This window comes from Emticicia sp. W12TSBA100-4 (genome assembly GCF_040253585.1).
GTDB lineage: Bacteria > Bacteroidota > Bacteroidia > Cytophagales > Spirosomataceae > Emticicia.
Genome location: NZ_JBELAU010000009.1, coordinates 230,686 through 341,176, shown reverse-complemented (window position 1 = coordinate 341,176; position 110,491 = coordinate 230,686). Strand labels below are relative to the sequence as shown.

94 protein-coding genes and 1 pseudogene (1 of these 95 cut by a window edge) are annotated in these 110,491 nt (G+C 37.1%); 48 read left to right on the top strand and 47 right to left on the bottom strand.

Translation table 11 applies throughout. From position 1 onward, the window contains the following. Nucleotides 1-118 precede the first annotated feature (118 nt). Entirely contained in the window at nucleotides 119-319 is a 201-nt protein-coding gene (locus tag ABR854_RS15335) for a four helix bundle protein (protein WP_350266289.1), read from the bottom strand. 374 nt (nucleotides 320-693) lie between these two features. On the opposite strand from ABR854_RS15335, the gene ABR854_RS15330 reads away from it, so the two are divergent. Then, nucleotides 694-1,536: a fumarylacetoacetate hydrolase family protein gene (locus ABR854_RS15330; protein WP_350266288.1), complete on the top strand. Its 843-nt coding sequence runs from the start codon at nucleotides 694-696 to the stop codon at nucleotides 1,534-1,536. A gap of 33 nt (nucleotides 1,537-1,569) precedes the next feature. Beyond that, nucleotides 1,570-3,132 carry an aldehyde dehydrogenase (NADP(+)) gene (locus ABR854_RS15325; RefSeq protein WP_350266287.1) on the top strand — a complete coding sequence of 521 codons (1,563 nt, stop codon included), beginning with the start codon at nucleotides 1,570-1,572 and terminating at the stop codon, nucleotides 3,130-3,132. Nucleotides 3,133-3,214: 82 nt separating this feature from the next. Here ABR854_RS15325 and ABR854_RS15320 read toward each other — a convergent pair whose 3' ends face one another. The 9 genes from ABR854_RS15320 to ABR854_RS15280 all read right to left on the bottom strand — a co-directional run bounded on the left by ABR854_RS15320 (nucleotide 3,215) and on the right by ABR854_RS15280 (nucleotide 14,814). Beyond that, the gene (locus tag ABR854_RS15320; protein ID WP_350266286.1) at nucleotides 3,215-5,269 is read right to left on the bottom strand and encodes a WG repeat-containing protein; all 2,055 of its coding nucleotides are present in this window, start codon (nucleotides 5,267-5,269) and stop codon (nucleotides 3,215-3,217) included. A 303-nt stretch (nucleotides 5,270-5,572) separates the two neighbouring features. Beyond that, a complete protein-coding gene (locus tag ABR854_RS15315) occupies nucleotides 5,573-6,148 on the bottom strand; it encodes an OmpH/Skp family outer membrane protein (protein WP_350266285.1) in 576 nt (191 codons plus the stop codon). A 9-nt stretch (nucleotides 6,149-6,157) separates the two neighbouring features. After that, nucleotides 6,158-6,715: an OmpH/Skp family outer membrane protein gene (locus ABR854_RS15310; RefSeq protein ID WP_350266284.1), complete on the bottom strand. Its 558-nt coding sequence runs from the start codon at nucleotides 6,713-6,715 to the stop codon at nucleotides 6,158-6,160. A gap of 169 nt (nucleotides 6,716-6,884) precedes the next feature. Beyond that, nucleotides 6,885-9,491: an outer membrane protein assembly factor BamA gene (bamA, locus tag ABR854_RS15305; protein WP_350266283.1), complete on the bottom strand. Its 2,607-nt coding sequence runs from the start codon at nucleotides 9,489-9,491 to the stop codon at nucleotides 6,885-6,887. A 75-nt stretch (nucleotides 9,492-9,566) separates the two neighbouring features. After that, nucleotides 9,567-10,304: an undecaprenyl pyrophosphate synthase gene (gene uppS, locus ABR854_RS15300; protein WP_350266282.1), complete on the bottom strand. Its 738-nt coding sequence runs from the start codon at nucleotides 10,302-10,304 to the stop codon at nucleotides 9,567-9,569. 182 nt (nucleotides 10,305-10,486) lie between these two features. Continuing rightward, nucleotides 10,487-11,272 (bottom strand): type IX secretion system protein PorG, encoded by a 786-nt coding sequence (porG, locus tag ABR854_RS15295; protein WP_350266281.1) that lies wholly within the window; start codon nucleotides 11,270-11,272, stop codon nucleotides 10,487-10,489. A gap of 43 nt (nucleotides 11,273-11,315) precedes the next feature. Then, nucleotides 11,316-12,374: a DUF6089 family protein gene (locus tag ABR854_RS15290; RefSeq protein ID WP_350266280.1), complete on the bottom strand. Its 1,059-nt coding sequence runs from the start codon at nucleotides 12,372-12,374 to the stop codon at nucleotides 11,316-11,318. Nucleotides 12,375-12,427: 53 nt separating this feature from the next. After that, a complete protein-coding gene (locus ABR854_RS15285) occupies nucleotides 12,428-13,312 on the bottom strand; it encodes an NAD kinase (RefSeq protein WP_350266279.1) in 885 nt (294 codons plus the stop codon). Between the two features lie 107 nt (nucleotides 13,313-13,419). After that, a complete protein-coding gene (locus ABR854_RS15280) occupies nucleotides 13,420-14,814 on the bottom strand; it encodes an MBL fold metallo-hydrolase (RefSeq protein WP_350266278.1) in 1,395 nt (464 codons plus the stop codon). A 403-nt stretch (nucleotides 14,815-15,217) separates the two neighbouring features. Here ABR854_RS15280 and ABR854_RS15275 point away from each other — a divergent pair, with 403 nt between their 5' ends. Then, nucleotides 15,218-15,634: a Uma2 family endonuclease gene (locus ABR854_RS15275; RefSeq protein ID WP_350266277.1), complete on the top strand. Its 417-nt coding sequence runs from the start codon at nucleotides 15,218-15,220 to the stop codon at nucleotides 15,632-15,634. Nucleotides 15,635-15,707: 73 nt separating this feature from the next. On the opposite strand, the gene ABR854_RS15270 is transcribed toward ABR854_RS15275, so the two are convergent. Beyond that, complete coding sequence (locus ABR854_RS15270) at nucleotides 15,708-17,369, bottom strand: UxaA family hydrolase (RefSeq protein WP_350266294.1); 1,662 nt, start codon at nucleotides 17,367-17,369, stop codon at nucleotides 15,708-15,710. A gap of 177 nt (nucleotides 17,370-17,546) precedes the next feature. Between ABR854_RS15270 and ABR854_RS15265 the strand changes: the two genes are divergently transcribed. From ABR854_RS15265 to ABR854_RS15255, 3 genes are all read left to right on the top strand, one after another. Next, nucleotides 17,547-18,317, top strand: a complete 771-nt coding sequence (locus ABR854_RS15265; protein WP_350266276.1) for an SDR family NAD(P)-dependent oxidoreductase — start codon at nucleotides 17,547-17,549, stop codon at nucleotides 18,315-18,317. A 114-nt stretch (nucleotides 18,318-18,431) separates the two neighbouring features. Continuing rightward, complete coding sequence (locus ABR854_RS15260; RefSeq protein WP_350266275.1) at nucleotides 18,432-19,664, top strand: thioredoxin family protein; 1,233 nt, start codon at nucleotides 18,432-18,434, stop codon at nucleotides 19,662-19,664. A 94-nt stretch (nucleotides 19,665-19,758) separates the two neighbouring features. Then, nucleotides 19,759-20,889 (top strand): aspartate aminotransferase family protein, encoded by a 1,131-nt coding sequence (locus tag ABR854_RS15255; protein ID WP_350266293.1) that lies wholly within the window; start codon nucleotides 19,759-19,761, stop codon nucleotides 20,887-20,889. A gap of 84 nt (nucleotides 20,890-20,973) precedes the next feature. Here the strand turns inward: ABR854_RS15255 and ABR854_RS15250 are convergent, their stop codons facing one another. Next, a complete protein-coding gene (locus ABR854_RS15250; RefSeq protein ID WP_350266274.1) occupies nucleotides 20,974-21,768 on the bottom strand; it encodes a methyltransferase domain-containing protein in 795 nt (264 codons plus the stop codon). Between the two features lie 231 nt (nucleotides 21,769-21,999). Here ABR854_RS15250 and ABR854_RS15245 point away from each other — a divergent pair, with 231 nt between their 5' ends. The 3 genes from ABR854_RS15245 to ABR854_RS15235 all read left to right on the top strand — a co-directional run bounded on the left by ABR854_RS15245 (nucleotide 22,000) and on the right by ABR854_RS15235 (nucleotide 26,423). After that, nucleotides 22,000-23,451, top strand: a complete 1,452-nt coding sequence (locus tag ABR854_RS15245) for a UDP-N-acetylmuramoyl-L-alanyl-D-glutamate--2,6-diaminopimelate ligase (RefSeq protein WP_350266273.1) — start codon at nucleotides 22,000-22,002, stop codon at nucleotides 23,449-23,451. Between the two features lie 313 nt (nucleotides 23,452-23,764). Next, entirely contained in the window at nucleotides 23,765-25,210 is a 1,446-nt protein-coding gene (gatB, locus tag ABR854_RS15240; protein ID WP_350266272.1) for an Asp-tRNA(Asn)/Glu-tRNA(Gln) amidotransferase subunit GatB, read from the top strand. Between the two features lie 31 nt (nucleotides 25,211-25,241). Continuing rightward, nucleotides 25,242-26,423 (top strand): redoxin domain-containing protein, encoded by a 1,182-nt coding sequence (locus tag ABR854_RS15235; RefSeq protein ID WP_350266271.1) that lies wholly within the window; start codon nucleotides 25,242-25,244, stop codon nucleotides 26,421-26,423. A gap of 79 nt (nucleotides 26,424-26,502) precedes the next feature. Here the strand turns inward: ABR854_RS15235 and ABR854_RS15230 are convergent, their stop codons facing one another. From ABR854_RS15230 to ABR854_RS15215, 4 genes are all read right to left on the bottom strand, one after another. Next, entirely contained in the window at nucleotides 26,503-27,342 is an 840-nt protein-coding gene (locus ABR854_RS15230; RefSeq protein WP_350266270.1) for a T9SS type A sorting domain-containing protein, read from the bottom strand. Between the two features lie 114 nt (nucleotides 27,343-27,456). Continuing rightward, nucleotides 27,457-28,473: a tRNA 2-selenouridine(34) synthase MnmH gene (mnmH, locus tag ABR854_RS15225; protein WP_350266269.1), complete on the bottom strand. Its 1,017-nt coding sequence runs from the start codon at nucleotides 28,471-28,473 to the stop codon at nucleotides 27,457-27,459. A gap of 152 nt (nucleotides 28,474-28,625) precedes the next feature. Then, entirely contained in the window at nucleotides 28,626-29,342 is a 717-nt protein-coding gene (locus ABR854_RS15220) for a pyridoxine 5'-phosphate synthase (protein WP_350266268.1), read from the bottom strand. After that, nucleotides 29,251-29,856 carry a hypothetical protein gene (locus ABR854_RS15215; RefSeq protein WP_350266267.1) on the bottom strand — a complete coding sequence of 202 codons (606 nt, stop codon included), beginning with the start codon at nucleotides 29,854-29,856 and terminating at the stop codon, nucleotides 29,251-29,253. Before ABR854_RS15215 ends, ABR854_RS15220 begins: the two co-directional genes overlap by 92 nt. 127 nt (nucleotides 29,857-29,983) lie before the next feature. On the opposite strand from ABR854_RS15215, the gene ABR854_RS15210 reads away from it, so the two are divergent. Further along, nucleotides 29,984-30,433: a GatB/YqeY domain-containing protein gene (locus ABR854_RS15210; protein ID WP_350266266.1), complete on the top strand. Its 450-nt coding sequence runs from the start codon at nucleotides 29,984-29,986 to the stop codon at nucleotides 30,431-30,433. A gap of 106 nt (nucleotides 30,434-30,539) precedes the next feature. On the opposite strand, the gene ABR854_RS15205 is transcribed toward ABR854_RS15210, so the two are convergent. Continuing rightward, nucleotides 30,540-31,061 carry a GNAT family N-acetyltransferase gene (locus ABR854_RS15205; protein WP_350266265.1) on the bottom strand — a complete coding sequence of 174 codons (522 nt, stop codon included), beginning with the start codon at nucleotides 31,059-31,061 and terminating at the stop codon, nucleotides 30,540-30,542. Further along, nucleotides 31,058-31,573, bottom strand: coding sequence for a GNAT family N-acetyltransferase (locus tag ABR854_RS15200; protein WP_350266264.1), 516 nt, complete (start codon nucleotides 31,571-31,573; stop codon nucleotides 31,058-31,060). Before ABR854_RS15200 ends, ABR854_RS15205 begins: the two co-directional genes overlap by 4 nt. A 194-nt stretch (nucleotides 31,574-31,767) precedes the next feature. Between ABR854_RS15200 and ABR854_RS15195 the strand changes: the two genes are divergently transcribed. After that, entirely contained in the window at nucleotides 31,768-32,880 is a 1,113-nt protein-coding gene (locus tag ABR854_RS15195; RefSeq protein WP_350266263.1) for an acyltransferase family protein, read from the top strand. 101 nt (nucleotides 32,881-32,981) lie between these two features. Further along, complete coding sequence (locus ABR854_RS15190; RefSeq protein WP_350266262.1) at nucleotides 32,982-33,749, top strand: DUF547 domain-containing protein; 768 nt, start codon at nucleotides 32,982-32,984, stop codon at nucleotides 33,747-33,749. 69 nt (nucleotides 33,750-33,818) lie between these two features. Here ABR854_RS15190 and ABR854_RS15185 read toward each other — a convergent pair whose 3' ends face one another. The 5 genes from ABR854_RS15185 to ABR854_RS15165 are packed head-to-tail and all read right to left on the bottom strand — an operon-like array spanning nucleotide 33,819 to nucleotide 36,941. After that, nucleotides 33,819-34,949 (bottom strand): helix-turn-helix domain-containing protein, encoded by a 1,131-nt coding sequence (locus tag ABR854_RS15185; protein ID WP_350266261.1) that lies wholly within the window; start codon nucleotides 34,947-34,949, stop codon nucleotides 33,819-33,821. 52 nt (nucleotides 34,950-35,001) lie between these two features. After that, entirely contained in the window at nucleotides 35,002-35,679 is a 678-nt protein-coding gene (locus ABR854_RS15180) for a GIN domain-containing protein (RefSeq protein WP_350266260.1), read from the bottom strand. 50 nt (nucleotides 35,680-35,729) lie between these two features. Continuing rightward, entirely contained in the window at nucleotides 35,730-36,092 is a 363-nt protein-coding gene (locus tag ABR854_RS15175) for a hypothetical protein (protein WP_350266259.1), read from the bottom strand. Continuing rightward, nucleotides 36,079-36,564: a DoxX family protein gene (locus ABR854_RS15170; protein ID WP_350266258.1), complete on the bottom strand. Its 486-nt coding sequence runs from the start codon at nucleotides 36,562-36,564 to the stop codon at nucleotides 36,079-36,081. Before ABR854_RS15170 ends, ABR854_RS15175 begins: the two co-directional genes overlap by 14 nt. 26 nt (nucleotides 36,565-36,590) lie before the next feature. Then, nucleotides 36,591-36,941: a hypothetical protein gene (locus ABR854_RS15165; protein ID WP_350266257.1), complete on the bottom strand. Its 351-nt coding sequence runs from the start codon at nucleotides 36,939-36,941 to the stop codon at nucleotides 36,591-36,593. 343 nt (nucleotides 36,942-37,284) lie between these two features. Here ABR854_RS15165 and ABR854_RS15160 point away from each other — a divergent pair, with 343 nt between their 5' ends. Continuing rightward, nucleotides 37,285-39,225, top strand: coding sequence for a KUP/HAK/KT family potassium transporter (locus ABR854_RS15160; RefSeq protein WP_350266256.1), 1,941 nt, complete (start codon nucleotides 37,285-37,287; stop codon nucleotides 39,223-39,225). A 75-nt stretch (nucleotides 39,226-39,300) separates the two neighbouring features. Here ABR854_RS15160 and ABR854_RS15155 read toward each other — a convergent pair whose 3' ends face one another. From ABR854_RS15155 to ggt, 6 genes are all read right to left on the bottom strand, one after another. Beyond that, nucleotides 39,301-40,281, bottom strand: a complete 981-nt coding sequence (locus ABR854_RS15155) for a CobW family GTP-binding protein (RefSeq protein ID WP_350266255.1) — start codon at nucleotides 40,279-40,281, stop codon at nucleotides 39,301-39,303. A gap of 66 nt (nucleotides 40,282-40,347) precedes the next feature. Continuing rightward, nucleotides 40,348-41,280 carry a 3-keto-disaccharide hydrolase gene (locus tag ABR854_RS15150; RefSeq protein ID WP_350266254.1) on the bottom strand — a complete coding sequence of 311 codons (933 nt, stop codon included), beginning with the start codon at nucleotides 41,278-41,280 and terminating at the stop codon, nucleotides 40,348-40,350. 73 nt (nucleotides 41,281-41,353) lie between these two features. After that, complete coding sequence (locus ABR854_RS15145) at nucleotides 41,354-44,395, bottom strand: WD40/YVTN/BNR-like repeat-containing protein (protein WP_350266253.1); 3,042 nt, start codon at nucleotides 44,393-44,395, stop codon at nucleotides 41,354-41,356. Further along, a complete protein-coding gene (locus ABR854_RS15140) occupies nucleotides 44,392-45,012 on the bottom strand; it encodes an HNH endonuclease (RefSeq protein ID WP_350266252.1) in 621 nt (206 codons plus the stop codon). The genes ABR854_RS15145 and ABR854_RS15140 overlap by 4 nt, the downstream gene beginning before the upstream one ends. 1 nt (nucleotide 45,013) lies before the next feature. Then, nucleotides 45,014-46,309 (bottom strand): AAA family ATPase, encoded by a 1,296-nt coding sequence (locus ABR854_RS15135; protein ID WP_350266251.1) that lies wholly within the window; start codon nucleotides 46,307-46,309, stop codon nucleotides 45,014-45,016. 69 nt (nucleotides 46,310-46,378) lie between these two features. Next, a complete protein-coding gene (gene ggt, locus ABR854_RS15130; protein ID WP_350266292.1) occupies nucleotides 46,379-48,073 on the bottom strand; it encodes a gamma-glutamyltransferase in 1,695 nt (564 codons plus the stop codon). A 239-nt stretch (nucleotides 48,074-48,312) separates the two neighbouring features. Between ggt and ABR854_RS15125 the strand changes: the two genes are divergently transcribed. The 7 genes from ABR854_RS15125 (at nucleotide 48,313) to ABR854_RS15095 (ending at nucleotide 54,210) form a co-directional block, all read left to right on the top strand. Beyond that, a complete protein-coding gene (locus tag ABR854_RS15125) occupies nucleotides 48,313-48,729 on the top strand; it encodes a hypothetical protein (RefSeq protein WP_350266250.1) in 417 nt (138 codons plus the stop codon). A gap of 8 nt (nucleotides 48,730-48,737) precedes the next feature. Beyond that, the gene (locus ABR854_RS15120) at nucleotides 48,738-49,190 is read left to right on the top strand and encodes an META domain-containing protein (RefSeq protein ID WP_350266249.1); all 453 of its coding nucleotides are present in this window, start codon (nucleotides 48,738-48,740) and stop codon (nucleotides 49,188-49,190) included. Nucleotides 49,191-49,264: 74 nt separating this feature from the next. After that, complete coding sequence (locus tag ABR854_RS15115) at nucleotides 49,265-50,485, top strand: serpin family protein (RefSeq protein WP_350266248.1); 1,221 nt, start codon at nucleotides 49,265-49,267, stop codon at nucleotides 50,483-50,485. A 75-nt stretch (nucleotides 50,486-50,560) separates the two neighbouring features. Further along, on the top strand, nucleotides 50,561-50,932 hold the full coding sequence (locus ABR854_RS15110) for a hypothetical protein (RefSeq protein ID WP_350266247.1): 372 nt from the start codon (nucleotides 50,561-50,563) through the stop codon (nucleotides 50,930-50,932). Nucleotides 50,933-50,963: 31 nt separating this feature from the next. After that, nucleotides 50,964-52,247, top strand: coding sequence for an LVIVD repeat-containing protein (locus tag ABR854_RS15105; protein WP_350266246.1), 1,284 nt, complete (start codon nucleotides 50,964-50,966; stop codon nucleotides 52,245-52,247). Nucleotides 52,248-52,261: 14 nt separating this feature from the next. Then, entirely contained in the window at nucleotides 52,262-52,897 is a 636-nt protein-coding gene (locus ABR854_RS15100; RefSeq protein WP_350266245.1) for a hypothetical protein, read from the top strand. Nucleotides 52,898-53,076: 179 nt separating this feature from the next. Further along, nucleotides 53,077-54,210, top strand: coding sequence for a DmpA family aminopeptidase (locus ABR854_RS15095; protein WP_350266244.1), 1,134 nt, complete (start codon nucleotides 53,077-53,079; stop codon nucleotides 54,208-54,210). A 126-nt stretch (nucleotides 54,211-54,336) separates the two neighbouring features. On the opposite strand, the gene ABR854_RS15090 is transcribed toward ABR854_RS15095, so the two are convergent. Beyond that, complete coding sequence (locus ABR854_RS15090) at nucleotides 54,337-54,666, bottom strand: DUF3467 domain-containing protein (protein WP_350266243.1); 330 nt, start codon at nucleotides 54,664-54,666, stop codon at nucleotides 54,337-54,339. Between the two features lie 133 nt (nucleotides 54,667-54,799). Beyond that, entirely contained in the window at nucleotides 54,800-55,609 is an 810-nt protein-coding gene (gene kdsA, locus ABR854_RS15085; RefSeq protein WP_350266242.1) for a 3-deoxy-8-phosphooctulonate synthase, read from the bottom strand. A 241-nt stretch (nucleotides 55,610-55,850) separates the two neighbouring features. On the opposite strand from kdsA, the gene ABR854_RS15080 reads away from it, so the two are divergent. The 5 genes from ABR854_RS15080 to ABR854_RS15060 all read left to right on the top strand — a co-directional run bounded on the left by ABR854_RS15080 (nucleotide 55,851) and on the right by ABR854_RS15060 (nucleotide 60,222). Beyond that, on the top strand, nucleotides 55,851-56,087 hold the full coding sequence (locus tag ABR854_RS15080; RefSeq protein WP_188767452.1) for an acyl carrier protein: 237 nt from the start codon (nucleotides 55,851-55,853) through the stop codon (nucleotides 56,085-56,087). Between the two features lie 112 nt (nucleotides 56,088-56,199). After that, a complete protein-coding gene (fabF, locus tag ABR854_RS15075) occupies nucleotides 56,200-57,447 on the top strand; it encodes a beta-ketoacyl-ACP synthase II (protein WP_350266241.1) in 1,248 nt (415 codons plus the stop codon). Between the two features lie 9 nt (nucleotides 57,448-57,456). Beyond that, a complete protein-coding gene (rnc, locus tag ABR854_RS15070) occupies nucleotides 57,457-58,203 on the top strand; it encodes a ribonuclease III (RefSeq protein WP_350266240.1) in 747 nt (248 codons plus the stop codon). Nucleotides 58,204-58,423: 220 nt separating this feature from the next. Continuing rightward, a complete protein-coding gene (locus ABR854_RS15065; RefSeq protein WP_350266239.1) occupies nucleotides 58,424-59,440 on the top strand; it encodes a WD40/YVTN/BNR-like repeat-containing protein in 1,017 nt (338 codons plus the stop codon). A 122-nt stretch (nucleotides 59,441-59,562) separates the two neighbouring features. Continuing rightward, nucleotides 59,563-60,222, top strand: coding sequence for a 3-keto-disaccharide hydrolase (locus ABR854_RS15060; RefSeq protein ID WP_350266238.1), 660 nt, complete (start codon nucleotides 59,563-59,565; stop codon nucleotides 60,220-60,222). A gap of 54 nt (nucleotides 60,223-60,276) precedes the next feature. On the opposite strand, the gene ABR854_RS15055 is transcribed toward ABR854_RS15060, so the two are convergent. The 6 genes from ABR854_RS15055 to ABR854_RS15030 all read right to left on the bottom strand — a co-directional run bounded on the left by ABR854_RS15055 (nucleotide 60,277) and on the right by ABR854_RS15030 (nucleotide 64,352). Next, nucleotides 60,277-60,795: a hypothetical protein gene (locus ABR854_RS15055; RefSeq protein WP_350266237.1), complete on the bottom strand. Its 519-nt coding sequence runs from the start codon at nucleotides 60,793-60,795 to the stop codon at nucleotides 60,277-60,279. Nucleotides 60,796-60,928: 133 nt separating this feature from the next. Next, on the bottom strand, nucleotides 60,929-61,768 hold the full coding sequence (locus tag ABR854_RS15050) for a tetratricopeptide repeat protein (protein ID WP_350266236.1): 840 nt from the start codon (nucleotides 61,766-61,768) through the stop codon (nucleotides 60,929-60,931). Between the two features lie 10 nt (nucleotides 61,769-61,778). Then, complete coding sequence (locus tag ABR854_RS15045; protein ID WP_350266235.1) at nucleotides 61,779-62,606, bottom strand: tetratricopeptide repeat protein; 828 nt, start codon at nucleotides 62,604-62,606, stop codon at nucleotides 61,779-61,781. Between the two features lie 2 nt (nucleotides 62,607-62,608). Further along, nucleotides 62,609-63,001, bottom strand: coding sequence for a membrane protein insertion efficiency factor YidD (yidD, locus tag ABR854_RS15040; protein WP_350266234.1), 393 nt, complete (start codon nucleotides 62,999-63,001; stop codon nucleotides 62,609-62,611). Next, the gene (locus ABR854_RS15035) at nucleotides 62,928-63,650 is read right to left on the bottom strand and encodes a hypothetical protein (protein WP_350266233.1); all 723 of its coding nucleotides are present in this window, start codon (nucleotides 63,648-63,650) and stop codon (nucleotides 62,928-62,930) included. Before ABR854_RS15035 ends, yidD begins: the two co-directional genes overlap by 74 nt. Before the next feature lie 78 nt (nucleotides 63,651-63,728). Further along, nucleotides 63,729-64,352: a lipoprotein gene (locus ABR854_RS15030; RefSeq protein WP_350266232.1), complete on the bottom strand. Its 624-nt coding sequence runs from the start codon at nucleotides 64,350-64,352 to the stop codon at nucleotides 63,729-63,731. A 226-nt stretch (nucleotides 64,353-64,578) separates the two neighbouring features. Here ABR854_RS15030 and ABR854_RS15025 point away from each other — a divergent pair, with 226 nt between their 5' ends. Beyond that, nucleotides 64,579-65,253, top strand: coding sequence for a nitroreductase family protein (locus tag ABR854_RS15025; RefSeq protein WP_350266231.1), 675 nt, complete (start codon nucleotides 64,579-64,581; stop codon nucleotides 65,251-65,253). A gap of 4 nt (nucleotides 65,254-65,257) precedes the next feature. On the opposite strand, the gene msrA is transcribed toward ABR854_RS15025, so the two are convergent. After that, nucleotides 65,258-65,830: a peptide-methionine (S)-S-oxide reductase MsrA gene (gene msrA, locus ABR854_RS15020; RefSeq protein ID WP_350266230.1), complete on the bottom strand. Its 573-nt coding sequence runs from the start codon at nucleotides 65,828-65,830 to the stop codon at nucleotides 65,258-65,260. A 185-nt stretch (nucleotides 65,831-66,015) separates the two neighbouring features. Here msrA and ABR854_RS15015 point away from each other — a divergent pair, with 185 nt between their 5' ends. The 3 genes from ABR854_RS15015 (at nucleotide 66,016) to ABR854_RS15005 (ending at nucleotide 72,188) form a co-directional block, all read left to right on the top strand. Further along, nucleotides 66,016-66,906: a polyphosphate kinase 2 family protein gene (locus tag ABR854_RS15015; protein ID WP_350266229.1), complete on the top strand. Its 891-nt coding sequence runs from the start codon at nucleotides 66,016-66,018 to the stop codon at nucleotides 66,904-66,906. A gap of 546 nt (nucleotides 66,907-67,452) precedes the next feature. Beyond that, nucleotides 67,453-70,791 (top strand): transcription-repair coupling factor, encoded by a 3,339-nt coding sequence (gene mfd / locus ABR854_RS15010; protein ID WP_350266228.1) that lies wholly within the window; start codon nucleotides 67,453-67,455, stop codon nucleotides 70,789-70,791. A gap of 104 nt (nucleotides 70,792-70,895) precedes the next feature. After that, complete coding sequence (locus ABR854_RS15005) at nucleotides 70,896-72,188, top strand: SUMF1/EgtB/PvdO family nonheme iron enzyme (protein WP_350266227.1); 1,293 nt, start codon at nucleotides 70,896-70,898, stop codon at nucleotides 72,186-72,188. A 53-nt stretch (nucleotides 72,189-72,241) separates the two neighbouring features. On the opposite strand, the gene ABR854_RS15000 is transcribed toward ABR854_RS15005, so the two are convergent. Beyond that, on the bottom strand, nucleotides 72,242-72,928 hold the full coding sequence (locus ABR854_RS15000) for a ComF family protein (RefSeq protein ID WP_350266226.1): 687 nt from the start codon (nucleotides 72,926-72,928) through the stop codon (nucleotides 72,242-72,244). A gap of 36 nt (nucleotides 72,929-72,964) precedes the next feature. On the opposite strand from ABR854_RS15000, the gene ABR854_RS14995 reads away from it, so the two are divergent. The 9 genes and pseudogenes from ABR854_RS14995 (at nucleotide 72,965) to ABR854_RS14955 (ending at nucleotide 87,067) form a co-directional block, all read left to right on the top strand. Further along, nucleotides 72,965-73,324, top strand: coding sequence for a hypothetical protein (locus ABR854_RS14995; RefSeq protein WP_350266225.1), 360 nt, complete (start codon nucleotides 72,965-72,967; stop codon nucleotides 73,322-73,324). 33 nt (nucleotides 73,325-73,357) lie between these two features. Next, a complete protein-coding gene (locus ABR854_RS14990) occupies nucleotides 73,358-74,119 on the top strand; it encodes an exodeoxyribonuclease III (protein WP_350266224.1) in 762 nt (253 codons plus the stop codon). A gap of 24 nt (nucleotides 74,120-74,143) precedes the next feature. Further along, complete coding sequence (locus ABR854_RS14985) at nucleotides 74,144-77,470, top strand: DUF4175 family protein (protein ID WP_350266223.1); 3,327 nt, start codon at nucleotides 74,144-74,146, stop codon at nucleotides 77,468-77,470. Between the two features lie 280 nt (nucleotides 77,471-77,750). Beyond that, nucleotides 77,751-79,613 (top strand): tRNA uridine-5-carboxymethylaminomethyl(34) synthesis enzyme MnmG, encoded by a 1,863-nt coding sequence (gene mnmG / locus ABR854_RS14980; protein WP_350266222.1) that lies wholly within the window; start codon nucleotides 77,751-77,753, stop codon nucleotides 79,611-79,613. A gap of 78 nt (nucleotides 79,614-79,691) precedes the next feature. Then, the gene (locus ABR854_RS14975; RefSeq protein WP_350266221.1) at nucleotides 79,692-81,302 is read left to right on the top strand and encodes an Ig-like domain-containing domain; all 1,611 of its coding nucleotides are present in this window, start codon (nucleotides 79,692-79,694) and stop codon (nucleotides 81,300-81,302) included. A 476-nt stretch (nucleotides 81,303-81,778) separates the two neighbouring features. Beyond that, the gene (locus tag ABR854_RS14970) at nucleotides 81,779-83,581 is read left to right on the top strand and encodes a tetratricopeptide repeat protein (protein ID WP_350266220.1); all 1,803 of its coding nucleotides are present in this window, start codon (nucleotides 81,779-81,781) and stop codon (nucleotides 83,579-83,581) included. Between the two features lie 147 nt (nucleotides 83,582-83,728). After that, nucleotides 83,729-85,015 (top strand): hypothetical protein, encoded by a 1,287-nt coding sequence (locus ABR854_RS14965; RefSeq protein ID WP_350266219.1) that lies wholly within the window; start codon nucleotides 83,729-83,731, stop codon nucleotides 85,013-85,015. Nucleotides 85,016-85,152: 137 nt separating this feature from the next. After that, nucleotides 85,153-85,995 carry an acetyl-CoA carboxylase, carboxyltransferase subunit beta gene (gene accD / locus ABR854_RS14960; protein WP_350266218.1) on the top strand — a complete coding sequence of 281 codons (843 nt, stop codon included), beginning with the start codon at nucleotides 85,153-85,155 and terminating at the stop codon, nucleotides 85,993-85,995. A gap of 94 nt (nucleotides 85,996-86,089) precedes the next feature. Continuing rightward, nucleotides 86,090-87,067, top strand: a pseudogene (locus ABR854_RS14955) (radical SAM protein). Nucleotides 87,068-87,114: 47 nt separating this feature from the next. Here ABR854_RS14955 and ABR854_RS14950 read toward each other — a convergent pair. Then, nucleotides 87,115-88,017 carry a DUF4249 domain-containing protein gene (locus ABR854_RS14950; protein ID WP_350266217.1) on the bottom strand — a complete coding sequence of 301 codons (903 nt, stop codon included), beginning with the start codon at nucleotides 88,015-88,017 and terminating at the stop codon, nucleotides 87,115-87,117. Nucleotides 88,018-88,061: 44 nt separating this feature from the next. Next, nucleotides 88,062-90,422: a TonB-dependent receptor gene (locus tag ABR854_RS14945; protein ID WP_350266216.1), complete on the bottom strand. Its 2,361-nt coding sequence runs from the start codon at nucleotides 90,420-90,422 to the stop codon at nucleotides 88,062-88,064. A gap of 393 nt (nucleotides 90,423-90,815) precedes the next feature. Here ABR854_RS14945 and ABR854_RS14940 point away from each other — a divergent pair, with 393 nt between their 5' ends. The 6 genes from ABR854_RS14940 to ABR854_RS14915 all read left to right on the top strand — a co-directional run bounded on the left by ABR854_RS14940 (nucleotide 90,816) and on the right by ABR854_RS14915 (nucleotide 99,617). Continuing rightward, nucleotides 90,816-92,486: a family 78 glycoside hydrolase catalytic domain gene (locus ABR854_RS14940; RefSeq protein ID WP_350266215.1), complete on the top strand. Its 1,671-nt coding sequence runs from the start codon at nucleotides 90,816-90,818 to the stop codon at nucleotides 92,484-92,486. Between the two features lie 266 nt (nucleotides 92,487-92,752). Then, the gene (locus ABR854_RS14935; RefSeq protein ID WP_350266214.1) at nucleotides 92,753-95,152 is read left to right on the top strand and encodes a TonB-dependent receptor; all 2,400 of its coding nucleotides are present in this window, start codon (nucleotides 92,753-92,755) and stop codon (nucleotides 95,150-95,152) included. 1 nt (nucleotide 95,153) lies between these two features. Then, nucleotides 95,154-96,266 (top strand): DUF4249 domain-containing protein, encoded by a 1,113-nt coding sequence (locus tag ABR854_RS14930; RefSeq protein ID WP_350266213.1) that lies wholly within the window; start codon nucleotides 95,154-95,156, stop codon nucleotides 96,264-96,266. Between the two features lie 159 nt (nucleotides 96,267-96,425). Beyond that, nucleotides 96,426-98,225 carry an acyl-CoA dehydrogenase FadE gene (locus tag ABR854_RS14925; RefSeq protein WP_350266212.1) on the top strand — a complete coding sequence of 600 codons (1,800 nt, stop codon included), beginning with the start codon at nucleotides 96,426-96,428 and terminating at the stop codon, nucleotides 98,223-98,225. 156 nt (nucleotides 98,226-98,381) lie between these two features. After that, nucleotides 98,382-99,194, top strand: coding sequence for an enoyl-ACP reductase FabI (locus ABR854_RS14920; RefSeq protein ID WP_350266211.1), 813 nt, complete (start codon nucleotides 98,382-98,384; stop codon nucleotides 99,192-99,194). A 165-nt stretch (nucleotides 99,195-99,359) separates the two neighbouring features. Continuing rightward, entirely contained in the window at nucleotides 99,360-99,617 is a 258-nt protein-coding gene (locus ABR854_RS14915) for a SemiSWEET transporter (RefSeq protein WP_188767410.1), read from the top strand. A 64-nt stretch (nucleotides 99,618-99,681) separates the two neighbouring features. Here the strand turns inward: ABR854_RS14915 and ABR854_RS14910 are convergent, their stop codons facing one another. Continuing rightward, complete coding sequence (locus tag ABR854_RS14910) at nucleotides 99,682-100,626, bottom strand: glycosyltransferase family 2 protein (RefSeq protein WP_350266210.1); 945 nt, start codon at nucleotides 100,624-100,626, stop codon at nucleotides 99,682-99,684. Nucleotides 100,627-100,684: 58 nt separating this feature from the next. Between ABR854_RS14910 and ABR854_RS14905 the strand changes: the two genes are divergently transcribed. Beyond that, nucleotides 100,685-100,819: a hypothetical protein gene (locus tag ABR854_RS14905; RefSeq protein ID WP_350266209.1), complete on the top strand. Its 135-nt coding sequence runs from the start codon at nucleotides 100,685-100,687 to the stop codon at nucleotides 100,817-100,819. Nucleotides 100,820-100,884: 65 nt separating this feature from the next. Here ABR854_RS14905 and ABR854_RS14900 read toward each other — a convergent pair whose 3' ends face one another. The 5 genes from ABR854_RS14900 to ABR854_RS14880 form a co-directional block, all read right to left on the bottom strand. Beyond that, nucleotides 100,885-102,213, bottom strand: coding sequence for an NAD(P)/FAD-dependent oxidoreductase (locus tag ABR854_RS14900; RefSeq protein WP_350266208.1), 1,329 nt, complete (start codon nucleotides 102,211-102,213; stop codon nucleotides 100,885-100,887). 69 nt (nucleotides 102,214-102,282) lie between these two features. Next, a complete protein-coding gene (locus tag ABR854_RS14895) occupies nucleotides 102,283-104,094 on the bottom strand; it encodes a hypothetical protein (protein ID WP_350266207.1) in 1,812 nt (603 codons plus the stop codon). A gap of 17 nt (nucleotides 104,095-104,111) precedes the next feature. Beyond that, the gene (locus tag ABR854_RS14890; protein WP_350266206.1) at nucleotides 104,112-105,029 is read right to left on the bottom strand and encodes a glycosyltransferase; all 918 of its coding nucleotides are present in this window, start codon (nucleotides 105,027-105,029) and stop codon (nucleotides 104,112-104,114) included. A gap of 54 nt (nucleotides 105,030-105,083) precedes the next feature. Further along, nucleotides 105,084-105,911 carry a glycosyltransferase gene (locus ABR854_RS14885; RefSeq protein ID WP_350266205.1) on the bottom strand — a complete coding sequence of 276 codons (828 nt, stop codon included), beginning with the start codon at nucleotides 105,909-105,911 and terminating at the stop codon, nucleotides 105,084-105,086. 85 nt (nucleotides 105,912-105,996) lie between these two features. After that, the gene (locus ABR854_RS14880) at nucleotides 105,997-107,007 is read right to left on the bottom strand and encodes a glycosyltransferase family 2 protein (protein ID WP_350266204.1); all 1,011 of its coding nucleotides are present in this window, start codon (nucleotides 107,005-107,007) and stop codon (nucleotides 105,997-105,999) included. 210 nt (nucleotides 107,008-107,217) lie between these two features. Here ABR854_RS14880 and ABR854_RS14875 point away from each other — a divergent pair, with 210 nt between their 5' ends. From ABR854_RS14875 to fabD, 3 genes are all read left to right on the top strand, one after another. After that, nucleotides 107,218-108,927 (top strand): AMP-binding protein, encoded by a 1,710-nt coding sequence (locus ABR854_RS14875; protein WP_350266203.1) that lies wholly within the window; start codon nucleotides 107,218-107,220, stop codon nucleotides 108,925-108,927. Between the two features lie 214 nt (nucleotides 108,928-109,141). Continuing rightward, nucleotides 109,142-109,693 (top strand): SPOR domain-containing protein, encoded by a 552-nt coding sequence (locus ABR854_RS14870; RefSeq protein WP_350266202.1) that lies wholly within the window; start codon nucleotides 109,142-109,144, stop codon nucleotides 109,691-109,693. Nucleotides 109,694-109,788: 95 nt separating this feature from the next. Further along, nucleotides 109,789-110,491 carry the 5' portion of an ACP S-malonyltransferase gene (fabD, locus tag ABR854_RS14865; RefSeq protein ID WP_350266201.1) on the top strand. 170 nt of this gene lie beyond the right edge of the window, so 703 of the gene's 873 nt are visible here — the first part of the coding sequence; the start codon lies at nucleotides 109,789-109,791; its stop codon lies off the right edge, out of view.

Sequence of the window (110,491 nt, the reverse complement as noted above, 5' to 3'; positions counted from 1 at the left end):
AAATTGAAATTAGCTCGTTGTTTTCGCTCATTACTGCTTCGAGCAATTTTATATCATCGAAAATGTTTTTTCGGCTGATTATCTTTAGGTTTACAAATGTCTCTCGTAATTCTTTTAGTCAAACCTTCATTTTATGAATAAAATCAGCCCTCGATTCACCAGATTGTGCTTCACCATAATTTAATGCTGGTGCTGTACTTGACCTTATTAACTGTCCTGCTAAGTGATTTCCTAATCGAGTATTTGGTAGGTTTTCGCCAATATCTGTGGCTTTAACTGCAAAATCAATTAATCTATTCTCTAAATCACTTGCCTTCATAACATTTTACTAAATAGTTATAAATACTCATTTTAATAATGAAAAAGCCTTCTTCACTCGGTGTGAAGAAGGCTTTTGTTGTTCATAGCAAACCCTTCTCCACTCGTTTTAGACGAGCAGAATAACAATTGGGATGACAAGAACAATGTTATTTTCCATTATAAAATATTCTCTAATTGCGAACATTCGCTATGTGCGAACAGTTTCTAAGACAAAGAAATTTACTTTCGCTTATATTTCCAAACTTTTTTTGAAAAATTTGGTTGTCATTCGTTTTCTAAATAGATTTTTATAAAAAAGTACCACCAAAAAAACACCGAATATGCTTCTTTTTGATTAATATTGGACTCTAAATTATTGCACATTTCGACCTCATGAAAATTTATAAAACCATACAAGGGTTCGTTATCGAACACAAAGGGCAATATTATATCTCTCGACACACCGATTGGGATTTATTTATTAACCGTGAAGACTTATTTTTTGAGTTACAGCGAGAAATTCAGCTTCTGCCCGCCGCCGCCGAATATAAATCCCTGATAGATAATGGCTTACAAGCTCCGATTCAGTCGCAGGAAGTTTGGGCTTCAGGTGTTACGTATCTGCGTAGCCGTAATGCACGCATGGAAGAATCAAAAGTAGCGGGTGGTGATAATTTCTATGACAGAGTCTATGACGCCGAACGCCCAGAGCTATTTTTTAAATCTGCACCACAACGTGTGGTAGGGTCGGGGCAAGCTGTTAGAATCAGAAAAGATTCTAAATGGAATGTCCCTGAGCCAGAACTTACACTATTTATCAATTCAAAAGGTCAGATTTCGGGCTACACCGTTGGCAATGACATGAGTTCGAGAGATATAGAAGGTGAAAATCCACTTTATCTACCGCAAGCCAAATCTTATGATAAAAGTGCCGCTATTGGGCCATGTATAGCCATTTTCGATAATCCGATTGATTCAAATACAAAAATTAGCCTTGAAATCTCTCGTTACGATATTCCAATTTTTAGTGATTCTATCGAAATCAATCGTATGAAACGTAAACATATTGATTTGGTCGAATACTTATTCCGTGAAATGTCTTTTCCACAAGGTTGTTTCCTGATGACAGGTACGGGTATTGTACCAAACGATGATTTTACGCTCGAAGTAGGCGATGTTATCTCAATCAGCATTGAGGGTATCGGCACATTAATTAATACCGTTGAAGTAAAATAACCCCCTTTTTTTAACATATTATTAGCCTTTTAAATGCAACTTACAGGAAGAAACATTATTGGTTTTGAAACTTTTTCGGAAGGAACAGTAGCCATTCAAGCCATTAATCCAGCCAGCGGCGAGACCCTCGCTCCATTATTTTACAAAGCAACCATCGAAGAACTTAATTTGGCAGCTCAAAAATCTGAAAATGCTTTTCAAGTTTATAGAAAACAGTCGGGAAAACAAAAAGCGGAGTTTCTTGAAAAAATAGCCGAAGAAATAGAAAGCTTAGGCGATGCACTCATTGAAAGATATGTAGCTGAGTCTGGCCTACCACAAGGCAGAGCAATGGGCGAACGTGGACGCACAACAGGCCAGCTTCGCTTGTTTGCTCAATTGTTGAAAGAAGGCTCATGGGTAAATGCCCGAATTGATACTGCTTTACCTGACCGCCAGCCATTGCCACGCCCCGATATTCGTTCGGTTGAGCGTCCGCTTGGTGTGGTGGGCGTTTTTGGTGCAAGTAATTTCCCATTGGCGTTTTCGGTTGCGGGTGGCGATACCGCTTCGGCGTTGGCGGCTGGTTGCCCAGTTATTTTTAAGGCACACCCTGCTCATTTAGGTACATCAGAACTCGTTGGAAAAGCCATTCAAAAAGCTGCTGAAGCAACGAATATGCCCGATGGTGTTTTCTCGTTATTATTCGATGATGGACACGAAATCGGTTTGGCACTCGTAAAACATCCAAGCGTAAAAGCTATCGGTTTTACGGGTTCATATAAAGGGGGAAAAGCTCTTTATGATGCTGCTGCCGCTCGCCCTGAGCCTATTCCTGTTTATGCCGAAATGGGAAGTGTAAACCCTGTGTTTGTATTACCTCGCACGCTTGAAGCGAATGGAGCTGCTTTAGCTCAAAACTTTGTTGGGTCAGTTACGTTGGGAGTGGGACAGTTTTGTACAAATCCAGGAATGCTTTTACTACAAAAAAATGAAGCATTTATTGCTGCTCTCGAACAACACGCCAGCACCAGCACAGGTGGTGTGATGCTCACAACGGGCATTCGTGATGCCTATGTGAAGGGTATTGAAAATACTAAAAATTATACGAAAGTAATCGGAGTAGGAAAAGCACCCGAAGGTTTTACTGCCGTAGAACCAATTATTTTTCATGCTTCGATTGAAGAGTTTACGCAAAACCCGCATTTATCCGAAGAGATTTTCGGGCCAACAAGTTTGGTGGTAGAGGCTAACTCAAAAGAAGAATTGATGGCAGCCGCTCAAAGTCTGACAGGACATCTAACGGCAACCGTTCACGGAACGCCCGAAGATTTGGCTGAATATGCTGATTTGATTGAGATTTTAGAGCAGAAAGTTGGTAGAATTTTGATTAATGGCTTCCCGACAGGTGTGGAAGTTTCGCACGCAATGGTGCATGGGGGGCCTTTCCCTGCGACAACCGATTCGAGAAGTACTTCGGTTGGTACAATGGCCATTACACGTTTTACTCGACCAGTTTGTTATCAAAATTTCCCTGATAGCTTATTAGTTGATGAACTAAAAGCTGATAATCCGTTAAATATTTGGCGATTGGTTGATGGAGAATTGAAAAAATAAGGTAGAATACTTAAAAATAATAGAAAGCAAAAAGTCCCGAATCATAAGATTCGGGACTTTTTGCTTATTAAATATTTGGTTTTTATTTCTGATTGGCTTTTCTTACTAATTCATAGAATTTAGCTGAATTCGCTGAAATACAATCACCAGCATTATTCAAATTATATTGATTATTTGATGTATCCGTAATTTCGTATTGAGATGTTTCTTCGTTGTATTTAACTGACTTAAATAAACAAGGAGCAATCTTAGCATTAAATTTATTGATAATTCCATACTTGTTATTTCCCTTCGAAACTACCGCCATACCATTCTTAAATGGATTGATTTCGGTGTATTCAAATGTTATCTGAACCTTACCTTTTTTGTCAATGAAACCATATTTATTATTATCATACTTCACACCAATAAGACCTTCTGATGAGAATAATAATTCATTGTAAGATGGAGCTAAAACTTCTTTTCCTGTAAAATCAAGCAAACCCCATTTATCACCTTTCAACATTGCCAAATTAGTTTTATCGAACTTACGAATGTTTTTGTAGGCTTCAGTTGTAAACCTTTTTAAGGTATTTTTATCAACCAAATTATAACCTTCGTCAACTCCACCTTTTTCAATAGGTGTTTCTGTACGGATTACAATTAGAGTACTTGCTAAGATTGTATCGGTAACCATATAACGAATACCTTCTGGAGCCGATGGATTTACACGGTCGATTACAATACGTCCGAAACGGTCATAAACCATATCAACAACACAGTTTCCAACTGGTTTACTACAATTGGTAGCCTTTTCTGATACTACTGCTAAACCAGTAAGGTTAAATGGTTGAACTTCATCAAATACAGGAGGAATTACTTCACTGCCATCAAAGCTAATGTATCCGCATTTTATGGTAGCTTTTTCTCCACTTGTTTTGCAAGCAGCAGCCAAGCCAAATCTGTTGAAATCACCAATTGAAGAGTAAGTCTCACTTAGTTTTCTCTCATTAAGTTCAATAATGCGTAAACCAGCGGCATCTTTTGCAACAACAGAAGCCGCTGTTGGTGATACTGCTGGGTCGATAACTACTGTTCTGATATAATCATAAGATGGCTTTATACGGGTATTTCCTTCGGAGTCAATCAAACCAACTTTTTTGTTTTGTTCAACCAAAATCCAACGATTCGCTTCCGAGAGACTAATTTTATCAAAAACTACATCAGTAATCACCGAACCATCAATTTTTATTAAACCATATTGTTTACCATTTCTTACCTTAAAGATATTACCAACAAATACTTCAATTTCGTCGAATCCTGCTGAGATTGGTTTCTTAATTACATCGTAGCTATTATCAATTAAAGCGAACTTATTACTTTTGAATTTCGCCAAACTAATACCATAACGAATAGCTTTTGCATCAACGATGTCGGTTAAAACTTCGCTCTCAATACCTTCAGCCGTTATGAAGTGCCAAAAGAATTTTTTAACTAAAGCTTTTCCATCATTGAATGGCTCTGCATAATCATATTGTGCAGGAATTACTTCTTCACCACAAAGGTTTAAGAAACCAAACACCATATCTTTTTTGATACGTGCGTATCCTTGATGGTAATTATCAATCAAACCATAACGAGGATTGCCTTTCAATGATTCTAAAGCAAAACCTGTGATTGCTCTTCCTTCATCATCTTGTGTTACTATGAAAGAACCCTTATCTTTTTCGGCAAAACACTGTCCACTTTGGCTAACCGAATATGTTTTATTCAGTTGGCTGGCTTGTTCCAGTTTAGAAACATTATCAATCGTAATTTTATTGACAATTTCTAACTCTCTTTTATAAGCAGTTTCGATTTGCGAGAGGTAGTTTGGAAATTGCTCATGCGTAAGAAAATCTTGCTTTACAAGCAAGCTATCCAATTCTTTGGGTAATGTTTTTTTCTTGTTATCCTCAAACTGCGACATAGTGTTTTTGGCATAACTCACAACAGATTTTCGAGCTACTGCACCAGAAACATACTGTTGCTGTGTATTAGCAAAGCCTCCGGTTGAATCTTTGGGAGATACTGATACGGCCTGTACCACTTGACCTTGTGCAAATGAGCTATAACCAAAGCCAATAAGCAAAAATAGAATAGAGTAGATTTTCTTCATTGTGGTTGGTTTTTACAAAATATTTTAGGCAATACTTATGTTTTTTTCTTCTTGTAATTATTCGCAAATAATAAGCAATTAACATAAAAAAACACAAAATATTAAAAAATATTTTGTCTAATTGGCTCACTCTTTAGCGTTATAACCGTTTGAAGAAGATACGGTTTTATAAATAGTTTAGATTTCTCGCACAAAAGTAACCATTCTTTAATAAGTTTTATCAAAAACGACAAACTAAATTAAACGATAAAAGCCGCAAAGATGAATTCATCTTTGCGGCTTTTATTATGTCTTTCGCTACGATTACTTTTTAGGAGCTGCTGCTGGAGTCGCTGCTGCTGCTGTTTTAGCAGGAGGTGTAACGCCTAATTTCTTGAATACTAAATCAGAAATATTGTCAGCGTCTGGAGCTACCAAAAGAATTGGTGTTGTTCCTGGACCAGCATCAGTATTGAAAACGTAGGTATATCCATTTTCTTTAGCTACATCTTTAACAGTTTTGTCGATTTTTTCCAAAACTGGAGCTAATAACTGTTGTTGTTTTTGTTGTAAAGCATTCTCTGAGTTTTGTTGAAACTCTTGGATAGCTGTTTGCCCTGATTGCAATTCTTTTTCACGATCAGCTTTGATTACGGCTGACATCGTTGCACCATTTTTTTGGTAATCTTCATATTTTGCTTGAAACGCAGCAATTTTATCCTGTAAAAGCTTGTCGTATTGAGCTTTTTCAGTTTTCAATTTATTTTCAATGTCTTTTGCATCAGGTATGTTGTTTAGGATATAGTCAACGTTGGTATATCCAATTTTTGTAGTTTGGGCATTTGCCATACCAACAAACATTAGAGCCGTGATAATTGCGGCGAAAAATTTTGTCTTCATCTTTTGTACTTATTTTTTTGGTTTGGTTACTTGGTTATTTTGATTTTTATCTTCTTTTAACGAAATCCCTAAAGCTTCCATTACATAATCTGTGTAATCGTGGCGAGGGTCGGTGTAAATCATGCTCATGTCAGATGCCTTATCAAAAATAAACATTAATTGTTTTTGTCGAGCTACTTTCTCACAAGCTTTGTAAATATCATCAAGGATTGACTTCATTATTTCTTTCTTTTTCAGAAACAACAGTCCATTTAATCCAAAAACTTTATTGTTGAGTTCTTTTACTTCAGCTTCCTTATCGTCGATGTTTTTCTGACGCTCTCGTTTCATTTCAGCCGTTAGCAAGATTTCTTCCTGCTGAAACTGTTGACGCATTTTTTCTAACTCTGAATACTTGGCTTGAATATCAAGCACCCATTTTTCAGAATACTTTTCCATCTCCTCTTGGGCTTTTTTATACTCAGGCATTTTGCTCGTAATAAACTCGGAATCAATGTATCCAAACTTTTGAGCAAAGCTTTGTACTGAAACAAGTGCCAAAAATAGTAAAAATATTGTCTTTTTCATTCAAAAAAATTTTTCAATGCGTGAATTATTGAATGTTTTTTATTTAATGGCTAATTAGACAATCGCAGCGGCGAAGCGTCTTTAGTTATTTTTGATTGTGACCTAACTAACGTATGATATATACAAAATTATTACACCATTAACAGATATTTAACATTTGTTGATGGGCTTAACGAATCTGCTGACCAATACTAAATGTAAATGACTTCAAACCACGATTCGAGATTCCTGGAATTGGGTCGAAGCCTTTTCCGAAATCAAGACCAATCATACCGAATGCAGGCATGAAGATTCTGGCACCAATACCTGCCGTACGACGAAGCTTGAATGGATTAAAGTCTTTGTAGCTTCCCCAGCTATTTCCTGCTTCAGCAAAACCCAAAACAAAAATAGTTGCCTGTGGATTTAACGAAACTGGATAACGTAATTCGGTTGCGTACTTACTATATACAATACCACCCATACGGCTAAGGGTTACACTACCATCACTCGTACGAAGTTTTTCGGCTTCTTCATAAGAAAGTTCATGTACAACACCCTCATCGTAGCCTCTCAAGCCTATCAGATCAGCACCTACGTTCATGGCATTTTGCATACCCATACCAGCACCACCTAAGATAAATCTTCCGAATGGACTAAAATCTGCACTTTGGCTATATTTACCCAAGAAACCCATGTTTGCTTTGGCGTGGAAAACGAGTTTTCCGACTACTGGAACGTACCAATCACCATCAAACATCCATTTGTGTCCTTCAATCCATTTGAATTTATCGGTTACTGGCGTATTTCTGAATAATGAATAAGGAGGGTTAAAGGTTGCATTTAATGTAAATTGCGAACCCGAGCGAGTAAATTGTGGGTTATCTAAACTATATCTTGATAGAACAAACGCCATTGAAAGGTCGTTGGCAACTCCTTTTTGAAAACCTGGGATGAAGTAACTATTGTCAACGTTGTATCTTTGGTAAGAAAGCGAAGCATTGAAACTGAAATTTCTATCAGGCCAGTTTAAGCGTTTTCCGTAAGTAATCGAGCCACCCGTGTTTTTGAAGTAGCCAGAGTAAATTCCCGAACCACCACCTGTGAAAGCAGCAGCATAAGCGGCTCCGTACTGACGCTCTAATGCTCTTTGGTAGCCTCGGTTGTCAGATGAAGTATGGAAAATACTTATCCCAAAAGAGTTTGGTTTTTTCCCCCCCAACCAAGGCTCAGTAAATGAAAGTGAATAGGTTTGGTAGAAACGTCCGCTGGCTTGAAGTCTAAGGGCTAAACGTTGGCCGTCACCCGCAGGAAGAGGTTTCCACTTTTTGAAATTATTGATATTGCGAGCAGAGAAGTTATTGAAAACAACCCCAAAAGTACCAACAAAGCCTTGAAGTCCACCCCATCCACCCGAAAGCTCAATGTTATCGCTTGGTTTTTCTTCTACGTTATATTCAATATCAACCGTTCCATCTGCTTGTGGGATTGGTTTTGGGTCAATTTTTTGTGGGTCAAAATAACCGAGTCTTGAAAGTGTCTGTTGAGTTTCGATAAGGTCAGTTTTACTGAACTTTTGACCCGGACGAGTTAAAAGCTCACGCATTACTACGTGGTCACTGGTTTTAGTGTTTCCGTTTAAGATAATACGATTAATTGTTGCTTGTTTACCTTCTCGGATACGCATTTCTATGTCGATTGAGTCGCCCTCAACGGCTACTTCAACTGGCTCACATTGGAAAAACAAATAACCATCATCCATGTAGGCCGAACTAACATCGCCTTGGGGAATTCCGTTTATTTTTTTATTGAGTTCTTCTGGATTATAAACATCTCCTTTTTTGATAGCGAGAATTGTTTCTAAATCTTTGGTTTTGCGTAGGTAATTGCCAGTCCAAGTTATATTTCGATAATAAAAACGAGTTCCTTCATTAATAGTCAGTATTAATCTAATATTATTTCCATCAGTCGAAATTATAGAGTCAGAAGTCACCTGAGCATCACGATACCCTTTCTTATTATAATATTCTACGATTTTCTCTTTATCTTCTTCAAACTTTTTTGGAATAAATTTCGATGGTGTAAAAATACGTAGTGGAGCTTTAATTTTTGTGCCTTTTAGTTTTGATAACACCTTATAGTCAGGCATTTCGGTTACGCCAACCAACTGTATATCATCAATTTTTACTTTACTCTTTTTATCAATAGTTACAATCAAGGCGGCATTATTGGCTCTGATTGTATCCGAAATTTGCTTTATCTGAACGTTTGTATTCAAAAAGCCTTTTTCGATATATACACGCTTAATAGTTAATTGAATATTCTTAATTAAGGCATCGGTGATAACTTTTCCTTTATTGGCTTTTACTTTTTCGCTAACTGCATCAATTTCACCTTTGCGGATTCCTTTAAAAACAAATTTATTGAGACGTGGACGCTCACGAAGGTGAATATCCAGCTCAACTTTGTCGAGTTCGATTTTTGTGATATTGATTGCTACATCTTCAATGATGCCTTGCTCCATCAAACGACGAATGGCTGTACTGATACGCTCGCCTGGAATGCTAATCTTATCGTTGATATTAAGGCCAGAAACGGAAATGAGGGTGTTCGGGTCTAAGAATTTTACGCCACTGACCGTGATTTTAGAAATCGTGTATTCTTTTGGTCGTTCATAGCTAACGGCAGCATCTTTTGGTTGGTCGTATTTACGACCAAGACCCAATGGAAACTGTGCCATGACATTGGTAGTAACAAGCAGTAAAACAAGAAAAGAAAGTAACTTTTGGATACGCATGATATAATAAGATGTCAGAAAAATCTATTTGAGGAATGCTTCGATTGTATATATAATTTAAAAGCGAAAATCTTGTTACTTTAATTGTTCACTGGTTTTCCCGAAACGTCTTTCACGGTGTTGATAGGCCGCAATGGCTTCAAACAAATGGTTTTTGCGGAATTCAGGCCAAAATAGGTCATCCATAAAGTATAATTCGGCATAAGCCAATTGCCAAAGAAGGTAATTGCTGATGCGATGGTCTCCGCCAGTACGAATCATTAAATCAACGTCAGGAGCATCTTCGGTTGCCAGATATTGTGAAAAAACATCTTCAGAAATATCCTCAACAGCGAGTTCTCCTGTTTTTATTTTCTCAGCAATCTGTCTCGTTGCTTGAACAATCTCCCATTTTCCACTATAACTCAAAGCCAAGATTAGCGTTAACCCAGTATTTTGTTTAGTTAATTCAATTGCATCAAGCATTTTCTTCCGAGCCGATGCAGGAAGGGTTTCAAGATTGCCAATTGTTTTTACTCGAACATTGTTTTTGTGTAAGTCAGGAACTTCCTCAGCAATTGTTTTAACCAATAACTGCATAATTCCATCAACCTCCAATTTAGGACGATTCCAGTTCTCGGTAGAAAAAGTATAAAGTGTTAGGTATTTTATACCTAATTCTACACAGCCTTCAACAGTATCACGCACTGACTTAACTCCATGATGATGCCCGAATATTCTCATTGCACCTTGTTGTTTAGCCCAACGTCCGTTGCCATCCATTATAACGGCTATATGAGAAGGTAAATTGCCTAAATCAATGTTTTCTTTCACTGGTAAATCAATTAACATTAACAAATTATCAACACTCTATTTGACTAATAATGCAAAAAGGACTGCAAAGGTAGAAAAAAAGAACGGTGTTTGATAAGTTTTTAATGAATTGTAGCTGATTATAAAGTTTTAAGGGTGAAATTTTATTATTTGTTTATAAAAAAGCTTAGTTCTAAAAACGTTTATCGACGAGTAGGGCAGTGTACTTTATAAAATACATAGCTTATTGAAAAATTTGTGTAGTAGTACATATCTTTTACTTTAGTACCTGGAATCTGGTACTTTAGAAGATATTGAAACTTGGGGTCACTTGGCACAACGCCTTGCGGAAGTAATAAAGTGAAGTTTCCCGCGGAGTATCCGATATTATCTAAGAAATCGGTAGTTGTGTGCCTTGCACCGAACTCAATACCCCAATTCCATTGGTTTCGCCACTGCTTCTTAAAACCAACTCCCAAAATCATTACCTGCTCAGTTTTATTGGTATTATAAGGTGTAAAAACCGATGGGTTTATGTCAGTTTTTAAAAGGGCTTTTGAATCTATCAAAGTAGCTCCGTAGCCACCAAAAACATAGGGTGTCCAGTTATCAACAATTCTTGATGCGTTGGTTCTGAAATTTAGAAAATTATATTCTATTTGTCCACTACCTTCCATCAATGTTGCATTGAAACTATATTCTCTTGATTGATGATAGGGGTCTGACTTCATGAATTTATCTTTGCCAACAACGCCGCCGAACATCCCCTGAGCCTTGAATGATACTGCACGGCTAAAATTCATTCGTACAAAAGCATTTGCCGCTGGACGCACGACCAAAGGTTTATAGGTAGGCATCACATCTCCTTTATATTGGTTCACGCCTACACCAGTGCCTACTTCCCATTTTTGAGCAACAACACAGGCAGGTAAAACCAATAAAAATATAAAGCTGAAGTTTCTTCGTACTACCGAATTATCAATAATCATTAAGAATTAATTTTAATGCTTACACAAGAAATGTAGTCGTGTGTTATTTAATAGGAGGGCATTTTATTTGGCTCGAAATAACATAACTCAAAGTGATTTGAGTAGTAAAATAGGTGTCCCATCTACCTGTTCCTCTTGCACTATTTGGAAAACCAAAAAGTACTGTACCATTTTGAGCTGGGGTGGGATTTGCTGACGCAACATTTAAGATATTAGTAGCGATATTTGCAAAGTCAGCTACTCTACTTACACCAGTTCGAGCAGTGTAGTCCTCTCCTGCACGGTTAGCAAAAATGGCTCCCAAAGGTGAAATTACTGCTAAATCAGCGGGATCAGGATAGTTAGTTTTACCAACATCATCTAAATAATCAAATGGTGTAATTCTAAGCCCTCCTTCAAGACCCAAATCAAACTTTTCATTTAGCTTTACTTTTACACCTAAACCTATAGGAAAAACAGGTTGGATAAGTGAATATGCCTTCGGATATGTATCATTAATACCTTGCCCAGAAGTTTGCTTATCTTTCAGGTTTGTCCAAGCCCCCAACGAGACCTCTCCAGTAGCTGGATTAACAGTAGCTACATCTCTTGCCTGTGGATTATGTGCATAAAACCCAAAACCAATAAATGTATATGGCATAATTCTACTTCTTCCTTGCGGGCCTTTACTATATTGTGGCAAAAGATTAAATAAGCCTGTAAGTGTAAATTCTTTTATATCGTTTCTAAAATGTAAGTTTCTTAAAAACGGTTGATACAACTTCTCAATACTTCGTTGAGAGAAAGTATAATCATCACCAAGAATTCTCGCCCATGTAAAACCAACACGAGCAGCTAATTGCGGGGATAACTGTCTTGTATAATTAACGGTAGCGTTCCATCTTACATTTGTGATAAGACCATAATAGAAATAACCGTAAGGAGATAAATCACCGAAATAGTGTGAACTACCACCACCTATTCCTACAGTAGAATATTGATTAAGCTTATTTTTTTTACTGAAAATCCCTGATTGAGCGAAGTTTTCTTGAGTTGCCAAAAGCACTATCGAAAAACTAAGTAATAGACCCAATGTCAGTTTGTTAGGTTTTAACAATTTCATACGAATTAGTAAGGTTTGTCGAAATATTTAACGTAATCACCAAAAGTTTATTGTTAGTTTCGGGCATCAATACCCCATTTTAGTTTTCCTCGTAAAGTACTCAGGAAATCATCGCCCTCCATCCTGACCATTTTGGCCTTAAAATCTTCTTTTCTAACAGTAATCGTTGTTTCTTCATCAGAACCTATAATCTTTGCCCTTGAATCCATCGAAACCAAAAAATTATTACTTCTACTTTCTACTTTAAACGAAATCACACTATCGTCAGAAACAATCATTGGGCGAACAAATAAATTGTGCGGACAGATTGGCGTAATGATAAAATTGGCCGAATGAGGCATTACCAAAGGCCCTCCGCAACTCAGCGAATATCCCGTAGAGCCCGTTGCCGTGGCAACCATCAAGCCATCTGCCCAATAAGTATTCAGAAACTCACCATTAATATAGGCGTGTACCACAATCATTGATGATGTATCGGTTTTTGAAATGGCTATTTCGTTGAGTGCAAAATTCGTGCCTTCTTCAAAAAGCTCAGTTTCGGAAGTAGCCGAAATCATGGTTCGCTCATCAACGGAATAGTAGCCGTTAATGAGTTGATAGATAGTTCGTTGTATTTTTTCAGGAGAAATAGCGGCCAAAAAACCCAAACGACCAAAATTGAAGCCTAAAATCGGGATTTCTCGCTTGCCTACGTGGGCAAGGGTTTCGAGGAAAGTGCCATCGCCACCGAGACTAAATGCAAAATCAGCATCGAAGATTTCGTCGGGTGTGGTATAAACTGCTTTTGAATCTAAACGAATTCCTGATTGTAACAAGACACGCTTAAATGATTCAGAAACCTGTATTTCAACTTTATGCTGCTTCAATTCGTCGAAAACCTGTTGAATATAAGGCACAGATTCTACACTAAATTTTCGACCGTGAATGGCTATTTTCATTGGAAACCACCCCCCCGCCCCTAAAGGGAGGCTTGTGTTTACATTCGTATGAGGCAAAAACTAAGGGCAAAATTACGAAGGAATGTTATAAATGCTATTTTTAATCTTTACAAATCGAAACTTTCTCCTTGTGCTGGAATTTGAATATCGTGAAAGCCCATTGAGTTTAAGCGATTTTTGAAAATAAGTTGGGTATCAATTTCGCCATGAACCAAGAAGAGTTTCTTGACTTTAGAGGTATCTTGACATGAAAGGTGGTGCATCATCTCTTTGTAGTCGGCGTGTGCTGAGAAAGAGTCCATGATTTCAATGTCGGCTCTTACTTTAAATGTTTCGCCAAAAATCCTTACTTCAGCTGGTTTGGTTTTAAGAGCTGCTCCTAAGCTACCCGGTGAACAGTAGCCGACTAAAAGAATTGTTGTTGAAGGCTTTTCAACATTATTCTTAATATGGTGTTTGATACGTCCAGCTTCAGCCATTCCCGATGATGAAATGATAATGCAAGGTTGTTTGCTATCGTTCAGTGCTTTCGATTCCATGACATCGCTTATATAATGCAAATTCTCGAAGCCAAAAGCATCGCCATCGTGTTTGACGTAAGCTAAAATTTCGGGATTAAAACATTCTTCGTTGTTTTTCATGACCATTGTGGCTTTGACCGACAGCGGGCTATCGACATAGACAGGAATTTTAGGTAGAAGACCCTCGTGAGCAAGTTGGTCAAGTGCGTAGATTAGCTCTTGGGTGCGGTCAACGGCAAACGCAGGAATGAGTAGCTTTCCCTTTTTTTCGATACAGGTTTGATAAACTATTCTGAGCAAATGCGTTTTCATATCGGCCTCTGGCTCATGTAGGCGATTACCATACGTCGATTCACAGAGAATATAATCAGCTTGTGGAAAAGGTTCTGGACTACGTAAGATTTTATCATTCGGGCGGCCAATATCTCCTGTGAAGAATAGCGTTTTATTGTGGTGTTCTTCTTCAAAAGTAAGATAAATACCCGCACTTCCAAGTAGGTGGCCAGCATCAAAATATTCTACTCTTACGCCTTCTTCTAAGTAAAAAGGTGCATGATAATCAACGGTTTTGAAAAGTTTCAATGCTGCTTCTACATCATCGGCATTGTAGAGTAGCTCGTAAGGTTCTTCGTTTCGGCCGATTCTTCGTTTATTGATGCGTTCGAGGTCTTTTTCTTGAATATGAGCCGAGTCCATTAGCATAATTTCGCACAAATCTTTAGTGGCTGGTGTGGCGTAAATAGTTCCTTTAAATCCTTTCCTGACCAAACGAGGCACAAGACCCGTATGGTCGATATGAGCGTGGCTTAAAATAAGAAAATCTACATCTTTGGGGTCAAAACCAAATTGTAGATTGAGTTCGGTTGTGCCGATTCCTTGAAAAAGGCCGCAGTCCAATAATATTTTTGTTCCCTTGTTGGTCGTAATGAGGTGTTTGCTGCCCGTAACTCGTTGAGCTGCTCCGTAGAATTGAATTTTCATAATACTCAGCCCAAATGGCGTTTTGTTGTTTTTTTGCAAATAAGAGAAAAATATTTTGTCAAAAAAAGACCCATAAAAGAAATGTTGATTAATGGCTTAATTGAGTTCAGAAGTTATTTGATAATTACCCCGAAATTTTAGAATAATTAATAAAATGGTTTTATTTGTAAAAAAATGCAGTAAAAATGACTTATCCAGTTGCCGAAATACAGCAAATAATAAGCGAAGAACACCAAAGTCGCTTAATAGATATGAGCATGTTTGAGATGACAGACGATGTTTTTTTGCTTTCTGTCAAGCTAATGACCACCTAAAACTCGAAAGAAACCCCGACGGAACAATTCTATTTATGGCACTTACAGGAGGAATTTCAGGGGAAAATAATTCCTAGATTACAACAGATTTGAATATTTGGAAACGCCGTAATGGCGGTCATGTTTATGATTCATCAACGGGTTTCAGATTTGTTGATGGGTCGGTGCGTTCGCCTGATGCTGCTTGGGTAAGCGAAGAAAAATATGCTCAAATTTCGGAAGAAGACCGCAGAAAACATTTGTCTGTTGCTCCAGAATTTATTGTGGAACTAATGCGGGATGCCGCCCAGTCCGAAACCGATAGCTTGAAAGATGCTCAAAATAAAATGCTTTCTTATATTGAAAATGGTGTTTTGTTGGGCTGGCTGATTAACCCTAAAATTGAAACTGTTTACATCTATCGTGCTGATGGTACAATTTCTAAAGTAGAAGGTTTTTCTCAGTCTCTTTCTGGTGAAAAAGTTTTAGCAGGCTTTGAGTTTGATTTAAGTTTACTGAAAAAATAAATTGTGAAATAAAAAAGACGGGTTGAAGTGTAAAAACTACACTTCAACCCGTCTTTTTTATTTATGCTGAAACTTACAAATTCACGCCACGTTTCCATGGAATGAAATCGTCTTGACCTAAAAGTTCGGCTTTTGTTAGGTATTCTCCATTGGCAAGTCCAATCAGCCAATTCAATAACGATTCGGCATTTTGTTCAATGGTTTCTTCGCCTGTGATGATTTTTCCGCAACTAAAATCAATAATATCCGACATCTTTGCCGCCAATTTATTATTAGTCGAAATCTTAACAGTTGGCGTTACAGGGTTTCCCGTTGGCGTGCCAAGACCAGTCGTAAATAAGATGATTGTCGCACTCGAGGCTGCCATTCCTGTGGTTGCCAACACATCATTTCCTGGCGTACAAAGCAAGTGTAAACCACCTTGCGTAGGTTGTTCGGTATAATTCAACACATCGGCTACTGGAGCATTTCCTCCTTTTTTGGCTGCACCTGCCGACTTGATAGCATCTGTAATTAATCCATCTTTTATATTTCCGACCGATGGATTCATATCGAATGTTGCTCCTACGGCAGCTGCTTGGTCGGAGTATTCTTTCATTAAATCGGCAAATTTTTGAGCTTTGGTTTCATCAACACAGCGGTTGATTAATTCTTGCTCAACGCCACAAAGTTCTGGAAACTCAGCCAAAAGCGTTGTTCCACCCAAACTTACCATAATATCAGACAAATGCCCGATTGCTGGGTTGGCAGAAATTCCCGAAAAACCATCCGAACCACCGCATTTCAACCCAATGGTTAATTTGCTGATGGGAGCTGGCTGACGAGTTTGTTTATTGATTTCGATGATGCCTTTAAAAGTCTCACGAATAGCGTCAGACATCATGGTATGTTCTGTTCCGTAAGTTTGTTGGTCGAAATACAAAATCGGACGCTCGAACTGAGGGTCACGTTTCAGAATTTGCTCTTTCAGATAATCAATCTGTGATTTTTGGCAACCCAGACTCAGCACAGTTACACCCGCTACATTTGGGTTTACAATCATTCCCGCAAACAAATCGCAAAGAGCATCAGTATCTTGATTTGTTCCGCCACAACCAGTTTCATGCGTCAAGAATTTGATTCCATCAACATTTTGAAAAATATGGGTAGGCGAAATTTTAATTTTTTCGCTACTTGGGTCAGCCAAAGAGATGGTTTCAAGGGCATCAGTATTCCCCGATTGATAGGCAGTCAATAAATTTCTTACTTGATTACGGTAGATTTCGGGTTGAGCATAGCCAAGTTCACGCTCAAAAGCATCTTTCATAATCATGATATTGCGGTTTTCGCAAAAAACCAAAGGCACAACTAACCAATAATTACGAGTACCTACGCTGCCATTGGCTCTATGATAACCATTGAAAGTTTTACTTTTCCATGATTCTACATCAAGCGGGGTCCAAGCAGGAGCAGGTTGGCGTTTTTCAACTGAATATGGGTCTGACTCGTGTTTGAGATTAAAGGTCGTTATTTGAGCTCCACGTTTGATGGACTGTGTAGCTTTTCCTACCAAAACGCCATACATCGTCACGTGGTCACCTACCGCTAAATCTTCAGTAACAAATTTATGTTTTGCTTCGATATCGTGTTGGATTTCGTAACTTTCGCCTTCGTAAGATAGAATTTCACCCGATTTTAGGTTTTGTAAGGCAACAATTACGTTGTCGTTTTTATGTAGTTTCAGAACAGTGTGCATAGCCATGTACCCCAAAAATATTATAGGTTGAATAATTATTTTAGCAAATGTAGTTGCAATTTATTTTTTGTTCCAGAATTGACAAGTAATTTTGAAGGAGAAAAGTGGTGTTTTTAAACCAAATATCAAAAAAATATTAGAATTAAGTTATTTTTCACAAAAACCTATCTACTAAGAATGTTTCGTCTTGACAATAAAGTAGCCATCGTTACGGGTGGAGCCAGTGGTATCGGACTTTCTATATCTCGACTTTTTGCTCAACAAGGGGCGGTGGTGCATATTCTGGAATTGAATGTCGACCAAGCCGAGCGTGAAGCTGACCTCATCAATGCCAATGGCGGAGAAGCGTATTTTCATAAAGTAGATGTCTCGAAGCAGAAAGACGTGAAAAAGGTAATCGACAAAATAGCGAAAGAAAATGCCATCGATATTCTGGTTAATAATGCAGGAATCGCCCATGTTGGAACGGTAGAATCGACAACCGAAGAAGATTTAGACCGAGTTTATAATGTAAACGTGAAAGGAACTTATAATTGTCTTCATTCGGTTATTCCTTACATGAAAGACCGTGGTGGTGTAATTTTGAATGTAGCCTCGATTGCAGCAACCGTTGGTATTCCAGACCGATTTGCCTATTCGATGTCGAAAGGAGCTGTTTATACCATGACGTTGCAAGTAGCAAAAGATTATTTGAAATATAATATTCGTTGTAATAGCCTTTCGCCCGCTCGTGTACATACGCCATTTGTGGATGGTTTCTTGAAGAAAACCTACCCAGGTAAAGAGAAAGAAATGTTTGATAAACTTTCAAAAACTCAACCAATCGGACGAATGGCGAAGCCTGAAGAAATTGGCTCGTTGGCTGTTTACCTTTGCTCTGATGAAGCAGGGTTTATCACAGGTTGCGATTATCTAATTGATGGTGGTTTCGTGAAACTAAATAACTAACTCTGTGGTGCGAACGTCCAGTTCGCCGTTGTTAATAACTTGTTAAAGAATGGCAACTTTTAAGCTTTTTTCTCAAAAATCGACTAATTTGCTATTCAAAACATCAAAAAACACATGAAAAAGACATTTTTGCTTGGCAGTTTTCTTCTTATCGTAAATTTTGCGTTTGCACAAGGCATAGCGTTCGAACCTACTATTGAAGCCGCTTTTCAGAAAGCAAAGGCTTCAGGAAAGAACGTTTTTGTGGAATGTTATTCGCCACATTGCCCAATTTGTATGAGCTTAGAGCCAACGCTTAAAAATGCCGAAGTGGGTAAATTCTACAACCAAAATTTCGTAAGTTTCAAACTCAATGTTGAGGATGCTAAACAAGTAGCTTTCTTGAATAAAAAGAATATTTATCTGCCAGGTTTTCCGTTGTTTTTCTATTTCGATAAAGACCAAAATCTTATTCACAATACCGACCCAACTAATACCCCAAAAGATTTTATCAAACATGCTCAAACTGCTCTTGACCCAAATCAGAGAACAGGTGGTTTTTGGAAAAAATACCAAGCGGGCGATAGAGACATCAATACAATGGTTGGTTTGGCATATTATTTACGCATCACGCAAGATACTCTAAAAAATAAGCAAGTAGCCGATGCACTTTATGCCGCATATCCAAAAGACCAACTGGGTGATAAATTTAGTTGGGCGATCATGAAGAAGTGCATCATGGATTTGGATAACGGTTTTTCGCAATTTTGGCTCAATAATTTGGCCATTGGCGGAAAGTACGAGGCCGCTGAAGGTCACGCTGGTCAAGAAGGCAATGCACTCGGAAGATTATTGCAACTGGAGATTTTTTCTCCAAAAGCTTCTACTTATTCTCTCGCCAAAGTCAATACACTCAAGCGTTACATGGAATTATTGGGTGCAGGGCCTTATGTTACTGCCAATACTTGGCAAATCGAGTGCCCAGCATTACTTCGTGAACAAGGGCCAGATGTAGCCTTCAATTTCTTGAAAGGTTTAATAAATGCCCAAACGCAACCACAATTACTGGTTTATTACGTTACATTCTACAACAATACATTTCCCGATGGGAAATTTGCAGGTGAAGTCCGACGATGGCTATCTTCTGCTCGACCACAACTCAAAACAGGGCAAGAGATAGCTAATCTTAACTACGAATCGGCCCGCTTGTACCAGAAATCGGGAGATTTAGTCAATGCTAAAAAGGAAATTGCTGCTGCAAAAACCAGCATTACGGCCGCTAAAGCAAAGGTAACTGACCCGAATCAAAAGAAAGTGGTGGCCTCAATCGAAACAAGTATCAATAAATTGGCTGGAGAATTAAAATGAGACTTCCACAGTCAACATTGATATAAAATCATCAAATTTTAAATTTTGACTATGGGCATAACATTATCGTCCATAGTTTACTTTCGACTATAAAATAATGACTCTTTTTAACGTATATCCTCTTTACGACATCGAGCCTGTAAAAGCTCAAGGCTCTTATCTTTGGGACAAGAACGGACAACAATATCTCGATCTTTATGGTGGCCATGCCGTTATCTCGGTCGGACACACGCACCCATATTATGTACGAAAAATTACTCAACAATTAAAAAATATAGGTTTTTACTCAAATTCGGTAAAAATTCCCTCACAAGAAGAATTGGCTGATAAATTGGGAAAATTATCGGGTTTGAGAGATTACTTTTTGTTTTTGGTAAATTCGGGAGCAGAAGCTAACGAAAATGCCTTAAAATTGGCGTCTTTTTATAATGGCAGAAAAAAAGTGATTGCTTTCTCGAAAGGTTTTCATGGACGTACATCGGCAGCCGTTGCTGTAACCGATAATCCGTCGATTCAAGCACCTATTAATTTTGCTGACCACGTTCAGATTTTACCTTATAACGACGTAGAAGCTCTAAAAAAAGCAGTGGATAACGAAACTTGTGCGGTAATCGTAGAGGGTATTCAAGGCGTAGGAGGAATCAACGTTGCGACAGATGAATTTATGAAAGCCATTCGCAAAGCTTGCGATAAAACAGGGGCGATTTTCATTCATGATTCCGTACAATGTGGTTATGGTCGTTCTGGAAAATTCTTTACTTTCCAACACAGTGGCGTAAAACCTGATATTATCTCAACCGCTAAGGGAATGGGAAATGGTTTTCCGATTGGTGCGATATTGATTTCGCCAAAATTCCAAGCAAAACATGGTCTATTGGGCACAACTTTCGGTGGTAACCATTTGGCTTGTACGGCAGCTAATGCTGTTTTGGATATAATGAAAAAAGAGAAATTGATTCAAAACGCAGCTACTGTTGGTGATTATTTCATGGAAAACCTCAAAGGAATTGCAGGAATAAAAGAACTGCGTGGACAAGGCTTAATGATTGGTATCGAGTTTGAAAAACCAGTTGGACCAATCAGAAATTCGTTGTTATTCGACCATAAAATCTTTACGGGTGTAGCGGGTAATCATACGATGCGTTTATTACCAAGTTTGGCCGTAACAACCAAAGAAGCAGATATTTTCTTAGATGCTTTGAAGAAAGTGTTGGCGAATGTATAAATGAATGTCGAAGTACGAATGTAGAATGACGATTATTTAAGAATCATTCATTTATTCGTACTTCGTCACTCTAAATTCGACATTTTAATTTTTACCTTCCACCGCTAACAAATAAAGCGTCATGCTTTGGGCTTCGTTGGCAATCCAAGCGTCGTATTCTTCAATGGCCTGTAGGCGTAATTCTTCTGAGCAGTAACCATCTGCTACCACTTGTTTTCCACGAGTTTCGGCTACTATACCCCAAATTCTGGCTGCTGCCGCAAATTCTTCTTCACCTTTTGTACTTACTTCGTGTTGTGGTACAACGTTTATCTCTGTTAAACCTATACTTTCATAGATTTTTGTTAGATTATCGGCAATTTCGTTGTCATAACCAGCATCTTTTCGCCAATTTAGAAATGCTTCATAAAAATCTAACATGGATTTTGGCGGAGTTGGTGACCATTCGACTTTTGTATGATTGTAATCGTTGACTGAAATTTTCCCACCTTTCTTCAATAAACTCACCATTTTTTTCACAACCTCCGTTGGGTTATTTACCCATTGTAAAGTTCGGGCGGCAATCACCAAATCAAATTCTTCGTCCGAAACATAATCATTGATATTGGCTACTTCAAAGCTCAGATTTGGGAGGTGGGCGTAGTTTTGTTGTGCCAACTCAATCAAATGTTCGCTAAAATCAATACCTACAACTTTTCCGCTGGTACGTTGGGCAATATCAGCCGTGATTGCTCCCGAGCCACAACCAACATCCAGCACCGACAGCTCATCTTTCAGCAGTCCGAGTAGGCTCGAATAAGAGTTTTCGATGTTACGGCGGTCAAGGACTTTATTCGCCCCTTGTGGCATTTCTGCCCGTGTTTGGTGCTGTTGACTCATGATTTTGAAAAATAGTTAAATGAAACTTTGCCAAAAGTACGATAAAATTGTTTGAATGAAACAAGGGGTGTACTTGTGTGCTTGAATAGTTCGTTTGATGATAAACGTTTTTTTGAATAACTTGCCGACAATTAAAAAGCCAAGTACCAAATTATTCATTTACTGTACATTTTGGTGTTAAAAACACTCAGCATCAACAAAAAACTAATTATATATAAATAACCTTTAGCAATGATATTAAGCGAAATTCTCTATAAAATTTCTCTCCAAGCAGTTTCGGGAAAGACCGATATTGAAATAAACAAAATTGTGTTTGACTCTCGTCAGGTGCAACAAAATAGCCTTTTTGTTGCTATCGGCGGTACGCAAGTCGATGGACATCAATTTATCAGTAAAGCCATTGAGTTGGGAGCTTCGGCAATTTTATGCGAGCATTTACCCGAAACATTAAACGAGAAAATCACCTATATTCAAGTTGAAAATTCGGCTCGTGCGATGGGTTTCGCAGCAGCCAATTTCTATCAGCATCCTTCTAAAAAACTCAAATTAGTAGGTGTAACAGGCACAAATGGCAAAACTTCGATAGCTACGCTACTTTTCAGACTTTTCCGCCGATTGGGCTATCGTTGTGGTTTACTTTCAACGGTGCAAAATCAAATTGATGATGATATAATTCCATCAACTCATACAACGCCCGACTCGGTAAAAATCAATGAATTATTAGCCGATATGTACCAAAAAGGCGTAAGCTATTGCTTCATGGAAGTAAGTTCGCACGCAGTTGTTCAGGAACGCATCACTGGATTAGAATTTATAGGTGGAATTTTCACGAATCTAACCCATGACCACCTTGATTTTCACGGAACAGTTGATAATTATATAAAAGCTAAAAAAGGATTTTTCGACCAATTGCCAGCAACCGCTTTTGCATTGGTTAATACCGATGATAAAGTAGGAAAAGTAATGCTTCAAAATACAGTTGCAAGAAAAGAAACCTATTCGCTCAAAAATATTGGTACATTTAAAGGAAAAGTGTTGGCTTGTGGACTTCTGGGGCTTCAAATGGAGATTGATAATAAAGAAGTTTGGTTCAAACTCATCGGCTCATTTAATGCCTATAATTTACTCGGTGTTTATGGTGCAGCTATTCTTTTGGGTGAAGACTCGGATGAGGTTTTGATGCAACTATCTGATATTCAACCACCTGCGGGACGCTTCGAACAAGTTGTTTCCAAAAAGAATATCGTAGGAATTGTTGACTATGCTCACACGCCCGATGCTCTAAAAAATGTTTTAGAAACAATCGTAGATTTGCGAGAAGGAAATCAGCAGATAATAACGGTTGTAGGTTGTGGCGGAAATCGTGATACAACCAAACGCCCAATTATGGCAGAAATTGCTTGTAAAATGAGCGATAAGGTTATTCTTACTTCGGATAACCCAAGAAACGAAGACCCTATGGATATTCTGGCCGAAATGCAAAAAGGTGTTCCAGCCATTCATTATAAGAAAACTCAAACCATCGCAGACCGCCATGAGGCAATTTTAGCGGCAGTAAAAATGGCAAAACCCGAAGATATTATTTTAGTAGCAGGTAAAGGCCACGAAACCTACCAAGAAGTCAAAGGGGTCAAGCATCATTTCGATGATAAAGAAGTATTGAAAGAGGCTTTTGGCGAGTAACTTTTAGTTTTACTGCAATCGTTTAAACTCTTGAAATGACTGTACATAGAAATAGTCAATGGGTGGTCGTTTCAAGAGAACAGTAGATATTTCTGAACAAATGTTATTTACGATTTATTAATCTAATACTTTGTATCTACTGCGTAATATTCTACTACATATTAAGACTGTATATATTTTATTGATTATTCGTGAAGTACTTATTCTCTGCTTTTTATTACACTTTCAGCTAAAAACCATAAATTTGTACATTAATAGAAACGTGGTTTTCTTAATGGCAAAATTTTTGCCACTGCATCAATAAAAATCCTTCATGAAATACGAAATTGTTATTGGCTTAGAAGTTCACTGCCAATTGGCGACCGAAAGTAAAATTTTCGCATCAGATACTAATCAATTTGGTAGCGAACCAAATACAAATATTAGTGTAATCACGCTCGGACACCCTGGCGTTTTGCCAAAACTCAATAAAAAAGCAGTCGAATACGCCATTCGTATGGGTTTGGCTTGTGGCTGCGAAATCAACAGAAACAATTATTTCGACCGAAAAAACTATTTTTACCCTGACCTACCGAAAGGCTATCAAGTTTCGCAAGATAAATATCCGATTTGTAAAGGTGGCGAAGTGAAAGTTCGCCTAAAAGACGGCAAAGGTTTTAGAGAACGCACCTTAGAACTTCACCACATTCACCTCGAAGAAGATGCAGGAAAATCAGTTCACGACGGAAGTGATGCTTTTACACTCTTAGACTATAATCGTGCAGGAACGCCACTCGTAGAGATCGTTTCGGAGCCGTGTATGCGTAGCCCCGAGGAAGCTGGTGCATATCTGACCGAAATTCGCAAGATTGTACGTTATTTGGGCATTTGTGATGGAAACATGGAAGAAGGCTCAATGCGTGCCGACTTAAATATTTCGATTCGAGAAGCAGGCACAAGCGAATTTGGCACAAAAGTCGAAATCAAAAATATGAATTCGATTCGTAACCTTCAACACGCTGCCGAGTTTGAATACAAACGCCAAGTTGCTTTGCTCGAATCTGGCGGAAAGGTTATCCAAGAAACACGTATGTTTGATGCCGACAAAGGCCAAACGTATAGCATGCGTGTAAAAGAAACCATGAACGATTATCGTTATTTCCCTGAACCTGATTTAGCTCCACTAAGAATTTCGGACGAATGGATGAATGAAATCAAAGGACAAATGCCAGCACTTCCGAGCGAATTATTCGAGAAGTTTACGAAAGAGTTCGGTATTCTTGATGAACACGCTGTTACGATTACAGATACAAAAGAAATGGCCGATTATTATTTGGAGGTTTGTAAACTTACGCAAAACTACAAAGCAGCATCGAATTGGCTTACCTCAACAATCAGAGGATATCTGAATGAAAACAGCATCGAAATTGCTAATTTTAGTCTAAAACCAAGTCAATTAGCAGAAATTATTGCTTTGGTTGATGAAAACAAAATCAGTAGTTCGGCAGCGGCTCAGAAATTGTTCCCGTTAATACTCGAAAACCCAACAGTTTCGGCATTGAAATTGGCAGAAACCAACAATTTGATTCAAGAAAGCAATACCGATACACTTCAAGCGTTAATCAACGAAGTTCTTGCTGCCAATGAAGCAAAAGTAAAAGAATATAAGAGTGGAAAGAAAGGTTTACTTGGCATGTTTGTTGGAGAAGTAATGAAAAAATCGAAAGGCTCGGCAGACCCAAAACGTACGAATGAGTTATTAATGGCGGCGTTACAATAAAATCAAAAGTATTTAATAAAAATATAGATTTATGAAACACATTATTATTGCTATATGCTTGGTAATCAGTGGACTGGCTTGCCAGTCGCAACCCCAAGCAAATGCCCCAACGGGTACGGAAAGTACATATAATATTAGCGGAAAAGTAAAGTCAACCGTGAGTGGAAAGGTTTATTTGGAACGAATGAACGACCGAAACATTCCGCTCAAGATAGATTCTATGGCACTTTCATCCGATAATTCTTTTGCTTTCAAAGGCAAAATGTCTGAGCCGGGTATTTATCAAATCAATATCGCCAATCAACAAATGATAGGTTTGATTCTGGACGGTGGCGAAACGCTTACAGTTACTGCCGATGGCTTTAATACGCCCGATAAACCAGGTTCGTTTGCAGTTGATGGCTCACCGATGATGGCTAAATTTAACCAAGTTATGACCGAATCGCAGAAATTCCGTCAAAATCAAGTAGATTTACAAAACCAGTTTGATGTTGCAACTCAGAAAAAAGACCAGAAAAAAATAAAAGAGATTCAAGCTACTTATCAAGCATCAGAAGCAAACTATAATGCAACTATCAAGCCTATCATTGCCGAAATGGGGTCTTCGTTGGCAGGTTTAATTGCAATTAATAATTTCTTGAATCCTGAAAAAGATTTTGAAACGTTTGCGAAAGTAGCAAGTCAATTAGAAAAAGAAGGAAAAAACCACTTTTTTGCTAAACTTTTCATTCAAGACGTAAAACGTAGAAGTGCTGGATCGGTTGGGGCTGATGCTCCTGATTTTTCGTTGGTTGATTTAGATGGCAAAAATGTAAAACTTTCAGAGTTACGAGGCAAAGTAGTGGTGCTTGATTTTTGGGCAACTTGGTGCGGGCCTTGTATCATGTCGTTTCCAGGCATGAAATTATCAATGGATAAATTCAAAGATAATCCAAATGTAAAGTTCTTGTTTGTGAATACTTACGAGCGTGTAAGTGCCGACCAATGGAAATCAACGGTTAGTACTTTTATAAAACAAAGAGGTTTTACGACTTTCCCTGTGATTTTGGATGTTGGTGGCGAAGTTGCTGGAAATTACGGAGTAAATGGTATTCCTGCTAAATTTTGCATCGATAAAGAAGGTAAAATCAAGTTTAAAAGTACAGGTTATTTAGGTTCAAACGATGCAATCGTAGCCGAAATGACTCATTGGATTGAAGAAGCGAGCAAATGATAATGGTGAATTGTTAATGATAAATTAAAAAGGCTCGATTGAAAATTTCAACCGAGCCTTTTTAATTACTTTTTCACGATTACTTCTCATTCGATGGTAAAACTACACGTTTTACATTACCATCTTCACCTTGTGTAATCATCACGAAAACTGTTCCTGATTTTTGTTTACCAATATTGATTTGACCTACATATTCGCCCGAAAAGTCTTTGATTTCTTCTTTTGCAATCACGCTTCCCTTTACATCTAAAACTTTGATGCTTACATCGCCTTTTTGTGGAGCATTGAAACGCACATTCAAGATTTCAGTTTTTGGGTTATTCGGAAAAACCTCAACATTTTTGATAGTTTTACTGGCCGAACTTCCTCCATCAAACATCATAATGTTATCTGGAATCGAACGAAACTCAAACTTTAGGTCTTTGCCCATTTGTTTCATATTCTCACGAAGGCTTTCCATATTGCCATTAAATTCGTGAGAAAAGTCTTCGCCGTTAAACCATTCTGTTTCTCCCTTACCGTCTTTTTTATAAACCCTTACTTTCGGACCTCTTTTGATTACAATATCTTCATTTCCTCCACTATCACCATCATTAAACTCATAGCGTCTTACAATCTTTTTGCCATCATTTCGCTCAATATTAATATTTGAGTTGGAATCGTTGTCTATCTCAATCTTTACACCTTGTGCTTTACCTTTATTCAAGGCCAAAACCGAATCTTTAAATTTTTCAATCATTTCATCCTTTTGGCTACTTGATAAACCTGATGAATTGATAATTTTCTCGCTGATGGTTGTTTTGCCATCAACCTCTTGCTCTATACGAATACGTACTTTTTCTTTTTTTTCTTGTGCAAACGAAACGATAGGAGCAGTAAATAATAACAATAATGCCCCTGCTTTGGAAATAGCTTTCATAATCTTTTGTGTTTTAATTGTAAATAATGGTTAAATGACACTTTGAGAAGCCAAGTGTTGCACAAACTTAGCCGAAGTAGGTATATAATTGACGTTAAAAAGTCTTAAAAAATGTTAAATACCAGTAATAAGTCGAGCAGCTGTGGCAGATGGGTTATTTTCCGTAACTTTAAATGTAGTAATTTTTGAAGGCTCTCTCTTTGAAAGACCGTGTAGATATGTTTTATCGTAGTAATTAAGGGCAATATCTGTTCCGAACGAAAAATCGCCATTTTCGAGGGCTTCGATAGCTGCTTTGTGGTGTTGACCACCGAGTCTTTTCAAAATTCTATTGGTAGCTGCTTTCAATTCATCAAATGAGAAATGGGCGTATTCTTGCACCAAACGCTTCACTCGTATTTCTTTATCAACATCTATAAACGCCACTTTTGTTTTTCGCATTTGTTGCCAAAGTACATCGGGAATATTACAGCAACCGATATTTCGGCTTTCGTCTTCAACCCATATCCGACGAGTTGGATCAAGTTTTGCAAATTTTGCATAAAGCATATTTTCAAAATGCTCAGTCATGGGTTGAGGTGCCTGACCGAGCATTCCGAATGCTGAACCTTTATGATTTGCCAAGCCTTCTAAATCTAAAATTTGTTCGCCTTGCTTTTCGAGTTCATACAAAATTTCAGTTTTTCCACTGCCTGTTTTTCCACCTAAAACTATAATATTGAGCGGTTTACTTAATTCTTCAAGAACAAAATTTCGGTACTTTTTATATCCTCCGATTAAGGTTGAAACCTTCATTCCTGCCGAACTCAGTAAGGTTGCAAAGCTTCCGCTTCGCATTCCTCCTCGCCAGCAATGCACCAAAACTTCTTTTTCAGTAGCAATTTTATTAGCTTTTTTTACAAAACCCGATAATTTTGGCCCAACAATGTCAAGTCCGAGTAAAAAAGCGGACTCTTTACCAACTCTTTTATAGCGTGTACCCACTTCCGCCCGTTCGTGATTCTCGAACAAAGGAACATTCACCGCTCCAACGATATGTCCACGCTCAAACTCACCAGGCGAGCGTACATCAATGATTGGAAGCGTTTGTGCTTTTTCAAGAAACTGCTCAATTGGAAGTGGTTTTATCATTTTTTTTCTTAGCTTTTGGCTATTAGCACTTAGCTGTTAGCTTTTTTTGTAAATACAATTGCTCTTACACTCCAAATAAGTTTTACTCCGAGAAGTATGAAAGGTAAGTTTTTTTTAGCTAAAAGCTAACAGCTAATTGCTAACAGCTTTTTTCACTCCAATTCTCGCAAATATAGCTGAATGGTATTCTCTAAACCAAAGTATAGAGCATCGCAGATAAGTGCGTGACCAATTGAGACTTCGAGAAGATTGGGAATATTTTGTTTGAAATAACGCAGATTTTCAAGACTTAGGTCGTGACCAGCGTTTACACCAAGTCCAACTTGCTCGGCTACTTTCGCCGCACTTATGTAGTCTTTAATGGCAGCTTCACGGTTTTTGAGATAATCGTGGGCATAGCTTTCGGTGTACAGCTCAATTCGGTCTGTGCCTGTCTCAACAGCACCTTCAACCATTGCTTGGATTGGGTCAACAAAAATAGAGACTCTACAACCCGCACTTTTGAAGGTTGCAACCAAATCTTTCAGCAAATCTTTGTGCTTAATTGTATCCCAGCCTGCGTTTGAAGTAACAGCATTGAGTGCATCTGGAACAAGCGTTACTTGCGTAGGTTTATTGGCAAGTACCAACTCTACAAATTTCTTTTCGGTAGGATTTCCTTCTATGTTAAACTCCGTCGTAACAATTGCTTTCAGGTCATAGACATCCTGATAGCGAATATGTCTTTCATCAGGGCGGGGGTGAACCGTGATTCCCTCCGCCCCAAATTTTTCACAATCAATCGCAACCTGCACCACATTCGGTTGGCTTCCGCCTCGTGAGTTTCGCAAGGTCGCTATTTTGTTGATATTGACCGATAATTTCGTCATGCTGTTCTTTAATCTGTTTCGTTAAAATCAAACTCTTCCCTAACAAATACCGACTACGTGTTTGAGTATCAAAATGAGACGTGCGAATCGCAACGTTTTTTCCATCAACAGCTCTTACAAGTTTCAATTTTTGGTAATAGTAAGTATTTTCGCTTACTTTTACCAGATTTTTGTCGGAACTTTGTTTTGTTTCGTACTGAAATAACTGATTTGTAGCCAAAATCAGTTCCCCATTTTTGCCAAAATAATACTCATGTCTGATTTTTCCAGCTTCCCCGTAAGTTTCCGAAACGATTAACTCAATTCGTTTGTTTTGGAAGTATGCCGTTACGACATCGTCGAAGCGTTCATCAGAGATTTTTTTGGTAATGTACAAATGCTTTTTGAGGTTTGCTTGAATTTCGGCACAACGCTTTTGAATACTCGTTGTAGGAGAAAAGCTTTTCTTAGGAGTGGCAAATATGCTGGACGTAAACAGCACAATGCCAATGGCAGTTAAATTAAAAACACGCATAATTTTGATGGGTTGGTTAAGTTATACATAACCCTTTATCAAAAGCTGTTCCAAAAAATTATCAAACGGATACACAAATCAAAAAACACCAGTTTTTATTAAAATAATACAATTAATTCTTAAAAAAATGTCTTTAAAAACAACAATTGATGCCCAAATAAAAGCAGCCATGCTTGCCCGTGAATCAGGAAGATTGATGGCTCTTCGTGATATAAAAAAAGTGATTCTGTTAGAAGAAACAAAGGAAGGAAAAACAGGCGAATTGACGACCGAAGAAGAAACAAAATTGCTTACGAAAGCAGCTAAACAAAGAAGAGATTCGGCGGATATTTACCGTCAACAGAATCGCCCTGACCTTTTGGAGAAAGAATTGGCAGAGTTGGCCGTTATCGAAGAGTTTTTGCCAAAACAGCTTTCGGAAGATGAATTGAAAGCCAAATTGGAGGAAATTAAGGCTCGTGTGGGTGCTTCTGCTCCATCAGATATGGGTAAAATGATGGGTGTAGCAACCAAAGAACTCGCTGGTCTTGCCGATGGCAAAGCGATTTCAGCAATGGTGAAGGCTATATTGGCATAATTGCGACGGGGTCGCCCGTGCGATTACGAATGTCTGAATGACGATTTACGAATATACACAACGTATAAAATTCGTAAATCGTCATTCTTAATTCGTCATTCGTAAATCATAAATTCCTCCGCATCGCTACCATTCCCAGATACTCGGTTTTCATTTGCTCAAAGTCAAGTCGTGCTGTTCCACAGATTTCAAAACCGAGGCTTTCATAAAATCTGATAGCGTTTTGACTACTATCCATTGCTTTTAGCCAAACATAATCTTTATTTTGTTGGCAAGCCGTGTCGATGGAAAACTCCATCAGTTTTCGGCCCACTCCCCTACCTGTAGCTTCATTGGTCAGATAAATTCTTTCTATTTCAAAGCCATTCCCTTCTTGTTCAGCCAATTGGTTTTCGGGGCGGAGTTTTAGAAACCCAACAAGTTTTTCGTCAAGGATTGCAAAGAAAAACTCATTTTTTGTATCTAATAACTCTCCAGATAATTGATTGACATTGAAGCATTTATGAGCATACCATTCGCCTTCATCATACCAAAGGTGTCGATAATGATCGAAATATGCTTGGGTAGCAACTTCAGAGAATTTTTCTACTTCTGAAATCGTTATTTTCTCTATTCTTAAATTTATCATACATCTTTTTTCATCGTAAAATCGGTTTGCACTTCTGTTCCCAAAACAAAAATGTGTTTGTCGAGAAACTCAAAGCCCATTTTCTTATAAAATTCCATGGCATTTTGGTTGTTTTCCCATACTCCGAGCCAAATGGTTTCAAAGTTGTTTTCTTTTGACCAGTTTGTGCAGAAATCCATTAGTTTTCTTCCCAACTGCTGTCCATGAAGGTTTTTATCGACATAAAAACGTTCGATTTCTACGACCTTTTTATCTGCTAAACCTTTTGTGCTATGGTCTTTTACGAGTTTGGCAAAAGCAACTATTTGTGTGTCAAACTCAATAATAAAATATTGATTCTGAGGACTCTGCAAATCATTTACTATTGCTTCTATCGAAAAGTTTTTAGCAACATGAGCTTCCATATTTTCGGGCGTATTAAACTCTGTGTAGGTATCTCGAAAAGTATCTTCCGAAAGTTTTCTTAGCAAGATAGCATCATTAACATTAGCCAATCTGAAATTAATAGCCATTAATTATCGTGTTTTAGGTTAAAGCAAAACAACAAAAAATTGATGATAAATAAAACCACATTTATGTTATTGACCAAATAAAAAGAAGGTATTCTTAAACCCAACAAATGTCCTTCTTAGAAGTATTAGAAATATTCTTTTCAATCGTTCCATAATTTTCTATATCTTTGAAATATTACCCTAATCAATAAAAAATGAACACCTCAACTACTAAACAAAGACTTTTTTCGCTCGATGCCCTACGTGGTTTTGACATGTTTTGGATAATGGGCGGCGAGGATTTTATCCACGAACTTGCCCATGCTACACAACACCCAGTAGCCGTTTGGATGGCCACTCAGCTTTCGCACGTTGCATGGAATGGCTTTCGCTTTTATGACCTCATTTTTCCATTGTTTTTGTTCATTTCGGGTGTTTCAACTCCTTATTCGGTTGGGCGTGAAATTGATAAAGGCGTTGAAAGTCGAAAGATTGTGCTACGAATCATTAAGCGTGGACTCATTTTAGTGCTTTTGGGGGTGATTTATAATAATGGTTTACAGATAAAAGAACTTTCGCAGATACGTTTTCCGAGCGTGCTGGGGCGTATTGGTTTGGCTTATATGTTTGCCTGCATTATTTATGTGTATGCAAGCCAACGTTTTCAGTATGTATGGTTTGTGGGTATTTTGATTGGCTATTGGTTAGTTATGAAATTCGGTGCTGCTCCAGGTTTTGTGGCGGGTGATTTGACCATTCAAGGCAATTTCGCTTCTTGGGTTGACCGCACCGTACTTCCAGGCCGATTACACCTCGTTATTCATGACCCCGAAGGCCTTTTCTCGACACTTCCAGCTATTTGTACGGGTTTACTGGGAATTTTTGCAGGAAATTTCTTAAAAAATAATTCTGCAAAAACTCCGACTCAAAAAGCTGCTACATTGGCGATTGGTGGCTTATTGTGCTTAATCATTGGTGGAATGTGGGGCTTGGTTTTCCCGATTAATAAAAACCTTTGGACAAGCTCATTTATGCTTTATGCGGGTGGTTGTAGCCTTATTCTATTGGCGATATTCTATTTTATTATTGACGTACTACAATATCAACGTTGGGCTTTCTTTTTCACTATAATCGGTCTAAACTCTATCTTGATTTATATGTCAGGACTATTTATTGACTGGTATTATACTGCGGAAGGGCTTTTCAAATGGTTTGGACAGCTTTTTGGTGAACATTACTACGGCGTAATCATTACATTGGCTGTAATTGGAGTAAAATGGGCATTTCTGAGAGCGATGTATCATTATAAGATATTCTTGCGTGTCTAAGGGGTTTTGTTATTATCTGTTAATGACAAACTTTTTACTACTTAGATACGTATATGTAAGAAAGTAGTCTAAATACAAATAATGACAAAAAACACAGAAATATGAAAATCACAGCCTTTTTATGTATTCTATTAGTTACGGTGAGTAGTTGTTTTGCCGTAAACGCACCGACATCAAATGCCGAACCAATTAGCCATGAAATTTGGAATGGCCTCTTGAAAAAACACGTCGATGCAAAAGGATTTGTTAATTATGCGGGTTTTAAGAAAGACCAAACAGAGTTGAAAAAGTATCTAACTTTGGTAGAAAACAATGCCCCAGGCGATAAATGGAGCAAAGATGAAAAACTCGCTTATTGGATTAATGCTTATAATGCCTTTACTATTCAACTTATCTTAGATAATTTAGATAGTAAAATAAAAAGTATCAAAGATATTGGCAGCAAAGTTAAAATTCCGTTTGTGAATACTCCGTGGGATGTAAAATTTATCAATATTGGTGGAAAGAAAATGGATTTGAATAATATTGAACACGGTATTATCAGAAAGGATTTTGATGAGCCTCGTATTCACTTTGCGTTAGTTTGTGCTGCAAAATCTTGTCCACCGCTCAGAAATGAGGCTTTTGTGGCGGCAAAATTGAACCAACAACTCGACGATCAAGGGGTAGATTTCTTGAATGATTCAAGCAAAAATCAAGTATCGGCCGATGAAGCTAAATTATCAAATATCTTTAATTGGTACGGTGGCGATTTTAAAGATAAAATGTCTATTATTGATTGGGCAAACAAATATGCTAAGGTAAAAGCCAATAAGGGTGCAAAAGTTTCTTATATGACTTATAATTGGGAATTGAATGGGAAGTATTAGCCGCTCCCAGCTTCTCCGATAGGGAGGAGAAAGAAAAGCAGTTTCCTTGTTGGAAACTGCTTTTTTGTTTCAAACTTCTTCAAATCTACTCGGAGATTGGCCTGTAAATTTCTTGAATGCTCGATTGAATGTTGCTTTTGAATTAAATCCGCAGTCGAAAGCCACGGCCAAAAGTGTGTAGTTTTGGTTTCGTGGTAGTTTTATTTGTTTCTTAAATTCTTCTACTCGGTATTCGTTTACAAAATCATTGAAGTTTTTACCGAAATTTGAGTTTATCGCCGCCGAAAGCACCGATGTATTGGTTTTTAGCTTCTGAGCTAAATCGCTCAAGGAAAGTTCGGGTTCGAGAAATAATTTTTCCTGAAGCATCAGTGTTTCGATTTTTGGCTTCATAGATTCATATTCATTTTCTTTTGGTTCATTTGTCTGAACACTTATCTCCTCAATAACAGAATTTTGTACTATGATTTTACTCGTGTAAGACAAACGTAAAGGCTGATGCTGTGCATAGCCTTTGATTCCAACATAACAGATTATCAAAACCGTAAATAAATGCCACCACCAATCTTGCTCAAAAGGCAAATCACCGAGTAGTTTATCGGCCAGACCCCATGCCCATTTGAATACTTCACCTGCAATAATCAAATAAATAAAATTTCGTAGCCAAACAAAGCTAATCGTTTCAGTATCAGAAAATTGTGTTTCAGTCCATCTACGATATTCTTTGTAAATACGAAGCGATTGATAGAAATAATAAATATAAGAAGTCCAAATCGCAATTGTTTCGACCCAACCCAAATAATCAGAAAGTGTTGAGCTTCTAAAGCTGTTTACGGCCTCATTTCCCTGCAAGAAAACTACAAAATTGATAATGAAATAGATAGCATAAGGTATGTAATGCAGAAAATAAATTGGCTTAAAACGAAAATCTCGATTGATTTGAGCTTTCAGATAAAAATAAATAGTCGGAGCAAAAGCTAAATGAAAATAACGAGGAAAACCATCAAACTTTTCCCACAAAATATTGATTCCAGCAAAACCAAAAGTATAATCTTGGATTTCCATTGCCAGAAAAAACATCACAAAACCCAAGAATTTATCAGAAAGACGCTCTTCTTGCCAGCCTCTGTACCAAAGTAAAACAGCAAAGAGCAGAGCCAAAAAATAGCCAAATTGTAGCGGAGTAGTGTATAATGACATTGTTCAGAGGTTGTTCTTTCTTTTAACTATTTCAATACTGTTTTGTTTGACTTCACATTTTCCGTACTTCGCCATTGCCAATAATTCCTGACATCGGGTCAATTTTTCCTTGGCCAAACTGCATTACGCTGTTGTTTCCAGTACCGTGAGCAACAAGCGAAATTTGTGAATTTACCGACACATTTCCATTGCCATAGCTTTTTACTTTGGCCGTTTTGGCGACGAGTTTTTGAGCATTTACATTTCCATTACCGCTTTTTTTGATATCGAGTTCGTCGATAGTTCCTTGTAGCGAAACATCACCATTTCCTTCATTTTCAAATCTAAAATATCGCCCTAAAATGCCCGAAATATGCACATTTGTATTTCCTCGGTGCTGAATAACCGAAGCTTCGGGCATTGTTACTTTGATTTTGATGCGGGTATCTTCTAAATACAGTTTTCCATTGTAGTTTCCTGCCAAGCGAATAATTAGCTGATTTTCGGTATCATCTTTTTTCACTTCAAGTCTTGGCTCTAAATTTTCGTCAATATCTACTTTTATTGAAAACGGTTTACCGATTTCTACCTCAATCTTTCCATCAAAGTCTTCAAACGAAACTTTATCGAAGTCTTTAAAATCAAAAGTTCTTGAAATGATTTTTCCTATGCCTTTTAATGGGCCTTTTTGAGCAAAAATGGCCGTGCAAAATAGATTAAATATGACGATGATCAAAATTAACTTTTTCATATTTGTATGTTTTAAATGTTGATTTTTTCTGAGCAAAATAGAACTTCGCTCTACTTTTCTTTGCCAAATGTTGCTTCGTAAATAGTTTCACCGTTTTCGTTGAAAATGACTCTGCGATTATCTTTTTCTTGTAATTCAAACTCATCGTTGACAACAAATTTCACTTCCGCAAACTTGTAGCCTGTTAGAAAAGTAACCGTAACCGAGTAAAGGCTATCTTTTTTGACTGCGGTCATTTCTAAGTCTTTTTGCCAAGTAAGTGGTCTGTTATTACCTCGAAGACCTACTTTTTCGATGTTTTTTAGTTGTTCGGTATGGAGTAAGAAAATTACTTTTCGCTCATAAGCTTTTTGTACGCAACTTGTAGCAAGCAAAAATAATATGCTGATTATGAGTATGTTATTTGTTTTCACTGTAGTACTTTTTTGAGAGTAAGAAATCAATTCCGAAGCGGCCTGAGCCTAAAACCATTGTAAAAAGGCTAACCCACAAAAAGCCCATTGCAGGAAGCATATTCCACATGCCGTTGTTGAATTGTTGCATAAAAACCGCTACTAACATTGTGCATAAAATCAAAAACGAAGCAATGCGAGTTTTAAAACCCAGTAAAAGGAACAATCCGCCAATGGCTTCGCTAAAAGCTCCCATCCAAGCAAAAAATGCAGGGAAAAGTGCGAAGATTCCGCCGTACTCAGCCACATCGTTCGGAAACCAAAAGGCAACTTCAAAAAATCCAAGATTATTATCGGGTGGCGACCACGGCAAGCCGAACTTTGCTGCCCCAAAATCGGTAGCAAGTAAATATCCACACACGATTCGTGGAATGGCAAATAAAAAATCTTGTAGCCAATGCGGCATCAGGATAGGTTGTAATAGCTTTTTCATTTTTAAAAATTTAAAATGTTAAAATTTTAGTTTTTATAACCCATCGAAAGACCAGTATCTCCTTTTACCAAAAGTTCAACTGTTGCTTGCTCATTAGTTTTATTTTCAATTTTTAAAGCCGTGTTTTTTTCTACATTTACTTTTACAGTTTCATTGGGCTTTACGGTTACTGGCGAATGCTTACCACCATCAATTGGTGTTCTCCAAAGTTCGAGGTTGCTTTTAGAAACATTTTTTAGTCTTACCGAAAACTCTTCATGCTTATTATTACCCAAGATAAAAGCATCATTGCCTTTGATATAAGTTGTTGAAGTTAGACTACGACAAGACGTAAAAAATAAAGTAAATGCGATTGATGTAAGAAATAGCTTTTTCATTTTTATAAATTTTTTGCCAAACGCTTCATTGCGATTTGATGATACAAAGTTGGGGCAAAATGAAAAGCCGTTCGTTGCAGAAGATGATTTGAGCCGTCTCAGATTATAATTCGAGACAAATAGGCCTTGTTGCAGCTAAGAATCAGATTTTTACTTGATTAAAGATTATTTTAAACAAACCCCAAATGGCACTAAAAACAGTTTTTTTTAAACTTTTCCATGAAATACTTTTTTTTTCCTTGATTTTTAGCTAATTACCAAATAAAAAAACTCGAATAAAATATTGCAGTTTCTTACAAACTGCTACATTTGCACACTTTTTTACTAAATATCGTTAAAAATAATGAGCCAAAATCACAAAAACCTTGATAAGGTTACGGCCGCTGGATTGCTTATTACACTTGGTATCATTTTCGGAGACATCGGGACTTCGCCGCTCTACGTAATGCAGGCCATTATTGGCAAAGAAAAAATTGATGAAGAAATTGTCTTTGGTTCATTATCGCTTATTTTCTGGACACTTACACTACAAACCACGCTAAAGTACGTCATTCTGATTTTAAGAGCCGATAACAACGGTGAAGGTGGGATTTTTGCACTCTATGCTCTTGTCAGACGCCACGCCAAATGGCTCACTATTCCTGCAATTATTGGTGGTAGTACTTTACTGGCCGATGGAATTATTACTCCGCCCGTTTCGGTTTCTTCTGCGATTGAAGGCTTACAACTTGTCTATCCCGACATTAACACCATTCCAATTATCATTACTATCATAACGATACTATTTTTAGTACAAGCATTTGGTACAAACTTAGTTGGTAAAGCTTTCGGGCCTGTTATGTTTATTTGGTTTTCGATGCTGGCTATTTTGGGGCTTCGTCAGATTATTAACGACCCAGCCATTTTTAAAGCCCTAAACCCTTATCATGCCTATCGCTTATTGTTTTTCCATCAAGATGGCTTTTGGCTACTCGGTTCAGTATTTTTGTGTACAACAGGAGCAGAAGCTCTTTACTCTGATTTAGGGCATTGCGGTCGTGGAAATATCAGAATTAGCTGGATTTTTGTTAAAATCTGTTTGCTACTTAACTACTTTGGGCAAGGTGTGTGGGCAATTTCAATGAATGGCCAACATTTAGATGGCCGTAAGCCATTTTATCAATTAATGCCTGATTGGTTTTTGTTGATTGGAATTGGTATCGCTACAATGGCTACCATCATTGCCAGTCAAGCCTTGATTACAGGTTCTTATACTTTGATTTCGGAGGCAATTCGCCTTACTTTTTGGCCAAAAGTTCGTTTGAAATACCCTTCTGACCACAAAGGGCAGCTTTATATCCGCAGTATCAATTGGTTGCTTTGGGCTGGCTGTGTAGGCGTGGTGCTTTATTTCAAAGAATCTGCCAATATGGAGGCTGCTTATGGCTTAGCCATTACCCTCACCATGTTGATGACCACAGTTTTAGCGGCGTATTATCTTTATACTCATCGCTTCAATAAGGCTTGGATTGTGGCCTTTTTGGTAGTCTATGTTTTGATTGAAGGTGCTTTCTTGGCAGCTAACATGCTTAAATTTAGTCATGGTGGTTGGGTTTCGGTATTAATTGCTTCGGTGATTGCGTTGGTTATGATTATTTGGTATCGTTCGAATATCATTAAAAATCGCCTCACTGAATTTGTTAAACTGGAAAAATACATTGATGGCTTAAAAGAATTGAGTAAAGATGAATCGGTTCAGAAATATTCAACACACTTGGTTTATATGAGTAACGCTCACCGGGTTTCGGAAATTGAATCAAAGGTGATGTATTCAATTTTTGAGAAACGCCCAAAACGTGCAGATATCTATTGGTTTATCCATGTTGACATCACAGATGAACCTTACACAATGAAATATAAGGTAAATATCATCGAACCAGATGATGTAATTAAAGTAACTTTCAAGCTGGGCTTTAGGGTTGAACAAAAAATCAATCTCTATTTCAGAAAAGTTATTGAGGAAATGGTAAAACGTAAGGAAGTTGACATTAGAAGTCGATACGAGTCGCTAAGCAAACAAAATGTAACTGGTGATTTCCGTTTTGTTGTTTTAGAAAGATATTTATCGAATGAAAACAAACTTCCGTTCTGGGAACGTCTGACGATGGAAGCCTACTTCTTCATTAAAGGTTTTACGAACTCAGAAGATAAATGGTTCGGGCTTGATACAAGCAATGTAAAAGTCGAAAAAGTACCATTGATTCTTCGTCCGATTGATAATATTTCTTTAGAGAGAGAGGAATGATAGTCCACAGACGACCGTCAACAGTCTATAAGTAGAGTAAAAAAGGAGGTTCTTTCGAGCCTCCTTTTTTATATGTTATTCCAAACACTCCTTCAATTTCACATCAAACACCAACCAATCTAAATCATAATTGGCAATGAGTTCGATGCGACTATCTCGGCGGTAGGCGATGTATTGCACCGAAAATTCACGGTCAACTGCATTGATTAGCACCCAGTCTTTGCCTGTTCGGAAAACGCCTTTGGCTCTATCAACGCCTTGAAGTGTACTAAAAAATTGACGCAACTTAGGCAAACTAAAAACTTCTTCGGGCGAGAAAATCCAACCGCAACTGTACATTCCCAAGCCTTTGCTTAGCTTCTTGATGGGTTTCCCAATTTCAGGAATGTCGAGCGTTTCTTCTGCGTGGTGATGATGCTCATGTGCGTGTGCTTGTGGAAATTCTGCCTTTCTACCTGCAAATGGCTCAATATCAAGCCAATCGACATTTATTTCACCATTAGAAACTGCTTCTACCAAAAGTTTGGGTGGAAATAGAGATTTTGCCCAAAGTTTAAATTTTTCGGCTAACTCCTCTCCTACTAAATCAGCTTTGTTCGCCACCAACACATCGGCCAAATTGATTTGGTCTTGGAATGTCTCGTGCGAGCGTACATTGGCATCAGCCCAACGACGTGGGTCAACTAAACAAATTGTTGCTCTGATTTCGAGAATATCTTTTAAATATTTGCTTTGCAGTAAATCCAAGATACTGGCAGGATGCCCCATGCCTGTCGGTTCAATCAAGATTCGGTCGGGCTTTTGGTTGCGTAAAATTGACGTAAGCGTTACTTGCATAGGCACATTGACCGTGCAGCAAATACAGCCTCCAGCTACTTCTTTTATTACAAGTCCATCTTTTTGGTCAATAGCTGTGTGGTCAATCGAAACTGCTCCAAATTCATTGATAATGATTGCCCAACGCTGGTTGGTGGGTTTATTAGCAAGAATATGTTTGATGGCAGTGGTTTTACCCACACCCAAAAAGCCTGTGATGATATTTACTGGTATTTTCATGAGTAATTGACAATGGATAATTAAAAATTGATAATTATCCATTGTTCATTATCAATTATCCATTACTTATTTCGCTGGTGTGATAACAATATTTTTGTATTCGATTGGACCGTGGTCGCCTTGGAAGAAAATTGGGCCTGGCTCGCCTTCGTTGCTATCTAAGGCACCGCCCGTAATTCCTGGAATTTCATTTTTGTAGATAATTGTTTTACCGTTCAAAACAACCGTCACGACTCTCCCTACTAAGGTAATATCAAAACTTTGCCACTCACCTGCTGCTTTTGCTGGCATTTCGAGCGGAGCGATAAAGCCATAAACAGCTCCAAGTTGGTCTTTTAGTGGCTCACGACCTTTGCTATCTGTTACTTGTACTTCGTAGCGTCCTCTCAAATAAACCCCACTATTACTTTCTTCAGGGTATTTAAACTCAACGTGTAGTTTAAAATCTTTGAAAGTTTTAACCGTACGAAGATTAGCCCCTGATTTTGGGCTTTTCAGAATACCATTTTCTACAACCCATTGGTTTTCACCACTCACCACTTGCCAGCCATCAAGGTTTTTACCATTGAAAAGTTTAATTGGTGTTCCCCAAACTGGAGTTACGGTACTGTTTAGCTTGGGAGCTCTCACACCTTCCCAATTTAAAACCTCACCACTTGGCGTGTTCATTGTGCCTGTCAGTTTATCGTTTTTCAAAACTGCTTCTACAACTAAATCTTTTTCGGCTCTGTCCCATTGTGGCGGAATTGAAAACGACATTTTATCATCCGCAAAATTGATGCGTGAGATTGGTCTGGCACTTCCACCATCTCCCACAAAATGACCGTTTAGGTATTTTACACCCGAATGATTTACTTCTAACCAAGATGGCACTTTTTTATCGCCTTTGGTAATCGTAATGTCCCAACGGCCTTCGATACTTTTGATTGGGGCGAGTTGAGCCATTAGAGAATTGCTGATAAGGATTGCTCCTAAAATTTTTACAAAGTATTGCTTCATGTTTGTTTTTGGTTGAATATAAAATTTGGTTAAAATTGGATTGTAGCACAATTCTCCGAATTGTGCTACAAAGTTACTTCTTGGTTTCTTCAAAACCCATTTCTTCGTACCATTCTTCAAATTCTGATGGTGAAGCGGTTGGTTTCGGACTCATTGCCCTGCGAGAACGACGCTCTGATGCTTTGATTTCAAGGTCTTTTTCTACTTTTTCACCGTTGAGTTCGATGATAAGCTTATATTTTCCTGGGCGGAAATAAATCTTTTTATCATCGGCAAGTTCCAGCTTGATTTCTTTATCATCTTTTTTCTTTACATCATTCAAATACTTTTCGTATTCTCCTTTGGCCGCTACATCAATCGCTTGGTCGAAGTTTACGTTATTTAAACCAGCTTCGGCATCATCCGAAATATTTTTTACAACTAATCCTTTATCAGTCTGAATCTTGATTATTGCTTTTCCTGCTGCTTTTGCATAGTAAGTGATATTATACTTACGCTCTTCTGGCTCGGCATATTTATCAAACATTCTGCCCCATGAAGCATTGTAATTGATTGCTGGTAAATCATATACGTGAATATTTTTAGCTAAAACCTCGCTACTCAATGCTTGTAATGGCTTCACATCAGCAATATAAATCGAGCGTCCGTGCGTGCCAACTACCAATTCGTTTTCTCTTGGGTGAATCACCAAATCGTGGATTGATACACTTGGCATTCCATCGCCATTGCCACGCATAAAGGTTTTGCCTTTATCCATCGAAATATATAAACCGTTGTCAGTTCCGACATAAATGATATTGGCATTTTTCGGGTCTTCTTTTACTACGTTGATTGGTTCGGCAGGTAAATCTGCACCGATTGCTTGCCAATTTTGGCCGTAATCAGTAGAAACAAACAAATATGGTTTGAAATGGTCGCCACGATAAGCGTTTAATGAAGCATAAACCGTTCCTTCTGCATGAGCCGAAACCGCAATGCCACTTACCCAAAGATTTGGTTTATCCATGATTTTGGTAAAAGTATAACCGCCATCTTTTGTGACATAAATCAAACCATCATCTGAGCCTGTATAAATCAAACCGAATCTGCTTGGTGATTCTTCGATGGTTGTGAGTGTTCCGAAAGGAACATCGCCTTCTTTGCGGCCACGAGTCAAATCTCCCGAAAGGGTTTTGAAAGTATCTCCTTTATCGAAACTTCTATGGAATTTATTTGAACCAAAATAGATAATATCTTGATTGTGGCGAGAAATCGTAAGTGGAGATTCCCAGTTGAAACGGAAAGGTACTTCGCCTAATTCACGTGGAACTTCCAATTTTTTGCGTTCGTTGGTTGCTTTATTGATTCTGAAATAATTACCAAACTGAAAACCTGCGTAAACCGTATTATTATCTCGGTAATCTACTTGTACTTGCATTCCATCGCCACCGAGCAAGAATTTATAGCCATCGCCATTATCGAAGATACCATAGTTATAATCAAACGAATTGGTTGATGAACCATACCAAACGCCATTATCTTGCAAGCCACCATAGACATTATAAGGCTTGGCCATATCGACTGAAACGTGGTAAAGTTGACCCACAGGAATTGAATTTGCTTTAAACCAAGTTTTACCGTCATCGTAAGTAATGTTTATTCCGCCATCGTTTCCGTTTATATAATGTTTCGGATTTTTCGGGTCAAACCATAAAGCGTGGTGGTCGGAATGTACGTTTTCTCTTTCGATACTTTTGAAACTTTTACCACCATCTTCCGAACGCACGATTGGCACACCCACAATTACGATTTTCTTATCATCAGTTGGGTCAACCCAAATTTGTCCGAAATAATAGCCATAAGTGAAATAGATATTATCCAAATAGTCGGCGTGGGTGCGTTTCCAAGTTGCACCTGCATCTTCACTTCGGTAAACCTCCGCTCCCGTTACTTGCGTATCGAATAAATCGTTATTGCCATTGTACGTATATTCGTAAATATCTTGTACCTTGATTTTATCGGCCTTTAAGTCTTCTTTGAAAGCCTTTGCCGTGAATTTTTCAGGAAAACCTTGTCCATCCAAATATTCATTGATGGTAGCATCGCTCAAAGCCAAAAACTCATCTTTGGTGATGGTTTTCATTCTTTTTGTGGTCAGACGGCTGGCATCTTCTTTTTCCTCTTTTTTAGGTCTATTTGCTTGATTATCAATGATTGCGTAAACGATATTCGGATTTTTTGGGTAAACCGCCAAACCAATGCGACCATTACCCGCACCAGTCGGGAAGCCACTGCCCTCGCCCGAAATCAATTTCCAAGTTTCGCCCGCATCGGTACTTTTATAAATGCCCGATTCTTTTCCACCTTCCACAAAATTCCAAGCAGTACGCTCTTTGTACCACATCGTTGCGTAAAGTGTATTCGCATTATTTGGGTCGAGTCTTACGTCAATCGCACCAGTATTATCGTTGATGTATAACGTTTGTTTCCAAGTTTTACCGCCATCGGTGGTTTTATACATGCCACGCTCTTTGTTTGGCGAATACAAATGTCCCAAAACAGCTACCCAAGCAATATTTGGGTCGGTCGGGTGCAAAGCGATTCGTCCAACGTGGTGAGACTCTGGCAAGCCAAGATACTCCCATGTTTTACCATTGTTAGTTGATTTGTACATTCCCACACCCGAATACGACGAGCGACTTGAGTTATTTTCGCCCGTACCAATCCAAATCGTGCGAGTTTTCCAGTCAACAGCAATATCGCCGATGGTCATAACTGCCTCATTATCAAAGATTGGCGAAAAAGATTGTCCATTATTGACCGTGTACCAAAGTCCACCCGAAGCGTAGGCAGCATAAAACTCCGTTGGGTTTTCGGGATTTGCATCAATATCCACAATACGGCCACTCATAACGGTCGGGCCAACGTTTCTGAATTTCAGATTTTTTACGAGCGATGCTTCTTGCAATTTTTTGCGTTGCTCATAGCCAGCCATTCGCTCAGTGGCTGATGTTGGAGAAATGGCATCGACTGCGATTACTGGAGCTGTTTCTACGGCAACTTTCTTCTTTTTCTGGGAAAACCCAGCAAAGCAAGTGATTGATAATAAAGTGATTAGGGTTAGTTGTTTTTTCATATTGTTTGTTGAAAGTTTAAACAAAATCTGTAACCAAGGTCATTAATGTTTATTTGGGGGTCTTGACTATATACTTTTCTAAAGAAGCCACGCAGCTTTTTTAAACCGACATGATTGAAATCAAATACTTCTATTGTTTTCTCTGCTCGCAACTGGCTCAAGTCGTCAGCTCCGAGATTTACTATAACTTCATCATTATCAGAATCATATTTGAAAAATTTGTCAAACTCATAGTTGATTTCATCGGGCCTTAAAATTAAATCATTGTATTCAGTACCTTTCGCTTTTTGACAATGCCCACAAGCTAAGTATAGATTTTCCCATGAACAAACCAAATCATAAAACTCAGGTTTTGATTTTGGTTTAAAATGGTCAATTGTGTCATCATCGCTCAGTGGTGGATAGCCATCACAATAAAAGCAATGGTCGTCTGAGATTTCGATAAGTTTGTTTCGTATTTCTTTGTAAAGTGTTGATTCTCCGACTTTTTCGGTGTGCCAATAATTGAACTTATGACCTTTGTTTTTTTCTCTATTCTTTTTATAACGCTCACCTAATTCTACTTGTAGCTTTTCTGTCAAAAAATCAGGAGCTTTTGGTCTTATCAATTTCCTCATTTTAGGCAGTTTCGAGTTTTTGTGTGGTATTTCTTTTTAATTGTCGAAGTTCAAAACTTATAATTCCATTTAATTCGATGCTTTGTTTGGCAATTTCACTTGCTAATTTCATAAATGCCTCTTCATCAATGGTTTCTCCTTTCAATATTTTGGTTTTATATTCCTTAAATTCATCCAATTGCTTTTGAACACCTACCCCAAATCGTTCTTTTATATCGAAAATTTCTTCTAAAATTCGGTCATAACTATTGCCATCTTCTGTCCAATACTCACTATCTAAAACACTATTATTATTCTCATCTAACTTGAATTTATAAACCCTTGCCCCATCAACCGAACCAACTACAAAAGGTGAGTGCGTTGAAATAAAAATTTGTGCTTTGGGAAATAAATCTTGTACAACGGGCAAAATTTTTCGTTGCCAAGATGGGTGAAGATGCACTTCTATTTCATCTAAAAAAAGAATAAAGTTTTGTTCGAGAATACTGCGTGTTTTATCTGCCCAATGGATTCTATCCAAACGCATTAAGAGGTCTGATAACCAAGTTATTATTGATTTTAGACCATCGGGGAGGATATTAAAATCATAATTAAAATCATTTATTTTAAAAAAAACTTGGAAAGGTTGTTCTTCAATAATAAATGATACTTGCTTTTGTAGAATTTCTGAAATTGATTCTTCTATTTTTCTAATTACCACTTCATGTTTTTTTGCTGAATTATTATCATTTCTTAATAATGCAAATGCATTCTTTGCCTTACTTACAGCAATCCAGTTAAGAATAGAATCAAAATCTATCTTTTTATCAAAAGTAATTGAATCTTTAATTGAATCTATATCAGGTTCTGAAATAGAAATATTATTAGATGTTGTCAGATTTCTACTACCAGAATAAGCAAAAAAAGGAGAGTTGTTTCTGATTTTTATATCATCTTTGAAGCGAAAATCATTTTGTGAAATTTGTGCATAATAAGCACTTTTACCATTCATTAAAACCCCCGAAAAAGAAGTAAACTTAGTTTCTTCAAATTCTATTTCATATTTTGTTGGTATTTCAGAAAATTCATAAAAGAAACCAGTGTTTTTATTCCAAAATCTATTTTCAACCAATTTATCATTTGTTTTATCCCAACAACTCGCCAACATCATCAAAATCGTACTTTTACCAGTACCATTTTCACCAGTCAAAATATGAATTTCGGCTTTATCTTCCATGCCCGCAGGTTTTGGCTTAAATTCAATATTTAAGTCTTTAAATGGGCCTATTTCATGTGCTTCAAGGCGTGTGATGCTCATATTTTTCTAATTTTTATGTGAAGTTATGACAAAAATAAAAGAGAATTATGAAATTCTCTTTTAAACCAATCAAAACCCAGCCGCATGGCCATCTTTTCGAGATTCTGATGCTCCAAAATATACTTTACGCACAGGGTCGTAGCGAATCGCTTGATAACCACCATATTGGCCGAGCGTATAGCCAACTTTATGTCCTTTTTGCATCAAACCTCTGATGGTCTCATAAGGTATCCCCGACTCCATCGTTATCATGCCAACGCCTTCCATTGGCTCGCCCGTTGGCTCCGACGAACCATCGTGGTTGAGTCTTGGAGCATCACCTGCTTCTTGTAGATTCATGCCGAAGTCAACCACATCCATAATTATCTGTACGTGTCCCATTGGTTGGAATGCACCGCCCATTACACCAAAACTCATGAATGGCTTGCCATCTTTGGTTACAAATGCAGGAATAATTGTCTGAAATGGGCGTTTATGCGGAGCATACGTATTGTTTTCGCCTTCTTTCAAATTATATAATTCGCCACGGTCTTGGAAAATGAAACCTAAGCCATCGGGCATCATTCCCGAACCAAAACCTCGATAATTACTCTGAATCAACGAAACCATGTTTCCGTCTTTGTCGGCTACGGTCAAGTAAATGGTATCGCCTTCACGCAAGGCTGGGTTTCCTGCATCGTAGTGAGTGGCTGCTTTATTGGGGTCGATAAGTTTGCGTCTTTCGGCCGCATATTCTTTCGAGATTAATGATTTTACTGGAATTTTAGCAAATTCGGGGTCGGCATAGAATTTTGCACGGTCCTCAAAAACCAATTTCTTGGCTTCGGTGAAAAGATGCACGTGTTCGGTGCTTCCATAAGGAATTTTTGAGAAATCGTAACCTTCCAAAATATTGAGCATCTGCAAAGCCGCAATTCCTTGTCCGTTTGGTGGTAATTCCCACACATCATAGCCACGATAATTGGTTGAAACTGGCTCAATCCAAGTTGAAGTATGGTCGGCAAGGTCTTTTGCACTCAAAAATCCGCCATTTTTCTTCATAAACGCATCAATCGTTTGGGCAATTTCTCCTTTATAAAAAGCATCTCGACCGCCTTTGGCGATTTTCTCCAACGTATTTGCCAAATTTGGGTTCTTGAAAATATCTCCTCTCTTTGGCACTTCTCCATTCGGATAATAATGTTCTTTAATGTTTGGAAAACTTCCGTACAGACGTGGAACATTTCTCAAACTCATTGCCAGTTCATCATGCACAGGAAAACCATTTCTACCATAGCTAATGGCGTGCGACAATATTTTTTCCATGGGCAACTTGCCAAACTTTTTATGCAACTCAAACCAACCATCCACACAACCAGGTACGCTGATTGGCAAAGGGCCTGTGGCTGGAATATGCGTTAAGCCTCTTTTCTTAAATTCTTCGAGAGTCAACGAATAAGGTGAGCGACCAGAGCCGTTTAGTCCATATAATTTCTGAGTTTTAGCGTCCCAAACGATAGCAAAAATATCGCCTCCAATTCCATTTACGTGCGGTTCGACCATTCCTTCCATGGCATTAGCGGCAATGGCAGCATCAACGGCACTTCCGCCCGCACGAAGAATCTCGATGGCAGCCTGCGTAGAAAGTGGGTGCGACGTACAAACCATTCCGTTTTGAGCCATTACTTCGGAGCGGCCCGCCCATGTTTTACCGTACATTCGGTCTTGGGCGAAACTGGAAATCGAAAAAGTAAGTAGTGAAATGAAGGTTAGGTGTTTTTTCATGTAGTTTGTTAATTTTTTCATAAATATAATTTTTTTAGCCACGGCTTCCAACCAAATTCTAAAAACCAGAATCATTATTGCTGAAAAGGGTAATTTACTCAGACAGAAACACTTTGTTTCGTCGTGGGAGAAGAAATGAGAATGAATCCTTTTTCTTCTCCCCGACAAGCTGAGTTTTTTTAGTCCACTGGCCACGGACAACAGTTTTTCTAATTATCAAATCTACATCTATAACAAAAATGAAAAAGCTAAGTTTTTTATTCATTATCTCCGTCCTGTTTGCTTTTTCTTGTACAAAAGAAGAGGTTTCGGCTACTAAAGAAAGTACCAGTGGCCTTGTTGGTGAATGGCGTTGGGTATCATCTACGGGTGGAATTGCGGGTAAAACCATTACTCCTACCTCGGCAGGTTATGAGCGAAAATTAGTTCTTACGGCCGATTTGAAATTTTCTCGCTACAAAGACAATACCCTCGAAAGTTCGGGTACTTATCAGATTACACAGGGAAAATCTATCTACAAAGCCGAACAAGTTGACTTCATCAAGTTTAGCGATGGAGCATCCTTAGTAATTATGAGCCAATCTGCCTCCGAATTATCACTCGCCGATAATTTTTACGATGGCTTTGGCGAAGTTTATCAACGAATTAAAAAATGAATTTTAAGATGAAAATTATAGTAAACACACTTATAGTCTGCTCTTTACTTTTGGGTGCATGCTCAAAAGAAATGGTGGAGGCCGATTCTATGACAATTAGTGCATTAAGACAGTCTGAGTTACTCGGACAATGGAAATTTAAAAGTTATGCCGATGGCAAAACTCCCGCCTACGATATTACCCTCGAAATTAAAGACGAAGATGGAAAATATGCTTTTAATGGTCGCTCATCTGTTAATTTCTACTTTGCCTCTCCTCAAATTGATGAAAACAAGAAAACTATTTCGATTGAAGGTGTTGGAAGCACCAAAATAGCTGGTTCGCTTGAAGCCAATCAATTTGAGGCGGCCTACTACGAAAACCTCCGAAATATTGAGCGTTATGAACTAAAAGATAAAAGTACCCTTATTTTTCATATTTCAAAGCCAACAAAAGAGGCAATGTATTTTGAAAGAAAGTAAATTAGTCAATAGTCCATAGACGACTGTCAACAGAATAAAAACTATCGTCTGTGGACTAAAAATAATCCAAACAAATGAAAAATATCAAAAATCTAACACTTGCTGGAGCATTATTTCTGATGGCTGCCAGTTGCAACGAAGATAACGCAGACTCTATGAAACCGAAGCAACTTTTAAAGGCTATTCCTGCTACTTTCGCTGACCAAACCAGCGAGTTTGCTTTCGATTTTTTGAAAACTCATAACGCTGCCGAAAAAGCCGACAAAAACTATTTTGTGTCGCCTTTGAGCTTGCACGTTGCACTCGGAATGTTGGCCAACGGAGCCGATGGCAAAACAAAAGAAGAACTAACAACGGGTTTGCGTGTGTCGTCAGACTTGACCACAACCAACGGTATTTATAAAGATTTGATTGATAATCTGCCAAACTCTGACCCAAAAGTCACCAATACGATTGCTAATTCGGTTTGGTACAGAAATACGTTTTCGGTAGAAAAATCTTTCTTGGATATTCTGAAAGCATCTTTCAATGCCCAAACTTATGCCGAAGATTTTAATAATACTGCAACCGTAGGCAAAATCAATACATGGGCGAGCGATAATACAAATGGCAAAATCAAGAAAGTAATTGAGCAAATTGAGCCAGCTCATGTAATGTTTTTGATGAATGCTCTTTATTTCAAAGGAGATTGGAAGATTCCGTTCAAGGTTGAAAACACCCACGATGCTGATTTTGCAGGAACAACTGGCACAAAATCGGTGAAAATGATGAGCATGCAGGAAAAAGTAAAATACGCCAAACGCTCTAATTATCAAGCACTTGAATTGGCTTACGGTGGTGGAAATTACGTAATGACAATTTTACTTCCTGATGAAAAAACACCCGTTGGAAACATCATCAACACCATGTCAAGTGCTGAGTGGAAAAGCTTAAATACGGCTCTTGATGAGCAAAAAGTAATTATTGGCTTGCCAAAATTCACAGTCGAGTACGAAACAAATCTAAACAGCGTGCTGAGCAAAATGGGAATGCCAACCATGTTTAGCGACTTTGCCGATTTATCAAAAATTTCGCCACCTGCGGGCAAACTCAAAGTGGGATTTGTAAAGCAAAACACCTTCGTAGCCGTTGATGAAAAAGGCACAGAAGCCGCAGCCGTCACGACTATCGGCGTTGAACTTACTTCTTTTAACCCAACTATACCCGAATTTATATGTAATCGCCCATTTGCTTTCTTTATCAGCGAAAAACAATCAAATACGATTCTTTTTGCGGGTAAAATTGTGAATTTGTAAATAAACCTGAATGTTGGTCGGGATTTGCAATCCCGACCAAATAAAAGCGAATTTCTAATTCGTAAACCCAAAACTATGAAAAAACTATTACTCCTTATCATTTGTGCATCTGTTTTCTTCTCTTGCCAAAAAGAAACAATCGACGTTGCCTCTGTGAGCGATTTCGACAACTTAAAAACCATCAGGACACTCAAAAACCAAAAAGGTTTTTTGATGGATGCTGGCAATAATTTGACCGTAATTGTTGTAGAAGGAGATTCCGACAGCTTCGACCCACTGTCGTGCGTAGCAAATCCTTCTGAAAGATATATAGTTGGTAATCTTCCTGCCAAGCTGAAAAATCAAACTGATTTAAAAATAATCTTTAGTGGTGAAGTAAAAGAAGTTTCAACTACCGTTCTGCCACTTGGAATCCCACTAAAACTTACCAAAATTCGAGTAAAATAATTGTTTTTATATTCTTTCTCTAACACTAATTATGAAAAACATTTTACTTCTGATGAGTTGTATTGGCTTAGCCATTGGCAACTCAGCTTGCTCCGATGACTGCGAAACAACTCGCACTTATCGCACAACCGTGCCTGTCGTGCTAAGCTTCGAACAAATTCGTTCAGGCATCGCTTCCGAAACGCCACAAGATTTGAAAAACCCTGGAAAAATCTACGTAAAAGACAACTACATTTTTATCAACGAAATAAAGAAAGGCATTCATATCATTGATAACACCAAACCTCAGCAACCTCAAAACATCGCTTTTTTGAAAATTCCTGGCGTTGTTGATATGGCTGTGAAAGAAAACACCCTTTATGCCGATAATTACATGGATATTGTCACTTTCGATATTACCAATCCAAAGGCAATCAAGGAAACAGGACGAGTACAAAATGTTTTCCAAAGTGGTCTAACCGATGGAATTTCTTGGTACTACAACCCTCAAAATCAGACAGTTACCGATTATGAAATAAAAATTGTAACCGAAAAAGTACGTAGCGATTGCGGCCAAGGCAGCAACGTAAACCCGATTTACTATTATGATTTGGCTTTTAAGAATGGTTCGGTACAATCGGGAACCAACGGAGCAAATGGTGCCGCAGGAACAACAGGAACGGGTGGTTCGATGGCTCGTTTTACACTTTACGATGATTATCTTTATACGGTTTCGCAGTCAGATTTGCTGGTTTTCAATGTAAAAACGCTTAACAAACCCACTCAACAAGACAAAATCAATTTAGGTTGGGGAATCGAAACTATTTTCCCGTATAAAGACAAACTTTTCATTGGCTCAAATACCGGCATGTATATTTTCGATAATAAAAACCCCGAAAAGCCGGAGCGTTTATCTATTTTTCAGCACGCACGTGCCTGCGACCCCGTAGTTGTACACAACGATATTGCCTACGTGACGCTTCGCACAGGTTGGTGTGGTGCATCTCCCAATCAGCTTGATGTGGTCAACGTATCGAATCTTAGTTCTCCCAGCCTTATCAAAAGCTATCAGATGCAACAGCCTGCGGGTTTGGCTATTGATTTCCCGAATTTATTTATTTGTGAAAGTCAATATGGACTAAAATCGTTTGATGCTTCTTCGGCAACAAACATCACGCTCCAACAACACATTGAAAAAATTAATGCCTACGATGTAATTCCACTCGAAGGAAAGCACCTTTTGATGGTCGGTAAAGATGGTTTGTATCAATATGATACTTCCAATCCTAAAAGTTTGAAGCAGTTAAGTGTCATTCCTGTCAAACGAGAAAACTAAACCCAAGCAAAATCATGAAAAAGTCATTTATCTTTGTTTTGATGGGAATTATTGGTTTTTTCCCATCTTTCGGACAAAAAGAAACAAAAGGTTTCTTCAAAAAACACCCTTTTGTCAATATAACCGAACTCGGCACTCTCTTGGGTCGAAGCAAATTCCAAACGTATGCTTATTACAGTAGCTATTACCCACAGCCCATTCAATACCAAACTCAAAATAGAGTAAACTTTTCTTTACAGACATTCAATGGGGTTTACCTAAACTCAAAAACCGCTGCTGGTCTAACCGTGGGTATTGATTCGTATGGCCCAACGGTTTTAATGCCCATTTCGGCAGGAGTCAGAAGAAGTTTAGTGCAGAAAAAGCAAGGTGGAAGTATTCTGCTCGGAAGCCTTGATGTTGGCTATGCTACCACTTGGCTCAATGAAGATAATACGGGTTTCAAAACTTCGGGAGGACTAATCGTTTGTCCGACCATCGGTTATAAATTTCCTATGCGAAATGGCTCAGCATGGCTCTTAAACTTTGGTTATCGCTATCAACGTGCCGAATATGCCCAAGCACGCAACGGCGACGCCATTTACTGGACCGAATCAAACGAAGTCAGAAACTACCGCCGAATGGTTGTAAGATTTGGTATTGAATTTTAAAGTTAACTTTGATATTATACCACAGAGGCACGAATTACACGAATTAACATGGAGGCAGTTCTGTGAAAATCTATGTAATTCGTGCCTCCGTGGTAAATTTCCATAAATACAGTTTTCTTTGGTTTTGATTAAATAGAAGTTTTATCTTTACTAAAAATCATCAACCAAAGAAAACCAACATGAACAAACCCCTCTTACTCTTCCTTTGCTTATTATCAAGTTCCTCCATTTTTGCTCAGAAAAAGCGAGCAAGAGATTATGGCATCGAAATCGGCGTACTCCGAACAGGCAAACTCAATGCCATTACTGATGTTGCGGGCGTAAAAGTCGGGCAGGTTACTTTCCACCAACCTGATGGCGTACACACGGGCGTAACGGCCATTTTACCACACGACAAAAACATTTTTCAAAACAAAATTCCAGCGGCCATTCACATCGGAAATGGTTTCGGGAAACTGGCCGGCTATTCACAAGTTGAAGAACTGGGCAATATCGAAACGCCAATCGTACTTACCAACACTCTCTCCGTGCCAACTGCCTCGGCAGCAATTATTGATTATACTTTTCAATCTCCCGAAAATAAAGACGTCAGAAGCGTAAACCCCATCGTAGGCGAAACCAATGATGGTGGACTAAATGATATACGTAGAAGATTCATAACCAAAGAACACGTACTGGAAGCTCTCAAGAAGGCTCAAACGGGAGCAGTGGAAGAAGGTAACGTCGGTGCAGGTGCAGGAACAGTCTGTTTTGGTTTCAAGGGTGGAATTGGCACTTCTTCAAGAATTCTTCCAAAATCGAAAGGGGGCTACACCGTTGGGGTTTTAGTACAATCAAACTTTGGTGGAGTTTTGCAAGTCAATGGCGTTCCTGTGAGTATCGAACTAAAAAAACATAAATTCAGCAAAATCGACGAAGCCTACAAAGATGATGGCTCGTGCATGATTGTTGTGTTGACTGACGCTCCACTCAATGCCAAAAACTTAAAGCGTCTGGCCGCACGAGCAATGTTGGGTTTAGGTCGAACTGGCGGAATGGCAGCCAACGGTAGCGGCGACTACGTAATTGCTGCTTCTACGGCCGAGGATTTAAGAATCGCTCATAATTCTGATTCGATGTTTGAAACTTTTAAAGTACTCAGAAACAACGATTTAGACCTACTTTTTGAAGCCGTAATTGAAGCAACCGAAGAGGCTATTATAAACTCTCTTTTTGCTGCCGAAACCCTTACTGGTTTTGAAAACACGAAAGTTGAGGCTTTGCCGATTGATAAAACTTTAGAAATCCTGAAAAAATATAATCGAGTAAAATAGTTTCTATTTTGATAACCATTGACACTCACAGCGTGCCATGAAAATTATTTCGTCGTGTCATGGAAAACACAAAAAGCCTCGAAATTCGAGGCTTTTTGTGTTTTCAGCGAACTGGAAGCGGCAATATTATGCTTCGCCCATTGGGCCACCGAAATTCATCGGAAACGGTAATGCTTCGTTTGTTTCTCTAATTGCACCAAAGTTATCTTCGTATTTTGCGATATTGTCCTGTAACGCAGTCAATAAACGTTGTGCGTGTTCGGGGGTCAAAATCACTCTTGATTTCACTTTTGCTTTCGGCACACCAGGCATTAATCTGATAAAATCAATAACAAATTCAGTATTTGAGTGAGCTATCATTGCCAAGTTTGCGTAAACTCCTTCAGCCATTTCTTCCGATAACTCAATGTTTATTTGTTGTTCAGGTTCGTCCTGAATGTCTTTGCGTTTTGCCATTATTATCTGTATATTTAAGTAGTTGGGAGTCATTGTATTTGGTTGGATAACCAAATATATAAATCATTTTCTGAAAAATGAAATTCCTCCTTAATTTGTTATTCTGTGGTCAGGTTTCTCAAAAAAATGCTTCTTATCTCACCGCTTCACGCACTCTTAATAGTTTTTCGAGCAAGCCTTCGAGCTTATCAAGTGCCAACATATTTGCACCGTCCGACTTCGCTACGGCAGGATTTGGGTGTGTTTCAATAAAAATACCATCTGCACCAACGGCAATGGCCGCTTTGGCAATCGTCTCGATAAGAGCGGGTTTTCCGCCCGTCACACCCGACGATTGATTCGGTTGTTGAAGCGAGTGCGTACAATCCATAACGATTGGCACATCAAAGGCTTTCATTTCAACGATATTTCTGTAATCAACCACAATATCTGAATAGCCAAACGAATTTCCACGGTCAGTCAGCATTACGTCAGCATCTGGTTTTACGGCTTTTACTTTTTCAACGGCAAAGCCCATTCCTGAACCGTGCATGAATTGTCCTTTCTTTACGTTTACGGCTTTTCCTGTTTTTGCAGCAGCTACCAAAAGTTCGGTCTGACGACAAAGAAACGCAGGAATCTGCAAAACATCAACGTACTGAGCCGCCAAAGCAGCCTCTTCTGATTCATGAATATCCGTAACTGTTGGCACTTCAAAAGTTTGTCCAACTTCCTTCAAAATTCCCAAAGCCAACTCATCGCCAATGCCCGTAAACGAATCAAGTTTTGTACGATTCGCTTTTCTGTACGACGCCTTAAAAATATACGGAATTGCCAAACGGTCGGTAATCGTTTTTATTTTCTCGGCAATTTCCAATGCCATGTCTCGTCCTTCAACAACGCACGGGCCAGCAATTAGAAAAAAATTGCCCGAATCTTGGTTTTTTAAATGATTGATTTTCAATGCTTTGTATATTTTTATAATTATTATTTACGATACTTTTATTTGCTTTCCGAATATTTTTCAACGCAAATACAGCATTTTTGATAACTTTTTGCCTAATTTTTCGTTGCAAATAAGCGTTTTAACAAAATCTGTTGCAAAGGTCTAAACAAATCTCGTACTAAAAAAATTTCCTGTATTTTGTTGTTTTCGTTTAAAAGCGTTTTCTTTGCAGTCGTTTTTCACCAAACTACAGTTCAAAATGTCAGCAATTGCAACTAAAGTAACGCAAATTATCGTTGAGAAACTCGGCGTTGATGTATCAGAAGTAACTCCAGAAGCTTCATTCACAAATGACTTAGGAGCCGATTCACTCGACACCGTAGAATTGATAATGGAATTTGAAAAAGAATTTAATGTCTCTATTCCAGACGACCAAGCAGAAAATATCCAGACAGTAGGTCAGGCTATCACTTACTTGGAAGAAAATTCTAAATAAGTATTCTTAGTACCGAGTGCCGAGTATCGAGTTTTTGGCCATGTATTCATATCCTTAAACTCGGTACTTCGAACTCTGTATTTTTTTACTTTGACACAAACATTTACACTTTATGGCATTCAAACGAGTAGTTGTAACAGGATTAGGAGCATTAACACCTATCGGCAATACGGTAGAAGAATTTTGGCAGGGGCTTTCAACTGGTAAAAGTGGAGCAGCTACCATCACCAGATTCGATGCGAGTAAGTTTCGTACGCAATTTGCCTGTGAAGTAAAAGATTTCGATGTTACGAAGTATATTCCACGTCAGGAAGCTCGTAAGATGGACTTATTCACCCAGTTTGCAATGATAGTTGCCGATGAGGCCGTCAAAGATTCTGGTCTTGATTTAGAAAATATCAATAAAAATAAAGTTGGCGTAATTTGGGGGTCGGGTATCGGCGGTTTGAAAACTTTTGAAGAAGAAGTTATCAATTTCTCGAACGGCGACGGAACTCCGAAGTTCAACCCATTCTTTATTCCTAAAATGATTGCCGATAGTGCTTCTGGCCAAATCTCAATCAAATATGGTTTCCGTGGACCAAACTACATCACGGTTTCAGCTTGTGCTTCCACTAATAATGCTATCATTGATGCCTTCAACTACATCCGTTTAGGCAGAATCAACGTTTGTGTTTCGGGTGGCTCAGAAGCAGCCGTAACTCAAGCGGGTATCGGTGGGTTCAATGGACTTCGTGCTATGTCAGAAAGAAACGACGACCCAGCAACAGGCTCTCGTCCGTACGATAAAGACCGTGATGGTTTTGTATTGGGCGATGGCGGTGCAGCCTTGATTCTTGAAGAATACGAACACGCTGTGGCTCGTGGAGCTAAAATCTATTGTGAAATCATCGGTGGTGGTATGTCTTCTGATGCGTATCACATTACGGCTCCACACCCAGAAGGCGAAGGAGCATATTTATCAATGGTTGATGCCCTTGAAGATGCAGGTATCAAACCAGAAGAAGTTGACTATATCAATACGCACGGTACATCAACTCCATTGGGCGACCCGCAAGAAATTAAGGCAATCGAAAAACTTTTCGGCGACCATACTTACAAAATGAGTATCAGCTCAACCAAATCAATGACAGGCCACTTACTGGGTGCTGCGGGTGCGGTTGAATCAGTTGCGGCAGTTTTAGCAATTAAACATCAAGTAGTTCCACCAACAATCAATCTCTTCAATATTGATGAGTCAATTGACCCTCGAATAGATTTGACACCAAATGTTGCGAAAGCTCGAAAAATAGATGTAGTTTTGAGTAATTGTTTTGGTTTCGGTGGGCATAATGCTACGTTGATATTTAAGAAAATTTAATTACGAATCGTGTTGTCGGAAGTAAGTAATTCATTTTGGGGGTTTTTCAAGACTGATGCAAAAGAACGCAGTTTTAGAAAATCGGTGGAGCAGATAATTGGTGCAAAACCAGGAAATCCGTTGCTCTATCAACTTGCTTTTAGACATACGTCTGCTTCGAAAGAAACAAACATTGGTGGTTTCAGAGAATCGAACGAAAGACTTGAATACCTCGGTGATTCGGTTTTAGGGATGATTGTGGCTGAATACCTTTTCAAAAAATATCCTTTTAAAGATGAAGGTTTCTTGACCGAGATTCGTTCTCGTATTGTCAACCGTGAGTCTTTAAATGTTCTCGCAAGAAAAATAGGTTTAGAGCGACTCATTGAATTCGATGGACAAAGAGTCGCTCACAACCGTACTTCCATGTATGGCGATGCCATGGAGGCTCTCATTGGGGCAATTTACTTAGATAAGGGATTTCGGTTTACGAAAAAGTTTATCTTGAAAAAACTTCTCGCTAACTACTTCGACCTTGATACGGTCATTCAAACCAATACAAACTACAAAAGTATTTTACTCAGCTGGTCGCAGCAAGAGGGAAAACGTGTTACATTCGAGATTATACAAGAAAATGGTAAACATCATCACAAAGAATTTGTGGCTCAAGTTTCGGTCGATGGCGAAGCCGTGAGTAAGGGTGGGGGATGGAATAAAAAGAAAGCCGAACAGGAAGCTGCACGCCGAGCTTGCGAAGCTTTGGATATAAAATCTTAACTGCGTAAATAGATACTAATTATTAGCATATTTGTTATTGATAAATAACTTGGGCTTCTGTGAAGCTGATAATTCTTATTCTCTCGCTTTCTGCTGCATTTTTCTATTGTTTGTTCTTCCTTTTAGTAAAATGATTTGAATTTATTTGTATAATCATTACAAGTATCTATTTTTGTGATTTGATAGAATTCAACCACCATTACCTATAAGCTGCCATTTGTTGAAACTTTTACCTAAAATAACTTTCGGCCTATTACTATTTTTAACCTGCGGTGTTTCGTACTCCCAAAAGGTAAATATTCAGGTTTTGCAACAAGGGACATCTTATTCGGATTCGTCTTATTATGACATCATACCCGTAGGTGATAAGTTTTGGATAGGAGGTAAGTACGGCACATTAAAATCTATCGACTCCGAAGGAAATCTTTCTAACATTAGCTACCCAAGCGAAAACGTTGATATTTACAAATTAGACCATTTCGATAAAGAAAATCTAATTATCAGTGGCGACAAAGGCATCGTTTACAGACATAATCTGACAACCAATACTTGGGAAACAATCAAAATTAAAGGCTACGAAAAAGCGTGTTTTTATAACCTCACGGTTGTGAATGACTCAACTGCTTTTATTTGTGGTGGGAACTCCGCAATTGCTCATTCCGAAAAGACAGTTCCGTTTGGTTTTATTCTGAAAACAACCGATAAGGGCAAAACTTGGAAACGGGTGTATCAGAATGCTTTCAAGATGGTTTGGTGCGTTAAGTACAATGAGTTCGACAAAAAGGTTTATGCTTTGATGTACACACCTAATAAAACTCATTTGTATGCTTTTGAAAATGAGCAGTGGGGAAAGAAACAGAAAATAGGTAATAGTATCTTCCACGAAATTCAATTTGAAAACTCCAAAGACTTTATTGCAATGGGCGGATGGATGGGCAAAAAAGGCCGTATTCACAATCAAAAGCAAAAGTTGGAGATTCCTACCTCTGGTTTGCTTTGGGGGCGTGTAGCCAACGAAAAATACGAAATTTATTCAGCCTGCAATGGTCAAGTTGTTTTGGGCGATAAAACGGGTAACTACAAAGTCTTTGGCGAAAAACTTAACAAAGCATTTAATATCTACGAAACAGTTTTTACATCTCCTAACACTGCTATTTCAATTGGTAGTGCCAGAACAATTCTTCTTTTAAAAATCGTTGAAGAAAATCGCATCAATCATTTATCTGCGGGTAAGTAACTTATATTCTTTCTTTCGATTGCAGCAAATTTGCTAATTCAAAAGCATATTCTTAATTTTAAAAACTTTCAAAGATACAAAGTAGGTCTTTCAAAAAATTTAAAATTCAACGCTCTAAAACAATGAAAAAAGTAATGGTTTTGGCACTTGTTGCTTGTAGCACATTTGCTTATGCCCAAAAAGGCAAAACAGTAAACTTATTTGATGGTAAAACCACCAAAGGTTGGCATACATGGCACGAAACAACTGTTAAGGGTTGGCACGTGATGGATGGCATATTAATGACGCACGGAGGCAACGGCGATTTAGTAACCGATAAAGAATACGAAGACTTTGAACTGACCTTTGAATTTAAAGCTGCACCTAAGGGCAATAGTGGTGTTATTTATAAAGTACTTGAAACACCAGAGGCACAAGCTTCTTATATGTCAGGGCCTGAGTACCAAATCATTGATGATAAGAATTATCCTTCGCCGATAAAAGATGTGCAGAAAACTGCTGCAAACTATGATATGCAAGTACCTGCCGACTTAACGGTTGTAAAGCCAGCAGGGCAGTGGAATACCGGCAAAATCATCGTAAAAGATAACCACGTTGAACATTGGCTCAACGGCAAAAAAATGGTTGAATACGAATACGGTAGCACAGATTGGCAGGTGATGGTAGCCAGAAGTAAATTTGCCAACTGGGAGTTTGCCAAAGCTCACGCAAAAGGCAAAATTGCCCTTCAAGACCACGGAGATATGGTTTCGTTCAAGAGTATCAAAATAAAAGAGTTATAATAACAAAAAAGGAGAGCTTTCAACGGCTCTCCTTTTTTGTTATATACTGACTTCTTAAAATTTGATAGAAATACCAAGTGAACTATATGGTGTTCCAGCCTCGGCATATATAGCCATTTTTTCTTTAAAGTAATATCTTGCTCCGATGAAACCGCCAATCATTGGTCTTACATTTGCCTCAGTATAAAAAGATGAATAATCTGAACTATACCTTGCTAATCGTACACCACCAACTCCACCAATGTATGGGTCAAGCTTTTCTTCATTAATGCCTATTTCTTTTAAATATTTTCCAAAGTGGACAGCACCTCTACCACCAACACCTATATATGTGAGACGAAAATTGCTACCGAAACCATATCCATAACTGTAAGAAGAGACAGCACCAATAACACCTATACTAATCAAATCAGAAATACCATAATCAACTGAAGCATTAGCCCCGATACCATAACCAGCCCCAACACCAACACTAAAGTTCTTTTGACCCTTCTCGAATGATTGTGCATGTATGTTTTCTGAATACAAGAAACATAATGCTGTAATGAATAAAAATGAAAGTAATTTTTTCATGATAATTTTAATTTTTATGGACACTTTTTTTAAAGTCCGAAATTTAGACATTGGTATTTTCATAACAAAAGTAAAATCGGAAAAATGACCTAAAAATCAATTAAGCGGTCGGAAATCCGATAAGTAAAAATCTTTACTTTGAAATTTCATCCAAAATTTGGTTATAAACCTTTGAGCGACGTTTCTTTTTTTCATTAATCGCAATTTGCTCTGCTTTCTTGTACCCTCCCATATAGTATCTCTGAAACCACGGAGCAGCTGTTACTAAAACATCAAACGGACTTGTACTTTTAACCGCCGTCACGATTCCCCAAGTGGCAATGCCTAAAGTAAGTATGATAGAGTTTGTTCCGTTTTTTATATCGCCCGCATAGAACTGTCCAAGACCAGGAATAATCATACTCATGATTCGTGCAGTACGTGGATTTAATTTATTAATTTTTTCATTTTTGATGAATAGCTGTTCTATTTTTTTCTTTGATGCTGTATTCGTTGAGTCAATCAAAGACAAAAATTGTGTTTTTGCTAAATCGTATTTTTCAATTGAAAAGTTTAAAACAGCAGAGTAGAATACTTTTTTATTGTTTTGTTCTGCGTTTAAGTTTGATGGTAAATTAAGTAGTTCTATTTCGGCGTATTCAAAATTATTTAAAATCAGATAACAAGACATTTTTTTGAATATCACTTCAGCTTTTGCACTATCGGTTTTTTGTTGAAAAAAAGCTAATTCATAATAATCGGCAGCTTCCTCAAACTGTTGTGTTTCGTAGAGACAATCTGCTATATTTTTATAACAATCTTTTCGGTAAATCTCTGCTTTATCGAAATAAATCACCCTTCTGTACGTTATACCAGCACCTGTATAATCTTTCTTAGCAAAGAGTTCATTCGCAAAGTCAAAACTTTGTTTGAGATCTTGCGAAAAAGAAATTTGTGATATTAATATAAAAAGTATTAAAAGTATTTTTTGCATAATTACCAGCTCAATAATAACTATTAAAAAGATTCTCGATTTTGGTTCGGATACCTAAATGACTTTTTTTGTTGTAACCTTTAGCCGAAACAACCGAACCATAGATATTTCCTAAATAAAAACCAAAACCAATTCCACCGTAAATCCAACCTCTTGTACTTTTGACTCCACTTTTATTGAAACCTCTTACCGACTGAAAAGCCATTGTACCGACAAAGAAAAGCGATACAATTCCATCTTTCCAATCTTTTACATACATACGCCCTGTACCAGGAATAATTGCCGACATAATACCAGCAACGGCTGGACTTTTACGCTTGATTTCCATCGCTTGTTCAGCCAATTCTTTATAGTTGGTAGCCAAGCGGTGGTCTTCTGGTTTTACAGATTGTAGTAAGTCATTGGCACTTTTATAATTATCTTGTAGAATATCCGAAGTAGCTGAAAGAATTATTTTATCGGCTGACGATAATTTTAAGTTAGCATCCCAAAAGCTTTTGGCTGATTTATACTCAGATTTCAAAAGCAATGTTCGGCCATACTCAACGGCTGATGATGCACTCATGGTTGTAAGTTCGGGATAGAGTTGTTTGCCACGGAGGAGTGCCTCGTCGTATTTTCCAGAACGGCGATACATCGATAGGAGAGATGTCTTCAAAGTATCATTTTCGGGTGACATAAAAGTTAAGCGTTCAAACTCTCTTGTAGCCAAATCATATTGACCAGATTTGGCTAAGTATTCGGCAAATTTCTTTGTGTTTTCAAAATTATAAAGGTCTTGGGAGAATACTTTTGTACTATAAATTATTATAAAAAGTATTAAAAGTTTTTTTTTCATTTTTAAGGTTTATCTATCAGTAATTTCTCTTTAAAATCAATTGCATATTTTTCAGGACTAAGGCCATTGCACCGAGTGAGCCTATCCATTGTTTTTATTCCGCCCATTACAACTCCGCTTTTCTTCACCGCCAAAATTCCAAATTCAGAACAAGATGGCGTAAATGTACATACCGTTAGGTCTTGAGAAGAGAAAAAGGTTTTATAAAAAAGAAATAAGCCAGAAAACAAATACTGAACCTCATTACGATTTCCTTTGGCTTCTTTATATAACCTTTTTTGAGGAGTTTGAATTACCCCACGAAGTAGGTTTACATCTGCTTTACTTTGGGCTTTTAGCTGAAAGCTTAGACTTAGTGACAGAAGGAATAGGATAGTTATAGATTTCGTTTTCATCTTCTTGGTCTATGATAATGTTCTTATATGTTGTTTGCTGAATATTCTGCGTACCATCGGTATTATACGATATCTGTGTTACTTGCTTCGGAAATTCAACTCCGTAAAAGTTTGAATACTCCTTGAAAAACTGCTGGCTAAGCAACTTATCTTTAGGGTCATAAAAGGCAATTGCATCTAATTTTTTATTCACATTAGCCATTTTTATTTTTCCGAGAGTTTTCATCAGTTGTTTTTCTATGACACTCCAAGTCGTAATTACCCTACCATCCTTATCTTTTTCTACTTTTGATATTTTATAAATTTTAGCCACGTTTCCAGAATTTAGCCCATAGTCAGCCAATTTTCCTGATAGAGCTAAATGAAAGATTGAGAATTCGTTTGAAGCCAATACACTCTGAACTAACACACTATCTTTTGTAATTTTGTAAAGGGTTGTATCTTTAATTATTATGGTTTCTTTCTGTGGAAAAGTAAGTTTATAAATTACCTTTAAGGATGTTTTATCATAATAAACTTTTCCAACAGTTAGGCGATAAGAGCCGTTTGAAAGTTTATCCTTTATTGATACGTCGGCTTTAATTCTGTAAAATTGTTGGGCATGAGCGGTCAATACTCCAAATAATAATAGAAACAGTATTTTTTTCATAAAATCAATTTTGTCAAAAAACAAAAATAGCCCAATCTTTTGATTTGGGCTATTTTTTAAGATACTAATATTTATTGATTAGAATGCAGCTAATACTACAACGTAGTAAACTACCCATAGAACAGTCCAAGCTAAACAGCCATATAATGCCTTCTTAGTTTGTTCTTTGTCTTTGTCAGTAATTAAATATACTGCCAAAACACCAAGTAAACCAAGTACACAACCCCACCAGAATGCAGGAATTCCCAATGGTAACTCTCCAGCAGCAACTGCATTTGTTACGTTTGTATCTAATTTCAAATCTTGAGTAAGTTCTGTATTCTGAACATCTTCAATTGTTACGCCTTCGTTTGCAGCAACAAATTCTTCTAATTTATTCAATTTTTCAAACTCTGCATTAACTGCTTGCTCGTTGAAAGTCATTACTTGGCTTTCAGCAACTGCTGGAGCAGGAGTAGTTTCAGTACTTAAAGAAGCTACTGCTATTGAATTATCTGCCGATAACGTTGCTTCAGTTGGAGCTACAATCGAAGAAGTTGCCTCTTCAACAACAGCTACTTCAGTAGTTGGTTGAGCTGCTACTACTTGTTTTTTAGCAACTGCATAAGTTGGAGTGTTGCTCTTTTGGAAAGAAGCATATTCTTTCTTTTGGCAAGAAGCTAATACTACGATTGCAGAAAGGAATAGGATTAATTTTTTCATACGAACAAATGGTTTAATTGTTAAGAGAATGATTATTAGTTACAAAAATAAAATTTAAAATTGATTTACAAAGTGATATTGAATATAAAACTCTTTTTTTATGATAAATCTAATGTTCACCATTGACTTTCATAAAATGCAAATGAACGCAAAAATTTTATCTTTGCATTTTCTGTCCAATTAAAATTGAAAAAAAATTTACTTAACGGTCAAAAAAAATATTTCTATGGAATCTGAACATAATCATATAAGCTATTCAAACGCATTAAATTTGAGTGAAGAAAAATTGATTGCTGAATCGGAAGATATTTTGCTGGCTCTCAACAAACGTCGCTCATTAAGGTTTTTTTCTGAGAAATCTTTTCCAGCAGAAGTAATTGAAAATTTGGTAATGGCAGCTTCAACTGCACCATCAGGAGCAAATAAACAACCGTGGACATTTTGTGTAGTTTCATCACCCGAACTAAAAAAACAAATCAGAATTGCTGCCGAAGAAGAGGAACGCATTAGTTATGAAAGTAGGATGTCGGAAGAATGGAAAGAAGACCTAAAACCATTTGCCACTGATTGGCAAAAACCTTTTTTAGAAATTGCTCCGTATTTGATTATCGTTTTCAAGCGAGCATACGAATTTGAAATAGGGGGGAAGAAACACCAAAATTATTATGTCAATGAATCAGTCGGCCTTGCGTGTGGATTTTTACTAACGGCTATACATACGTTGGGCTTGGTTGCACTTACGCACACGCCAAGCCCAATGGATTTTCTGACTAAGATTTTAAACCGTCCTGCTAATGAACGTCCTTTCTTATTGATACCCGTTGGTTATCCTGCCGACGAAGCGACTGTACCTGACATCCGAAGAAAGAACAAAGAGGAAGTGCTTATTTGGTATAAGTAATTTCTTATTTAATTCTATCACTAAAAACTTTTTTAAATTTCTCAACTTTTGGTTTTACCACCATTTGGCAATATGGGTTAGAACCGTTTAAGTTGAAGTAATCTTGGTGATAATTTTCGGCCTTGTAAAAAATACTGGCTGGTTCAAATGTCGTAACTATTGGAGCATCATAAGCACCTGACTGGGCCAAGTCATTTTTGATGTTTTCAGCAATTTGCTTTTGAGTAGCGTCATGGTAAAATACAGCCGAGCGATATTGTGTACCAATATCTCCACCTTGACGATTAAGAGTAGTTGGGTCGTGGGTCTTCCAAAATACCTCCAATAGCTCTTCAAAGGATATAATATTAGGATTGTAAGTAATCTGACAAACTTCGGCATGGCCCGTTTGGCCAGTACAGACATCTTTGTAAGTAGGATTTTTGAGCGTACCACCCATATAACCTGACTCTACTTTTTCAACACCCTTCAATTTTTGAAACACTGCTTCAACACACCAAAAACATCCTGCCGCCAAAGTAGCTACTTTATATGTTGATAGTGATGAAATCTCTTCTTTTACATTTTCTTGATTCATTTTCTTAACTTTGTTTTTTACGACTTGAGCATTGGACAAGTATCCAATAAACAGAAGTACAATTAGTGGGACATTGTATTTCATTTTAACAATTTACTTTTGGGTTATGTTTCCTTACTATCAAATTTTAAATTAACTCTTTAAGAAACCATCACGCTACATTTCATAGCAAAATCTACAATCCAATGAAGAAAATTGATATTGATGACTTTAAGTTTAACGGTAAAGGCAAATTTTCGATTAAAAAATCTGAGACCAAAGTTAATGATTTTTATGATGATAAAGAAGATTATGAGATAGCTTTAAAGTCCCTTCAGACTGAACTTGACGAGCTACAAGAAAAAATGTTTGCTCATAATAAATACGGTCTGTTGGTTATTTTTCAGGCAATGGATGCCGCAGGAAAAGATGTAACATTGAAAGCAGTCTTCTCAGGAGTCAACCCACAAGGAATTAGGATTTATTCTTTTAAACGTCCAACTGAAACTGAGCTTGACCACGATTTTTTGTGGCGAACCAATATGCAATTGCCCGAACGTGGAACAATTACGGTTTTCAATCGTTCTTATTATGAAGAAGTTTTGGTAGTAAAAGTTCATCCAGAAATACTTATAAATAACCAACGGCTCCCTGTCGAAATCTCTGGCGACTTAGACGAAGTATGGAAAAATAGGTATGAAGATATTACTAATTTAGAAAAATACCTTACTCGAAACGGTATTCATCTTGTGAAGTTTTTTCTGAATGTTTCAAAAAAAGAACAATCTGAAAGGCTCATTGAAAGGATTGAAGACCCTTCAAAAAATTGGAAGTTTGAAGAACAAGATGTAAAAGAAAGAGAGTTTTGGAACAACTACCAAAAAGCGTATGAAGATGCTATCAACGCTACTTCGACCGAGGGGTGTCCATGGTATATCATTCCGGCTGATGATAAGAAAAATATGCGTTTAATTGTTGCGAGTATTCTAACCCAAAAACTAAAATCGCTTGATATTAATTATCCAAAATCTGATGCGGAAAGACAAGCAACACTAAAAAGTTTAATTAAAAAAATCCGATTACAAGACAATATTTAATTTCGCATAAAAACAAAATAAACAACATAAAGCGATATTATTAAACGGTAACATTTCTACTTAAAACACTAATAATAAGTAACTTACAAGGTTTTTATTTTAAGAAACATCTAATTTCTCATTTATATATTTTTTTGACCGTGTGAGTAGTACATAAAAACATTTATACATATACACGTTTGATTTTTGTGTGAATTTTTCCAAAAATCTTTAATCATTCATATAAATCATCCAAAATTAAAATCAACTATACAATAAAATCATAAAATTTTTGTTGAAGAAATTTGATTTAAAGGAATTTATTAATTACGTATAAAAATAAAATAACAATTAAAATGCGATATTATTAAACGGTAACATTATTACTTAAAACACTAATAATAAGTGATTTATATTTATTATTTTAAAGGTTCATAAAATATACATTTTCACATATTTTTTCAACTTTGAGGGCAATATTGAGGGTCATTTTTTACATTTGTATCATATTAGCAGGACGCAGAATTATATCTGCGTCCCTTTCGTATTTATAAAAGCATAATTAAAGTGAAAGCTCACGAACTATTAAAGATTTATGAAGAAGATAGTTTTATCAAAACTCTTCTTGAAGAAATAAAATCAAAAAAGAATGTTTACATCAAAGGTCTATCTGGAAGTTTAGATGCAATCATTGCTTCAGTCAATTATAAAGTAAATCCCCAACACAATATCTTTATTCTTAATGATAAAGAAGATGCTGCCTACTTCTACAACGACCTACAAAATTTGCTTGGAGAAGAGAACGTTTATCTTTTTCCGATGTCTTATAAAAAGCCTTATTCATATGAAGAAATAGATAATGCCAATGTGTTACAGCGTTCGGAGGTCCTGAATCAACTTAACAATGAAAAGACCAATCTTTTGATTGTAACTTACCCCGAAGCTCTTTCCGAAAAAGTAATCAATAAGAAATCATTAATCGCCAACACACTTCAAATTAAAATAGGCGAAAAACTTGATGTAAGTTTTATTTCGGAGTTACTGGTATCTTATGATTTTGAAAAAACAGATTTCGTTTACGAGCCTGGACAGTTTTCGATTCGTGGTGGTATTGTTGATATTTTTTCATATGCATCTGAGTTTCCTTGTCGTATCGAACTCTTCGGAGATGAAATTGATAGCCTCCGACTTTTCAATCCTGAGTCACAGCTATCTATGCAATCTGTCAACCAAATTAATGTCATTCCTGACGTTCAAAACAAACTAATTCAAGAAACTCGTGAATCTTTCTTTAATTTTATTCGGAATAAAAGTACTATATGGATAAAAGACGCAGAATATTCTTTAGGGTGTATGGAGGATTGTTTCAATAATGTTGAGCAACAATTCCATAAAATACTCGAACAAAGCGGAGGTATAAAAATAATATTAAAGCCTGAAGAACTTTTTGAAACTCGGAGAACCTACCTCAATGAACTCAAAAAATTTGATGTCATAGAATTCGGAACAAAGTCTTATTTTAAAGACTCAGAGAAAATGATTTTCCCCTCAAAAAGCCAACCGTCATTCAATAAAGACTTTAAGAGGCTCATTGATAACGTAAAAGAAAACCAACTCAATGGTATTTCGACACTAATTACTTCTGACTCGCTCAAACAACTAAATAGGCTTGAATCTATTTTTGAAGAGATAGACCCGCTCACCAAATTCAATGCCTTAGAAATTTCACTTCGTGCGGGTTTTATTGATGAACTTACAAAAGTTGCGTGCTACACCGATCACCAAATTTTTGACCGCTATCATCGATTCAAAGTCCGTGATAAATTCAGTAAGTCAAAGGCATTGACTCTGAAAGAATTAAAGTCACTCCAAACTGGCGATTTCGTTACGCACATTGATTATGGAATTGGCCGATTTGTGGGTTTAGAAAAAATTATGGTTGGCGATAAAGAACAAGAAGCCGTAAGGTTGATTTATCGTGACAATGATATTTTACTCGTAAATATACATTCTTTACATAAAATTGCGAAATATTCAGGTAAAGAAGGAGCTCCACCAACTATGAGTAAGTTGGGTTCGGGAGAGTGGGAAAACAAGAAATCGAAAGTCAAACGACAGGTAAAAGATATTGCCAAAGAGTTGATTGCCTTATACGCCAAGCGTCGCCTTGCACCTGGTTTTCAGTTTTCAAAAGATAATTTTATGCAAGCCGAGTTAGAGTCTTCGTTTCTTTATGAAGACACACCTGACCAAGCCAAAGCCACAAGTGATGTGAAAGATGATATGGAAAAACCATACCCAATGGATAGGTTAGTATGTGGAGATGTTGGCTTCGGAAAAACCGAAATTGCCATTCGTGCAGCATTCAAAGCGGTGGCTGATAGTAAGCAAGTAGCTGTCTTGGTTCCGACTACAATTTTGGCTATGCAGCATCATAAAACATTTGCCGAGCGTCTGTCAAAACTACCTGTTAATATTGAAGAGATTAGTCGTTTCCGAACGGCAAAAGAAATAACTCAAACACTAAAAAATATAAAGGAAGGAAAGACTGATATTCTTGTTGGCACGCACCGTATTCTTAATAAAGATATTGAATTCAAAGACCTCGGTTTATTGATTATTGATGAAGAACAAAAGTTTGGTGTAAAAGCCAAAGACCGTTTGAAAGAAATTAAGCACAACGTAGATGTGTTGACTTTGACTGCCACGCCAATTCCGAGGACACTACATTTTTCATTGTTGGGAGCAAGAGACTTGTCTATTATTTCGACGCCTCCACCTAACCGCCAACCTGTTACGACCGAGGTGCATGTTTTCAAAGAAGAGCTTATTAGAGATGCCATTAGTTACGAACTGAAACGTGGCGGACAAGTTTTTTTCGTTCATAATAGAGTGAATGATATTGAATCAATTGCCAACATAATTCTTCGACTCGTGCCTGATGCAAAAATTGGAATAGCCCATGGACAAATGGACGGTGACAAGTTAGAAAAAGTAATGATGAAATTTATTGAGGGTGAATATGATATTCTGGTTTCGACCAATATCATCGAATCGGGTCTGGATATATCTAATGCTAATACCATTATAATAAATCAAGCACAAAACATTGGGATGTCTGACCTTCACCAAATGCGTGGTAGAGTAGGGCGTTCCAACCGAAAAGCCTTTTGTTATTTGCTTACTCCACCCGTATCGTTGCTTTCAAAAGATGCTCGAAAGCGTTTGCAGACACTCGAAGAGTTTTCAGATTTAGGAGATGGCTTCAAAGTTTCGATGAGAGATTTGGATATTCGTGGAGCAGGAAATCTTTTAGGTGCCGAACAAAGTGGTTTCATTAATGATTTGGGGTATGAAACTTATCATAAAATTTTGGATGAGGCTGTTCAGGAATTGAAAGAGAACGAATTTAAAGACCTCTTTACAAAAGATTTGTCTTCTGTTATTGATTTAAGGCTTCCTGATTGCCAAATTGAAACCGATTTACAAATTATTATTCCTGAAAGTTACGTTAGCAATATTTCCGAAAGACTTTCGCTTTATAATCAACTTGATAATATTGAAAGAGAAGAAGAACTACAAGAATTCCAAAAATCAATGGTTGATAGATTTGGCCCAATGCCTGAAGAAGTAGAAAATCTATTCAAAATTGCCCGAATTCGATGGAAAGCCGAGCAGATTGGTTTTGAAAAATTAACCTTGAAAAACAATATCCTAAAAGGATACTTCGTTTCACAAGAGCGTACCGAATATTTTCAGACCGATAAGTTTGGCAAAATTCTTGATTATATTAAGAGTAATCCTAAACATTGTTCACTTAAAGAAATCAAGTCTAAACTACTTCTTACTGTCGAAAAAGTACATTCCATTGATGATTTAGATAAATTATTAAGCGGTATTATCTAATTTATACAGTTTATTAAGTAATTGAATTTCAGATTTCTACTGAAATATATATTGAATTACCTATTTTTGCAAAACGAATTTAATTAACAAAAATCATTCCGAAAATGAAAAAACTACTTTTTAGTTCGACTGCGGTTGCATTAGCTTTTGTGCTAATTCTAAGTGGTTGTTCGAGCAAAAAGAAAGCTTCAAGTATCAATCCAGGTCGAAAAAGTACGGCTACTGGTATTGCCTACAACAAGAAAAGTAAGAAAGGAAAAGAGCCTGAGGGTTTACAAGTTAAAGACTTCAAAGGCCAACCCGCAGGTCCAAACTTAGTTTTTATTGAAGGTGGACGCTTTACGATGGGTACGGTTGAAGAGGATGTAACTTTTTCTCGTGATAACCTGGAAAGAACCGTAACAGTTTCGTCATTTTATATGGATGAAACTGAAATTACGAACCTTCACTGGTTAGAATATCTTCACGCTGTTCAAAAAGATTCTTCTCAGGAGTTCTATGAAACAGCTCTACCAGATACAACAGTTTGGTTAAGTAAGTTATCTTTCAATGACCAATTTACTGAACAGTATCTTCGCTACCCAGGTTTTCGTATGTACCCAGTAGTTGGTGTTTCATGGGTTCAAGCCTCAGATTACTGTAAATGGAGAACTGAAGCTGTAAATGGTGAAATGGCGGCTCGTTTTGGTGATAAAGCTAAGAAATCAAAGAGTGGTAGTGGTTTTGGTAAGAAATCTAAAAAAGGAGCTCCAGCTCCAGAGGCACCATCAGTTAAAGTTGGTGGTCGTTTAGCGATTGAATCGGGTAACGTTTTACCTGCTTATCGTCTCCCAACTGAGGCAGAATGGGAATATGCCGCAAAGGCTTTGATTGGTACGCAATACATGGATGAAAATCAGTCTAACCAACGTATTTATCCTTGGGATGGCTCTTCTATGCGTAAAAGCAAAGGTAAAGCAAAAGGAACCATGTTAGCAAACTTCAAACGTGGTCGTGGTGACTATGCTGGTATTGCTGGTCATCAAAATGATAAAGGAACAATTACTGTTGAAGTTTATGAGTTCCCTGCGAATGACTTTGGTTTATATCAAATGGCAGGAAATGTAAATGAGTGGGTATATGACCTTTATCGTCCGAACTCTTTCCAAGATGTGAATGATTTGAATCCTATCCGTCGTAATGACTTCTTAGATGAAGAAAAACTTTATGATAAAAAAGGATTTAACTCTTTAGTAGATAACAATTTAAGAGTTTATAAAGGTGGTTCTTGGAATGACGTTGCTTATTGGTTATCACCAGGTACACGTCGTGCTTTAGACCAAGATTCATCTACTGCTACTATCGGTTTCCGTTGTGCAATGATTGCAATCGGGCCAAAAGGCAAGCGTAAACTGTAAATAAAACACTGATTATCAGTCAAATCCCCTCCCAAAAGAGGGGATTTTTTATTTTAAAAGGCTGCCGCAATTGTTATCACACAAACCTCTTTTACTTCAGCATTTAAAAGTGTTATCCCCAATGATTCAATAGTCGAGCCAGTTGTCAACACGTCATCCACAATTGCAATTCTTTTGTTTCTAACTTTTTCATTATCAACTACTTCGAATATATTATCAACATTTTGAAAACGCTCTATGCGGCTCTTTTTTGTCTGTGTTGGGGTATGTGTAAGCCTTTTTACTGCATTTGTATCATATGGTACATTCAAAGCCTCTGAAAGCCCCTCTGCAATGCAATCTGCTTGATTATAACCTCTTTGAACTAATTTTGTTGGGTGCAATGGAACACCTATTATCAAATCAATCTTTTTGTCAAAATCTACCGCTTTCAAATCAACTCCGTAGATTTTACCCAAATACTTTCCAACTTCTGGTTTATTTCTATATTTCAATTCGTGGAGCAACTTCTGAACTTTTCCTTTCTTTGAAAACTTCATAAATGTAATAGTATCAGTCACTGGAATTTTACCCCAAAAACGATTTGAAACTTTATCAAGTCTTTGAATGTGTGAATTGGTGCGTGGCAAATCAATCATACAATTTGTACAAATCAGATTTTCTCCGCCTAAAAGAGCCTCTCCACAAGCTTCGCAAGTACGAGGATAGATTATATCTAAAAAATGCTTAAACCATTTCATAGTGATTGTTTAAGTTTGTATATCAAATAACATAAGATGACTCAAGAAGACAATATTTTAAAAGAAAATTGGCAAACATTACAAAGTTTCCTCAAAAATAACCTCGGTAAAAAACCAACTGACCTCAATGGAGTTTTATTTCTTATCGGCGTTCAAGAACTTGGACAAGGTAAAAAAGTTTTTACAAAAGAACAAAAACAAGACCTTATGCACATCGCAATTTGCAAGGTTTTAAGTTTTGGTGGCTATTATGAACTTGAAGGACGAGATGAGGAAGGCTGGCCCCATTGGAAATTAATAACTCCTTTACCACATTTTGATATGCTTTCGCAAGAAAAACTACTCAAACACTTTGTTTTAGAATACTTTAGAAAAGAAGTTGGCTTACATATTTAATCTAAACCTTATAAAACTATTATATATTTTAAAATGAAAATTATTTCATATAACGTAAACGGCGTGCGTTCGGCAATAAATAAAGGTCTTATTACTTGGCTAAAAACCAGCAACCCAGATATTTTATGTTTACAAGAGATTAAACTTTCTGAAACTGAATTAGTAAGTCCGCTTTTTGAAGAACTTGGTTATTATTGTTACTGGTACCCTGCTCAAAAACGTGGTTATAGCGGCGTTGCTATTTTAACTAAAATCAAACCTAACAATGTTAAGTATGGAATTGGCAACTCTCTTTTTGATGATGAAGGTAGAATTCTCAGAGCTGATTTCGATACTTTTTCTATTCTAAGTATGTATTTTCCTTCGGGTTCATCTGGCGATGAGCGTCAAGGTTTGAAGATGACTTTCTTAGATGATTTCTACATTTACATTCAAGAGCTTCAAAAAGAGTTACCTAATTTAATTATCAGCGGTGATGTAAATATCTGTCATCGGGAGATTGACATCCATAACCCCAAGGGTAACGCAAATTCGTCGGGCTTTTTACCCGAAGAACGTGCATGGGTTGGCAAATTTCTTGATAATGGTTACGTTGATACTTTTAGACATTTCAATCAAGAGCCACATCATTATACGTGGTGGTCATATAGGGCAGGAGCGAAGCAGAAAAACTTAGGTTGGCGTATTGACTATCACTTTGCTACCGAGAGCTTAAAAAATCGTTTAGCAAGTGCAGCCATTCATCCTGACCACTTGATGTCTGACCATTGTCCGATTGAATTAAACTTGCTTTAAAAATTTATTAAACCTTATACCATCATGTCAACATCTGTAAAAACTATTTTTGAAAAAATAGACGATTACAAAAGGAAGTATTATAAAAACCTACTTATTAAAGGGTCTTTATTTACTTTGGCTTTGATTTTCTCTGCCTTCTTATTAGTTAATACAGTCGAATATTTCGGTCGTTTTAACTCAACCATTCGAGCAATCTTGTTTTTTAGTTTTCTCGGAATGGTTATTTACTCACTATTTGCGTGGGTCGTCAAGCCATTACTTTATCTTTTTCATTTCAACGAACCACTTACTTACGAAAAAGCTGCGAATGAAATTGGCAAATTTTTCCCAGAAATAGGGGATAGGCTACTCAATACGCTTCAATTAGCTCAAATCTCTGATAAAGACAATTCTTTATTACAAGCAAGTATTGCCCAAAAAGCTAATGAATTGCGATTTGTTAAGTTTGCTGATGCTATCAAGATTGATGAAAATAAGAAATACCTAAAATATGCTATTCCTCCTTTGTTACTTATTCTTTTGATTGCAGCCGTCTCGCCTAAATTTTTCAAAAGCAGTACTGAGCGTATTGTTTATTTTCAGAAAGATTTTGCCGAAGAAGCACCATTTAAGTTTAAAATTACAAATGATGAATTAAAAGCAGTTAAAAACGAAGATTTCAACCTGAACCTTACACTTATTGGTAATGCAGTTCCTGAGGCTGTTTATTTAGTTGCCAACGACCGTAAGTTTAAAATGAATTCTGTTGATAACAAGAATTATACTTTTACTTTCTCAAAAGTTCAAAACCCAGTTGACTTTCATTTTTTAGCATCTGGTTTTAAATCAAATGAATTTGAACTTGAGCTGATTAGTCGTCCAAATCTACTTTCCTTTGATGTTACTTTAAATTATCCTTCTTATCTAAATAAATCAAACGAGAGTTTTGATAATGTTGGAAACCTTGTTGTGCCAGAAGGAACGACTGTTGAGTGGAACTTTAGAGCGGCTAATACCGATTCTTTGTATTTACTATTTGAAAACGAACCTAAGCATTTATCAAAAGATGGTTTCGGTGATAACTTCTCTTATGTTCGTCGCTTGAAAAATTCATCTTCGTATAAAATTCAGCTTAAAAACGAGTTTAGTGCTAATCGTGAAAACATTGATTTCTACATAAATGTTATTCCTGATAAATATCCACAGATTCAACTCGAACAAATTCGTGATACAACACTCTTCAATTACATAGTTTTAGGCGGAAATATTAACGATGATTATGGTTTGGCTCAATTCAAACTTTTCTTTCGTCCTGTGCGTGATGTTGCTCAAAGCCAAGCACCTGCATTTACTTCGGTTGATGTGGCTTTCAACAAAACTCAAATCTCTCAAAGTTTCTATTATCAGTTCCCTTTAAATGATTTAAAACTTAACCCAGGCGAAAAAGTCGAGTACTTCTTACAGGTTTGGGACAATGACGGCGTAAATGGTTCTAAAAGCACAAAAACGCCCGTTCTGACGTTTGCACTTCCTTCGGCTAAGAATTATGACGCTGAAGTAGAAAAAGCGACTGAGAAGACCGAAAATATGCTTGAGAAGCTCAATGAGAAATCTAAGAAACTAAAGAATGACCTTAACAATTTAGAGAACAAGCTAAAGAGTAAGAAAGACTTAGATTTTCAAGAGAAAAAACAATTGGAAGAATTGCTGAAAAAGCGTGACGAGTTAATGTCTGAAATGAAAGCAATGCAAGAACAGTTTGAAAAGATGCAAGAGAAAACCAATCGTTTTCAGCAACAATCTCCTGAACTCCAGAAGAAAATGGACCAACTCAAAAAGTTGATGGAAGAAATCATGAATGATGAAACCAACAAAATGTATGAAGAGTTGAAAAAAATGATGGAAAAAGGTTTAGATGAGAAAACCGTTGAGCAACTCGAAAAGCTAAAAAACCAAGAGCGTAATATGGATAAAGACATTGACCGTACGCTTAAACTTTTCAAACAACTCCAAATGCAACAAAAGGTTGAGAAAACTGCCAATGAACTGGAGAAACTCGCCGAGAAACAAGACAAATTGGGTGACGAATCTCAGAAAAATGAGAAAGAGCAAAATCAACAACAAAAAGATGCTAAGAATGAAGAACTGAAAAAAGAGCAAGAAAAGCTCTCGAAAGAGTTTGAAGATAAAAAAGAACAAATGAAAGACATCGAAAAATTGAGCAAAGAACTCAAGAAAGAATTCGATGAGCAGAAAGAAGAACAGGAAGAGGTATCTGAAGAACAAGAAAATTCAGAAGAACAACTCGACCAAAAGCAAAGTGGAGCCGCATCTAAGAGCCAAAAGAAAGCTGCTTCTAAAATGAAGAAGATGGCTCAGAAAATGAAAGAGTCGATGCAGTCTCAAGAGATGAAAGAAATGGATGAAGATATGGATGCTTTAAGAGCGATTCTTGAAAACCTTGTGAAACTTTCATTCGACCAAGAGAAGATTATGAAAGACTTCCGTAATATGAATGTTGCAGACCCTCGCTTCGTGAAACTTTCGCAAGACCAATTAAAGATTCAAGACGACGCCAAAATGATTGAGGACAGTTTGTATTCTTTGGCTAAGAGAGTTCTTCAAATTCAGTCTTTCGTGACAAAAGAAGTAACATCTATGCGAAACTCTATGGATGAAAGCGTAAAGTTTATTAAAGAACGTAAATTGAATGTAGCATCTGCCAAACAACAATTCTCTATGACTTCGATTAATAACCTTGCTTTAATGCTTAGCGATACCTTCAGTCAAATGCAGCAAATGATGGCTAACGCAATGCCGGGAAGTGGTAGCAAAGGTAAAAAAGGTAAAGCTCCATCGCCATCTTCAATGGGAGAGAAGCAAGACCAACTCAATAAATCTATGGAGCAATTATCTAAATCTGGCAAGTCAGGTCGTGGGTTATCTGAAGAAGCCGCAAAGCTTGCACAAGAACAAGCCGAACTCAGAAAACGCATACAACAAATGCAAGAGGAATTGAAAGGCACAGATGCAGGTAAGAAACTTGGTAGTGAATTAAAAGAACTTGAAAAGAAAATGGATGAGAACGAGACAGATTTAGTAAATAAACGCATAAACCCTGATTTGATTAAACGCTCTCGTGATATTCAAACAAGATTGCTCGAAGCCGAGAAAGCGGTTCAACAACAAGAAGAAGACCCTACACGTCAATCAAAGGCTGCCCAACAGTTTAATCGTCAGTCTCCACCATCAATGGATAAGTACTTACAAGAGAAACAAAAGCAAGTGGAATTAATTCGTACAGTTCCGCCTAATTATACACCATTCTATAAGAAACAAACGGATAATTATTTTAGAAAAATCAAGTAAACGTTTTTCTTAGTAAATTTGCAGGGACGCACTAAATGCGTCCCTTTTTTGTTGACTTATAAAATCTTCTATATGTTAGTCTTATAAAGGTTTTATTTTTTAGCACCAATAAAGAAGTCTTTAGAATCCCTTTTATAGTCAATATTATTTTGATTTATTTTTATTTAAATCATTGGAAGAAATTCCTCCAAAACACAAAGTCAAAAATTCACGTTTCACGTGAAACAGAGTAATTTAAAAAAGCTCAAACGTTTCACGTGGAAACATAAATAAAAAAGTAATGTTCAAAGAATACGATGTAATAGTTGTTGGTGCAGGCCATGCAGGATGTGAAGCAGCATCCGCCGCTGCCAATATGGGTTCGTCTGTTTTATTAGTAACAATGAATATGCACACCATTGCACAGATGTCGTGTAACCCTGCGATGGGCGGTGTAGCTAAAGGACAAATAGTTCGTGAAATAGACGCTTTAGGTGGTCAATCAGGAATCATTAGTGATAAGACAATGATTCAGTTCAGAATGCTTAATCGTTCAAAAGGACCAGCGATGTGGAGTCCAAGATGTCAGAGCGATAGAATGATGTTTGCACAAGAATGGAGAGATACGATGGAAAACATCCCGAACCTTGACTTTTGGCAAGAAATGATTGAAGGCTTGGTAATTAAAAAAAATAGGGTAGTAGGGGTACGCACAGGAATGGGTATCGAAATAAAAGGTAAATCGGTTGTACTGACTAATGGAACCTTTCTAAATGGAAAAATACACATCGGAGAGAAAAACTTCGGCGGTGGAAGAACAGGTGAGAAAGCAGCACACGGAATTACGGAGCAATTAATTGAATTAGGATTTGAGTCTGGACGAATGAAAACAGGAACCCCACCTCGTATTGATGGTCGTTCATTAAACTGGGATTTGATGGAAGAACAAAAAGGGGATGAAAACCCTGAGAAATTTTCTTATACTGATACTCCCAAATTAACCAAACAAAGAAGCTGCTTTGTGACATATACGAACGAAAAAGTTCACGAAGTTTTGAGAAAAGGATTTGATAAATCGCCAATGTTTAGCGGACGAATTAAAGGACTTGGCCCAAGATATTGTCCTTCAGTAGAAGATAAAATAAATCGTTTTGCTGATAAAGACCATCATCAAATATTTGTCGAACCAGAAGGATGGAATACAGTGGAAATGTACATCAATGGTTTTTCGACTTCATTGCCAGAAGAAATTCAATATGAAGCATTAACGAAAATAAAAGGTTTTGAAAATGTAAAAATGTTCAGACCAGGCTATGCAATCGAATATGATTTCTTTCCACCGACACAATTGAAACTTACGCTTGAAACTCAATTAATTGAGAAGTTATATTTTGCAGGACAAATAAATGGAACTACAGGATATGAAGAAGCAGCTTGTCAAGGATTGATGGCAGGAATAAATGCTCACAACAAAGTCCATGAAAAAGGTGACTTTATTCTCAAAAGAAATGAAGCATATATTGGAGTACTAATTGACGACTTAGTAAATAAAGGTACAGATGAGCCATACAGAATGTTTACATCAAGAGCAGAATTCAGAACTCTACTACGTCAAGACAATGCAGATATTCGCCTGACTCAAAAAGGCTATGATTTAGGTTTAGCATCTGAGACTCGTTTGAAAAGAGTGAATTTCAAAAAAGATGAGGCAGCTAAAATCGTAGAAGAAATTAAAACAAGAAAGATTACACCTGATAATGCGAATAATTATCTTGAACAAATCGGTTCATCGGCACTAAGGGAGAAGTCATCCTTCTACAATATTCTAAAACGTCCAGAAATAGAAATAGAAAATATTCGTTCATTAGATAATGATATGAAAGAATTTCTAAGTCAGTATGATGTTGAAGTAATCGAACAGGCAGTAATACATGTTAAGTATGAAAGCTACATTGAGAAGGAATTATTGATGGCAGAAAAAATGTCTCGTTTGGAAGACCTAAATATTAATCCAAACTTCGATTACGAAAAACTATTATCCATTTCTATCGAGGCAAGACAGAAACTTAAAAAAATAAAACCACAAACACTCGGACAAGCATCCAGAATAAGTGGAGTTTCGCCAGCAGATATTGCAGTAATAATGATACACCTCGGAAGATAAATAAAAATTAAAGTTTCTTAATTACCCTCAACAATTCGTTGAGGGTTTTATTTTTACTAAAAAATATTAAATCGTAAAATGATTAAAAGTAGTTTATTAAAAAGCGTGATTCTGATAACTGGGTCAAAGTTATTAATAAGTTGTGCACAGTTTGTTCCACCAACGGGAGGAAAGAAGGACGAAATTGCTCCAAAACTTATAAGTTCAATTCCGAAGGCGGAACAAAAAAACTTCAAAGAAAAAACGATAAGTTTAGAATTTGATGAATTAGTCGATGTCACAAGTTTAAGACAAGAGCTTTTGATTATTCCAGAAGCAGAAGGCACGTATGATATTCGTTCAAAATCAAATACTGTAATTCTGAAATTTGATAAAGCATTTAAGGATAGTACCACTTATACGCTCAATTTCAGAAAAGGCGTAAAAGACCTGAATGAAAGAAACGAATCAAAAAACCTAAAATTAGTTTTTAGTACAGGAAACCAGATTGATTCATTAAAAGTTAGTGGAAATATAAAGGGCTTACTGACAAATCAGCCAGTCTTGGAGGCACACGTCGCACTGTATAAACTTCATGATTCAATAGACCTCAAAAAAACAAAACCTGATTATTTTATAAAAACCGATTCAAGTGGCAATTATCAGTTTGAAAATATTAAAAGTGGAAAGTATCGTATTTATGCTTTTATGGATAAAAACAGTAATCTGAAATATGATACAAAAACTGAAGCAATCGGATTCAGAAATGATACGATTAATTTAGATAAAAACTTTAGTGGAATTGATTTATTTCTTGCAAATGCCAATAATGAAAAACCCAAAAACCAAAAAGTATTACCAAGAGCAGAAGATTACACTATATTATATGATAAGAATATCAAATCAATTGAAGTAAAGTTTGAAAACAAAAACGATAGTATTCCTTATTATGGAGAAGGTAAAGAATTAAAATTTTATAATTCAACCCAACGAACTGATACTTTAAAAGTTAATATTACAGTAACAGATTCAAGTGGAAATGCTTTGACTTATTTACAGAAGATAAAATTCAGAGAACCCGAAAAAAAGAAAAAAGAAAAGAGGGAATATTTGATACTCAACATAAAACCTAAAGTTGGAGAGGTAATAGATAAAAATCTCAAATATGAAATAAGTTTCGATACACCCATTCTTAGCTTTAATCAGAATCAATTTAAAATTCTGTCAGATACCATCAGAGAAGAGAAACTCGAAACCAGCAACTTCACGTGGAATAAATCCAAAACAAAGTTAATAATCACAAAAGAGATAAATTCAGAGCGAGAAGTAAAGATTGAAATGAGTAGGGGAGTGTTCATAAACATCAAAGGAGACTCAAGTGATAAACAAGATTTAAAGTACCCAATCTTAAAATCAGAAAACTATGGATTGATTGAAGGAAACTTTGAAGAGAAGAAAAACAGCAAAATCATTCAGATTATTAATGATAAATATGAAGTAGTAGCTGAACAAATAACAAGAGACAAGTTTTTATTCCAAAATATAAAACCTGGGATATATCTATTACGAACAATAAAAGACAAAAATGAAAACGGATATTGGGATTACGGCAATGTAGAAATGAATCTTTTACCAGAAGAAGTAACATTTTATGCCGAACCAATAAGGCTAAAAGCCAACTTTGAGGTACGTGGATTAGTCATAAAATAAATGATATTTCTCCACAAAATAAACAAGTGTTGAAAAGGTCAATTTAAAATAAAAAATATCCAAGAAATTTTGTGGACAAGCATGTGGATTGAATACCAATAATGTGAATTGATACGTTGAAAGCCATGTGGGAAACTCCACCGAAAAGTGGAAAGAATAAAAAAGAAGTGGAAATCAGGTAAAAGTATAGGGTTATCCTCAATTCACATGATGTTGATTAACGTGGACACATACTGTGGAAATGAGATTAAGTAATAAACAAAAAATATTTAGAGCCAATGTCAATAAATGGTATTAGAATTGATAATCAATAAAATAAGTGTTAATTAAGATAATAATGCTGTGGAAAAAGCAATTAGTTATGTACATTCACATTTAAAGCGTTGTCAACAACTAAAGTTTATTCACATATCCACAGCCCTAATAGTTTAAAACAGTAATTTTAAAATATATATATTTTTTTTTTTTAGGAAACTATGAAACGGTATTTATTGATAATTCTATTCTTTTCAATTCATTGGTTGGCCAAGGGTCAAGACATCGAATTGGCAAATGAATACTTCAAACAAGGGGAGTACGAAAAGGCAAAAGACATTTTTCAAAAAATTGCGAAGGATAAAAATAACATTCGCTTGATTCATCAAAATTATATTCAGTGTTTGTTCAAACTGAAAAATTTTGATGAAGCCGAAAAATATTTGAAGCGTCAGATAAAAAGCAATGACTTGACTGGAATCGTCTATCGTTCAGATTATACGAGCTTGCTCGAAATGACAGGAAAGATTGAGGAAGCTCAAAAAGAGATGGATGCCTTGATTGACCTTGCTGCCCGAACAGAAGGGACAATCTACGAGCTTCAAGATTTGCTATATCGAAATTCAAAAACCGAACTCGTCATTCAGTTACTGAAAAAAGGACGTGAAATTGCAAGAGACGAAAACAAGTACGCAATCTTGATGGCGAGAGCTTTTCTGTACAACGGTCAAAAAGAACCGATGATTGAAGAAATGTTAAAATATGGTTTGCTGGAAGGAAATCAAGATTATGTAAAAGCTACGTTTCAAGATAATCTGAAAACGGAAGCCGAAGTAGATATGCTCGAAAAAGCCCTTTATAGCAAGGTACAGAAGTTTCCGACCGAACAGTACTACACTGACATCCTAATTTGGCATTTAATCCAACAGAAAGAGTTTACGAAGGCTTTTATACAGACAAGAGCATTAGACCGTCGTTTAAGACAAGACGGACAACGAGTTTTTGAATTAGCCCAAACAGCCTTGGTAAACAAAGATTACAAAAGTGCAATTCAGATGTACGAGTATGTAATGAAAGAATATCCACAAGGCCAATATTATGCTTACGCTCGACGCAATGCTTTATTTTGCAAAGAAGAAGTCGTCAAAACAACTTATCCTGTAAGCATTGCCGATATTCGTTCGTTGATAAAAGATTATCAAGGATTATTTTCTGATTTAGGCCGAAATGTAAAAACAATGGAAGCTCTAAGAAATACAGCTCAACTTTACGCATTTTATTTGAACGAAAGAGATACTGCGATTACAGTTCTTGAAACGGCCATCATGATAGCAGGTTCTGACAATGCTTTCAGAGATAAATGTAAATTAGATTTAGGTGATATTTATGTGTTGAAAAACGAACCGTGGGAAGCAACATTGCTTTATTCACAAGTTGAAAAATCTCAGAAGGAAGACCAACTCGGACAAGAAGCAAAACTCAAAAATGCCAAGTTGCATTATTACAATGGCGAGTTTGATTTATCGAAAGAAGTGTTGGATATTCTGAAAAAAGCGACAACAAGAGAAATCGCAAATGATGCCATGCAGTTAAGTTTATTGATTCAAGATAACATCGGGCTTGACACTTCTGAGGTGGCCATGAAAGAATATGCCAAAGTCGATTTGCTACTTTTCCAAAACAGAAATTCAGAAGCAATGGCAGCACTCGACCAAATTTTTGAAAAGTATAAATCACATTCGTTGGCCGATGACATTTTGTGGTTACGAGCAAATACGAATCTCAAAATCAACAAGCCAGAAAAAGCATTAGAAGATTTAGAGCTACTTCGTAAAAATTATAACTTCGATATTTTGGCCGATGATGCCTTATTTTTACAAGCAAAGATTTACGAAGAAAACTTTCAGCAAAAGGATAAAGCGATGGAATTATACAGAGAAATTCTCCAAAAATTCCCAGGTTCAATCTTCGGAGCGGAAGCCCGTAAAAGATTCAGAAATTTAAGAGGCGATACAATAAATTAAGCCTTTTTACATTTATATTATTGAAACGCCTCAAAACTTTCTGCTTTGGGGCATTTTTGTTAAAAGAGTGTTAATAAACCCCTCAGATAGCCATTGAAACTATTTTTCCTCGTTTATCTAAAATAATCACTTACAAACTTTCACCCAATGAAATTCAAGTTATGCACATTATCCACAGTGTTATCCACATTTGTGCTATTAGCTAATGCACAAGAAGAAAGAGTCAAATCTTTTGGATATAACTACTACGGACAAAAAATAAACGAAAGAGCATTTTGTAGTCAATTTAGTTTTCGCTCAAAAGAAATAGCCGAAAAAGCAGTTGACGAAATTGTAAGAAGAAGCGGCTTAAAAAGAAACTTCTACGTAATGGAATGCCCAAATACCGATAACTGTTTTGCAGCAATACAAGGTCAGACTCGATTGATAGTCTATGATGGTTCATTCATGAAAAAAGCCAACGACTTGTCAAAATCGGATTGGGGTGCATTGAGTATCTTAGCCCACGAAATCGGACATCACTTGCAAGGACACACAATTGTAGAAGGAGGCAGCGACCCAGCTAAAGAACTCGAAGCGGATGAATTCTCGGGCTTTGTAATGTACCAAATGGGGGCTTCACTAAAAGATGCACAAGCAGCCATAAACAAGCTAACTTCAGATTATGATGGCGGAACTCACCCAGCAAGACCCAAACGCTTAGCAGCCATAAAAAAGGGTTATGAGAATGCCCAAGAGCTTTACCCTAATATCAAGAAAAGCGATGGAAGTGTAGTTACACAGCCAAAGTCTCAGCCAACGCAGCAAGCTCCACAGCCACAAATTCCACCACGAACAAATCCGCAGCCGATTCCACAGCAACAACAACCTCGAACTTACCCACAACCAGCTGATAATCAAGGCAATGTGGATAAAGTGGATAACTCGGTGGACAATTCTGAGGTGCCACCCAAAAGACCAGATATTATTGTAGCTGCACCAACAAATGTGGAAAACAGTGGTGAAGTTGTGAAAAAAGGTGGATGTTTTGAAGGAGATTGTAGCAATGGTTTTGGAAAAATGATAAATCCGAAAACAGAAGAAAAGTACGAAGGTGAGTGGAGAAACGGAAAACGGGATGGAAGAGGCGTAGAATTCTACTCTGATGGTGAGAAAAAGTATGTTGGTAACTTCAAAAATGGTAAGTATGAAGGTAATGGTACCTTTTTCTACAAAAATGGGGATAAATATGTGGGTAAGTACAAAAATGGTTTTATGAATGATGATAAGGGTTATTTTATCTTCAATAATAACATCAGATTGGTAGCTCGTGTGGAAAACAACATCAAACATGGAAAAGCCATGCGAATCTACCCAGATGGTAGGAGAGAAGATACTTTTTTTGTAAATGATATAGAAAAAAAAGGGTATATACCAGATAAGAAAATTAGATAAATTGATTCAAGGAAGGCTTCGTTTTAAACGAAGCCTTCCTTATTTATAATAATGGCAAAATAAAATTTTGAATAAAACTGAATAAATCAACGGACAAGTTTATTTACCTTTGTCCCCTCAAAATATGATAACCTAATATGTCTTGGTTTAAGAGAACTGATAAAGGAATACAAACTCCAACGGAGATGAAACGTGAAGCCCCCGATGGGCTTTGGTATCAATGTCCAAATTGCAAGAAAGCGATGCATACCCGTGAGCATAAACTTAATGCCTTTACGTGTATCAATTGCAACTACCACGAGAAAATTGGCTCTGAAGCATATTTTCAAATTTTGTTTGATGAAGGTGAATACACCGAACTCGACGAAAACCTTCGCTCAGGAGACCCACTAAAATTTACCGATACAAAATCTTACGTTGATAGAGTTCGAGCAACCGAAAAGAAATCAGGCTTAAAAGATGCCGCTCGAACTGCCTACGGAAAAATGGATGAACTCGACATTGTTATTACATGTATGGATTTTAGTTTCATTGGTGGTTCGATGGGGTCGGTAGTTGGAGAAAAAATTGCACGTGGAATCGACTACGCTCTGAAGCATAAAATGCCATTTTTGATGATTTCAAAATCGGGTGGTGCAAGAATGATGGAAGCGGGCTTTTCGTTAATGCAAATGGCAAAAACCTCAGCTCGTTTAGCTCAACTTTCAGAAGCAGGTCTTCCGTATATCTCATTATTAACAGACCCAACAACGGGAGGTGTAACGGCTTCTTACGCCATGCTCGGAGATTTTAATATTTCAGAGCCAGAAGCACTTATTGGTTTTGCAGGGCCACGTGTAATCAAAGAAACAATCGGCAAAGAATTACCAAAAGGTTTCCAAACTGCCGAATTTGTTTTAGACCACGGTTTTCTTGATTTCATCGTAGATAGAAAAGACCTAAAAGATAAACTCGCCAGTTTATTGAAAATGTTACAATAAAGAATACATAAGATTTTAGACAAGAGACAAAAGATATTTTTACCTTAAGAAAAATCATCTTTTGTCTCTTGTCTTTTATCTAAATTCTCAAAAAATGAGGCTAATCAAACACCCAGTTTTGTGTAACTATTATGTAACTTATCGCTGCAATGCTACGTGTAGTTTTTGTGATATTTGGGAAAAACCTTCACCTTACATTACTCTCGAAAATTTCAGAGAAAATCTCAAAGACCTAAAAAAACTCGGAGTTAAAGTTATTGATTTTACAGGAGGCGAACCACTCTTACACCGTGAATTAGACATACTTTTGGATGAAGCTAAAAAAGCAGGATTCATAACCACCGTCACTACCAATTGTTTACTCTACCCCAAGTATGCCGACCGCCTAAAAGGTAAAATTGACATACGTCACTTCTCGTTAGATTCACCCGACGAGGAAGAACATAATCAATCAAGAGGTGTAAAGTATTTCGATAAAATACTCGATTCTATACAAATAGCGAAAAAAAATAAAGAAAGACCAGATATTCTATTCACAGTATTTGAACAAAATGTGGATAAGATTGAGCGGGTGTAGAATGAAATCACTCAACCCAATGATTTAGTCTTAATTCTCAATCCAGTTTTCAACTATAACGCTGTAGAAACTGGGGAAAACCTTTCGGAGGCGAGTTTACAAAAACTTTGGTGGTGAGGAAAACAGAAAAATGTGTATTTGAATGAAGCGTTTATTGACCTCCGAAAAAATGGCGGAAATCGTGTAGAAAACCCAGTCTGTCGATCTGCTTCAAGTACAATAGTAATTTCGCCAGAAAACAAATTAGTTCTGCCCTATTACCATCTCGGAACAAAAGATTTTGAGATAAAAGGAAACCTTTTTGATTTGTACAAATCAAACGAAGTGCAAGAAATTGTGGCTTTAGAAGGTAAACTGAAAGAATGTGAAGGGTGTGTAATTAACTGCTATATGCAGTCATCTTTTTCAGTAGAAATCAATAAATACTTTTGGAAAGCACTTCCAAGCACCTTTAAATACAATTACATAAAAGGCACTTGGAAGAATTTGATTTAGTTATGACTTTTTGCCCTTCGACTTCGCTCAGGGAACAAAAAGTTGAGTTACTTCTTAGGCTTTGCCTTATTCTTATCAATAATAGCTTCAATCGAACTTACTGCCGAAATTCCAAAGAAACCAACAGCCTTTTTGGAAGAATTAGAATTTCTGTTAATGATATTGGTTGGAATATTTGCCAAAGGCGTAGAAAATAAACTACCATCTTGCGAAACTTGCTGAACAAACTGCAAATAGTAAAACTGCTCTTGAGTAATAGAATAAAGGTCAACTTTTAAGGTGTCTTTATCAGAGTATAATTCTCGGGCAACTGATGTGCGAATAGGCAGAATAAACAAAAGACCATCAGTTTTTGAACCTGGACTAAACCCAGCATCATAAGCAACCTGAATTTCAGTTGCCTTAGAAAAATACTTATTATTCTTGGCCGCTTTTACCCAATAACAATCTCCTTCACCCTCAAAATCTTTAGCATAGAATTGTGGTAGAAATCCTTCCTGTGGGCCATTTTCTGGTTTAATAGGGAGTTTCTCTACTTCGTAGTTAATAGAATCAATCTTCGGTACACGATTGAGCTTAGAAACCGAAATAAACTCATCATCTCCATATTTCACATAAAGAGCATATTGCTTTCCGATTTTATTCAAAGGTTTGTTTTTAGCATCGTAAGTATAAACACCATCCTTTTTCAAATCTTTAAATTCATAAGCAACACTATCTTGGTCAAATACAAATACCGTAGCTCCAAGAGCAGGCTTGATAGCAGAATTATCAAAGTACCCTTGAGTCAAGGTTAGCTTGATAGTTTGTGTTTCTGGCTTATTATTGACAAGGGCATCAACCGAAAGTTGAGAAACTCCTTCTTCAACATTGATATCAATAACATCCGTACATGAAAATAAAAATACGGAAAAAAAGTATATAGAAAATAAATTGCGAATATTTTTCATATTTTTATATTTTTAAGCCCTTCCTATCGGGGAGAGTTGGGCTTTCAGAATTTAAAATTATAAGTAACAGCTGGAATAATCGAACCAAAAACCGCATAACGAACCGCCTCAGTTTTTGTTGGGTCTGTCTCATTCTGGCGAACAAAGACCGAAAAAGGATTCCGACGATTATAAACATTATAAACTGAGAAGACCCATTCGCCAGTACCACGCTTAAAGAAACCGTATTTGGTTTGTCGGGTAGCCGCAAAGTCAAGACGGTGTGATGCTGGAATTCGATAAGCATTACGAGTATCGTAATAATTGTGAGGAAGGGCATAACCTTGCCAAATAAATTTATTAGTAGGGAAACTCGCAGGCGTACCAGTACTGAATGTAAAATTGCTTGAGAAAGTCCAACGTTTATTCAAATCATAAATCGCAACAACTGATAAATTATGTGTCTTATCAATTCTACTCGGAAACCAATTGTTTTGATTCAAACCTTCAATTTTTCTTTCCGTACGGGCGAGTGTATAACTCACCCAACCATTAAATTTACCCTTCGCTTTTTTTACATAAAACTCAGCTCCATAAGCACGACCTTTACCAAATAACAAATCTGCTTCTACTGCTGGATTCAACAATAAATCGGCATTTCTGACATAATCAATTTGATTGTAAAGGTCTTTGTAATATACCTCAACCGAAGTCTCAAATAGATTATCGCTGAAATTGTGAAAATATCCCAAAGCAAACTGGTCGGCCAGTTGTGGTTTAATATTATTACTACTCGGAGTCCAAACATCAAGAGGGGAAGACGCTGTTGTATTTGAAAGAAGGTGAATATACTGGGCCAAACGATTATAACTAACTTTGATTGAATTATCTTGTCCAAGGCTAATGTTTGCTGCGAATCTTGGCTCAAAATTGCCATATTGTTGAATACTGTTTCCCCAACCGAATTCAGTTGTTTTAGTAATGCTTCTTCTCTCACCGTCATTAGTAACGGCACTCAATTCATACGCTTTTCCTTTTCCTAAATAATTATAAAGCGAATATCTAAGCCCATATTGAAGCGAAATTTTTGAGGTCAACTTTTGCTCATTACCAATGTATAAAGCATTTTCAGCAGCAAATTTATCGTCTAAACCAATCGTACGTTCGACCCCACCAGAAATAGCGACTGCCTGACCTGGGTTGAATGTATAATAAGTCAATTGACCACCAAAAGTTATGGTATTTTTTGTATTTGGATAATAAGTAAAATCGGGCTTTATGCTGTAGGTAATAATATTCGATTTCCAACGAAAGGCATCTTGATTATTAGTTTCTTTCAAATCAGACTGCAAAGCGTAGTCATAGTTACTGTAAAAGACCGTATTATTAAGGAATAACTTATTGTTAAAAACGTGATTCCAGCGAAAACTTGTGGTTGCATTTCCCCAGTTAAAACCAAAATCAGCACCAAAAGTATCACGCCCAAAATATCCTGAAAGAAAAACCGTGTTCTTTTCATTGACACGATAATTAGCTTTAGCCGTAAAATCGTAGAAATAAAAACTCGTGCCTTTCAAATCAGAATTTAAAAAAGGCTTTGCCAAAATATCGATGTAAGACCGACGCAATGCTACAATAAAAGAACCCTTATCTTTCAAAAAAGGACGCTCATAAGTAAATCTTGAAAAGATACTACCGATTCCCCCAGAGAATTGCGGCTTTTTTGAGTTTCCTTCCTTCATTCTTACATCCAAAATAGAAGAAACACGTCCGCCGTACTGTGAAGGGATACCACCTTTAATCAATTTTACATCTTTTACAGCATCAGGATTAAAAACCGAGAAAAAACCAAAAAGGTGAGAGGAATTGTAAACTGGAGCTTCATCGAGCAAAACTAAATTTTGGTCAATGCCACCACCACGAACATTGAAACCCGAAGCTCCTTCACCAACTGAAGTTACTCCAGGTAGAAACTGGATACTTTTGATAATATCAACTTCTCCGAGCAAAGCAGGCATTTTTTGCATAGTCTTAATGTCAACTTTATTAACTGACATTTCAAGGCTTTTTACATTATCATCGGCCTTTTTTGTAGTAATAACCACTTCCTGCAAAAGCTTCGAATCATCTTTTAACTCAACATCTAACTTTACATCTTGACTCAAAAGCTCAACTCTTTTAGTAATTTTTTCAAAGCCAACATACGTCAATACCAAGTTATACGTTCCTTTGGGAAGTGTAAGCGAATAGAAGCCATACGGATTTGTCTGAGTTCCTGTCTTGACTTCCTGTACATAGACCGAAACACCAATCAAACCTTCGCCATTGGCGGCATCTTTTATGTACCCACTGACTGTAAATTTGTCTTGTGCTGAGGCATTCCACGTGAAAAACAGACTAACTAACAACAATAATAGTTTTTTCATGAATTGGATTTTTTGTAGTAATAAAAATGAAAACCATTTCTCATTTAAAAGAAATTCATAATTGTAAATATTTAAAACTGTGACAATTTTGGACGTTTTTTACTTGAAAAATAGTGAAGAATGGTAGATTTTTATTTTAAACGGTTAATGAATAAAAAATAATAGGGATTATTAAACTTAATACAAAACCAAGATTACCAACCAAAAGTAATAACGTTGGAAACATACCGAAAGTTTTGTTTGATGAAGCGGAAGTTTTGAGGGATAAAAGGGTGAATTAGAGAAATTCAGTAACAAAAGACGATTAATAGACAGAATAATAGAGAATATTTTAAGAAATTGCCGAAAAATCGGTAAACAATAGATTTTTAGTAGAAACCAAAAGAAAATTAGATGAAGAAAACACTCATTTTGCTTTTAATAAGTTTGAATATTTTTCAAACAAACGCACAAACACTCGAAAAACTCAGATGCGAATATCAAGAAACGCCAATGGGCTTGGAAGTGCTAAATCCACGATTATCATGGCAAATGAAAGCCACTAATCGAGGTGCAAAACAAACAGCTTATCAGATTTTAGTAGCCGATAACGAAGCCGACTTAAAGAAAGATAACGGAAACGTCTGGAACTCAGGCATAGTAAAATCTGAACAATCAATAAAAATAGATTATGCAGGAAAGCCACTCGAATCTCGAAAAAGATATTTCTGGAAAGTTAAAATTTGGAACGAAAAAAATAAACCAACACTTTACAGTGAGCCAACTTGGTGGGAAATGGCTTTGTTAAAAAAAGAAGATTGGTCGGCTCATTGGATTGGCAAAAATGGAACAGATGGCAAATCAATCGAACTCCAAAAAGAATTTAACTTAGGCAAGCGTGCCACAAGAGCAAGAATATATGTAACTGGAGTAGGAGCGTACCACTTGATTTTCAATGGAAAAAAAGTAGGTCAAGATATTCTTACGCCTGGTTTGACAAAAGATTCAAAAACAATTCCTTATCAGATTTACGAAATCTCAAACGAGGATTTAAGTATCGGTATCAACTTCATTACTGCCACTCTCGGAAATGCTTGGCAAAAAGGTAATCTGACAAACAAACTTTTATTTCAAATGGAAATGGAGTTTTATGATGGCTCTCGCCAAACCGTGATTTCGGATGGAAGTTGGAAGACTCGACTTTCACCAATTGTGTCAAATTCAATTTACGCTGGTGAAGTTTACAATGCCCAACTTGAATACGGCAAAGATTGGGAAAATGCGGCAATCATGGACGAACCTCAAAGTGGAATAGAACTCAAGCCTCAACTCTTGCCACAAGCAAGAGTTATAAAAGAAATAAAAGCAGTAAAAATAACCGAACCAAGAAAAGGGCGTTACGTTTTTGATTTCGGACAAAACATCGTTGGGTTTGCCTATCTACAAACCGAAGGAAAAGCAACCAAAGAAGTTGAACTAAAATATGCTGAAACCTTAACCGACAAAGGTTTGGCCGACCAAAAAGGAATCAAACCAACTGATAAATATCTTTTAAAAGGTTATGGCATAGAAAAATGGGAACCTAAATTCAGCTATCACGGCTTCCGATATGTTGAGGTAGAAGGTCTTCCTAAAAAAGCCGATGAAAATACTTTGGTTGCCAAAGTAATAGATGAGAATACACCTTTCGTAGAAAATTATGCTTACTCAGAAGACCTTTTGGCAAAAATTTATGCGAAAAAAGCAATAGCAGAACCAAATTTCAACGAATCTAAGGTTGTTATTACTCCGCAATTGGGTCAAGAGTCAAAAACTTTTGATACAAATTATGGTCAAATCAGTAGCCAATCGAACTTACAAGGCAATAAATTTAGCTTAAAACTGACCATTCCTGCAAATTCGTCAGCACAAATACAATTGCCACTTCAATCAGGAAAAACAATCAATAATGTTAAAGAAGGAGGGAAGTTCTTCATTGTAAAGAAGAAACCTGTAAAAATTGAGGGTATAACTTTAGTAAAATCCGAAAAAGACAAAGTAATCTTTGAAGTTTCAAGTGGAACTTATGAATTTGTGGTAGAATAAATCAATATAAATACCCATTTTAAAAACCACTGTATTTCGATTTTTAGAAATACAGTGGTTTTTTGTATTGTTAAATTCCCCAAAAAGTACAAAGTTTTCAAAACCAAATTCAATCAAATTACCAATTTAAAATAAAGAAAGATTTTTAGCTATATCAATAATCGTATAAATTTTGATTAAAGCACAAACTCATTATATTTGTAAAAAAGAGAAATAGGCTTTTCTTGTTTCGTGCTTCATCACAATAATTACCAAAACAATTGATAATGAATAAGTTCTGGCTTGTTTTATTTGTAATATTACCCATTTGTACCTTTGCCCAAAGTAGAGTAACAATAAAAGGTACAATCACTCAAGCAAACACTAACACACCGATTAATGGTGCAAATATCCTTATTCCTCAGACAGGATATGGCACAACCACCGACTCTCTCGGAAATTATGAAATGACGATCCTCAAAGGAAGTTTTCTCATAAAAATAACGCATCAAGGATATTTCAGTAAAAACTTCCAGCTTGATGCTACCAAAAACGCCACTCAAAATTTTACGCTTGATGAAAAAGTCAATGATTTAGCCGAAGTAGAGGTGAGTGCCAAAAGTGCCAATCAAAATGTGAAAAGTCTCACCACAGGTGTTTCGAGTTTAAACTACAAGGCATTAAAAAAATTGCCCACGCTTCTCGGCGAAGTTGATATTATCAAAAGCCTTTTTACGCTACCAGGGGTTACAACAGTAGGAGAGGGTGCGTCGGGTTTCAATGTGCGTGGCGGAAACATTGACCAAAATTTAATTTTATTAGAAGAAGCTCCCATTTTCAATTCTTCGCACTTGATGGGTTTCTTCTCAGTTTTTAATCCTGATGCTTTCCGAGATTTTAATTTTTACCGAGGTGGAGTTCCAGCTCAGTTTGGTGGTCGAGTATCGTCAGTTTTGAGTGTCAATCTGAAAGATGCCAATGCCAGCAAGTTTTCAATCAATGGCGGCGTTGGCACAATTTCGAGCCGATTATTTATTGAAAGCCCAATTATTAAAGATAAGCTTAGTTTTTTTGTGGCAGGTCGTATTTCTTACGTTGACCAAGTTGTCAATCTATTCAAAATCAAGCGTTTGTCAGGAAGTAAAGCAAATTTCTATGATATAACGGCCAAAGTAGAATACAAACCAACCAAGAAAGACAGGATATCTGTTTCGGCTTTTATCGGAAATGATAATTTCAAACTCGCAAAAGATACAATTTCTACTATCGACGAAAATAGTGATGCACGTTATCATTGGACATCACGGAATCTTTCAACTTCATGGTCGCATTATTTCGGACCAAAATTCACCCTAAAAACTCACGGTATTTTTGCGAATTATGATGTAGATATTATCAATACCGACTCCGCTTCGGCTTTTACACTCAGTAGTTCGATTGCTTATAAAAGTCTGAAATCGGTTTTGATATTTACACCCAACGAAAAACATGAAGCCGAAATCGGAGTACAAGTAAACAGCTACCTTATAAAACCCGGTAGCTTATTGCCTACTTTAGAAACCTCAAACAAAAACCCTGCACTTCTTCCTGACGAGCGAGCTTTAGAATCAGCCGTTTTTGTCAATGATAAAATCAAGATAAACTCAAAGTTTGACATGGGTATCGGTTTAAGATTTGCCTTGTATCAAGCTCTTGGAAGTGGCAAAGTTTATAATTATGAAGCAAACCAGCCTCGTTCTACTTTGAGTTTGACCGATTCTACAATGTTTCAAAAAGGTGATGTCATCCAGCAATATTCGAGTATAGAGCCAAGAATTTCATTCAATTATAGCATCAACGCCAATTCGAGCATCAAAGCAAGTGCCAACCGAATGAGCCAGTTTATCAATTTGCTTTCAAACACAACCGCAGCCTTGCCAAGCGACCGATGGAAAATAAGTGATGTTTACACAAAACCTCAATATTCTAATCAATTTTCGATTGGTTATTTCAGAAACTCAAAAGATAAAACTTACGAACTTTCGGCCGAACTATTTTACAAACAACTATTTAATGCCATCGACTATAAAGATGGTGAAACCCTAATTTTAAACCCAAAGCCCGAAACTGTTATTTTGCAAGGCGATGGTTTTGCTTATGGTGCCGAATTATTTATCAAAAAGAATTTAGGAGTTTTTACGGGTTGGTTGAGTTATACATATTCGCAGACACTCATAAAAATTGTTGGAGACTCACCCGAAGAAACCATCAACAACGGAAACTATTTTCCTCCGATTTTCAACCGTCCGCATAGTTTCAATGCGGTTGGTTCTTATCAAGCCAGTAAAACAGTCTCATTTTCGGGTAATTTAAATTTTACTTCGGGTAGAGCTATTACTTATCCAGCCTCAAAATTATTTTTATCGGGTTCGTTTTTGCCCTACTACAATAGTCGAAATCAATCACAGATACCTAACTATTTTAGAATTGATTTATCAATGAATATCGAAACGCATCCGTACCGAACAAAAGGCTATAGAAGCAACTGGAATTTTTCGCTCTACAATATACTATTCAGAAGAAATGCCTATTCAGTGTTTTTAAGGCAACAAACGCCTTTCAATATTTATGATTCAAGAGTAAAAATCTACAAACTTTCAGTTTTGGGAAGTATCATACCATCACTAACCTATAATTTTAAGTTCTGATATGAATTGGCAAACTAAATTTTTTCTACTTTTTGTTATAGCTTGTTTGGGTATGAATGCCTGTGTCGAACCCTTCGACCCAAAACTAAATAGCGATACACGAAGGTTAGTTATTGAATCTCAGCTTACAACAAAGCTTGATTATCAATACGTATATCTTACTTATGATGCTCCCTACAATTCAGATGCCTCGGTTTTTAAAGATTACGTGGCCGATGCCAAAGTTACTCTCAAAGATAATTTAGGAAATGAATACGCTTTCTTTGATGATCCATCACAAAATAATTCTGTAAAACTTCCTCGTGGCTATAACTATCGCTCAGTCGATAAAATCCAACTGGTTGTTGGGCGTACTTATCAGCTTTTTGTAGAAACTTTTGATAAGAAAAAATACGAATCTACTCCAGAAAAGGTAGTAGGTGTTCCAAAAATTGAAAAAGTAAATGTTGTTTTTAATGAAATAATTCCACCAGCCTATCTAAAAACCGAAAGAGGCGAATTTAGAGTAAGTGTAAATGTAAAAGATACACCAGGTGAAAAAAACTATTACAAATGGGATTGGTACAATGTTAAAAAAATAGATTGGTGTAGAGAATACACCGTAGCTAATGCCGCAGGTACTACTTCGTACGTGCAGCCATGCTGTCAGGATTGTTACGAAAAAGTAGTTTGTACCAATTGTTTGGAGTTAGAAAACGATAGGCTTATTGATGGAAATAGTTTTAATAGAAGCCTAACTAAAGTGCCATACGACAATACTAATAACTATTATTTGGTAATCAATCAATACTCAATCAACGAAAATGCCTACAAGTTTTGGAATACGGTAAAAGAACAAAGCAAAGCTTCGGGCGGATTATTTGACCCAACGCCAAAATCTATCCGAGGGAATTTTAAAAACACCAATAATGCCGCCGAAGAAGTACTCGGCTATTTTACGGTTTCTGATGTCCACGAAGAAATAGTAATTATCGACCGTAACCTTGCGAGTCCTAAACCATTTTACACCGAAAGTTACCAGCCACCTTGGTGGATACAACTTCCTGCATCTCAATGTTTTGCCTGTAACGAGTCGTTTACTCGCTCAAAATTTGCTCCAAAAGGCTGGAAATAAATATTTTGTTTCTTAAACTCTGACAAAGAACCAGCGAAATTTACATATTGAAAAATATTTTTATTAGTATGCTTGCATAATAATTTTAAAAATAATTATATTTGCATAATAGTATGCATGCATAATAATTTCTGATAAAAATATTCAACTATAAATACCATGACAGCAACCGAAAACAAATCATCAATTAAAGGTGGCGAATTTTTAATCAAAGAAGTAGAAGCTCACCAAATTTTCATTCCAGAAGAATTTACGGAAGAACAACAAATGATTGCCGAAACTTGCCGTGATTTCTTGAAAACAGAAGTTCACCCACGCCTAAATGAAATTGATTCGGCTAAGTCTCCAGAATTAATGTCATCTCTAATGACAAAAGCTGGTGAGTTGGGTCTTCTCGGAACAGCCGTCCCTGAAGAATACGGTGGTTTTGGTATGAATTTCAATACATCAATGTTGGTTGCTGAGGCTCTCGGAACAGGTCACTCGTTCTCGGTAGCACAATCAGCACACACAGGTATCGGAACTTTACCGATTGTATATTACGGAAATGAAGAACAAAAATCTAAATATTTGCCACTATTGGCTTCGGGCGAATGGAAAGCTGCTTATTGCTTAACTGAGCCAGATTCTGGTTCGGATGCCAACGCTGGAAAATCAAAAGCAGTTCTTTCAGCTGATGGAAAGCACTATATCATCAACGGACAAAAAATGTGGATAACCAATGGCGGTTTTGCCGAATTGTTTATCGTTTTCGCTAAAATTGATGATGATAAAAACCTTACAGCATTCATCGTAGAAAAATCTTTTGGTGGAATCACGATGAATGAGCCTGAGCATAAACTTGGTATCAAAGGCTCAGATACTCGTCAGGTTTTCTTTAATGATTGCCAAGTGCCTGTTGAAAACATGCTTTCAAGCCGTGGAAATGGATTTAAGATTGCTGTAAATATTCTAAACATTGGTCGTATCAAACTCGGTATTGCCGTAGTAGGTGGCTCAAAAGGCTCACTTAATAACGCCATCAATTATGCCAACGAACGCAAGCAATTTGGAGTTTCTATTGCCTCATTTGGTGCGATAAAATATAAATTGGCTGAAATGGCTACTCGCATTTTTGCTTCTGAAACGGCCAACTACCGTGCAGGACAAAACATTGACGATGCCATTGAAGACTTAAAAGCACAAGGTTTGGGCGATGCCGAAGCAAAATTAAAGGCACTCGAACAGTTTGCTATTGAGTGTGCTATCATGAAAGTGCATAGCTCTGAGGTTCTGGACTATGTAGTTGACGAAAGCCTACAAGTTTATGGTGGAATGGGCTACTCGGCTGATGCTCCAATGGAGCGTTCGTACCGAGATGCACGTATTAACCGTATTTTTGAAGGTACAAACGAAATCAACCGTATGTTGATTGTCGATATGTTATTGAAGCGTGCTATGAAGGGCGAGATCGACCTAATGGGCCCAGCAATGGCAGTTGGCAAAGAAATCATGTCGATTCCAGATTTCAGTGCTTCTGATGATGAAACGCTTTTTGCGGCTGAGAAAAAAGTGTTGAAAAACTTGAAAAAAGCAGCTTTGATGGTTTCGGGTGCGGCAGTACAGAAATTCATGATGTCGTTATCAAGCGAACAGGAAATTTTGATGAATGTAGCAGATATGGCTATCGAAATTTATGTAGCAGAATCTGCACTATTGAGAGTTGAAAAACTAATCGGTATCAAAGGCGAGGCAGCAGTTGAGCTTCAAAAAGATATGGCCTTAATTTATTTAAACGAAGCGGTTGCCAAAGTAAATAACGCAGGTCGTGAGGCTATTACATCGTTTGCCGAAGGCGATGAACTCAGAGTAATGCTCATGGGCTTGAAACGTTTCACGAAAATCGAACCAATGAACCTCAAAAACGCTCGTCGCCGTGTGGCAGAAGCAATGATTGAGGAAAACAAATACATTTTTTAAAGAATAGGGTAATTTTTTAAAAAGGCTTAGAATCAACAACTAAAAATCAACAAACCGTCTTTCTGATTTGAGAGGCGGTTTTTATTTTTTTAGAAAACACGTACCTTTGAGTTCTTAATTTAAAAATAGGCTTATCTATTCGTAAACAATAAAATAATGGCATACGGACTTCTTAAAGGTAAAACAGGCATCATTTCAGGTGCATTAAACGAAAAATCAATTGCTTGGAAAGTTGCTTTGAAAGCACACGAAGAAGGAGCAAAGATAGTTTTGACCAATGCCCCAATAGCAATGCGTATGGGCGAAATCAATAAATTGGCTGAGATTTGTGAAGCACCAATCATTGCAGCAGATGCAACATCATTAGAAGATATTGAAAACCTTTACACAAAATCAATGGAGCATTTTGGTGGAAAAGTTGATTTTGTATTGCACTCAATCGGTATGTCGCCCAATATTCGTAAAGGAAAAGCTTACGGAGATTTGAATTATGATTGGTTTCTGAAAAGTGTTGATATTTCGGCTTTATCATTTCATAAATTCTTGCAAATTGCCGAAAAACTCGATGCTATCAATGAGTGGGGTTCGGTTGTAGCTCTTAGCTATATGGCGGCACAACGTACGTTTCCGTTTTATACAGATATGGCCGAAGCAAAAGCTATGCTTGAGTCGATTGCTCGTAGCTACGGTTATCGTTATGGTAAACTAAAAAAAGTGCGTGTAAATACAATTTCACAATCTCCAACCGAGACATCGGCTGGCTCTGGCATTGGCGGTTTTGATAAATTCTTTGATTTTGCTGATAAAATTGCTCCACTGGGCAATGCCTCTGCTGATTCCTGTGCTGATTATTGTATTACGCTTTTTTCAGACCTTACTCGTATGGTTACGATGCAAAACCTTTTCCACGATGGTGGATTTGTAAATACAGGTATTTCGGAAGATGTAATGGCTTTTATGGAGAAATAAAGTAATCAAGTATTAAAAAATGAAATCCCCGTAACTTTTTGAAATTACGGGGATTTCATTTTGAAAGATATTGTACTTTTTAAAGTTTTACCTGTGATTATTGGCGTTTTTGAACCAAATAGTATAATTTTTCCGTTATTTTTGTGAAACCAAAAAAATGAAAAAATGGAAACACTCGGTTATTTAGCAGGCATACTCACAACAATTGCCTTTGTACCACAAGTATTACAAATCTATAAAACCAAGTCAGCAAAAGATGTGTCGTTGGCTATGTTTTTGATTTTCACAACTGGTGTATTTATGTGGTTAGTTTATGGAATCAAAGCAAACGCTTTTCCTGTGATTGCAGCAAATGCCTTTACGTTGATTCTTTCGTTAGTGATTTTGTTTTTCAAGTTCAAATACAGAAAAACATCACATTAATAATCTATTTCGATGCCTGAGCGAAGCCTCAATGGAATTGCCGAAGGCTCGAAATAGATTATTGTTATTTCTTCTCAATAATCTCGTCAATAACAAAGAACGGACGTTTCTTTACTTCGATATAAATTCGGCTAATATACTCGCCAATAATTCCAAGCATGGTGAGCATTACACCACCTAAGAAAAACATTCCAACGGCCAATGATGCCAGCCCTGGTGTCTCTTCGGGCGTATGCCCGAATACTTTAAAACCGAAAAGTCGGTGAACCAAAAAGAAGACTCCAATAATAAGTGACGGAATAGCAATTGAAATGCCTAAATAAGTAGAAAGGCGAAGCGGGAAACTCGAAAATCCGAAAAGACCATCAAGAGCTAATTGTACCAACTTCTTGAAAGTATATTTTACTTCGCCAGCAGCACGCTCGGCACGCTCATAAGTTACGCCAATTTGCTTGAAACCCGCATACGCACGCATACCACGTATGAAGCGAATCTGCTCAGGCATGTCATGCACCAACACATTTACTACCTTTCTATCCATCACGCAGAAATCGCCCGAATCAAGAGGGATTTCAATATCTGAAATGGCCGCCATGATTCTGTAAAAACTCGAATACGCCAATTTTTTGAAGAAACCTTCCTTACGTTTTGTTCTTACGGCATAAACAACTTCGTAACCTTCACGCCATTTATCCAGAAAACGGTGTAGTTCTTCGGGGGGGTCTTGCAAATCGCCATCCATAATAATGATTGCATCGCCTTTCGCTTCTTGAATTCCTGCCGAAATGGCTGGTTGATGACCAAAATTTCTCGAAAGCTTAATTACCCGTACATGAGAATCCTTCTCGGCCATTACACGCATCATTGTCAACGAACTATCACGAGAGCCATCATCAATCAAGACAATTTCGTAATCTTCTTTCCAAGATGGGGCAGCATTCGTAAGACGAGTATAAAGATTTTGGAGGTTTTCTTCTTCGTTATAAATCGGGATAACAATCGAAATCATTGGTCTGAAAAGTAGGTCGATGTTTAATAATTGCCTAAATGCAATTATTTTTCATTTGATGAGTAAAAAAACAACAAGATGCAAAGATAGGTCTTTTGAAGCAGAAAACGGAAAAATAGAAGATAAGAAAACAAAAAAGTCTCGCCTGAGTATCAGACAAGACTTTCCGTTTTTGGATGCGTATGATATATAAACGCCAATGTAATGTGAATAGTTTTACAGTTGAAAAACTATTTAACTATTTTTCAAAAAAAATCATCAAAATCCAATTTGCCCCGAAAGCGAAGCTCCATAAGGCACCGAGTCGGTATTTATTCCCATTGCTTTACAGGCTTCGGCAGCAACCCTGATTGAGTTGTTGGTGCTACGTTCATCTGGATAAATATGAACCATGTTTGCTAAATAGAGATTTTCAGTAGCAGTTTTGCAATTGGTTACTTTTCCCGAAAAATTCAAATCGCAGACCGTTGCGGCAGTATTAGTTTTGAAAACAAATACATTTTTTATCCAGTCTTCCGAAAATTCAGGATTTATTTTCTTTAAAGGAGGAATCATCACGGCTTTTATTTCGTCTTCGGTCATGGTTGCCAAAGATTCGCTCATGGCAAAATAACGAGAAAGATAAACTATGTGCGAGCCGTTGTATTCTTCTTTCGGGATAAAGTTTGTATGTTCGATAACACCACCGAAAGGATAACCTTCGTCGGCAACGTTCATCCAATAAATATGGCTGAAAGATTTTTTCAATTCTAAAATCGTACAAACTGCTCCGAAATACTCAACGCCATTGGCATCGAGTGGACAATTTTTGATTTTATCGAAATAAAGCGATGGAATCGTTAAAAGAAACTTTCCACCATCAATAGTCATATTTTTGGTAATAATGCCTTCTACCTTGCCATTTGCTATCTTAAACTCTTCAATTGGCTCGTTCTTGATTAATTCTACACCCATTTGTTCTAAACGAGAAATTAGCGTATCCATCAAGGTTTTCCAGCTACCATTGATGTAGCCGAGGCGTTCGTCACCACCCTTGCGAGAGTTTAGTCGTTGTGCCATTCGGCCGATCATCCAAGCCAGCGGAACTTTATTGGCATACGGCCCAAACTTAATATTGAGCATTGGCTTCCAAAGGGCATCAGTAATATCACGGCCAGCCCAACGATAGAACCAATCAAGCGTTGGTATTCCTTCATTTTCACGCCATTTAGCCATTTTTCCTAAGAAAAGGCTTGTCAGACCAAAACGAACTTTACCTATTAGACCTACAGGTTTGAATTTCAATAAATCAATTGGAGAATTAAAATCGTAGATTTTTCCATTGCGGAAAACTCCCATTGTGGTTTTTTTATAGAAAGCCTTATTTGATATTTTTAAGTCTTCGAGTAACCAACGAAGCTCGGCATCTTGCGTGAAAAAGTGGTGATAATAGTGTTCGAGTTGATTTCCGCCTATTTCAAAAGTATTGAGAAGTCCACCGAATTTATCGCTTCCTTCTATTACTGTTACTTTTACGCCTTGTTTGGCTGCTATGTAGGCCGCTGCAAGACCCGTCATTCCGCCGCCGATGATTGTTAAATTCTCCATAATTCCAGCCCCCTGACCCCCAATGGGGGAATAAAATTGTTTTTTATAATTTATTTTTACACTATCGACTTACTTTATTTCGATAACTTCTTCTTTTAAGACTTTAAATTGTCCATTTTCGAGTTTCCCGATTTGCATATTAAAAATCCCGATTGGTAAATCAGGTTTGGCAACAATCATATTGATGCGATTATTGTAGTAACGTTGCGTACTTAAAAATGTCGTAAACTTATTGGCCATTGTTTCAAGATGAAAAGCCAAACGATTTGTATTATTACTGAAAACAGCATAATAACCATCGTATCGTTTATTTGCTGGAACGAAAGCATTGTTTATTTCAATCTTGAAAGTATTCGAGCCATTGATTATACTTACTTGCTCGCCCGCATTTGCAGCGATTTGATTTTTATATAATGCTTGATTCAACTCATCTATTTCGGCAGGAGGCGTGTAGTTTTTGAAATGTACACGACTTATCCACAAAATGTCGTTAACGTACTTCATAATTCCAGGCACAAAACCCGCATAGTTATACGGAGGTATCGGCAGGCGTTGATAAGTGTTGATAGGAGCGTGGTCGTCGGGATTTCTGGAGTTATCGAAAGCGTAATAGTAATAGCGTCCGTTGTTTTTCCAGTTCAGAATCGTTGTTCCGAAGAATTTTCGACGGTTTTCTACATCATCCCAACTTTCGTAATAGGAAAAGGCACTAAATAGAATCGTGACAATTATAGAAATCTGTAAATATTTTTTCCAGTTTTTAGCTTGAATGACATTATAAAAACTCAAATAAACCACCACGAACAAAATCAGTGAAACTGTTTTATATCTGCTTGCAAAAGCCTGTTCGAGTCCTTGGCTGGCACGAGAAGCCGCAAAAGCTGCTCCGCTCAAACCCACAAAAATGAGTGCAGATAATAAGTAAAGGTTGAATTTTGGGTATTTTAAAATATTTTGATACAAAGTACTCGTTTTTTCGGCGGTAAGTCCTTTATAATTAGTTAGATACCAAAAATAGACAAAGCTAAAAAGTATATACAAAACCCAACCAAGCATCAAAACTCCTGCCAAAATGGCAATGGTAAATTTTAGATTTGTGCTGTAAAACTGAACCGTACTGTCAATCGGTGAGCCGAAAAACGCAAAAATATCTCCCACAATAATATGTGGATATTGGGTGAAATTTATCTTTACATCGGGACGAATGCCTGGCTTTTTGAAATCAAAGAAATAGAGAACAAACGAGAAAAGAACAATTCCTAAAAATTGAAGTTTCTCACTACGAGTGCGGGCATACAAAACTAAAGGAATGGCCGCAATAAAAGAAAACATTCCGTTTCCGTTCGTAAACATTGCCACAAAAAACAGGATATTGGCTAAATAAAAAGCCCATTTTTGCTTGTAAAATAACAAAAGAGAAAAGCCCCAAAGCCCAAAAATGATAACAGTATTAGGTTGAAGAGAAGTAATCGCCCAAAAGATATTTTCGATGGGTTGTGTGTTGAAAACAATAAAAATAATCGGAATAAGGTAAGCTAATTTTAGGTTTATTTCTCTCAAAACTCGGTAGAAAACAAAAGGTAAAATTAGTAGATACGAAACCCCCATGAGCATCAAAATCTTGTAGTTTACTTCACCGAAAAGATTGTAGCAAAGGAGCGTGCTGAGGCGGACGTACAAAATTCGATGTTCGCACATTTGCGAAAACAATAAAGCAATTTTCTCAGAAAAAGTCTCTTGTTGCATCCAACTCGCCAAAAAACCTTCGATTCCGTGCCAGTCGTCGTTCCAACCGATGTTGAAAGCATTATGAAAAACGAATAGATAAAAGCCAATAATTGGCAGTAGAATCAACAGATATGTGACGAGTTTTTTATTCATGCTCTATGAAACGGGATTTATATTTTTTCAACGGTTTGGATATAGTCCTGAAAGTGTACTGCAGGAAGAAAATTGAAGTTTACTCGGTAAGAAAGCACCGTAAAAACTAATATCAAGGTGCTGAGAAAGGCTTGGCTCAAAATTCCAAAGAATAGAAGCAAGCCCCAAATCGGAATTTGGTAATTAAAAATATAAACTAAAGAAATTCCAAAAATGGCAGTTAGAATAAGCAAAGAAACGGCAATGAGTAATCGTACTGAAACGGTATCAACATAAACAGCTACGGCACTTAGACCGTGAATCACCAATGATGTATAATTCATTTTTGATTTGCCCATGTATCTTTCGCCACGCTCCAAACCTACTGATTTGTATAACAAACGTGAACGAATAACACCACCTGGATAATGATTCCAAATATCAGAAATATGAGCAACTTTATCGAGTAAAACCTTTGGAATGACCGAATAATTGCCAAAATTGATAACTTTTCCTGTCAAGAAAACAAATATGTACTTGTAGATTTTATAGAAAATTTTGAAGAAAAAACTCTCTTTTCGCTTAGTTCGACGGGCAAAAACAATCTCGTTTGCTTTACCTTTGATGGCTTCTTCCAATAAAATTGGTAAATGTTCAGGCTTGTCTTCACCGTCTACATCCATGACAACAACCAAATCTTGCTCCGAAATTTTATTCAGATAAGATATTCCAATAGCAATAGATTTTTGATGCCCAAGGTTTTTATTGAGGTGAATAATCTCAACTGGATGTCCAGCCAATTTTGTAGCATCAACTTCTAAACTTGAACAATCGTTAACAACCACAATTCGATAATCAGCAAATTGGGTAGGCAAAAGCACTTTACGAACCTCTGCGACGAGTTTGTAAAGACAATCCCAATCATTAAAAAGTGGTGTAACTATTGCTATTTTCATAAAGCCCCTAAGCCCCCTGAAGGGAGTGTAAGAAATCAAATTTTTGCAAAATTACTAAAAATTAGCTTCAAGTGCTTGAATTTGTTTTTCGTAAGACGCCAACGTTTGCCGAATTGTAGCATCGTACTTAAAATCCAGCCATTCGTTAATATCAGTAAACATTTGTTGGCGGTTTCGTAGAAAATACAGATTGGTTGAGGATTGCACATTGCTCAAACCTCCACGGTGTTTGCGATAAACCCCCATTAGCTCATTGATATAATGAATCTTACCTGTTGCTGCTAATTGTATAACCAAAGCCCAATCGCCAGCAGCGGCTCGGCTATGCCATTCTACAAAGTCTCGTTCTCTGAAAATATTTCTGTAAAGTGTGGCTGCTGTGGCAATAAACCAACGGTCTTCTAAAATATCCACAATGCTTGATTCTATCGTTTGATTTTCTTCGTTGAAAAAATGTTCGGGCGAATTATCTTCATAAATCACTCGCATATTATGGTGACAAATGGCGTAATCTGGATTTGCTTCCATGAAATCTACTTGTTTTTGTAGTTTCAGTGGGTCAGTCCAATAATCATCACCTTCGCAAAGTGCCACGTAATCACCTTTGCAAGCCTTCAGTAGTCCCAAAACGTTATTTCTACCACCAAACTCTTTTGGTTCTCTTGGCCCTTGGTTTTCTTTATGCAAAAACGCTTGAAAGATATTCGGGTACTTATCAACATATTCCTGAATAACTTGTTGATTATTATCTGTCGAAGCATCATCGCCGATTACGATTTCAATCTCAAAATCGGTTTGTTGCATCAAAGCTCCATCAAGAGTCTGACGAATATATTTCTCGTGATTATATGTCGGAACACAAACACTTACTTTTGGCGGCATAATATATTTGTAATGTTATTCATTGTTGCAGGTTGTGATTTTTGTTACATAGTTGTTAAAAAAACAATTTGCAACAAATACAACACTAAAAGCTTTTCTTAATTTTATGAGGCAAAAGTGCAAAAAAACTATAAAGATTACTCAGCCATTTCGGGAAAATGTATTCTCTGATAATCTCTTTTTTTATTTCACGACTTGGTTTGGCCAGCCTCAAATAAGTTATAGCCGTTGGCATTTGTTTGAAATATTTGCCTACAAATTGCTTACTATCAAGCATCATACGATAATAACGAGCAATGTTTTTATTGAGCGTTTCGTGAAATTTATATCCTAATTCTTGGTCGATTCCTCGGTACATTCCGATGCGGTTTTGTAAGAAATCAGCATCTTTATAGCCATCTGTAAAACTCATGCCGCTATTACGATTTTTTCGGTAAACCGACATCGTTTCGTTAATATACTTAAATTTTGTTCCTCCTTTTCCCAACAAAATATAGCGAGGAATATCTCCACTTTTTGACTCATGAAACCACTGTGGATAATGTGTAATTACGCCATTGCGGAATAAAATCGCCGAAGTAGCAATAAACCAAACTTCGTCTTCGCCAATAAAATCTTCTACCGTAACGATTTCTTTTTGGTCGGGAGCATTCACAAACTGATTTGGGTGAGAATCATCATCAAAGATGATTTCGGCATTATGAAAACACGCCACAAAGTCAGAATTTTGGTCTAAAAAATCGGCCAGTTTTTGAAGTTTTTGGTCGGAAGTCCAATAGTCATCGCCATCCATCGGGGCGATGTATTTTCCTTTGGTAATTGCCAGAGCGGCCAATGTATTCGCTTTACCAAATCCACCGAGATTTTTCTCGTGAAGCATCGGTACAATAATATCAGGATATTTGGCGTAGTACTCTCTAATGATGTCAGCGGTCGAATCAGGAGAAGCATCATCGCCCACAATTACCTCAAATTTAAAGTTGACTTGTTGCGAAAGTATCGAATCGAGGGTTTTACGAATAAATTTTTCGTGATTATAAGTCAAAACTATCACACTAACTTTTATATCCGATTTTTCGTTGGGAAAAGTATTCAAGGAATTTCTACAATTAACTTATTAAAATAAAAACCCTTCTGCTTACAAATTTTTATAGAAGAGGTGACAAAATTAAACCAAAAAGTACTCCCAAATATTAGAAACACGTTAAATATTTCTGATAATCAGACTTTTTTTTGCTTTCTAAACTCGTCTAATCAATAAATCGTCTTATTTTTACATCGAAAAATACAAACAAACTATAAAACCATGCCTGTTACCACTGAAACTTACCCTTGGCTAAAATATTATCCAAAGGGTGTTCCCTACGAAATAAATCCAGAAGCCTATCCGTCAATTTTAGAATTGATGGAAGATGGTTTCAAAAAATTTGCTCATAAATCGGCCTATGCCTGCATGGGAAAAGAAATCACTTACGGGCAACTCGATACGCTTTCACGCAATTTTGCTGCTTATCTTCAAAGTATCGGAATGCAAAAAGGTGACCGAATTGCCATTCAAATGCCAAATGTTCTGCAATACCCTGTTGCTATGTTTGGTGCTTTACGTGCTGGGCTGACGGTTGTGAATACCAATCCGCTTTACACGCCACGTGAAATGGAGCATCAGTTTAAAGATTCGGGAGCAAAAGCGATTGTTATTGTAGCAAATTTTGCATCGAGTCTTGAAAAAATTCTGGGTAATACTTCAATCAAGCACGTTTTTGTGACAGAGTTGGGCGATATGCTGGGTTTCCCGAAAAAGCAGATTGTAAATTTTGTTGTGAAGAGTGTCAAGAAAATGGTTCCTGCCTTCAGTTTGCCTACTTCACAGTCTTTTATGGGTGCCGTAAGCAAAGGTGCAAGCCAAACTTGGACAAAGCCAACGATGCAAAACACTGATTTAGCATTTATTCAATACACAGGCGGAACAACTGGTGTATCGAAAGGAGCTATGCTTACCCACCGAAATATCGTGGCAAACCTCGAGGCAAATAATGTTTGGCAAGGTGTTTTGACCGATAAAATTACCGATGAAAAACCTGTTGTCGTAGCTGCTTTGCCACTTTATCATATTTATGCTCTAACGGTAAATGCTCTTACTGCTCTAAAAACAGGTACGATGAATTTGCTTATCACAAATCCTCGTGATTTGGAGGCCTTCATCAAAGATTTGAAAAAATATCCTCCGCACGTATTTACAGGCGTGAATACTCTTTACAACGGCTTGCTCAATCATCCGAAAATTGGAGAAGTTGATTTTAGCAAGTTAGTTATCACATCAGCAGGTGGAATGGCACTTCAGGGAGTTGTGGCTAATCGTTGGAAAGATTTAACTGGAAACCTACCAGCCGAAGGCTATGGTTTGTCAGAAACCTCGCCTGTGCTTACATCAAACCCACTTATTGGAGAAAACCGTGTTGGCACAATCGGAATTCCGTGGCCAAGTACTGAAATCAAAATCTTAAAAGATGATGAAACTTGGGCAGAAGTTGGCGAAGCTGGCGAAATCGTGGCTCATGGTCCACAAGTAATGGCAGGTTATTATAATAGAGCCGACGAAACAGCAAAAGTTACTTTCATTGACAGCGAAGGAAAGTCTTGGTTCAAAACGGGTGACGTTGGCGTAATGAGTGCCGATGGTTTCTTCAAGATTGTGGATAGAAAGAAAGACATGATTTTGGTTTCGGGCTTTAATGTTTATCCAAATGAAATCGAAGATGTTGTGGCAACTTGCCCAGGAGTTTTGGAAGTTGCTTGTATTGGTGTGGCCGACGAAAAATCTACTGAAGCCGTAAAGGTTTTTGTGGTGAAAAAAGACGAAAACCTTACAGCCGAGCAAGTAAAGGCTTATTGTAAAGAAAACTTAACTGCGTATAAATGTCCAAAGCACATAGAGTTTCGTACAGAACTGCCTAAGACAAACGTTGGTAAAATTTTACGAAGAAGTCTAAAAGAAGAAGAAATGGCGAAGAAATAGATTTTAGATGAAGATTTAAGAGAATAAATGTATATAGTACTAAAATCCACTTTTATCAAATAATAAAAGTGGATTTTTGTTTAAACCCCAATGGATTCTGTAAACCTAAATCATATCTTTTTAGTATTTTTATCATTAAGAAAGAATATTTTTATAATTTTGACAGTCTTTTCATGATAAAAGTGAGTTCTGCCCAAAATCTAAAAAATATACAATGAATATTTTTTCAAAAGTAGTGCTTTGTGTTTGTCTATCTGTAATCAGTGGTGCTTGTAGCAGGTTGGCAACGCCAACCAAAAATACGAATACAGGTATTGGCAATTATGAAGAAGACCTCTCGGATGTTCGTGTAAAATATGATGCCAAACCAGTAACGACATCACCCGCTGAGAAAGTACCCATTAAAGAAAAATCAAGCGGAGCAATTGCTCAACTTCCTCAGCAAGTAAATGCACAAGTTGATATAGCTCTTGACTCGTTAGCTGTCAGAAATAAAAACGTTCGATATTCATCTGGTTATCGAATCCAAGTTTATGTGGGCAACGATCGCCGAGAAGTAGATGAAGCAAAAGTATTTATTTACCAAAACTTTCCCGAACTGAGTACTTACCTCACTTTCAGCCAACCAACCTACAAACTAAAAGCAGGCGATTTTACTTCCAGATTAGATGCGGAGCGTTATTATTCTTTTATTAAACAACGCTACTCAATGGCCATGATGGTTTCAGAAAGAATTGATATTAAAAAAAGTATGCAGACAAAATAAATCTTGTGTTTTGAGTGAGAGAATGAGGAGGAAAAGCTCAAAACCAATAACCGCACGGGCGACCCCGAAATTTTCCAGTAAATCAGTAACAAAATATGACAGCTTATGTTTTTCCTGGGCAAGGAGCTCAGTTTAGTGGAATGGGTAAAAATCTTTACGAAAGTTCAGAATCTGCCCGCCAAATGTTTGAAAAGGCCAACGAAATCTTGGGCTTTGAGATTACAAAAGTAATGTTTGAAGGAACAGACGAAGAACTCAAACAAACCAATGTAACCCAACCAGCAATATTCTTACATTCAGTAATTTTAGCTTCAACCATCGAAGATTTTAAACCTGATATGGTTGCTGGTCACTCTTTAGGCGAATTCTCGGCATTAGTGACAGCAGGTGCATTATCATTTGAAGATGGTTTGAAACTTGTTTCGCAACGTGCGAACGCTATGCAACGTGCATGCGAGATAAACCCATCAACAATGGCGGCAATTTTAAATTTAGCCGATAATGTAGTAGAAGATATTTGTGCAGGAATCGATGGCGTAGTAGTTGCTGCTAACTATAATTGCCCTGGTCAATTAGTAATTTCTGGGACTGTTGAGGCCGTGACAGAAGCTTGTGAAGCAATGAAAGCCGCAGGTGCAAAAAGAGCTTTAATTTTGCCAGTTGGTGGAGCATTTCACTCTCCATTGATGGAACCAGCTCGTGAAGAACTGGCCGCAGCGATAGAAAACACAACATTCTCAACACCAAGTTGTCCGATTTATCAAAACGTAAATGCACAACCATCAACGGATGTAGCAA

Excerpts from the sequence above, each read along its gene's own strand:
- ABR854_RS15335 (WP_350266289.1), bottom strand. The coding sequence starts at position 319 with ATGAAGGCAAGTGATTTAGAGAATAGATTAATTGATTTTGCAGTTAAA.
- ABR854_RS15330 (WP_350266288.1), top strand. The coding sequence starts at position 694 with ATGAAAATTTATAAAACCATACAAGGGTTCGTTATCGAACACAAAGGG.
- ABR854_RS15325 (WP_350266287.1), top strand. The coding sequence starts at position 1,570 with ATGCAACTTACAGGAAGAAACATTATTGGTTTTGAAACTTTTTCGGAA.
- ABR854_RS15320 (WP_350266286.1), bottom strand. The coding sequence starts at position 5,269 with ATGAAGAAAATCTACTCTATTCTATTTTTGCTTATTGGCTTTGGTTAT.
- ABR854_RS15315 (WP_350266285.1), bottom strand. The coding sequence starts at position 6,148 with ATGAAGACAAAATTTTTCGCCGCAATTATCACGGCTCTAATGTTTGTT.
- ABR854_RS15310 (WP_350266284.1), bottom strand. The coding sequence starts at position 6,715 with ATGAAAAAGACAATATTTTTACTATTTTTGGCACTTGTTTCAGTACAA.
- bamA (WP_350266283.1), bottom strand. The coding sequence starts at position 9,491 with ATGCGTATCCAAAAGTTACTTTCTTTTCTTGTTTTACTGCTTGTTACT.
- porG (WP_350266281.1), bottom strand. The coding sequence starts at position 11,272 with ATGATTATTGATAATTCGGTAGTACGAAGAAACTTCAGCTTTATATTT.
- ABR854_RS15290 (WP_350266280.1), bottom strand. The coding sequence starts at position 12,374 with ATGAAATTGTTAAAACCTAACAAACTGACATTGGGTCTATTACTTAGT.
- ABR854_RS15285 (WP_350266279.1), bottom strand. The coding sequence starts at position 13,312 with ATGAAAATAGCCATTCACGGTCGAAAATTTAGTGTAGAATCTGTGCCT.
- ABR854_RS15280 (WP_350266278.1), bottom strand. The coding sequence starts at position 14,814 with ATGAAAATTCAATTCTACGGAGCAGCTCAACGAGTTACGGGCAGCAAA.
- ABR854_RS15270 (WP_350266294.1), bottom strand. The coding sequence starts at position 17,369 with ATGCACACTGTTCTGAAACTACATAAAAACGACAACGTAATTGTTGCC.
- ABR854_RS15265 (WP_350266276.1), top strand. The coding sequence starts at position 17,547 with ATGTTTCGTCTTGACAATAAAGTAGCCATCGTTACGGGTGGAGCCAGT.
- ABR854_RS15260 (WP_350266275.1), top strand. The coding sequence starts at position 18,432 with ATGAAAAAGACATTTTTGCTTGGCAGTTTTCTTCTTATCGTAAATTTT.
- ABR854_RS15250 (WP_350266274.1), bottom strand. The coding sequence starts at position 21,768 with ATGAGTCAACAGCACCAAACACGGGCAGAAATGCCACAAGGGGCGAAT.
- ABR854_RS15245 (WP_350266273.1), top strand. The coding sequence starts at position 22,000 with ATGATATTAAGCGAAATTCTCTATAAAATTTCTCTCCAAGCAGTTTCG.
- gatB (WP_350266272.1), top strand. The coding sequence starts at position 23,765 with ATGAAATACGAAATTGTTATTGGCTTAGAAGTTCACTGCCAATTGGCG.
- ABR854_RS15235 (WP_350266271.1), top strand. The coding sequence starts at position 25,242 with ATGAAACACATTATTATTGCTATATGCTTGGTAATCAGTGGACTGGCT.
- ABR854_RS15230 (WP_350266270.1), bottom strand. The coding sequence starts at position 27,342 with ATGAAAGCTATTTCCAAAGCAGGGGCATTATTGTTATTATTTACTGCT.
- mnmH (WP_350266269.1), bottom strand. The coding sequence starts at position 28,473 with ATGATAAAACCACTTCCAATTGAGCAGTTTCTTGAAAAAGCACAAACG.
- ABR854_RS15220 (WP_350266268.1), bottom strand. The coding sequence starts at position 29,342 with ATGACGAAATTATCGGTCAATATCAACAAAATAGCGACCTTGCGAAAC.
- ABR854_RS15215 (WP_350266267.1), bottom strand. The coding sequence starts at position 29,856 with ATGCGTGTTTTTAATTTAACTGCCATTGGCATTGTGCTGTTTACGTCC.
- ABR854_RS15210 (WP_350266266.1), top strand. The coding sequence starts at position 29,984 with ATGTCTTTAAAAACAACAATTGATGCCCAAATAAAAGCAGCCATGCTT.
- ABR854_RS15205 (WP_350266265.1), bottom strand. The coding sequence starts at position 31,061 with ATGATAAATTTAAGAATAGAGAAAATAACGATTTCAGAAGTAGAAAAA.
- ABR854_RS15200 (WP_350266264.1), bottom strand. The coding sequence starts at position 31,573 with ATGGCTATTAATTTCAGATTGGCTAATGTTAATGATGCTATCTTGCTA.
- ABR854_RS15195 (WP_350266263.1), top strand. The coding sequence starts at position 31,768 with ATGAACACCTCAACTACTAAACAAAGACTTTTTTCGCTCGATGCCCTA.
- ABR854_RS15190 (WP_350266262.1), top strand. The coding sequence starts at position 32,982 with ATGAAAATCACAGCCTTTTTATGTATTCTATTAGTTACGGTGAGTAGT.
- ABR854_RS15185 (WP_350266261.1), bottom strand. The coding sequence starts at position 34,949 with ATGTCATTATACACTACTCCGCTACAATTTGGCTATTTTTTGGCTCTG.
- ABR854_RS15180 (WP_350266260.1), bottom strand. The coding sequence starts at position 35,679 with ATGAAAAAGTTAATTTTGATCATCGTCATATTTAATCTATTTTGCACG.
- ABR854_RS15170 (WP_350266258.1), bottom strand. The coding sequence starts at position 36,564 with ATGAAAAAGCTATTACAACCTATCCTGATGCCGCATTGGCTACAAGAT.
- ABR854_RS15165 (WP_350266257.1), bottom strand. The coding sequence starts at position 36,941 with ATGAAAAAGCTATTTCTTACATCAATCGCATTTACTTTATTTTTTACG.
- ABR854_RS15160 (WP_350266256.1), top strand. The coding sequence starts at position 37,285 with ATGAGCCAAAATCACAAAAACCTTGATAAGGTTACGGCCGCTGGATTG.
- ABR854_RS15155 (WP_350266255.1), bottom strand. The coding sequence starts at position 40,281 with ATGAAAATACCAGTAAATATCATCACAGGCTTTTTGGGTGTGGGTAAA.
- ABR854_RS15150 (WP_350266254.1), bottom strand. The coding sequence starts at position 41,280 with ATGAAGCAATACTTTGTAAAAATTTTAGGAGCAATCCTTATCAGCAAT.
- ABR854_RS15145 (WP_350266253.1), bottom strand. The coding sequence starts at position 44,395 with ATGAAAAAACAACTAACCCTAATCACTTTATTATCAATCACTTGCTTT.
- ABR854_RS15140 (WP_350266252.1), bottom strand. The coding sequence starts at position 45,012 with ATGAGGAAATTGATAAGACCAAAAGCTCCTGATTTTTTGACAGAAAAG.
- ABR854_RS15135 (WP_350266251.1), bottom strand. The coding sequence starts at position 46,309 with ATGAGCATCACACGCCTTGAAGCACATGAAATAGGCCCATTTAAAGAC.
- ggt (WP_350266292.1), bottom strand. The coding sequence starts at position 48,073 with ATGAAAAAACACCTAACCTTCATTTCACTACTTACTTTTTCGATTTCC.
- ABR854_RS15125 (WP_350266250.1), top strand. The coding sequence starts at position 48,313 with ATGAAAAAGCTAAGTTTTTTATTCATTATCTCCGTCCTGTTTGCTTTT.
- ABR854_RS15120 (WP_350266249.1), top strand. The coding sequence starts at position 48,738 with ATGAAAATTATAGTAAACACACTTATAGTCTGCTCTTTACTTTTGGGT.
- ABR854_RS15115 (WP_350266248.1), top strand. The coding sequence starts at position 49,265 with ATGAAAAATATCAAAAATCTAACACTTGCTGGAGCATTATTTCTGATG.
- ABR854_RS15110 (WP_350266247.1), top strand. The coding sequence starts at position 50,561 with ATGAAAAAACTATTACTCCTTATCATTTGTGCATCTGTTTTCTTCTCT.
- ABR854_RS15105 (WP_350266246.1), top strand. The coding sequence starts at position 50,964 with ATGAAAAACATTTTACTTCTGATGAGTTGTATTGGCTTAGCCATTGGC.
- ABR854_RS15100 (WP_350266245.1), top strand. The coding sequence starts at position 52,262 with ATGAAAAAGTCATTTATCTTTGTTTTGATGGGAATTATTGGTTTTTTC.
- ABR854_RS15095 (WP_350266244.1), top strand. The coding sequence starts at position 53,077 with ATGAACAAACCCCTCTTACTCTTCCTTTGCTTATTATCAAGTTCCTCC.
- ABR854_RS15090 (WP_350266243.1), bottom strand. The coding sequence starts at position 54,666 with ATGGCAAAACGCAAAGACATTCAGGACGAACCTGAACAACAAATAAAC.
- ABR854_RS15080 (WP_188767452.1), top strand. The coding sequence starts at position 55,851 with ATGTCAGCAATTGCAACTAAAGTAACGCAAATTATCGTTGAGAAACTC.
- fabF (WP_350266241.1), top strand. The coding sequence starts at position 56,200 with ATGGCATTCAAACGAGTAGTTGTAACAGGATTAGGAGCATTAACACCT.
- ABR854_RS15060 (WP_350266238.1), top strand. The coding sequence starts at position 59,563 with ATGAAAAAAGTAATGGTTTTGGCACTTGTTGCTTGTAGCACATTTGCT.
- ABR854_RS15055 (WP_350266237.1), bottom strand. The coding sequence starts at position 60,795 with ATGAAAAAATTACTTTCATTTTTATTCATTACAGCATTATGTTTCTTG.
- ABR854_RS15050 (WP_350266236.1), bottom strand. The coding sequence starts at position 61,768 with ATGCAAAAAATACTTTTAATACTTTTTATATTAATATCACAAATTTCT.
- ABR854_RS15045 (WP_350266235.1), bottom strand. The coding sequence starts at position 62,606 with ATGAAAAAAAAACTTTTAATACTTTTTATAATAATTTATAGTACAAAA.
- yidD (WP_350266234.1), bottom strand. The coding sequence starts at position 63,001 with ATGAAAACGAAATCTATAACTATCCTATTCCTTCTGTCACTAAGTCTA.
- ABR854_RS15035 (WP_350266233.1), bottom strand. The coding sequence starts at position 63,650 with ATGAAAAAAATACTGTTTCTATTATTATTTGGAGTATTGACCGCTCAT.
- ABR854_RS15030 (WP_350266232.1), bottom strand. The coding sequence starts at position 64,352 with ATGAAAAAATTAATCCTATTCCTTTCTGCAATCGTAGTATTAGCTTCT.
- ABR854_RS15025 (WP_350266231.1), top strand. The coding sequence starts at position 64,579 with ATGGAATCTGAACATAATCATATAAGCTATTCAAACGCATTAAATTTG.
- msrA (WP_350266230.1), bottom strand. The coding sequence starts at position 65,830 with ATGAATCAAGAAAATGTAAAAGAAGAGATTTCATCACTATCAACATAT.
- ABR854_RS15015 (WP_350266229.1), top strand. The coding sequence starts at position 66,016 with ATGAAGAAAATTGATATTGATGACTTTAAGTTTAACGGTAAAGGCAAA.
- ABR854_RS15005 (WP_350266227.1), top strand. The coding sequence starts at position 70,896 with ATGAAAAAACTACTTTTTAGTTCGACTGCGGTTGCATTAGCTTTTGTG.
- ABR854_RS15000 (WP_350266226.1), bottom strand. The coding sequence starts at position 72,928 with ATGAAATGGTTTAAGCATTTTTTAGATATAATCTATCCTCGTACTTGC.
- ABR854_RS14995 (WP_350266225.1), top strand. The coding sequence starts at position 72,965 with ATGACTCAAGAAGACAATATTTTAAAAGAAAATTGGCAAACATTACAA.
- ABR854_RS14990 (WP_350266224.1), top strand. The coding sequence starts at position 73,358 with ATGAAAATTATTTCATATAACGTAAACGGCGTGCGTTCGGCAATAAAT.
- ABR854_RS14985 (WP_350266223.1), top strand. The coding sequence starts at position 74,144 with ATGTCAACATCTGTAAAAACTATTTTTGAAAAAATAGACGATTACAAA.
- mnmG (WP_350266222.1), top strand. The coding sequence starts at position 77,751 with ATGTTCAAAGAATACGATGTAATAGTTGTTGGTGCAGGCCATGCAGGA.
- ABR854_RS14975 (WP_350266221.1), top strand. The coding sequence starts at position 79,692 with ATGATTAAAAGTAGTTTATTAAAAAGCGTGATTCTGATAACTGGGTCA.
- ABR854_RS14970 (WP_350266220.1), top strand. The coding sequence starts at position 81,779 with ATGAAACGGTATTTATTGATAATTCTATTCTTTTCAATTCATTGGTTG.
- ABR854_RS14965 (WP_350266219.1), top strand. The coding sequence starts at position 83,729 with ATGAAATTCAAGTTATGCACATTATCCACAGTGTTATCCACATTTGTG.
- accD (WP_350266218.1), top strand. The coding sequence starts at position 85,153 with ATGTCTTGGTTTAAGAGAACTGATAAAGGAATACAAACTCCAACGGAG.
- ABR854_RS14950 (WP_350266217.1), bottom strand. The coding sequence starts at position 88,017 with ATGAAAAATATTCGCAATTTATTTTCTATATACTTTTTTTCCGTATTT.
- ABR854_RS14945 (WP_350266216.1), bottom strand. The coding sequence starts at position 90,422 with ATGAAAAAACTATTATTGTTGTTAGTTAGTCTGTTTTTCACGTGGAAT.
- ABR854_RS14940 (WP_350266215.1), top strand. The coding sequence starts at position 90,816 with ATGAAGAAAACACTCATTTTGCTTTTAATAAGTTTGAATATTTTTCAA.
- ABR854_RS14935 (WP_350266214.1), top strand. The coding sequence starts at position 92,753 with ATGAATAAGTTCTGGCTTGTTTTATTTGTAATATTACCCATTTGTACC.
- ABR854_RS14930 (WP_350266213.1), top strand. The coding sequence starts at position 95,154 with ATGAATTGGCAAACTAAATTTTTTCTACTTTTTGTTATAGCTTGTTTG.
- ABR854_RS14925 (WP_350266212.1), top strand. The coding sequence starts at position 96,426 with ATGACAGCAACCGAAAACAAATCATCAATTAAAGGTGGCGAATTTTTA.
- ABR854_RS14920 (WP_350266211.1), top strand. The coding sequence starts at position 98,382 with ATGGCATACGGACTTCTTAAAGGTAAAACAGGCATCATTTCAGGTGCA.
- ABR854_RS14915 (WP_188767410.1), top strand. The coding sequence starts at position 99,360 with ATGGAAACACTCGGTTATTTAGCAGGCATACTCACAACAATTGCCTTT.
- ABR854_RS14910 (WP_350266210.1), bottom strand. The coding sequence starts at position 100,626 with ATGATTTCGATTGTTATCCCGATTTATAACGAAGAAGAAAACCTCCAA.
- ABR854_RS14905 (WP_350266209.1), top strand. The coding sequence starts at position 100,685 with ATGAGTAAAAAAACAACAAGATGCAAAGATAGGTCTTTTGAAGCAGAA.
- ABR854_RS14900 (WP_350266208.1), bottom strand. The coding sequence starts at position 102,213 with ATGGAGAATTTAACAATCATCGGCGGCGGAATGACGGGTCTTGCAGCG.
- ABR854_RS14895 (WP_350266207.1), bottom strand. The coding sequence starts at position 104,094 with ATGAATAAAAAACTCGTCACATATCTGTTGATTCTACTGCCAATTATT.
- ABR854_RS14890 (WP_350266206.1), bottom strand. The coding sequence starts at position 105,029 with ATGAAAATAGCAATAGTTACACCACTTTTTAATGATTGGGATTGTCTT.
- ABR854_RS14885 (WP_350266205.1), bottom strand. The coding sequence starts at position 105,911 with ATGCCGCCAAAAGTAAGTGTTTGTGTTCCGACATATAATCACGAGAAA.
- ABR854_RS14875 (WP_350266203.1), top strand. The coding sequence starts at position 107,218 with ATGCCTGTTACCACTGAAACTTACCCTTGGCTAAAATATTATCCAAAG.
- ABR854_RS14870 (WP_350266202.1), top strand. The coding sequence starts at position 109,142 with ATGAATATTTTTTCAAAAGTAGTGCTTTGTGTTTGTCTATCTGTAATC.